The sequence below is a fragment of the Ochrobactrum sp. BTU1 genome (genome assembly GCA_018798825.1).
GTDB lineage: Bacteria > Pseudomonadota > Alphaproteobacteria > Rhizobiales > Rhizobiaceae > Brucella.
Genome location: CP076356.1, coordinates 576,715 through 692,057, shown reverse-complemented (window position 1 = coordinate 692,057; position 115,343 = coordinate 576,715). Strand labels below are relative to the sequence as shown.

Genomic DNA, 115,343 nt, shown 5'->3' with positions numbered 1-115,343 from the left:
GAGCCGTGGTCAAGGCCTTGCGGCAGATTTTCAATTACTTGCCGATAAAAGTGATCTTCAGGATATTTCTTCCCGCCTCTGACCAGCCAGCTTCGCAGGCCGCGCCACGTTGGTGATTGCGCATCGACTTGCGACAATCACGAATGCCGACCGCATCGTCGTGGTTGAGGCTGGGCAGATTACCGAACAAGGCGATCATTCCGAACTCGTCGCTCGTAAGGATGGACGTTACCAAAAGCTTCACAGGGCGCAGCATGGGGGAGCCATCATTGTCGCTTATGATGAGATAATGCCGACTGCAAGCTTCGTGGGCGAATGATGAAAGGAAGAAAGGGGTTCTTTGAAGCTCATATCGTCACGAAATGAGCCGGCAGATTGCGGGTTCGTGCAATCAAAAATGTTCTTGATTGGAAATCTGAAAAGCGGATGGCTGCCGAGTATCCGAAACAAGGCAAGGTATTCGCGTCACCTAGCAGCGTCGTTTAAGCTATTGTCTTGCAAGTGTCGGACCCGATCTCCCGTCAACACCATGGGGGATTCTGCAATCTGCTCCGAGCGTACGGAGCAGGGCCAATGATGGTGTGGTGGCCATTCTGGATCTGGAAGACCAGATGAGCCTGGCTGATTGAAAGATCGGCAGTATCGTCAGGATACGCAAGTCCCATCTGTCCCTCGGAGCCAAGGAAATAAGCTCCATTGACGACGTGATTGATGGAAGTGCGCAAATCCGAAACAACATTACGAAACAAGCGCGGGTAGCCTGTGGGAAGCCATGCACCGCTAGGCAGTGTAACTCGGTCATAGGCTAGACCTGCCTGAGACTGGCCGGGCCGCACGCGGCCCTAGTTTGCAAGATCCGTAAAGGCTCTTGTTGCGGCGAAGGGTGCAGTTAGCAAAGTGCACTAGGCCTCTCTCACTTCATCGAAACCCAATCTTCAAGACATTCGCAGCGAACTTTGGTCTGTCGCTGCAGTCGGGTAGATGCCTGTTTTGAGAGGTGTGGCTCTCTTTCATGAACTTTACGCAAAATTGCTCCAAGTGCTTTCCGGCTTTCGCCACACCATTTTTCACTCGAATGCGTCAGACTTCCGAAGTTGAATTATCCAAGCGATCGTGTTCGCGTCGCGGTTGTGTTAGGAAGTGACATTATATGACATTGTCCTTGCGAAAGACGACGATAATACTACCTAACCTTGTAGGGATTGTTTGCATTTCGGCCGGTGCTTGAGGGGAATCGAGCCCATTGAAATCAGGAATAGTTGCCAGAAGCCTTTTGGGCTTGTTCAGATTGAGGACCGCAATAGCCAGTCCGTCGCAAAATCGGCGAAAGGTTGGGGCGGTAAAGCTATTTCTTGAATTGGCTGAAGTGCGCATTATGCCAACAAAGGTGCTTTTCAGGATCAAGAAACCTCTTAACTTCATCCAAATGCTCATCAGAATTGGCTTCCGCAGAGCTTGTGAATTGCAGCAGAAGCAAGCTTCGGTTCGCGTCATCAGTTTTAATGATAGTGATCAAAGTGTTTCGCCTCAGTTTTTGGCCAATATAGGAATGTCCTTGAAGGCCTGTCATGAGAGGGCGATGCATTCTCCAATCATTTTAGATCGTGATGCAATCAAGGCGCCGATGGATATATGGTCGTCGCGATCCTTTTTGCTTGGCTTGAGTTGCAGCGTTAATCGCCGCGTTAGGCCCGTAACCAAAGGCATCGAACCTGCGTGCCGAATAATTGAGAAACCTGTGCAATCAAAGGGTCTGAACCCGGTGATTACGCCCACCCCTTATGCTTATGGGAAAGCTTCGCGTAGTCGCACGAGCATGGAGAATGATCGCGCAGCGCAAAATTGCCTGATGTCCGATATTCATACCTTAGCGCCGGAACAGTGGTCTTTTACTCGCTGGCCGGTGCCGATTGGAATAACCGCCTAACCAGAGTTGGTCGCATCCGCTCTGACTGCTGATCAACTTGGAGGATTTAATGAAGAAATCAAGACGCCATTCCCGACGGCAGCGTGCATTACCTGGGATTTTCCCTGCACTGATTGGGCTTGGAACTTTTGGGATAGTGTCGATCTCAGGGGTCGCGTTGTTTCCCACAACAGCACTGGCGGCTAACGAATGCGGTGTTGGCGCAGACGTGACGTGCGGTCCGGCAGGCAATCCCTATGCATCCGGCATCCTATATGAGAACGATGTCGACCAGACGGTGAGAGTGGCGGCGGGGGTCGTTACCAATGCGGTTACGTCCTATGGCATTTCATTGACGGGTGCGGGTTCCCAGACTGTGGTTTTCGAAGGCGCAGTTGAACTAAATGTAAATGGTGGCTTTGCAGCTAATTCGGGCGGAGTTTCTTCAAGGGATGCAACCCGGTTTGATATAGACACAAGGCTTGGCACAATCAATGTCAACCAAGATACGAGTGGCATAAATGTCTTCTACCAAGGGAGCGCGACCGACAATCGAATTCTGACAGGCAATATAAATACCCTGGGATTCAACACGAGTGCGATGATCGTCGGCGCATTCCATCCTGACTCTGTCATCTTAATTGATACAAGGGGCGGTAAAATCACCAGTAATGGCGCTGGTGTTTATGTAACCTCGGAGGGAACAGCCAATATATTCACTGGTGATATCACGGTGAATGCAGATTCCTACCAATCAGCTCTCTACGTGCAGGGCAGTAAGGTGTTGAATATCGACACCACCGCAGGCACTATTGAAACCACAGGGATATTTTCGGACGCTGTTACGATTTATAATAGTGGCACGACGAAACTCACTACGGGCGACATTCGCACGGAGGGGCAAGACTCTGTCGCTGTCAGCGTCACGTCCTATGGCAGAAACTTTTTCCCGGGTGATGCTCTCCCGTCTCCTGGAAGCGTGAGCATCGACACCCGTGCAGGCGCCATCACCACTGAGGGCGATCAGTCGACTGGCATCAAATTCACAGGTGGTGTCGGATATGTGTATGATAACAATTCTGTCGTCACCGATTATATTGATGCAGCTGATTTAACGTTGCGCAGTGGTGCCATCTCTACGACGGGCAATTTGTCATCCGCCGTTGTCGTCATGGGTGGTGGTGTGGTGGACATCGATACGACCGCCGGCAAGATCATCACCGAGGGCGACGGTTCAGGCGGTGTTGTCGTCTTTGGTGACCGCAATGTGGCTGAGAATGTAACGGGTAGTTTGTCCGTTACGACCGGCAATATAGAGACCTCAGGCAATGCAGCATTTGGCGTAGCCCACTATGTTTATGCCGGGCCGTTGAATAATGAATCCATTTACTCCCCTCCTGCTTTCCCTGGCACGCCAACGGTCATGAACCTCAATGGCGAAATCATCGCAAGCGGGGATAATTCGGGCGGTGTTGTGTCGCTGCAGGCGGATGTCACGGCCCCTATTACCATCAATGCCAATGCCAACATTACTGCATCGGGTCAGAATTCGGTCGGCATTGCCGCCGGTTCCTATGATGGATCGGTCGAGATCAATATTGCTCAGAATACGGTGATCGAAGGCGGATGGTCGGCCACGCCAGGGGATTTGTCACCTGGTTACAGCGATACCGAGATAAATCAGACTGGTATTCAAGGAATTTTCGATTCCTATGGTGGTGTCGGCGGTGGCCTACCCGCAGCCGGCGTTGTCTTGTGGTCCGGGGCGGACGGGATATCTGCTGTCTTAAACAATAAGGGAACAATCGGTGCGCTGAGTGATCTTGCAATTACCCAAGGCGTCAGCTGTGGCACCAGTCGACATGTTTCGCCACCAGCACGCTTAGCGTCGCCTTCAGGAGGTGCCGCCAGGGCAATCCCGAGCAGCAATGGATGCACCACAAGTGGTGTCATCCAGGGATGGCAGGCGGATATTCCTGTCTATGAAGTTGCCTACCCAAGCACGACGGGTTCGGTTCACATCGTCAATGATGGTGAGATCAATGGCTTTGTGACCCTTTGGGGTGGCGCGCCTCACACGCTCGATAATGCGGGCAGTTTCAACATCCGCAATTTCTCCGATACCGACGGTGACGGCGTTCGTGATACCAAACGGGTCTCGGTCTCCGATTTCGGCGGACCGCAGGCTACCTTCAACAACCTTGATAGCGGTGTCGTGCAGCTCGCTGCGGTTAAAAATGCACCCGTGACGGACACAACTGGCAGCTATGTGCCAACGACCGGCACCGACAGCCGACCTTTGGATCCATCGTTTTACACAATCACTCGCGAAGGCGTGGCCCAGGGCCAGTTTGTCAATCTTCAGACCTTTAACAATGCAGGCACAATTGATCTGCGTGGAGAGGAAGTTGGCAACACGTTGATCATTACCGGCAGCGACACGGTTGGCGGTGCGGCAGGTGAAGGGGTCTTCGTGTCTCAAGGCGGCAGGTTCCTCACCAACGCCGTACTCAATGATGGCATCGCACCCGGAGGTGCATCGAACTCTTTTGCAGATGTGCTCATCGTTGATGGCACGGCGCTTGGTTCTGCTGCAACGAGCATCTTCGTGGGCAACAAGGGTGGTACCGGCGACCTGACGCCTGGCAACGGCATCATGTTGGTTGAAGTGCGTGATAAGAGCCGCTCTGAAGATGGCGTCTTTGCACTTGGCGATCATGGTTATACCGTTGATGGCCGTTCCGCTGTCACGCTCGGCAAGTGGTCATACTTGCTCTATCACAACGGCGTTAATGCTGGTGGTGTCGATGATACAGCGGACGGTAACTGGTATCTGCGTTCTCAGCTTACTCCAGTCGATCCGAGCGACCCCGTTGAGAACCCGACAACACCTGTTTACGAGAAGATTCCTTCTCACCTCGAGCATCTCATCGCACCATCGACCATGCAGCAGCGTGTGGGCAATCGCTACTGGAACAATCCAGCCGCACCGGCGGAAACCGTATTTTGTAAGGATCCATCAAAGAATTTTAAATGTGAGATCACATCCAACCAGGCTCAGTACTATCTCGATAGCAAGAACAACATTTTCATTGAGCAGAATGGTCTGTGGGGGCGTGTGGAAGGTGGCTATGGCCGGTTCAAGCCTAGCGTTTCTCATACCGCACAAGATAGCCGCGACAATTGGTGGAAGTTGCAGAGCGGCATCGACGGCCTGCTTTATGAGAGTGATGCTGGCAAGTTCATTGGCGGGATCAATGTCTCCTATGGCCAAGTTCGCAGCCGGGTGGATTCATGGCTTGGACGTCCCACCAATGGCGGTTCGACCGGCGAACTCAGCACAACAGGCTGGGGTGTAGGCGCTAGCTTGACATGGCTTGGCGAAAACGGATGGTATGTCGATGGGCAGGCTTCTGCTACCTGGTTTGATATGGATCTCGATTCCAATGCACTTGGCATGACGCTGGTTGATGGCAACAACGGCATGGGTTACATGGCGAGTATCGAAGCGGGCAAACGTATTGCCCTCAACGAAGCCTGGACCCTTATTCCACAAGCTCAGTTCTATTGGTCGCATGTTGATTTCGACAGCTTCACCGATCCACTGGGTCTGAATGTATCGATGGACCGTGGTGACAGTTTTGTCGGACGCTATGGTCTGGCGCTCGAGCAGCAGGAAACCTGGAAAGACAAGGACGACAAAACCCGTCGTTCCAGTATCTACGGTATCGTCAATCTCTATAACGAGTTCTTAGGCGAAACCCGTGTCAATTGGGCTGGAGAAACACTTGAACAGCGTGATGCCCGGTTCTGGGGCGGTGTCGGTCTGGGTGGCACCTATAACTGGAACGACGACAGGTATTCGATCTACGGCGAGCTTGCCGCTGAAACGAGCCTAGAGGACATCGGTGATAGCTATAAGCTTGGAGGCACCCTGGGGCTGCGCGTGAAATGGTAAGGCATTGCGGCTCGAACTGATCTCTTCTATTGGGGCGGAGCGGACAAGGCAAATGTGTCCGCTCCGCCCCAATAGGCGTTCTTCAGGCTGAAGGCAGTGAGGAGCCGACGAAGTTCGTAGCTGGATAGTTACTTGAGTTCTCGTGTCGACTTGATGTTAACGACAATCACTCAGAACATTTAATCGTTCTCGCAAATAGGAGAGGCTGGAGCGGGCAACCTCTACTGGATCAACGTTTCTATCGCCAAATCCCGTTTCTACCGTGAAATAGCCTTTATACTGATGTCTCAGCAGCGCCTTAAGCAGACTGTCCCAGTCTGCTTTACCCTTTCCAATCGCGGTGCGTCCTGTGTCGGCTGCGTGAAGGTGTATCAATGCATCGCTCATCGCGTCGACATAAGACGACAGGCTTTGTCCTTCAAAGTCTACATGACAACTATCAAACATGAGCCCGACATTGGTGGCTTCGCACTCAGCCATCATGCGTCGCGCGTCTGCAGCGCTATCAATCAGATTGGTGTCTGCTGTGGTGGGTTCAATGGCAATCTGGATTCCGGCCGCATTTGCATAAGCCGCAACCTGTTGCAGACAATTCAGACTATACGCCCAACCGTCAGACCGCGACATGCCTTGCGCGCGCCAGCCGCCGATATAAAGAACCATTCCGGCATCAAGCTCATGTGCGAGATCGATGATTTTTTTGTAATGATCGATTGTAGCCTGTCGTTCAGCTGCCAGAATTGAACAAGGGTTGCAGCCGAACCCTCCGCCAATTGCCGGTAAGAGGCTTGATATGGCAATACCTTCACCCTTTGCGGTCTTGGCGATTTCCCTGCGATCATCATTGGAAAGGTGATCTGGCCAGGCGTGGGGCGCACAGCATCCTATCTCGATAGCATCATAGCCAATTGCGGCCAGGATACGGATCGTCTCTTGAAGCGAATAGGTTGGCAAAAATGTCGGAAAACTGCTGAACGCGAAACTATTGAAGCAAAATTTCAAGCTACACCTTTTAAGCACGCAAAGTTACGGATGCCGGGCACAACGTGTCGGGCGTCACGGATCAATTTAATGACGTCACTGCAGCATTTCAGATGAGGGTTGCATGGCGCCGGTCATCATTGCCACCACATCTGACATTGAACATTCCGTCGGGCTTACCACGGCTAGTCGTTTTCCCAGCCGATGGATGTGAATTCGGTCCGCCAATTCGAAAACGTGGGGCATGTTGTGGCTGATGAGCACAATTGGTACCCCGCGCGAGCGCACGGTCTTGATCAATTCAAGAACCTTTTGAGATTCCTTGACGCCGAGCGCTGCTGTCGGTTCGTCCATAATGATGACCTTTGACCCGAAGGCTGCGGCGCGTGCAACTGCAATCCCCTGACGTTGACCTCCCGAAAGCGTTTCGACGGGCTGAGCGATATTCTGAATTGTCATCAGGCCCAGCTCGTTGAGCTTTTCGCGTGCTACACGGTCCATTGTTTGGCGATCAAGTTGTCGAAAGTACTTTCCCATCAAACCCTTGCTGTGAATCTCGCGGCCAAGAAACATATTATCGCTGATCGACAATGCAGGTGACAATGCCAGTGTCTGATAGACCGTTTCAATTCCTGCATGACGAGCTTCCATCGGGGATGAGAAATTGATCGGCTTGCCATCTAACAGGATCTCGCCACTATCGGGTTTAAGTGCACCAGAGAGAGCCCGGATCAGACTCGATTTGCCCGCACCATTGTCGCCGATGACTGCCAGAATTTCTCCCGGCATAAGCTCGAAATCTGCTCCATCTATGGCGACAACGCGTCCATATTTTTTGGATAGGCCTTTTGCCTGCAGTACCGGAGTGAGGGTCATGCTGATACCTTTCTGATCCACTGGTCGACAGCCACGGCAAGCAGGATCAGCCAGCCGATTGCGAAGAGTTGCCAAAGCACGTCGACGCCCGCAATGCGTAGTCCAGATTGGAAGACGCCTACAATGAGAGCTCCAATCAGGGGACCAAGGATGGAGCCGCGACCGCCAAAAAGGGATATTCCACCAATTACTACGGCGGTAATTGACTGCAGATTGCCCTCGAAGAAGCTGGTAGGAGATACTGAGCCCACACGCCCGATGGCAGACCAGCCAGCAAGGGCACAGATGAAGCCAGCAACGCCGTAAACTGAGATCAGGACGCGATCAGTGCGAATGCCAGCCAGCTTTGCAGCCTCAGGATCGTCACCCACTGCATAGACATGACGTCCCCAGGACGTACGTGAAAGCGCGTACCAGAGTATTGCAAACAGGGCGATCAGCAAAAGGGAACCGTAGCTGATCTGTGCCCCGAAAATAGAAACGGTTTTTCCAAAGAATTTGAGCGCTGGCGCTGCAGCGTCAATTTCAGTTCCCCTGATAGACTGCGCGCCGGATAAGTAAAGATTGAGTGCATAAAAGATGTTCCAGGTACCCAACGTCGCAATGAAAGGCGGCAACTTGACTTTGGTGATGAGAAATCCGTTGAAGAGACCAATTGCCGTGCCACACATAAAGGCGATCAGGAGTGCAAAACTGATGGGAACACCGAGCTTGACAGCAAGATTTCCAGCAATAACGGAACTAAGAACCATAACAGCTGCAACAGATAAATCGATGCCAGCAGTCAAAATGATCAAGCTTTGGGCGGCTGCGAGAATGCCAATAATCGAGACTTGCTGCACAATCAGCGACATGTTGTAGGCGGAAAAAAAGCGGTCTCCAGCCACAATTCCAAAGCCAATCAGGGCCAGAATGAGTACGACGAGTGGCACTGAAGTAGGGTAGCTGTGGAAGAACCGCTGGAGGCGGGTGAGAAGCCCGGCATTGGGTGTTTCAAACCGCGCATGATCTGGTTGATCGGTTGCGACTTTAGGCAGGACTTCCTGCGATGTCTGGGCGTTTGACATGACAACCCTCTGTGTTCATGGCCTTGGCGATCGCGGATGGCCGTTGAAAAACCACCCGCATTCGTCGTCAGAATTTTATGGAATACCGGACTAACCCCAGCATTTTTTGAGCGCTTCTTCCGACGAAATCGATTTCGTACCTTCGACAGGATGGTCGGTAACAAGCTCGGTGCCAGTGTCGACAAAATCCAATCCATCTGAGGCTTGTGGCTTCTTTCCGCTATCGACGTATGTCTTGATAGCTTCCACACCCATCGACGCCATCTGCAATGGGAACTGCATAGATGTCGCTCCGATAATGCCTTGTTTGACGTTATTGACGCCAGGGCAACCACCATCAATGGACACAATGGTAATCTGGTCTTCAAGTCCTGCGGCCTTGATCGCTTCATGTGCGCCGGCTGCAGCGGGCTCGTTGATAGTGTAGACCAGATTTATCTCCGGATTGACTTGTAACAGGCTCTCCATAGCCGTGCGTCCACCCTCTTCGTTGGAGTTACTGGCTTCATTTCCAACAATCCGGCTGTCGTCCTCATCGCCAATACGGGTCTTGTCTTTGATGTCGATCCCGAAACCAGACATGAAGCCCTGATTACGCATGTAATCGACTGTAATTTGTTGGGCATTAAGATTGAGAAGGGCAATTTTCGCATCGCTGGCTTTCTCTCCCATACGACCTTTTGCCCATTCACCGATCAGGACACCCGCTTTAAAATTGTCGGTAGCGAAGGTCGCATCGGCTGCGTCGGCGGGTGCGAGTGGTGTGTCGAGTGCGACAACCAATACACCTTGATCGCGCGCCTGCTTTACCACAGGTACAAGTGCACTTGAGTCATTTGGCACCAACAGGATGCCTTTTGCGCCCGCCGCAATGCAGGACTCAATCGCTGAAATCTGTGTGTCGACATCTCCTTCCGCTTTGCCCGCATAGCTGAGTAGTTTCATACCCAGTTCTGCAGCCTTAGCGGTCGCGCCTTCCTTCATTTTTACGAAGAAAGGATTGTTCTCTGTTTTCGTTACTAAGCAGACGCTTGTTTCGTTGGCGTGGGCATTGCCATAACAAAATGTGGCGATCGCCAGGGTCGAAGCGATAAGTGTGAAATGTTTCCGCATCATTCCTCCCAGTGCCGGTGTAGCCGGCTTCAAAAAATTGCGACCAGACTGACAGTGCCTCCTCCGCAGCGCTGGCTCCTAAATGCAATCAGCTATCTCCATCTCTGTCAATATATAATACCGGATGATTTAATAAAAAGCGAAACAGTATGAAAAAGCGCCTATATAGGAGCTTTTAATCCGCCAAACGCGTTAATAATCACACCGGATGATTTAAATATTGACGTGTTGATGGAAATCTCTAATTATCGATGCTAACATTGAGATCGGTAAAAACGTGAGGTTAGTCGCGGGTCGCGGACCAAGAGGATGGTGCACGACTTTGCGCAATCGGCTTGTATGATGCGATTTTTGAACGGGGAGGTGGCATTGTTTAAGATGGATGGACTTGAAGAGTTTCAGCCAAGCTTGAGTGATCCGAGCCGGGGAACAAATCAGACCGGGATGAAGCTTTATAATGAGCGGCTGGTGCTTTCGCTCATACGCTCTCATGGACCCCTATCGAAAGGGGAGGTTTCACGCATGACCGGGCTTTCCGCGCAGGCGAGTTCGGTAATCATGAGCCAGCTCGAAAGTGATGGCTTGCTCTTGCGTGGCGAGCCACAGCGCGGCAAAGTTGGTCAGCCGTCCGTACCAATGTCGCTTAATCCAGAGGGTGCCTTTTCGATCGGTGTGAAAGTTGGGCGCCGGACAGCTGAGCTCGTGCTAATGGATATGGCTGGACAGGTGCGTCGCCTAATCAGTCTTAATTTTGCTTATCCCACACCCTCATTGCTGGTCAATTTCGTTGATAAAGGCATCAACGAAATCATCGATAACATGACGCGGATTCAGCTGGGGCGAGTACGGGGCATCGGAATTGCGATGCCATCTGAAATGTGGAGCTGGGAAGAAGAGGTTGGTGCGCCCCACGCCGTTGTTGACGCTTGGAGGGCCTTTGATCTCAAGACGCATATTGAGCAGACCTTCTCTATGCCGGTTCATGCCTATAACGATGCCACAGCTGCATGCGCAGCCGAGATGGCCTTTGGTGTCGGCCGAAAGTATCAGGATTTTCTTTACGTGTTTTTTGCCACGCTTGTTGGCGGTGGCGTGGTGCTCGATGGTGCTTTGTATCCAGGGCGCCGTGGTTATGCGGGATCAATCGGTTCCGCGCCTGTGCCTTCACCTGTTGCAGGCGAAGCACCAAAAAGGCTCATACAATGCGCTTCAATCTATCTGCTTGAACGCATGATCGTCGAGGCGGGTGGAGATCCCAGCTTGATCTGGCATAAATCGGAGGATTGGAGCCATCTGGGTGTGGTGCTGGATCGTTGGACGGAACAGGCCTCTGACAGTCTTGCCTTTGTAATCGCTTCAGCAATTTCGGTAATCGACTTCCACAATGTGGTGATCGACGGTGGGTTCCCGCCCCATGTGCGTGCTGAGCTTGTCCGCCGGACCCGCGAGAAAGTCGCGCTGATGGAAGTTCAGGGGGTTGCGCCGGTTGAAATAGTTGAAGGCAATATTGGCAGTGACGCTCGTGTGTTGGGCGCGGCGAGCTTGCCGCTTCTTGCCGAATATGCCCGGGACAGGGATATTCTATTTAGTTAGCCGGCAATTATAAAATTTTATAAATCTGCGGCAGTTGGAGGTGCAACTGCCGGAAGGGAGGAACATGCTGATTGGAATTGACTGGGGTGGCACTAAGATTGAAGGTGTCGCTATGGAAAGAGATGGTCAGGAGCTTTTGCGCCTGCGTGCCGATACGCCACGTCACGACTATTTTGGCTGTATCAGCGTAATTAAGGATATGATTTCCGCCCTGGAACAGCAGACAGGAAAAAACGGGTCCGTGGGCATCGGTATTCCTGGATCACTTGAGCCAGTCAGTCGTGTCGGCAAGGGAGCAAGCTCAACTTGGTTATTGGGCAGACCGGTCGAGAAGGATCTTCATGATTGTCTCAAGCGTGATCTCAGAGTTGAAAATGACGCGGATTGCTTCGCTGCTTCAGAAGCAATGGACGGGGCGGGCGCTGGTTACAACGTAGTTTTTGCAGTCATTTTGGGATCCGGCGCGGGAGCAGGTATTGCGGTCGCAGGAAAAGCCCATCACGGACCCAATAATAGTGGCGGCGAGTGGGGACATAATCCGCTGCCGTTTCCTGATGTAACGGAGTTGCCAGGTCAGCCATGCTATTGCGGCCGCCATGGATGCATGGAGACTTGGGTTTCTGGCCGTGCGTTTGAGGCTGAATACCGCCGCCACACTCAAGAGGAGTTGAAAGCGCGTGAAATCATAGAACGCAAGCGTTCAGGGGATCGTTTAAGCGGCATGTTATGGTCACGTTATATCGACAGGGTTGCCCGTGGACTTGCGACTGTCGTCAACACACTTGATCCAGATATTCTTGTTATGGGTGGCGGCATGTCGAATGTGGACGAACTTTACGAGGATCTGCCCGCGGCGCTTGCCAAGCGGACTTTTTCGACGGTGTTCCACACCCCTATTCGCAAAGCGATCCACGGGGATTCCAGCGGCGTGCGCGGAGCCGCCTGGCTCTGGAAAGATTGAAAAATTGCCCATGTCGCACTTCAAAACAAGGGAAACCAATGTGACCGACTCTCATGCAATCGATGAACGTTATAAGTTTTCACTCGCACTAATCCGCGAGGCTGGCGATCTTGCAAACCAGTATTTTAGCAATCGGGAGGCACTGACAATTCAGAGCAAGGGTCTTCAAGATATGGCAAGTGAAGCCGATCTTCAGACCGAACTTCTCATCAAAGAAAGACTTGCTAAGCATTTTCCCGAGGATGCCTTCCTCGGAGAGGAAACTGGCATCACTGCCTTCGAACCTAGTCAGGGTATCTGGGTTGTAGATCCGATTGACGGCACGCAACCGTTTATTTCCGGCATGACGAGTTGGTGCGTCTCGATCGCTTTTGTCAAAGACGGAGCGCTCAAGTTTGGGATGGTTTATGCACCCGCGAGAGACGAACTGTTCGCTGGCGGCGAGAGCTGGGCTGCCACACTGAACGGTAAAGAAGTTGAGCGACATCCAGCGCGGTCTGTTCGTGAAGGAATTGTGGGTGTTGGTTATTCCCCGCGTGTTACACCCGACGAGTTTCTGCCGATGTTCGAGCGGCTGCTAAAGGCAGGGGGAATGTTCAGTCGCGAGGGTTCGGGCGCTTTGACGCTCTGTTATGTTGCAAGCGGTCGCCTGATTGGATACATCGAGCCACATATTAATTCCTGGGATTGTCTTGGCGCGATCGCAATAATTCGTGCAGCCGGGCTTATCACCAACGATTTCCTCGCTGGCGACGGTCTGAGGAAAGGAAATCCTGTCATTGCCGGGAATGAAGCTGTCTATGCTGAACTTTCAGACATTTTCGAGGGTAACTAGGCGCTCATGTAAATAAGTTAGCGACTGGGATCTCATCAATGAATTAGTTCAGCGGGGGGCGATCAAGTTGAGCAACTCGGGTCCTGACGGGCAATCAGTTGAATGGATAGTCTCGTTTCATAATGAATTGTGAAGCGGCTCGTAAAGGTGCACGCCGGCTTTCTCAGCCGCAACCTTTAAGCTCTTGTCCCGTGTCCATAGTGATGTTCGCTAGTCGAGAAGAACTGAGGCCAACAGATGGGCATCTGTATAACCAATGCCCAAGCTGAAAATGCAGTGCTTTTCAATCATGGCCATGACTTCGTCATGCGTTGCAACTTGAGCTTCCCGCTGCGCATTAAAAAAATCCAAGACACTAGTGATGTCTCGGAGACTGCCCAACGCAAGTTCGCCAATAATCATTGGATGGCAAACCAAAAGATCATCTCCGGTAATCTTAATCAGCTCATCATCGCCGCCGCGAAAATGGTCAATCCAAATTGAAGTGTCCGCCAATATCACTTCTTTACTGAGCTCCGGCGGCGAGGAGCTGCTTCAACGTCAGGCATTGTGCCTCCAAGGGCGATAAGACGTTTACCAGTCTCCAGTCGCACAAGTGTTTCTAGCGCTTGTCGGACTAGAGCGGCTGTCTCTTTCGTGCCGGTCAATAATCTGGCTTTTTCTAAGAGATTGTCATCAAGGTTGATGGTTGAGCGCATAAACTATGCCAATATCAACATGCGTCTATTTGCGCACTCTGACGATCATGGTCCGCGATTTCAAACATGCGCACTCAACTGCTTACAGTCGCCCGAGAAACACTGGATATTTTCGACTAGTTATCAGCACACCGTTCAACGACAAGGGAAAGAGGGTCGTATCCTTCTAAGACGAAAAACGCATCGGCCTGGCGCACACGGAAATCTTCTATAGATGACGTCATTCATATGCATTACAAACGACATTAAGTAGGAGATGCCTTTGGCTTCGAACGCACTAGTTCAAACTCGCATTTATGCTGAAGTTCGGGGTCGTGCCGCCGCGGTGCTTGAAAGTATGGGCTTACGGTTTCGGACGTAGTTCGTATCTTACTCACCCGGACGGCGAACGAAGGGGAATTGCCGCTCGAACTTATATAAGGCAGCGAAGCGCATGATGCTTGGTTTCGCAGCAAGGTCTTTGAAGCAATTAACGACGAACGACCGGACGTTCCAGATGATGAAGTTCCGGTACATTTCGAAAAACAGCGAGCGAGCCGTGAAGCTCACCTGGTCCGCGGTTGCGTTATCAGACTGAGATGCCATCTCCACCTTTATCGAGGTGGATACCTGACACGGCGTTGCCAAATGTAGGCGTCTTTTCTGCTAAGGTCATATTACTAACTCCTGTCGCATTTTCCTGTTCCAGTGCGCGGGAAGCAAAGTGGATACGAAGGCTTCGGACAATAGGATTTGATATTTTGTGGCCAGAAGCCATATCTGACGGACTTCAAAGGTAAACAATATCGGAGATCGGTTCTCCGACTTGGGCAATGTTCCTCATCTGACCCACTGCCGCAAGCGGGTAGTCTTGGCGGGCCATATCCAAGGGCGGTTGACCTGGATGGAACCTATAACGACGCCCATTAATGTAGCTTGGACTATTTTTAACCCTGCTTGGATGGTTCCAACGTTGCTCGTTGGCGGGTTTTCCGGTGTACTCGAACCGATCCACTCCCAAAAGTTCCGAGGGAACAAGGTTTCTGCCGGGCCAGCGGGATGCGTTGAATGCTTTTTCAGCGACATTGCTACTCGGCCGGTAAACTTCAGTGAGAAATCCGTCGACAGTGGTTTTCGTTTGTGTTGCCAAATGGGCTGCGAAGCTTTGGTCCCCACTCATTGCTGTCCAGGGAGCGTCGAGATTGATCCGATCTACATTGGATTGTATCCTCCAGCCGAGTTCGCGTGGGGAATAGTTGATACCATTTATCTGTATTTCTGACACGTAACGTTGGCCTGCCGCACGGAATGAACGGGCTGCGATATGCAACACGTCCACAACCTTGTCAGGCGTTTCAGCTTCCCATGACAAATACACGTGCGTGTTGTCGGGAAATGCATGGAAGTACTCTACATAAACCAGATTTCCGGGATCTGTGCTTCGGGTTGAGGTCGCAAACGGCGGTGCTGCCGGATGCATATTAGAGCTGGAGGGCGTATCGAAGAGTTGCCATGGCCCCTGGCTTGTTTCAAACGATGAGACAAAAGCCTTCCATTCCCAGTCAAACATGCGCTGCTTCTCCTCTGACGGCCATGCTGGACTATAGATTGTTCTGAACGGCTAAACAGCTGTCAGTTCTAGCAGGCCGGTTCCAATTGCCTAGACGATGCACCTTGTTGAGCGCGCCAGCGAGCAATGAGACGAGAGCTCCGATGATCGTTTGTTCTGAATGAAAAGTAGTGTGATGGAGAGAGATGGGTTCAATGTGTTGCATGTTATTGCCTGCGGGATAACTTACAAAACTTTCCGATTTCCTGGTCGCAGGATCACGACAAGGCTTGTTTGCGGCTATTAAAGTGGCCGCATACGCGGTTGCGGCTTGCCTATTGTGCGTTGACTTTTTTATTCGCACTACAGCGTGCAGGTCTCTGAGGCAACGCAACTTAGCGAAACTGATCTTGACCAAGCTGCTTGTGATCGTTCACATGGCGTCAAAACATTCCAGCGATAGGACTTTTTTCTAGAGGTTCAATCCAAGGCTCACGGAAACGAATATGCACGAAATTATCTGCCCGCATTGCAAAAAGGCTTTTAAGATAGACGAGGCGGGTTACGCCGATATTCTTAAACAGGTGCGGGATAGTGATTTTGATAAACAGTTGCATGAGAGGCTAGAGCTAGCCGAGCGCGACAAACAGAACGCCGTTGAACTTGCCCAAGCGAAAATCGCCAGTCAGTTGCAGAAAACAACGTCGGCAAAGGACTCTGAAATTCAAGAGCTGAAAGCAAAACTTGAAGCCGGCGAAGTTGCCCGGAAATTTGCAATTGCCGAGGCTTTGAATGGTGTTGAAAAGCAACGCGATATGCTGGCGAACGAACTTGAGAGCGCGAAACGGGATCAGGAAGCAATGTCGAAGCTGGCTGAGGCTAAGCTCGTTTCTGAATTGCAGAGAGCTGCCTTAACGAAGGACGCCGAAATCCAAAGCTTGAAGGCGAAGCTCGACGCGGGTGAGCTGTCACAGAAACTCGCCGTCACTCAAGCTGTCAGCGCAGTCGAGAAAGAACGCGAAGAACTCAAGAATGGACTTTCTCGCGTTGCACTCGAAAAGCAGCTGGCCGAAACAGCGCTCAGGGACAAATACGAGACACAGCTTAAGGATCGTGACGACGCTATTGAACGCTTGAGGGATATGAAGGCGAGATTGTCGACAAAGATGATCGGCGAGACGCTCGAACAACATTGCGCCACCGAGTTCGATCGGCTTCGCGCGACCGCATTCCCGCGGGCGTATTTTGAAAAGGATAATGACGCGCGCAACGGCAGCAAGGGCGACTTTATCTTCCGAGATTTGGACGATTCGAATTCGGAAATCGTTTCGATCATGTTTGAGATGAAAAACGAGAACGATGAGACGGCCACCAAAAAGAAGAATGAAGACTTCTTCAAAGAGCTCGACAAGGATCGCAGTGCGAAGGGATGTGAGTATGCGGTGCTGGTTTCACTGCTTGAGCCTGACAGTGAACTTTATAATACGGGTATCGTAGACGTTTCACATCGCTATCCGAAAATGTATGTCGTGCGGCCGCAGTTCTTTATTCCCATCATCACGCTTCTGCGCAACGCCGCGATGAACTCGCTAAAATACAAGACGGAGCTGGCGCTGGTGAAAGCGCAAAACGTTGATATCACGAACTTTGAAACCCAGCTTGACGACTTCAAGTCGGCATTCGGGCGCAACTGGCGCTTGGCTTCTGATGGCTTTGAGGAGGCAATCAAACGTATTGATGAAGCCATCAAGGATCTGGAAAAAACGAAAGAAGCGCTCCACAAATCCGCCAACAACTTGCGGCTTGCGAATGACAAGGCTGAGGATCTAACAGTTAAGCGACTGACACGCGGCAATCCGACTATGGCGGCTAAATTTGCTGAACTTGACTAGGCAATGGGCTCCGTTCGCGCAATGGAAACTCATCCACGAAACTGACTGGGCCTAGAAGGCTCTTCAATTTCCTTTTGAACTAAAGAAAATCATCATTCAACATCCCGCTGGGGGCTAAATTTTTAACCAGCTCTAAATCACAGGCCCCCGACAAGAAACCTTACCGGCTTTGCCCCGAGCGATAGAGCGCGGTTCTATGGCTCGGATATGGCAGAGAAAATGAGCTATAGAAGTCGCGCCTATCGCTCATGCATTGTCGCTCCAATAAGCGTGAGCATGGCTCTTTACGCGGATCTGCGCAAATGACGGCTGCAGCGCTTACAGGCAAGATTGGTCTTGTTACAGCGCTCATGCGCGCAAACCTATTGTGGATGAGAAAAGTGATAAGGCGAGCGAGCGCGTTAAGTGCGGCGGCAGGGCTGGGCGGGCAAATGTCGACTGTAGTTGCGTTCGCCCAGTTAAAGGCGCATGGTGTTATTCTCTGCGGCAATTGATAAGGGCGCTACGGAAACGGGCCAGACCCAAGCCCCTAAATGAAGGAAGACCGTTATGCCTTCCAGTGCCTATAGACGTTTCATGCAAAAGTTGGATTTAAAGTCGTCGCGAGAGGCAATCCTCCGCGCGCGAGCTCCGAGCTCATCGAGGGCGGCAGCGGTAAAGCGCCTATCCAAGGACGAAGGAGGATTGATGTCGGCTTTTCTGGCAACCCGACGAGATCCGATCAAAATGCTGGACCTTTTAAGCTTTGCAAAAATCGAGAAAGCTGATCGTTTGCAAACTAGTTTACCAGGCGCAATAGAAAAGGCAGGGCGAGCGATTAAACCGCGCCTGCCTATTCCAAGTATAATTGTTGAACGCATTGTCAGAAAAGCGCGACGCGGTCGGGGAGGAGAAGCAAGAGACCATCAATCTCACTGATGTGCAGAGTTTTCTGGGCAGGACGTTCATTCCTAGCCCAAACAGCGGCACCAGCCTCAATGTGCGCTCTGGGTTGCTTGCTCTCTTGTCCTCTCTGCTTCCAGGACATATTGCAGCCTTAGTTGCTTTCTCTTCACAGATAGCGCAAGGTGTTTATCTCGGCAGCATTTGAAACGGGCGCTGTCGATTGCGGGTGGAAACTCGCCCCCATGAAGGAGGCATTATGTCTTCCAAAACTACCAAACCTTATCGGGGCCCTTCCGATTTCCGCATGATGCGAGAAATAGTGAGACGCGCTGGCTATCGGCTCAATGATACTGCAGTGAACAGAGCCGCCCATCTCGCTGCAGCAAAGATGCTTATTCTAGAGTTCCGATTGGTCCGCCGACCCTATCAATCCTTCTTGACGCATCCCGAGCCGCCAAAGGTGGATAATCTGGCCTTTTTTGCAACTGCAAACTAATCCCTTCGAGGAGCGGTTTCATTCTCACGAACTCATAATTAACGTTAAAGAAGGAAGTATAAGTATGGCCAAAGGTCAAAAGAAGAGTAATCGAGAAATCCGAAAGCCAAAGCAGGATAAGTCGAAGGCCAAGGCGGGAGTCGCTGAAGGCGTCGCAGGACGATTTGCTACACCTGCAAATGACTTGGCTAAATCCAAGCGGAACTAGAGCGAACCTCTTTAGTTTTATGTCACAACCAACGCCGCGAAGTTTTTTGCGGCGTTATTCATTTCGATCAATCAGCCGACTTGTACGAAAATAACTCCTGGCCATCGGAGACTGTACTCTTTTTTTGCACGTAGATGCGCTTTCGATCTGTCTACTTGTGCTGACGTTCGCGCCGAACCCTCATTTCTTGGGGTCCAGCCCGCAGATCCCGCGCAGAGCATCGGGGTCCTGAAAGTCTTGGCAACCGGATGTGCGACCTCAGAAGGCGACCATGGGCCTGCCTTTAGTCATGCTATTTTTGTGAGCGCTATGCCCTGATAATACCCTCCTTTTCTCATGCTTGCTGGAATTTGACTGAATGAAACTCTAAAATTCTGCGCTTAGGTGTTCACTTTGAGCTCAGGAAAGCCAGTCCGCCAACATAGGCGTTGTATTTTGTTTGATTTCTTGCGAGAAAATCATCAGCCGGCAAGGGGGACGCAATGCAATGGCCAATATTCCTTTGACACGTGGCCAGTTTCTTCTTCCCTTCATCGGAATACTCGATGAAATGGGCGCACCCACTGGTTCATTTTTAAGGAGATCTCAGCTGCCTTCGTCGCTTGAGGCGAAAAGCGAGCTTTACGTTCCGGTTTTGCCGGCTATACGGTTTATTGAAACTGCTCAGAAATCCCAGGACATTACGGATTTCGGTTTCCTAGCCAGCCAACGTCTGCATTTCTCACATTTGAGAGAAAAAACCAGAGCGTTGATCGCGCATGCACCGACATTACTGGTTGCGTTGCGGCACGCCTGCACCGAAGCTTCAAGGGAAGATACGATCCTCAGTATGTGGATCGAACACGATGATGATCATGTGCGGGTTTGCAGCAAACTCGCAATAGCCAAAACACTGCAGAATCTGGAACATGCCCAGTGGCTCCAAAACATTTTCACGATTTATATCGTGCGACAATTTACTGGTCCAGACTGGAATCCACCGGCAATGGCCTTTGAAGCTCATTACACTCCGAGTGAAGCCACGCAATCGTTCTGGCCAAATGTGCGTTTTCTGTCGGGTCAGCATGCGGCATGGATAAGCATACCGACTAAATTCTTAAGTCTCTCTAATCGGTCTCCCCGCTCATTTAACGCGCTTCAGATCATCGAGGATGGACCTTCGGGTTACGATATTGTTGAGCTGCTCAAACTAATGTTACCCTCCTATCTTGACGGAGGTGTCCCCACACTTGCACAGATTGCGGAAATGGCAGGGGTCAGCGCACGTACGTTCCAACGTAAACTCGCGAATGTTGATTTTGTATACTCGGATATCTTGGACACTGTTAGATTTGAACGCTCAAGCCGCCTATTACGCGAGACCAACGCCAAGATAATCGATATCGCCTTTGCGTCGGGTTATTCGGATCCTGCGCATTTTACACGCGCTTTCCGCAGGATTTCCGGGGTCTCCCCCAGTCAATTTCGGGAACAAATGCAGTCGGTGTGAATGCTTTGCGCGGCCTTAACCATTGGACTAGCCCTTTGGCACGAAATGGCAAGACTGATCAGCGGTAACTGCTAAAACCATTCTGAGCAGAGCGTGACGCTCACTAATCCGAGCACTTGTTAAGTTCCGTTAGCGGTTACCAACGCTTGCTCTACGAAACGACTTCGACTTGCGAATGGACGGCAAGATCGGAGTTTGCTTAAAGGGGGCAAAATGCAAGAGATAAACCGACCGTTCAAGGCACATAAGCAGGCCGGGGCCGCGATCATTTCATTCTGCAGCTTCTTTATGTCGCATGTCGGAGCCGCATGGTCCCAGTCGTCGGCTGACGATCTTTCTCAACAGCTCGCTAATCCTCTTGCCAGCCTGATTAGCGTGCCTTTGCAGAGTAACTTTGATTTTAGAGCCGGTGCTCATGAAGATGGTTTTGCGTATGGTCTTAATATTCAGCCGGTAATTCCGTTCAGTTTGAACGACGACTGGAACGTAATATCACGTACGATCATCCCGATCGCCTATCGAGATTACATGCCCGGTGGCAGCGTGTCGGGACTTGGCGATATAAATGCGAGCTTCTTTCTGTCTCCTAAAAAAGCGGGGCCAGGTGGCTTGATTTGGGGCATTGGGCCGGTGTTTCTGCTTCCAACAGCCACCGACGACTATCTGGGGAGCGGTAAATTCGGGCTTGGGCCGACAGCAGTCGCGCTCGTTCAGGAAAGTGCCTGGACACTGGGCGCGTTGGGCAATCATGTTTGGTCCGTCGCAGGTCCGTCTGGCAGGAAAGACGTAAGTGCCAGCTTATTACAGCCATTCGTGTCCTATAATTTCGGCCACGGGCGATCGATGTCTGTGAGCGTGGACTCGACATATGATTGGGAAGCAGAGCAGTGGACCGTCCCAATCAATGTGGGTGCTACTCAGGTCTTCAAAGTGAACGATCAAGCGATGAGCTTCCAGCTGGGTGGGCGTTACTACGCGGAAGGCCCCGTGGGAACTCCGAAATGGGGACTGCGCACAACTTTGACGTTTATGTTCCCAGAATAGCAAAATTGCGCCACCTAACGGAAAATGTCACAAAATGGCAAGACGAGTAATTCGACAATGCTAGAAGATCTGCGTCACATCCCGCAGCTGGTCGACTAGTCGTCCGTTGAAGGTATTTGGATTGGTCCCCGCTGCATTCTGCAAAGGGTGGTGTTGTCGTAAGACGAACAAATGAAAGGTTTGCCATGTTCCGTTCGGTTGGAATCAGTCTCGCAGTTGCCGCGGTTGTGTGGAGTGGTGGCGCATTTGCCGAGACGTCTGGTGCCGGCATTCCGGTGACTATTGATAGTTTCATCCGCGCCGAGACTGACCATTATCTTGCCGCCAATGCCAAGGACATAGGCCAACTTGGCCAGTTTAAGCATTCTCGGGAACCTGTGCCGATTGATAAGCAAACTGTCATTCGCATGAACCGTGATACGCTTTACTCCTTTGCTGTGTTTGACCTCGCTGCAGGCCCAGCAACAATTTCGCTGCCTGATACAGGCAAGCGATATATGTCGATGATGGTTGTCGATCAGGATCACTATCTTCCTATTGTAGCTTATGGAACGAAGCCAGTTACGCTAACCCAGAAGTCGGTTGGAACCAGATATGCTTTCGTCGCTATTCGTACTCTGGTGGATCCGAATAATCCAAAGGACCTCGACGAAGTCCATAAGCTTCAGGATGCGATTGAGGTGCAGCAGAACCAGCGAGGCGAACTCGATCTTCCGGACTGGGATGGCGAGAGTCTCACCGACATCCGTACCGCGTTGCTCGGCCTAGCAAAACATCAGACTTCGTATAATGGTTCTTTTGGAGCACGCGGCCAGGTCGATCCGATCCGGCATTTGATTGGTACGGCTTCAGGATGGGGTGGTATTCCGGAAAGGGATGCCATGTATCCGAGTTTCACGCCTGAAAAAAATGATGGGAAAACGGTCTATACCCTAAATGTCCCGAAGACAGTTCCGGTGAAGGCTTTTTGGTCGATTAGTGTCTATAATGCCAAGGGGTTCTTCGAAAAGAACGAGCACAACGCCTACTCGATCAATAACCTTACGGCGACGAAAAATGCGGACGGCTCGGTGACCGCACAGTTTGGTGGTTGCGATGGCAAAATTCCGAACTGTTTGCCTATAGTTGAAGGTTGGAACTATACGGTGCGGCTCTATCGCCCAGATCAGTCTGTTGTGAGCGGTGATTGGACGTTCCCAGAAGCCAAAGCAATTAATAATTGATCCAAGAGATCTCGCGGTCAGGTGGAGTGAAAGCGGTCAGCCCTTGCCCGCTCCACTGAACACCAACGCTGCGACCGGCTATTTTTTCCGGCAAATGTTGAAAGCGTAAGCGTTGGTTTTGCGCGATGGCGGCACCTTATTTTAGGAGAAGTTTGATGTTTAACAGTATCTACCGGGTCGCCCTCATTGGCGTTGCTGCAATCTTTGCCCCGGTCATGAGTTCGGCATCAGCACAAGATAGCGTTGGTCCGAAGGTGACAGATCCGCATTTTCACCTTGCTCCGGGCTATCTCAAGTCCAATGACCTACCCAATAGTCTTGTTTTGCTCGGCGCACCGCCCCAGGGTGGGAGTGCGGCACTGGCGCGTGATGAAGCGGCAAGAGAGGCTACAATCGCACTGCGTGGCAAAGCACGCTGGGACATGGCCCGAACGGATGCGGATTTGCAATTCCCTCAGCCTGCCAAGAATTTCTCCTGCGCTATGGGCGTGGACATTAGTGAAAAGAAGACGCCACGACTTTATAGTTTGATGCAGCGCGTGCTCACTGATGCCGGACTTTCGACTTATGGCGTCAAGAACAAGTATAATAGGACCCGGCCGTTCGTAGTTCATAATGAAGGGACATGTCAACCAGACGAAGAGTCCGTTTTGCGTCAGGATGGCTCGTATCCATCCGGACACACTGCAGCAGGTTGGGCATGGGCGCTCACCTTGGCAGAAGTGAATCCAAAGCGAAGCGATGATCTCTTGAAGCGCGGGTTATCATTTGGGCAAAGCAGGGTGATCTGTAACGCCCATTGGCAAAGCGATGTCGACGCTGGACGCATTATGGGTGCGTCCACGGTCGCTAAACTGCACAGTAATCCCGAGTACCTCGCTGATATTAAAGCTGCGCGCACGGAAGTGGAAACTGCTGATAGACCTTCTGTCGATTGCGATGTTGAGGATCGCGCGCTCGCAGAGCAAATGCAATAACACTCAAGTATACGGCTGATCATAAAACAAAATATCGGGACGGGGTTGATGTATCACTATAGATCTTGCGCAATCGTGCTCATTGCTTTGATCGCTGGCCAGACTGTGGCCGCCGCGGCAGACAGTTCCTCGCTAGCCTCCGTGTCCCAGCCACAAAGCGAGGAACTCAAACCGGCCGGGTGGAGCTTTAATGCTAGTCCTTATTTCTGGGGAGCGGGGATCAGCGGCACCGTCGGACAGCTTGGGTTACCGCCCGCAAAGATGACCTCCGACTTCAAGAGCATTTTCAAAGAGCTTGACTTTTCGTTCATGGGAGTCATTGAGGGTCATTATGATCGTTATAGTCTGTTCAGCGATATTATCTACACAAAAATATCGTCAGGTGGCCAATCCCCCTACGGCGTTTTGAGCAACAGTATCGACATTAAATCTGAGACGTTCTCTGGCTTTTTCGGTGGTGGTTACAGTGTGTTTGAAGCGGGTTTGAACCGGCTTGATATTGTGGCAGGAGGGCGCGTTTGGTACGCGAGTACGGAAATTTCATTCGAGGGTGAAGTGTTCGACGGCCACAGCAGACGTGATAGTGCCACATGGGTCGACGCGGTAGCTGGATTGCGGGGTAAATATTTCTTGACTGACTCCTTTTATGTCAGTGGCTGGGGCGTCGTGGGCGCGGGGCAAGCAAAGATTGACTGGGATGTAGCAGGAACGTTTGGGTACAAGGTCAGAGACAACCTCTCTGCAGTTGCGGGTTATCGCGCGCTGGGCGTCAATTATAATCACGATGATTTCGTCTATGATGTAGTTCAAAAAGGCCCAATATTGGGGCTGGTGATGCATTTTTAGTAGGAGTGCGAAGTTGAATGAATATTGAGATCGACCTCAACTATCTGATACGTAAAATTCGGAATGAATCCTTGCCCCAGTAATGCAATGCATTGACTGCATCAGCAGCCACGTGATTGGCAGTGACTGGCTGGTCGAAATGACATTCACGCGATGTGCCTTGTTGCCGAGCGCCAAGTGATCCGACACTTCCAAAGTGAAAATCGACCCTTGAGAGAGCCAAGTTACCGTCGAAAGAATTTCGCCTTCACTTGATGGACTTGGGTTATTCCGAGTGATCTCGATCGCGCCGGATATAAAACAGAGCAAAAATTGCCAACCCCGGTGCGCCGGCGCCGCCCCCTTCGTCATAAACCTGAGTGATTGCTTTGACGCAGGTGCCATTTCTCTTCATTTTTGAAAAACATAAAGAGAAAATTTCTGCTTCTGAAAACCTCTCTCACAAACACGGACGGATGCGCTTGCGGCTTTTTCTGCAGTCAAATGTCATAGATGAAAAACATCGATCCCACCCAAAGCGTTTTGGCCTGGTGAGAAACACGCCTAAGAAGAACAACCGCAGGTCGCGGTATTGGATTTACTGCGTTCAGGAAGGGGGCTGACTAGCGCGTAGCGATCTGCCATAAGGTGGCTTAATTGTTATCTGCGGACAGTGTCGGCGGCAAAATGTTATGTGAAATCAGAGGCGCGGGAATGACGGAGAGCAAACGACGAGGGCCGAGATTCAGCCGTGAATTACCAGCTGTACGTCGACGCATGCTGGTCGAAGCTGCGACTCGTTGCCTTTCCCGGGGCGGAATTACGGCACTGACGACAGATAATATTCGGAAGGAGGCGAAAGTCTCCATTGGCCTTGTTGCGCATCATTTCTCAGGTAAGGATGAAATCCTTTCCGAGGTATACCAGGTTTCTCTTTATGATGATGTTCATCGTCAGATTCTAGAAGCAGCCAAGAGCCGTGCCAATGCTTCGAACAACCCGGAACAGCGGCTATGTGATCTCATTCAAGCCCAATTCTCCGAGAAGCATTTTAGTAAGGATAACCTTCATATTTGGCTGTCGCTTTGGGGCGAGATCGATAAAAATGAGACATTAAGGACCCAGCATAGGCAGCTTTGGCGCTCTTATCGAGAGGCGCTTGAGTTGGATATAACAGCGCTCGCAATTGAACGTGGCCTCATTGTTAAATCAGGACAGCTTGCAATAAATTTCATTGCCCTTTTTGACGGTTTGTGGCTCGAATGGTGCCTTGACCCCACAGCGGTCTCTCGGGAAGACGCGGTTGAGGGGTGCTATTCTCTTCTGGAAGCGCAACTCGGACCGTTAGTCCGCCCCATACCGGCACTGCAGCAGGTAGCTGATCCTAATCCTGAGATTAAATGAACTGTTCATTTTTATCAGACGCGCCAACAATCTATCTCATTTGGTCAGTCGCTGATTGGTGAGAGGGCAACTGACGTGTCGATAATGGCTCGTCGCTGTGACGTATGCTTTGAAGTCCAGCTCAACAGCACCACTACGCCTTAACCTCCGATAGTAAACCCTTCAAACTTCCCCATTTTGCGGACGCATTTTCTTTTTTCGGTTACTCGAGCACTTGCAAAAGTCTCGTTGCGACCCGGCTCAGGCGGAAGTGATCATCACGTAGGCGTTGTCCTTTCAGGAATGTGATCGAGCGGTCCGAGGTCGCGATGGGTTTGCCATCCTTGCGAAGTGCCCTACGGGTGATGCCCCGGTCGTCAGCCTTTCTATATCAGCAAATATATCAGGAGCTCACCCACGGGCAAACTGGTGCCAATTGTACTGATTATGGCTCAAAAAAAGCGCGCCGCACATAAAAAGCTGGCGTGGCGTTGGGGCGACTATTCAAACGAAGCCGCGCTAACGGATGGCAAAAAGCGCGTCATCCCTCTGTAATATCGGTCTATTTCTTAACACAAGCTTCTTCCGCGTTCTGGCCGATTTGGCCATATAAGTGCAAGGCATATTTTCTTATTGAAAAAGTTTTCAATAAGCGCTATTAGGCCTATTACCGGCTCAAAAACCTGCTTGCAGGAGGCCTGAATTGGAGGATCATAAAAGCTCGAAAGCGACTGTTTTGAAGTGAAACGAGACATCTTCGAGATCAGCAAGCTCTAGGTCAATCACCAGCAGTTTCACTTTAAATGGAATTTCGGCAGGAACAGTACAGCCGCACGCAACAATAATTTGCAATCCACTCCATGAAAGTCTTCATCACAATGGTCAGCGCGTCCACTATGAACATTTCCTTTGAGGATGCATCGTCCCTCCTGCCATTGCCTCAGCTGATTGAGCAATTGCGAAAAGCGTTTATCGCGGGGTGCGTAGCACCTCAGCGCCACCACCATAAAATTTCGGTTCAAGATCAACCGGATGCTACGTTGCTGTTGATGCCGTCCTGGCAGACAAACGCAGCAGATGGCGGTTATCTTGGTGTCAAGGTCGTTACTGTCTTTCCGGGCAATACAAGTCGAGGGATTCCTGGTCTCACGTCCAGCTATCTGCTTTTTGACGGTGGCACTGGAGTTCAACTCGCCACAATCGACGGTAATGCCATAACCACCCGGCGTACCGTTGCGGTGTCAGCGTTGGCAGCATCCTTTCTCGCGCGAAAGGATGCAGAAAACTTGCTTGTTTTGGGTTCTGGTCGGGTAGCAAGTCTCTTACCCGAAGCCTATTCAGCAGTCAGAAAAATACGGCGCGTGGGTATTTGGGATATAAACTTGGAAAGTGCGGATGTCATGGCAAAGCGCCTGCAAGCGGTTGGCTTTGATGCGTATGTTGCTTCAAAATTGGAGCACAGCGTGCGCGACGCCGATATTGTTACGTCCGCTACATTGGCTACGACACCGATTATCAAGGGAGAGTGGCTAAAGCAAGGTGCCCATGTGGACTTGATAGGTGGATTCACTCCGACAATGCGCGAAGCGGATGATGAAACCCTCGAACGCTCAAGTGTCTATGTCGACACTGAGGCCGCTCTTCATGAGGCGGGAGACTTTACTCAGGCTATAGAGAGCGGAGCGTTCGTTGCATCCACGCTCGCAGGTTCGCTAAGGGAACTTTGCACTGAGGGAGTTTGCGGGCGAAGTGCGCCGGAGCAAATAACAACCTTTAAGGCGGTTGGGACGGCTTTAGCAGACCTCGCAGCAGCGACGATGGCATACGAAACTGCCCGAAGTTTTCGCACGTGCGTGTAGCACTGGAAGAAAGCATAATAAACAACACAACAAGCAGAGATTTTCAGGATCTCTAACAAGGGGAATCTTAAATGGGAATATCTAGAATAGTATCGCTCTCACTGGTCGCGTTGGGTTTAGCGTTATCTGGCATGGCATCAAAAGCTGACGATCTTGAGAAAATCCAATCTGCGGGCAAATTATCGAATGCAGTGTCTGGAGTATTCCCACCTTTCAGTTTTGTCGATGAAACGAATACATTGGTTGGATTCGACGTCGACATCGCTGCGGAAATCGCCCGTCGATTAAAGGTTGAACCCAATACAATCACGACATCGTGGGACGGAATTATTGCCGGTTTGGTCACAGGGCGGTATGATACCATCATCGGATCTATGGGTATCACAGAAGAGCGCAAGAAGGCAGTTGACTTCGTTGGTCCCTATTATCGCACAGGATTGGGAATATTCGTTCGTAAAGGTTCATCGGCCCGAAGTGCTGCGGAACTTGAGGGCAAGACGGTTGGCGTGACGCTTGGTGAGGCTGCTGAAAAATGGGTTCGTGACGAGAACAAATTTGTCGTCCGTACCTACAAAGGTCTCCCGGAGTTGCTCCTTGACCTAAATGCGGGTCGAGTTGATGCAATTGTCGCCGATGACATACCTGTTTATGTGGCGATCGCCAAAAGCAATGCTCCCATTGAGCAGCTCATGGAAGAGCAGATGCCGCGCTTCGATGTGGGGTTCGCTATTCGAAAGAATAATCCCGAGCTTGCTGCTGCTCTAAAGGCAGCTCTTGACGAGATCATGGCGGATGGAACTTATGATGCTATCGCTAAAAAATGGGTCGGCAGAGACATTAGATAGTTTGGGCCCAAGGGTCGCCGCGCGGAGGCGCCCCAAACCGTTCTTTAGGAATTGGTGGGCTTCATAGCCCGCCAATCCAAACGCTGTCGGCGTTTGGTCTCAGGAAAGTCTGCACATGGATATTGGGCTGGTCGTACGGATCCTACCGTTCATAGCTGATGCCGCTCTCATGACGATTGCTTTGACGATCGTTTCGCTGGTCATAGGGCTTTTGGTAGCTGTCTTTCTAACATGGTGTCGATTCTCGCCGATTGCAGTGCTTCGTTGGCTAGCGGCAGCTTATGTAAGCGTGGTGCGGGGAACCCCCCTGCTCGTGCAGCTGTTTCTGGTATATTTCGGAGGGCCCCAGTTTGGTCTAGAAATGACGCCCTTTGTAGCGGCGGTGCTAACTATGGGTTTTAATATCGGCGCATACATGTCCGAAGGGATGAAAGGCGCAATCCTCTCGGTTGACAAAGGGCAAAGTGAGGCAGCCCGATCGTTAGGCTTCAGTCGGTTCGACACAATGAAATTGTTTGTCTTGCCTCAGGCAGCACCGCTGATGGTCCGTTCATTAGGGGTCAACACTATCATCCTATCGAAGGGTACAGCATTGGTCTCGACGATTGGCGTCGTAGAACTTACCTACAGTGCACAGCGATTTGTCACCTCTACCTATAAGCCTTTCGAAGTCTTTGCTCTCGCAGGCGCTGCCTACCTCCTTATAATTGCAGCCATCTCAATCGTCATCCGCTTTCTAGAAGGCCGATTCGTTGCAGAGCAGGGAGCGAACGCATGAGCCTCGACTTTAGCGTGGTTCCTTCCTATTGGGGTCTATTGCTCACTGGACTGACATGGACTGTCCTTATTACGCTGCTTGCTGGTACAGTGAGTGTTGTCTTGGGAATGGTCATCGCTGTAACGACATTATATGCGCCGAAGTTTGCAAGCTTGCCAATTCGCGCAGTGATGTTTCTCTTCATGGGAACTCCCCTTCTTCTCCAACTTTATATGCTTTACTATGGTCTTTCACAGATCGGTGTCATGCTTCCCGCATTTTGGACTGGTGTGATTGGCCTGGGTTTCCATTATGCCGCGTACAACGCTGATATTTTCCGTGCATCCTTGAAAGCTATCGATCATGGTCAGACGGAAGCAGCACGAACGCTTGGTTTTGGTAGGATTGCTACTTTGCGCCACTTCATTGTTCCCCAAGCAATTCTTACAGCCTTGCCGCAAGTTGGGAACAACAGTATTATCCTTCTAAAGGACACCGCTGTCCTTTCAGTGCTTGGAATCACGGAGCTAGTCCTCGCTGCACAGCGAGGTATTAGCGAGACATATCGCCCATTCGAATTCTACTTTGCCGCCGCTGTTCTCTATTACATCGTGAATCTCGCGATGGAATTCGTCCTGAGCAAGGCCGCCAAGAAAGCGGAAGCTATCCGATGAAGCATCAAGAACCCATGATTGAGCTGCGGCATATCCGCAAGTCTTACGGACAACATGAAGTCTTAAAGGGCATAGATTTAAGTGTCGCCCGTGGGAAGATTGTATCGATTATCGGACCGAGCGGGTCCGGCAAGAGTACACTGCTGCGATCGATCAATATGCTTGAAGAGATCTCGGGCGGTGAGATATGGCTTGATGGAAACCAGGTTAATCGACCTTTGAAGGGGCGAGCTTTTGAAAGACACATCAATCGCATACGCCAGGAAATGGGAATGGTCTTTCAACAATTTAACCTGTTTCCTCATCTCGATGTCCTCCACAATATTATGATAGCTCCCATGCGGCTTAAGGGATTGAATAAGGTTGAAGCACTAAACCTCGCTAATGGAATGCTTGAAAAAGTTGGTTTGGCGGATAAGGGCAAAGCATATCCGGCGCGGTTATCAGGCGGTCAAAAGCAGCGGGTTGCGATTGCGCGCGCTCTGGCGATGCAGCCCAAAGTCATGCTGTTTGATGAAGCAACATCAGCGCTCGACCCGGAGCTTGTCGAGGAGGTTAACTTGGTCATGAAGCAGCTTGCAGCTGAGCACATGACTATGCTCATCGTGACCCATGAGATGCGCTTCGCATCTGAGGTGTCTGATCACGTGATGTTTATGGATGGTGGTGTCGTCGTCGAGCAGGGTGATCCAGCTCAAGTCTTTGTAAACCCCACCGAGGAACGAACGAGATCATTCTTACGCAAGCATTTGTCGCAGTAGTTCAAAGTCGAAATCGCTTCGCTACCCGGCATGCGGGTGCAGCTTCTTTGAAGCAGGGAATCCAATGTTTTTAAATGACGATCAATTGTCCGATATTGTTGCATTTCGCCATGCATTGCACCGGCGGCCCGAGATTTCAGGTGAGGAATCAGAGACAGCCGGTAAGGTAATTGAGGCGCTGGAAAAAACTGGCGCTGATGAGATCATCTCTGGACTTGGGGGGAATGGTGTCGCTGCGATCTATCGCGGTTTGGAAGAGGGCCCGACAGTGATGCTCCGCTCCGAACTCGATGCGCTTCCAATTCAGGAATTATCTAGCCTACCTTACCGATCGGAAATTCCGGGAAAAGGCCATCTTTGCGGTCACGATGGTCACAGCGCAACGCTTCTTGCAATCGGCGTTGGGCTCGGTGAATCCCGACCAAAACGCGGGCGTGCCGTTCTGCTGTTCCAACCTTCGGAGGAAAATGGAGCAGGTGCGGCTGCCGTGATTACCGATCCGAAATTTGCATTGATCAAGCCTGACATGGTGCTGTCGCAGCACAACTTCCCGGGGCTGCCTTTGGGATTTGTTGCCCTCAAAGATGGGGCTGTAAATTGTGCGACGAGGGGCATGAAGATTGCGTTTGCTGGTAAGACTGCCCACGCGGCCTCGCCGGAGGAAGGCGTTGCGCCAACATTAACGATCGCGCGACTGCTCAGTACTTTAACAGCAGTCGGCACTGCAACCGTAGTTAATGACGATTTCAGGCAGGCCACAGTCACACACGCTTTTATTGGAGATGAAAATTTCGGGATCAGTCCTGGCCATGGCGAGATATGGGTAACGCTTCGCACAATGACCGACGGAAAAATGGCGGAACTGATGGCGACGGTTGAAGGAATGGTGCATGAGCTAGCGCAAGCCGCTAGTTTGAATGCTGTTGTGTCATACCATCAGATATTCCGACAGTGTTTCAATTCACCAGAACCTGTATCGGCCATCCGTCATGCACTGGATGAATTAGGTATTGCGCATGGTGAAAGCAGAGATATTCTCCCGATCAGGCCCGGTGAAGACTTCGGCCTATTTCGGAGTGTCGCCCCGTCCGCAATGTTTTTTCTCGGAGCAGGGGAAGGGCATCCAGGTTTGCACAATCCAGATTACGACTATCCAGATGCTCTAATTGGTATAGGCGCTCGAATCTTCATGAAGACCATCCGTAAGATAGTCGGATGATTTGTTAACCAAATCAAACACATGGGGCTCGTAATCGACGAGCTTGCGTAACGATCGTGCACGGCTGGTTAAGGCGTGTCGATAAGTCGTGGAGAAAACTATGCAGATGGCTCCTAAATATAAATCGGGGTCTGGCTGGAACGCGCTTCTGCCGCCTCGGGTGGCCCAAACGGTTCTTCCAAAAACCCGGCGCTTTCGAAACATTGTCGTAGGGGCCGGCTACACTGGCCTTGCAACCGCGCGGCGTTTAGCGGAACTAAATCCCGATGAACCAATATTGCTTCTGGAAGCTTCGACAATTGGGGAGGGTGCCTCTGGTCGAAACTCGGGTTATTTGCTGATCAATCCAGGTGAACCGAGTGCCAACGCAGAGGGTTTTGCAGCTGACTGGGCCTTAAAGCAGATGAACATTGTCCAGGCTGGTCTGGACGAGCTTAAGAAACAGGTTTATCGCTACTCGATCGATTGCGACTGGGATGAAAACCCGTTGGCAATTACGGCCGCCGCCACGCCGCGTGTAGAAAAAAGCGCTCGGGCGACGGTTGCTACCTATCGTAACTGGGGCATAAACCCTAGGGAGTATTCTCCAAATGAATTGGCTCAAATCATTGGAACCAAATACTATCGTTACGGTCTAGAGTCGTTAACAAAGGTTCTTATTCAACCCGCAGCTTTGCACAGAGGACTGGCGGACAACCTCCCTTCGTCTGTGCACTTAGTTGAGAACATTGTCGTTCAGTCCGTCTCAAAGAGTTCGCCGTTCTGTCTTAAGACGAACCAAGGTGATTTTATTGCTGATCGGGTATTTATCACTAACAATCTTCATGCTCGTGAGCTTGGCGTTGTTCGCAATAGAATGATTGGAATCCTGACATATGGAGCCTTCACACCTGAACTAGACGAAGGTGAACTAGCAAATCTAGGTGAGGCATCCAAATGGGGAATACTACCTGCCCACCGCATGGGCACAACTATGAGAAAGACAGGCAGAAGGCTGTTAATCCGCAGCGGTGACTCATACGAGACCGAGCTTGCTCCCGAACGAGCAAGAGCGATGCTCACCAGTTTGTATAAAAACCGGTTCCCGCATATGCGAACACATGAATTTGAATTTGTATGGGGCGGATTTACAGCTGTAACACACAATGGTGGCTTCTATTTTGGAGAGGCCTATCCAGGAATGTTTGTATCAGTAGGTTGTGGGGGAGCGGGCGTCCTTCGGGGAACGAGCCAGGGCGTTCTGCTTGCCGATTTGGCATCCGGTGCGGGTTCTCAACTCCTGACTGACCGCCTGAGTATGAATGGCCCGAGCTGGATACCACCCGAACCTTTCGCCATGATAGGTGCAAAATTGCAGATTGCCTTTGAGGAGTTGCAGGCCGGAAAAGAACGTTGATATCGTTGGGGAGGGATAAATGATCCCTCCGTTTCATTCGCATCGGCATTGCGAAGAGGGGGGAAATTGCGAAGAGGGAGGAAATTGCGACGTAAAGGGCGGTAGCGAAAGCGCAGCCGCCCATGCACAAGTCATAGGCCACTTCGAGCTGGCGTGGCATGGGTTGACCAGAAACTGTCAATCAACGAGACGGAATTGGGGATTATCGTCTGTTCCCTGATGAAAACTTATTCTAGATCTACGGATACTCGATCCTCGAATCTGACATCCAGCGACATTAATTGACAGGGCTTCGAAGCAGCAAATCGTCAATGTAATATCCATGTGGCGGCGCGGCTAGTGCCGCGCGCCTGCAGAATTACTAAGCTTCTTTTTGCTGCTCTGTCGGCTGCTGTGTAGGAGACTTTCGCAAAAATGGCTTCTTCTTCGGCTTCGGAAGCAACCCCTCGCGCTGAGCTTTCTTTTTTGCCTCTTTGCGCGCACGACTTATAGCCGCTTCTTTTTCCCGATTGCGCTTCTCAGATGGCTTTTCGTAAGCGCGGCGAGCCTTCATTTCCCGAAAGACGCCCTCACGCTGCAATTTCTTTTTAAGGACGCGGAGCGCCTGATCGATGTTGTTATCACGGACTAGAACTTGCAAAATATCTCCTTTGATTGTTATGGGTTTTCATCTCGAGCAATCCTGGCGGCTCTCAGCCGCAGAGTTTTTGCGTCTTTTGCGCTTTTTTCCTGATTAAGAATTGCCTTCGCTGACTTATCGGTCGCAGCTTTTTGCGCTTCCATTCGAGAAAGTATCGGCTTGAAAATCGTGTCTTTTGGATCTTTAGTGGTCACCGCTTCGGTCTCCATAGCTTGGAATGGTTGGCAGACAATTTTGCACGGATTGTCGAGAATCCCCCGCTCCGTTAAAAATGATTTGAAATTTTTACCTCTCGCATCACTATTTCCTTGGAGATTGGTTTGGTTCAATGGTGGCCGCACATCAGATAAGAGGCCTTTATTATGGCGCGTCGGGTCAATTTTGACCGGCTCTTCTGTGGCAGTGTTCAAAGATAACGCGTCAGCAACTGTTTGTTTCCCACAAAAGACTAATAAAAAGGGCCGAGCGTGCACTCGACCCTTTAAAAGAAATCCTCTAGTCCGTTGCCAGTACATCCGTGGTCAAGGATTAGAAGATAACTTCATTAAACGGCCTGAAGGTTACAAGCCGACATTTTTCCAGATCTGCGATCCTCTTCCAGCTCATAGGTCAGTTTCTGGCCCTCATTAATTGAAGACATAGCAGAGCGCTCGACCGCTGAGATGTGAACGAAGACATCTGCGCTGCCATTATCGGGCTGGATAAAGCCAAAGCCCTTCGTCGTATTGAACCATTTAACTGTTCCAGTGGTCATGCTGAACCCTTTCAATGAAATATAGTCAACGGCATGCCGAGGCATGCCGAAAGTGATACGATTTTCTAAAAGGGGGTTCGATCAGCGCACGGTGCTAAATGTGCAGTAAGCAAAAACTCTTTAGCAAAATATCGATATCTGATATTTATCCTATTTATTCAGACTTTTCAAATTTTATTCGAATTAATATTTTTCTTTCCAGATTCTTGTCCGCGTCTCCATCTGATATACGTTAGATGTATCAATCGTTTTGTTCAAAATGGCGCGTTTCTCGAAGCCCGCTTCGCATTGGACGGACGTGGGGAAACATTGAAACGTTTTAGTCAATTTGTTTCATGAACGCTTGATTGATCAAGCATCCAGCTGTCATAGCAGTGATGACTTTGGGCTCAATGGAGGAGCCGTTTTGCTTTCGATAGCGGATAATTGCTCCATCGATCGTTGGTGACTGAAAAAAAAGTTAGTCCTATAACTGTTCGTTCTGAAAGACGTAATGTCCGCTCCTCAGTTCTTCACCATGGTCTCGCGCCGATCGCGGGGGTTAAGATTGGCGGGGGCGTCGGGTCGACCGCTTGACATATGCGCATAATTAGTTTGATATCAATGTATCGTGGACGGTGATCGCTTTAATGGGTGCGGTCTAGGCAGTGTAGAAACGGATGCGACCGCCGCATTAACGCAGTCCTCTCCCCGTTCCCGGCAAGATAAATCGGAGGAGGGTGTGCCAAGCTGGATTGGTGTCGCCACATTACTTGACGCATTGAATTTCAATGGGAGAGACCATCATGAAGATTGTGACAAGCCTGAGCTTTCAGGGCCAGTGTCGTGAAGCGTTTCAATTCTATGCCAAGGTCCTCGGTGGAGAGATTACCGCCGCAATGCCCTACGGCGATGGGCCTCCAGACATGCCCATCACAGATGAGAAGTACAGAAACTGGCTGATGCACTGTTGGCTTCAGGTCGGTGATCAGGCTTTGATGGGTGCAGATATGGATGTTGAATGGTCGCGCAATATCGACAAGCCAAAAAATGGTTTTGATGTGACTTTGCACACCCAGGATAAAGGCGAGGCCCAGCGCTGGTTCGAGCAGCTCGCTGAAGGTGGCAAAGCCGTCATGCCCTTCGGGGAGACCTTCTGGTCACCTGGTTTCGGTTCCCTTGTCGACAGGTTCGGAATTCCGTGGATGATCAACACCATTCCTTCATCCGATTGGAAGCCGTCGCAGGGCTGAGGCCGAAGCACCGGTCAGCGACGCCGTCGATGGCTTGGCAGCACGGATCACAGATATTGCACGTCTGTCATGCGTCCTGATCGAACTTCTGCATGTTGCGAATGGACTTATTGGGGAGCAATATGAGCGTTTCCTATCGCTGGGTCATCGTGGCTTCAGGTGGTCTTTTGGGGTGTGTCGCCGTGGGAGCCATGTTTTCGCTGCCGGTTTTCCTACGGCCAATGGCGCAGGACACCGGCTGGTCTGTCACAGGGATTTCCACGGCAATGACCGTTGGCTTTCTAGCCATGGCAGCGGCGAGTTTGCTATGGGGTAGCCTGTCCGACCGGTATGGGCCGCGTCCAGTGGTTTTGACAGGCTCGCTCGTTTTGCCATTGAGCCTGGCTCTTGCCAGCCGGGCGGGGTCACTTACTGAATTCCAACTTCTTTTCGGTGTTCTCGTGGGTGCTGCGACCGCGGCCGTCTTCGCGCCGATGATGGCCAGCGTCACAGCCTGGTTTGACACGCAGCGTGGCTTGGCGGTCTCGTTGGTTTCTGCGGGTATGGGCATGGCTCCGATGACCATGGCACCGTTTGCGGCCTGGCTTGTGAGCATCCACGATTGGCGTACCGCAATGTTGATCATTGCGGGATTTTCGGCGGCATTGATGATCCCGGCAGCACTTCTGGTGCGCCGCCCGCCTTCAATCGACACTGAATCGCAAGAAATGGCTGCAATCGCACCACAATCGGATATGACGGTTCGACAGGCTTTGAGATCTCCCCAATTCATCACATTGATGTTGGCTAACTTCTTTTGCTGTGCAACACATTCCGGGCCGATCTTCCACACAGTAAGCTACGCGGTGACATGCGGTATCCCTATGATTGCTGCGGTGTCGATCTACAGTGTGGAGGGACTGGCGGGCATGTTTGGTCGTATAGGATTCGGCCTTGCAGGTGACCGCTTCGGCGCTCAGCGTGTCCTTGTGATTGGGCTTCTCGCACAGGCTTTCGGAGTGCTGGCATATTCGTTCGTCTCGACGCTAGGCCTTTTTTATGCGGTGGCTGCACTTGTTGGCTTTATCTACGCAGGAACTATGCCGCTTTATGCCGTGATCATACGGGAGAATTTTCCTTTGAAGATGATGGGCACCATAATTGGGGGAACGGCAATGGCTGGCAGCCTCGGGATGTCAACTGGCCCGCTTCTGGGCGGGTTCGTCTATGATCGCTTTAACTCTTATGCCCTGATGTATGTCGGCTCATGGGGAATGGGACTGGTAGCCGTCCTAATCTTGCTTACGTTCCGTCCATTTCCAGCAAGACTGAGTCAGATGGCACCAAACTAAGCAGCATCTTGGCCACTTCATGTTTGTTCCCCACAGGCAAGGTCGACACTCAAGATTAAAGTTCAGACGGACTGTTCAATCCTCGGGCTGCTGGACGACGGCATCTAAATGGCGCGTTTAGACTAATTTTTGCGCCACATTTCTGGACACCCCAGTTTTTTTAAAAAATTCGTTGAAGCCAACTCGATTAAAAGACGCAATTGATGGTCGCGTTCAACCCGCAACGATATTCTTGCGCGACAGTGGATAAAAAATCTGTAAATAAGCCCGCATTCTGAGGAGGACGGATTTTTGAAACAAGCTGCACTTCGGGTCGTGGTGGTTGGGGCTGGTGTCATGGGAGCGTCAGCCGCTTGGCATCTCGCGCGCAATGGCGCGCGCGTGACGGTTCTCGAGAAGGATGCTTCTCCCGCCAGCGGCGTCACACGTTGGTCCTACGGTTGGGTCGGCACAAACAGCAGCTTACCCTCGGACGATCCGTCAAATTTTGCGTCCAAAGCTCAAGCGGCTATGGAGTTCAATCGCCTTGAGCGCGGGCTTGGGCCTTTACCGATCGCAGCTCGCGGCTCGCTCGTCTGGTTGGACTCAGATGAGGAGACCGCCGCCCATATTGCCGAGCAACAAGCTTTTGGTGTCCGTATTGCAGCACTAGATCGTGCTGGCGCAGCAGCAATGGAGCCACGGCTTGCCACATTGCCGGCTCTTGCCGCCTGGGCCCCAGACGATTTCGCCGTTGAGCCACGCGAATTCACCCACCAACTGCTGGATGCCGCACGCGAAGCGGGTAGCGAAATCATTTGCGGGACCAGTGTAGAAAGCGTCGAGACCCGGGGAGGCCGTGTTGCCGGTGTAAGGACGACGAAAGGTGTCGTTGCCGCCGATATCGTGGTGTTGGCGAACGCCAGGGCGGCCGCATTCTTGACCGAACCTTTCGGAATTGCACTGCCTCTGCGTGAGGAGCCAGCTGTATTAATGCGTTTTGCGGGCGGGCGCGGCGTTCTGCGTCATCTCATTTGTGGCGTAGGAGTGGAGCTTCGTCCAGGTCTTGCCGGCGATTTTGTTTCGGCGGAAGATTACCCTTTTGATGGAAAAGCAGGCCTTCCGGCGCTTGCCGACAGGACGTCGTCTACGATCGCTCGGATGTTCGCTCTCTCTGAGAGACCAACTCTTTTGTCGGTGAATGCCGCGTACCGACCCATGACAGAGGACGGAGTGCCGTTGCGTCGATTTCTCACTGACGTCGAAGGCCTTTATGCCATCGTTGCCCATCCAGGCGTCATCCTCGCCCCTCAACTCGGCCGGCTAGCTGCCGAGGAAATGTTGGGGAAGGTCTTGGGTTGCTGAGCACGATGGTGAAACTTAGGATTGCGCGACAACAATCAGGCTTGGCCCTCCTTGCTCCATGGCCTTGCCCGACCGGCCTTCGACGGTCGCAGTTATCTCACCGAACGATACCTGATCGTTAGCGCGCTGTCGGGCCACGCTGGACTAATGTAGGCTTCTATTGTTCAAAACCGCTCTGTTCTGCTGATACTTCCTTGCATTTACCGCTGTCCTTCACTCCAACCATCCTCATGTCGCGGACGATAGTCCGATTGGACAAATCAATCTCCCAAGCCACCGAACCCTCATTCAAGCTCACTTTGTTTGCCGTGAATACGCTCTGCGATGTTCTTTGACTTCCGCTGCTGGGCACATAGACCCCAACCGTGCCAGCAGATTCATCCAGCACGAAATTGAAAACCTGAGGTTTTCCAGAGGGTTGTTTGAACTCGCAAGAAAGATATATAGGGCTCGCAGCCAAGGCACCAGAGATTGGCCATATTGCCATGCCGGCGACTAAAATTTTCCTGGCAATCCTCATATTGCGATCTCCAACTCGGGGCTGCTGATATCGGCTGCAACTTATAGGCTTCGAATGATTAGAAACATGCCATTGTTATCGTATGGAACCCTCGCTTCGGTTTTAACACGATATGTCAGGGGGACGACAAGCCTATGATTGATGAATTTCGACCATCCTTACAGAGAGGATCAATGGGTGGCAGAGCTTGAATGTGGCTCGATGGAAGCTATGATTTTTGCGATCCCGGGACGTCACCGGATAGCAGGTGGGCTAAGCATCTACGCGGTGTCAGTCACTTGTTTATTTCGCCACCTTGCGGAGAGTCACCCAAAAGCCTAGGCGAACAATCAGAGTTTGGTCGGATTGAAGCTATGTGTACAAGACGGGGAAGTGCCTCCCCTCAGAGGCAAGCGGTCGCGTCCCAGCCTTCCACGATCTTCAGCAGGTCTGCAAACCGGCGCGGTCCCGATCTGTCCCGCCCCTGTGACTAGGGCGGTTTTCAGGCTTAAGGTGGGTATCCCAGCGTTGAATTTAATCCACGAGTTTCGCGATCAACCTATTGAAGCCGGGTGTCGTCAGGATGTGACCAACAAAGCCACGATCGCAATCAAGGCAAATGGGATGACTGCCCAATAATACTCCCGTCTTAGCATTCGAAAGGTCACTAATAAGGCAATGATCATTGCGGCAATGATCGGAGCTACAACAAACAGTATTTCTGTTAAGGTCATCCGTAGCTTTCTTGAAGATGGGTTGTGGGATGCGTTTAGTTCAGTTCATTGATTTGTCAGCGCCGCGAACTGAGCGCAATGATCCGCAATCGAGGTTCCGGTACCATTGGCTATGTCCTGCATTGAAGTGCGGTTCTCGCCGTCGAAGCTGTAGCCTTGTTCACCCGCGCTTTCGTATTGATCGCCCTGGGAAGCATCTGCAGGTGCAGGGAGCATCGTGATAATCTTCTCATAAGCCGAAACAACGTTATCTGAGATGTGACCTTCCGCGACGCAATATTTGATCAGACCGAGCTGGTTGCGCGATGAATTAAACAAAAGCTGCGTATCATCGGCAAATGCAAAAGATGACGTGATGATGAGGGGCATGGATAGTAAGACGGCGAGCGGCTTTTTGTGCATGGAAACAGTGCCTTGAATGGATTGAGTTTGCATTCCGCAGACAGGAAGAACTATTGGCTGGATTTGTTTTTAGCCATCATACGGCCAAGCATTACCTGCGATTTGTACTGCTCGCAAACCTCCTTCACATCGACTTCATTGGCCGCGGCGAGGTCTTCGAGGGATTGTTCATCACCTTGCAAATAAGAGATCCCATCGCGCCCCTTTTTTTCATGCAGGTCAGCCTCAGCCGAACTCTCCACCTCACCAAAAATCGCTTCAGTGCCGACACGGAAGAATTTCTCGGAATCGGGCTCGAGAAACCCAAGATCACTACAATATGCAACAATGCCCTGATCATTGAGCCTTTCCAGATAGGCTGGGTGCTCATTGTTCTGAGCCAGGGTTGTAACAGAGGAGAGCAACAGAGCTGATAATGTGGGAAGGGCCAAAGATCTGATTTTGAGGTTCACTTCAGGTCACCTGTACGTGGCATAGATTTATAATGCGGGTTCGATTACACTTAATATTGCAAGTGCGCGAGGCTCAACATCATCGACATTGGTATAAGGTTTCCAGTTTATATTCAAAATGCCATCTTCCATCGTTACACCATCACTATAGTTGCTTGAAGGTGCGCTTGCCTCATCATAGCGGATGACGATGGATTTCAGGCCGTCTTTGAGAGCGGCTCTGCCGATCTGTGTTGCAGTGATTGTTCCAATCGCTTGGAGTATCGGGTCAATGATCGGTTTACGCAAGTAATCGTCACTTGCGTATGAATCTGCAAGTCCGGGTAGTGCCAGACTTTGGGTATCTAGATTGATGGTAACCGGAAAACCGGCAAGATCCTGAATTTCTAGTTGGTATTTCGGCCAGACATCTGTCGCATAAGCCGCAATGGCACGACGTTCGGCCAGCCCCAAGCCCTCAGCAAGTGCTCCAACGGGTGCAGACAAACAGAACATGCCGACCAGTGACACACAGAACAGTTTTTTCATGACGTGGCTTCTCGGGTTTGTCGGGAATAAGCGACGGATTGTGATTTGAAAGAATTTGCTTTGAGTATCATTCTGTTCCGAATTTGGAACCATCCAATTCTTGCTTATATTTCAGACCATTTCATCATCTGAGCACCCCGCAAAATTAATGGTTGCACGTGAGCAAGCGGGTTTTTGCGATTTGACATTCTCAATGAAGAAAATGTCCGGCTTGTGCGCGGATTGGAGCGCGCAATTAGACCCAAACCATAAAGCGCTGCGTTGAGCAAATAGAGCTGCAAGAGGCCAGGAAAGCTGTGACATGCAGTGAGCGATTGCGGCAACGTTTAAGCGTGCAGGCAACGACAATTGGATCTACAGAAAATCAACGGCAATGACCGAGATATGAAAAGCCGCTGACCATCTGGCAGTCAGCGGCTTCTTTTCTCAGAAATTCAACGCGGCCTTTTCAGTATTAGTTATTTATACGCCGAAACGACGATCTCAATCAGCGTGTCGCCGCCCAGATCTGCGACGCCAACTGTTGCGCGGGTTGGTAGCAGCGAAGGATCGATCCACTCTTTCCAGACTTTGTCCATTTCTGGCTTCATGCTGAGATCCGTTACAAAAATAGTAGCTGCCAGCAGCTTGGTCTTGTCGGTGCCTGCCTGGGCGAGATAGCTGTCGATTTTGGCCAGGATTTCCTGGGTCTGACCAGCCATATTGAGACTTTCATCATCACAGGTGGTTCCACCGACATAGACAATGCCATTGTGTTCGACGACGCGATGCATGATAGGTGTCTGAATGAAACGTTTTGCCATAGTTTAATCCTTTAAGATTGTGTGGGAATTTTCTGCGGGCTCGCCGGTAACGGCGAAGACGGCATCGGGGTTTTGAGGTAATGCTGCGATTTCGCTGAGCGCCAACGGTTTAACCGGAGCACGCAGGCGATAGAAACCGACTGCTTGGGGGGGGCGGTTTTGCACCTCCGCCAGGATTTCTGTGACGGTTGAACTGCACAAGCGGCCCTGACAAGGACCCATGCCGCAACGAAACATGGTTTTAAGCTGGTTGGGACCAGCAATATCGCTGGCGGCTGCGTCGCGGATTGCGCCCGCGTTCACTTCCTCACAACGGCAGATAATCGTGTCACGATCCGATGGTGCGCGAAACGTTTGGGCAGGCAGATAAAGTGCATCGATAAAGGCGCGGCCGCGTTCGAAGAGCAGCTTTTGCGCCCGCGCCTCTTCAATCTTCTTCGTCAACACCGCCGCCATTGCCGGAAAGATATCCTGACAGGCCGCGAGCGCAGCGATGCGCCCGCTCTGTTCGGCAACCAATGCTCCGCCAATACCGCTCCCGTCACCAGCGATATAAATCGCTGGAACAGACGAACGCCCGCTCTCATCAACCTTGGGCTGAAAGCACTTCTGGTCATCGTTCCAAACGAGTGCGCAGCCGGAAGCGTTGGCGAGGCTATTATTGGGGATCACACCTTGATGCAGGAAGATGCTATCTACAGCCAGTCTATGTGTCTTGCCTTTTGCCGAAAAGCAGACGGCTTCTGCTTCGCCTTCGCCTTCAACGACGATATCGGTGATACCCGAATATACGGGTATCGACTTGCGCACCTTGAAAAGGAGGGAAAGCCCCTTGATAGCATAGGGCGAGCGAAGGAATGAAAGCAGGTTGGGCGCGGCTTTGGCGTAATTTCCAACGGGCGTTGTATCAAGCAGAGCAGCAACCTTGCCGCCTGCCTTCAACAACTGTGCGGCAAACATGTAGAGCAGGGGGCCTGTTCCCGCCAGAACCACACGCCCGCACGGCAGGAGACCGGAAGCTTTTAGTGCAATTTGCGCGGCGCCGACCGTCATCACACCTGGCAATGTCCAGCCCTTGACCGGCATGGGGCGCTCCATGGCGCCGGTCGCGAAAATCACACGGCGCGCGAAAGTAATACCGCTTTTGCCGCTTACTGATACGCGAAGTTCGACACTGTTGCTTTTGTCGCTATCCCGCGGTTCGACGCTCCAAACAAAAGCTTGCGGCACATAGGTTGCGTTGCTTGTGAGAAATGCATTGAGTAGGTCTTTGCCGCGCCAGTAGTCGTCGCCGAGAAATGGCCTTCGAGCACTGGTATTTTGTTCGATGCCACGGTAAATCTGGCCACCGGCGGCAGGGTTCTCGTCGAACATAACAACGCTCGCCCCAGCGGCGCTCGCCTCCGCGGCTGCGGACATGCCTGCTGGTCCAGCGCCGATAATGGCGAGATCGTAGAACGCGTTGACCGCATGAATGTCGGAAATTCGCTTGAGCATTGCCGTCACGATCCCACCCGACGGGCGCCCGATTGGGAAGTAATGACCATTCCATTGGCTACAGGCATCATGCAGGCTTGACGGTTCTGAACACCATCAATGGTGACCAGGCATTCAAAACAGATACCCATAAGGCAATAGGGTGCGCGTGGCTTATCACCAACGACGCTGTTTCGGAGCCGGTTGATACCCTCTCCGAGCAGTGCCGCGGCGACAGTAACATTGGCAGGCACCGTCAAGGTATGCGCATCAAATGTGATCGTCACAGTTTCCTCAGGTGTTTCAGTTTTTTGGAAGATTCTAGCAGACATGAAACCTCCGGCCATTGAACGCATCGCCAGCAAGTTGTTTAGCGCCGACGGCAATTTCCTGCGCCACGATCAGGGCGTGGTTTGCCGCAAGTGTAACGCCGGAATGACACATCACGACGTAAGCGCCAGGGTGAGTTTCGGATTGTTCGTAAATTGGCAAGCCGTCTGGTGTTTTCACCCGAAACCCAGCCCAACTGCGAATAACATTGACCTGGGCGAGATGGGGGAATGTCCGAACTGCTCTGTTAGCCAGAACCGCACTAATATCCTGATTGGTGGTGATTTGGTCGGTATGGCTTTCTTGGCTGTCGCCGATCATGACGCCGCCTTCGTCAGCTTGCCGCAGCGTTGCCGCTGTAAAGGGGAAGAAGGGCGCGCATTTCTCCGTTACTAGGATTTGACCTTTGCTGCGCACAACGGGAGCATCCAGACCTACAGATTTGGCAAGTTCAGCATTGCCGTTACCTGCAGCCAGAATGATACGCTCGGCAAAGACCTCACCCCATTTGCCACTCAGAAGAAAGCCGCCATTCTTTGGGGTGATGGACGAAACTTCACAATGCGGTTTGTAGCAAGCGCCAAGTTTCATCATGCCGGTATGTAATGCGCGAAAAAGGCGAAGCGAATTCACGTCGCCGTCCATTGGTGAATAGATCGAACCAAGCACGTCCCGGCCGATCAATGGTAGCATTCCCGCTGTTTGCTGATGGTCAAGCACGACGTGTTCGGGAGCGTCGTTGCCTAGCTCGTGCGCAACGTTTTCGACGTCTGCAGAAAACATTTCTAGTTCACGCTCGTTGAGGCAGAAGGTAAAGGCTCCCGTCTGTCTGAGCGCTACATCCAGACCCGTGACATCGTGTAACTCATCTGCAAAAGTCGACCAACGGCGTGCAGATTGCATTGTCCAACGGGCATAGTGTGGTGCACCTAAGCCCTTACCCTGTACCCAGATGAGCGCGAAATTGGCCCTCGATGCGCGCACGGACAAGTCCTCTCCATCGAGAAGCATCGGGCGCAGCCCGGACCGGGCGAGACCCCAGGCGATGGCAGAGCCCACCAGTCCCGCTCCGATAATGACGATGTTCTGATCCGGCAATCTGCGCATTCTTAGTTTCAATCTGTTGTCACAGTGTGGGAGAGGCGGGCCTGACAATTGTCAGGCCTGATTGCTTCGGCTTAGTTTTGCGGGCTAACGTCCACCTTGAACCACTTTTCGGACAGCTTTTTCACCGTACCGTCAGCAATCGCTGCCTGGATAGCAGTATCGAAGCGCTCCTTCAGCTCCGTATCTTTCTTGCGTAAACCGATGCCGATCATGCCGAAGACTTTGCCGGAAAACAGCGGCCCAGCCAGCTTTGCGCCCTTCATGTCATCCTTTTCGAGCGCTGCAGCAAGAACTGTCGCATTGGCAACAACCGCATCCACACGACCGCTGGTCAGGTCGAAATTGTGTTCCTCCGCGGTCTTGTACTCACGTACATCCGCGCCATCCTTGAAATACTGCTCCATGAAGGCGGAAGCGGTCGTCGACCCCTGAACGCCTACGGTCTTGCCGTTGATTTTCTTGCTGATTTCTTCGAGTACTGGTTTGGCTGCATCAGCATCGACATTGAGTGGCTTGCCGCTTTCCGGCAGATCGGCAAGGTCGCTGTCTTCCATGACTGTGAAGGAGTTGATGGCAGCTGCATAAGGAGACGAAAACGCGATCACTTCCTCACGCTTGGGCGTGATGCTCATGCCTGCCATGATGGCGTCATACTTGCCGGCGGTAAGCGACGGAATGATGCCGTCCCAGTTTTGGGCGGTGATTTCGCATTTCGCTTTTATGCGCGCGCAAAGGTCATTGGCGAGATCAATCTCGAAGCCATCCAGAACACCATTCGGTCCAGAAAAATTCCATGGTGCATAAGCACCTTCGGTTGCGATGCGCACGACATCTTCTGCGTGCGCGGCTGTTGCTATGGCGAGACCACCAAGGAAAGAAAGGACGAATTTCAGTTTCATCTGTTCACCTCTGTTAGAAAACCGATTGATCGGTTCAATTGTTTTGTTTGGAAATGAATTGCCGCAACCGTTCGCTTTTGGGGTTGCCAAAAACTTCTTCGGGCGTGCCTTCTTCTTCAATCACGCCCTGACGCAGAAAGACGACACGGCTGGATACATCGCGGGCGAAGCCCATTTCATGGGTTACAACCAGCATTGTGCGGCCCTCTGCAGCCAGATCACGCATGACTTTGAGCACCTCAGCTACCAGCTCCGGGTCTAGCGCGGAGGTAGGTTCGTCGAACAGCATGATCTTCGGACGCATCGCTAACGCGCGGGCAATCGCCGCGCGTTGTTGCTGGCCGCCGGAAAGATGAGCCGGATAGAAGTTACGCTTTTCGGCGATGCCAACACGCTCCAGCAGTGCTTCAGCTTCCGCAATGCATTCGGACCTGTTTCGCTTTTGCACAAAGACAGGTGCTTCGATCAGATTTTCCAGGATAGTCAGATGGGACCACAGATTGAACGATTGAAACACCATCGTCGCCTGACCGCGTAACCGCTGAACCTGTTTCGCATCACTGAGATGCGGTGCGCGACCCGGCTGTTGGTCGAGCTTATATGTCTCGCCGTGAATAGCGACGCTACCTGCATCCGGCACCTCCAGCATGTTGATGCAGCGCAACAATGTGGACTTGCCTGAGCCAGATGCTCCCAGAATGGAGATGACATCCCCTTGGTGTGCCTGCAACGAGACGGAGTGCAGAACCTTGTGCGCCCCGTAGAATTTCTCGAGTTTTTTGATCTCGACTGCAGGCGTTTTTACAGTTTGCATTATGAGTTTCCTAAGGAAGCATGCACGACCGCAGGCTGACGCTGGTGCGCTGACAGGCGGTATTCCAACAGTTTGAAGATTCTGGTGACCACAAAATTCAACAGGAGATAGATCGCACCTGCAGAGATGAAGACTTCGACAGGACGATAGGTGGCCGAGATCAGCTTGGCCGCCAGACCTGTTACTTCCATCATAGTAATCGTCGATGCCAAGGCGGTGGATTTCACCATCAAGATGATTTCATTCGAATAGGCGGGCAGCATCTGGCGCAGGGCCTGCGGGGCCAGAATACGACGGACGAGGGTGAACCCACTCATGCCATAAGCGCGAGCAGCTTCGATCTGACCGGTTGCAACCGACAAAACGCCACCGCGAATGATTTCGGCACTATAGGCTGCAGTATTGAGCGCCAGAGCCAACACCGCGCACCAATAAGGTTCCCGCAAAAACGGCCAGAGAAAGCTCTTGCGCAGTTCGGGAAATTGGCTGAGACCGTAGTAGATTATGTAGAGTTGGACGAGCAGGGGGGTGCCGCGCAGCACAAAGATGTAGCCCCTCGCAATGAGGTCGAGTACCAGATTGCCCGACAGACGCATTGCGGCCAGTATGAGAGCCAGGACCGCGCCGCTGATAACCGATAGCCCCATCAGTTGAAGCGTCAGCGGGATGCCACGACAAAGCTGTAGGAAACTGTCGAACATGAACGGAAGGTCGATGAAGCTCATACCGCCCTCCGGATGCCGCGCATGGCGTGCCTTTCTGCTTTCTTGAACAGAAGGCCTGATGCGAATGTGATGACGAGATAAAGAAGTCCGGCGGTCAGAAAAAATGTGAACGGCTTGCGCGTCGATCCCGCGCCGATCTGTGCCTGACGCATCAGTTCCACCAATCCTACCACTGAAATCAGCGCGGATTCCTTCAAAACGAGCTGCCAGACATTGCCAATGCCAGGAATGGCGAAGCGTGCTGCCTGCGGTACCATGATGCGACGAAACAGCAGACGCGTTGGCATACCATAGGCTTTGGCAGCCTCGATCTCGCCTTTTGGAAGTGCCAGCACAGCCCCTCGATAGACTTCCGCCTGATAGGCGCCCGATACCACACCGATGGCCAGTGCCCCGGTGATGAAAATTGGCGCGCTGACGAAACCTTGCCCACCAAACAAGGCTCCGACCTGGCTTAATACGGCGCTGCTACCGAAATAGAACAGGTAAATGACCAGAAGATCAGGGATGCCACGAAGCACAGTAGAGTAACCGTCAGCTGCCATTCTGAGAATACGTTGCGATGAGAATGAAGCGGCGGCTGCAATGGTACCGAATACCGTGCCTGCTGCGAAGCCGCAAAAGGCTACTGCAAGTGTCATGCCCGTAGCGCGAAGCATATCGTAGCCCCAGCCGTCTTCGGCAAATCCCATTAAATCCAGATATGCGCTGATCGCACTCATCTGCATTGTTCCCTTTTTATGCCCGGTACTTTTGTAGCGCCGGTCCGTTTATGGGAGTGGTTTGACAGCGGGGCTCAATACAGTCAAATTCGAAATAAAGCCCAGAGCATAACCAAATATTATGGTGAAACATGAACCTGCGTCAGGTAGAAGCGTTCCGAACTGTCATGCTAACCGGAAAAATGACCGCCGCAGCGGAGTTGATGTCGATCACTCAGCCTGCGGTAAGTCGCTTGATCCGCGATTTTGAGATCGACACGAAACTCAAACTATTCAACCGTCGCGGAAACCAGTTGATTCCCACGCAAGCAGCAATGACATTATTGCAGGAAGTCGAGCGGGCCTATGTCGGGCTCAATCGCATCAGGAGTTTTGCTGATGAGATCCGCCGCCAGAATGCTGGCATGCTGCGGATTGCCGCCATGCCTGCACTTGCAAATGGGATCATGCCGCGCTTCCTCGCCCGTTTTCTTAAAGATCGCCCTAACATCCACGCCTCTCTCAACGGCATTCCCTCCGCTTTAGTCGTGGAGGCCGTCGCATCAGGTCAGGCGGATATTGGTTTTGCCGACGGCCCGCTCGACCGGCCCGGTTTTATAATTGAGACCCGCGCGATACCGGCTGTTGTGGCCGTCCCTCTGGAGCATCGACTGGCCGACTATCCAGAGGTTTCACCGGATGATCTCGCTGATGAACGCATGATTACGCTCGAACCGGGTTCGTTGTTTGCGATGCGAGTAGAAGTTGCCCTTGCTCGAATTCCACGCTCCGCTACCATTGAGACGCGCCTGTCACACACAGCTCTGACACTTGTGGCCGAAGGTGTCGGCATAACAATCATCGACCCATCCTCAGCAACGGATTTTCGCGGGCGTGGCGTAGTGATCAGGCCATTTACAAGCTTTGTCGATGCGGGGTTTTTGGTCATTCGCCGCAGTAACGGCCCTGACAACAGTCTGGCTCAGCGTTTCATAGATGAGTTCTGGGCCTATCATGAAACGCTGCTCGCGCAGCCGTGAATGTGTGGAATGCGATGAGGCAATCCTTCAATCGTTGTAAATGCGTTCGTCAAGCGGCGTTGAAGCGATGATAGATTTCAGCCCAGCAAGCATGGCGTTTTCGGCCTTGTTGAGATTGGCCTCAGGGTTGTGGATCAGGAAAACATCAATTGCCGGAGGGTTATCGTAAGGGGGCAGACGCCAAAGAAGGCCGTCATCAATCTCGCGTCGCACCACATGCACTGGAAGCGGCCCGATGCCAAGTCCGGTGATGATCATCCGGCGGACCTCCTCGAGGCTCGACGAAGTGCCGACCACATCCGGAGAAAGTCGGGCTTCACTGCGCAATAGGGCTACGGGTCGCAGCGCGTCAGCAATATGGTCGGTCTGAAATGAAACCGATGGTTCTCCTTTCAGATCGGCAAGGGTCAGACCGGACTGGCCGAACATCCGGTGCCGCGGTCCACAGAAAAAGCCAAAGAACTCCCGATAGGCCATGGTGTAATCAAGCGCAGGATCGCGATTGCTTACAAGGCCAAGGCCAAAAGAGGCGCGTTTTTCTCGTACAAGGCGAGCGACTTCGGTGCTGGCGGATACGGTGATCGTCAGTGTCGCGTTGGGATGGTGTTCATGAAACAGCGCGAGCGCCTGGTCGAAGAGAGGGGATACGATGTGGCTGGCTACAGAAATAGTAACATGGCCGGTCACATTGTCACCGACACCGCGCACCAATTGCGGCAGTTGCGAGATAGCACCGAATACCTCGATGCTCTGTTCGTAAAGCAGTTTGCCGACTTCCGTCAGTTCAAACCTAGTAGCATCGCGCTCCACTAACCGCTGGCCGATACGCTCTTCCAATCGACGCAACGCGTTGCTTACGCTTGGTTGTTTGAGGTTGAGGCGTTCTGCTGCGCGGGTGATGCTTTTGACTTCGGCAATCACCACGAAACTGCGCAGAAGGTTCCAATCCAGATCCCAGACGAGACGCTCAGGGCGATGTAGCGACATGATATCTTCCATTCATGAAATCTATGCAATCTATTCCCATTATCTATTTGCGAAATGTATCCAGAAAAGCAATCATGAATAGGGGAAGGCAACAAAAAGCCTCTGAAAAAAACAAAAGGAAGTCGGGAACAGCATGTTTAACAGAATCACAGGTTTCATTGCCGCTGCAGCGATCGCCACCACCGCACTCTTGGCGGTTGCACCTGCACATGCGGACGATCTTGAGAAGATCAAGGCAGCTGGCGAGCTAAAGATTGCGATGAGCGGTCAGTATCCGCCGTTCAATTTTGTCAATGAGAAGAACGAAGTCGTGGGCTTCGATGCCTCCATAGGTTCGGCTATTGCCGAGCGCATGCAACTCAAGCCGCAGCTTATCACCACCGCTTGGGATGGTATTGTTGCTGGTCTTCGGGCGGGCAAGTTCGACACGGTGGTTGGCTCCATGACGATTACGCCGGAGCGCGAGAAGGCCGTGGACTTCGTCGGACCATATTATCACGCGGGCCGCGCGGTTTTCGTGAAGGAAGAGACTGCCTTTCAAAAGCTCGACGACCTCAAAGGCAAAACTTTGGGCGTCACGCTCGGTGAAACCCATGAAAAATGGGCACGCGAACAGGGCGGCTGGAGCATCCGCACCTACAAAGGTTTGCCAGAGCTGATGCTTGAACTCAATGCAGGCCGTGTCGATGCCATCGTTGTCGATAACATCCCGGTCATGGTTGCGATCAAGGAAACCGGCCAGAAGGTCCGCAGGCTTGACACGCCGGATATTGAAGGCGGCAGCGTTGCCATCGGCATCGCCATTCGCAAGAACAATCCGGAGTTGAAGGCTGCAATGCAGAAGGCTCTCGACGAGATCATGGCCGACGGTACTTACGAGAAAATCTCGATGCAATGGGTTGGCAGCGATATTCGCTGATATGTCATCACGGCCCGGCTTATGTCCGGGCCGGTTGAGAACCGATAGACCGGAGTTTTCCGATGGATTTTGCGTTGATGCAGCGCGTCCTCCCGTTTTTTCTGGAGGCGGCATGGGTGACTGTGCAAATTTCTGCTCTAGCCTTGGTGCTGGGTCTTGGCGTCGCGGTTGTACTCGTTAATGGGCGCCTGTCTCGATCGGTCATCCTGCGATGGCTCGCGGCAGCCTATGTAAGCATCTTTCGCGGCACGCCCTGTCTTGTCCAGCTCTTCATTCTCTATTTCGGCGGTCCGCAGATCGGCATCAATCTTGAACCCTTCGCCGCTGGCGTCATCGGACTGGGCTTGAATATCGGCGCATATATGTCTGAATCTATCCGTGGTGCAATTCAAAGCGTCGATCGTGGCCAGACGGAAGCGGCCCGTTCCATTGGCTTTGGGCGCGGCCAGACCATGCGGTTCGTCGTGCTGCCTCAGGCGGCTCGAGTGATGATCCGCCCTCTCGGCGTTAATACGATAGCGCTCCTGAAGGGGTCGGCGCTGGTTTCCACCATTTCGGTGGTTGAACTGACTTATACCGCGCAGCGCTTCATCGGTTCGACTTACAAGCCATTTGAGATTTTCGGCGTTGCAGCCGTTCTCTACATGATCATCATCTATATCGTGGCGCGAGGGGTGGATCTTCTCGACGCGCGCTTCGCGGCGAAGTGAGGACTAAATGCAAGCTCTCGATTTCAGCATCGTCGCCCCCTATACGGAACTGCTGTTGACCGGACTGTGGTGGACGCTTGTTCTGACGGTTGCTTCGGCTTTCCTGAGCTTCGTGCTCGGCATCGTATTTGCTCTGGTTGTGCTTTATGCGCCAGCGATCCTCGCATGGCCGGTGCGGTTCTTTATGTGGCTGTTCATGGGCACTCCGCTTCTGCTGCAGCTCTTCCTTATCTATTTCGGACTAGTTCAAATCGGTATCGATATTCCAGCTCTTGGCGCGGGCATTATCGGCCTTAGTTTGCACTTTGCCGTTTACAATGCCGATATCATTCGCGCGGGTATTGTCGCGGTCGATCCGGGTCAGATGGAGGGAGCGCGGTCTATCGGCTTCAGTCATGGACAGGCCTTGCGCTACATCGTCATCCCGCAGGCCGTGCGCAATACGATACCACCCATCGGCAACAATATGATCGTTCTTCTGAAGGATACATCGCTGGTTTCAATCATCGGCATTGCCGAACTGGTGCACAGCGCGCAACTGGCCATCAGCGAAACCTTCAGCCCGTTCGAATTTTATATAACCATCGCCGCCATTTATTATTTGGCTAATCTGGTTCTGGAAGCCGGCTTGCGGCGGATTGAAAGAAAAGTGGAGGTAACGCGATGAGCACCCCCAACCCCGTAAGGCCAATGGTCGAAGTGAAGGGCGCTTGCAAAGCCTATGGCGAGCTGGAAGTGCTAAAAGGTATCAACCTGTCGGTGGCGCGTGGCCAGATCATCGCTATTATTGGGCCTAGCGGCTCAGGTAAGAGTACGCTTCTGCGCTCGATTAATCATCTGGAAACGCTGAATGGTGGTGAAGTCTGGCTCGATGGGGAGCAGGTCAATCAACCTCTCGCCGGACAGGCATTCGAGAAACACATCAATGCCGTGCGCCAGCAGATGGGTATGGTATTCCAGCACTTCAACTTGTTTCCGCATCTCACTGTGCTCGAAAACATCACGCTCGGCCCCGTCAAACTCAAGGGTATGACAAAAGATGTTGCACGCACGCTGGCCCTGGAGCTTCTGAAAAAGGTTGGGCTCGCCGACAAGATCGACGTTTACCCTTCGCGTCTTTCAGGTGGTCAGAAACAGCGTGTGGCCATTGCACGTGCGCTCGCCATGCAGCCGAAAGTGATGCTGTTCGACGAGGCGACTTCAGCGCTCGATCCAGAGCTTGTGGACGAGGTCAATGCGGTGATGAAGCAACTTGCCGCTGAACATATGACGATGTTGATCGTCACGCACGAGATGCGATTTGCTGCCGAAGTCGCCGACCGCATCCTTTTCATGGATGGCGGCGTGGTGGTGGAAGAGGGGCCGCCGGATCAGATCCTGCGCAATCCTGTAGAGGAGCGTACCCGCGCCTTCCTCAAGAAATATCTAGCCGCGTGAGGTCATGACATGAACGTTAGAAACGTCACTGAGTTTCCCGATTTCGGGCTGACGCCTGCGCAAAGGCGTGAAGCGGTGCTTGGCCATTATTATGAATATCCCGGCATGGATGGGGCGCAAGGTGAAATCTGGTGTTACACCGACGCCTATTCTTATCTGCCGGGCGCAACGGTGCATCTGCAGGTGAGCGCGACTGCCGCGCGTTTCGATATTGATATCGTTCGGGATGGGGCGATTGAAACGCCAGTTTTTTCCAGACGCGGGATCGATTGTAAATGGCAGGAAACACCAGCCCAATCTTCAGTCGTTGGCTGCGGGTGGGAGACTACATTTTCGTTTAAGACGGATGAGAACTGGCCTTCTGGCGCGTACCGGATCACGTTGAATGCCGAAGGCAATAACGGTCAGCGGATTCAATGCTACCACTTGTTCATCCTGCGCCCTGCGGCGGGCCGCAAACCTGGTCGTATCCTCCAGGTTGCCGCGACTGGCACGTGGACGGCCTATAATACCTGGGGCGGCTCCAACCATTATCAGGGCATTACCGGACCGCATGCCGATCAATATGCGACGACGGTAAGCATCGAGCGTCCGTTCTGCCGCGGCTTTGTGTTGTTGCCGGCTGACGCGCCCCGTGTGCCGCTTGATTTTGTGACGCCGCCCGCAGCGCCCCCACGCTATCCGCATATGGAATGGGCTTTTGCCAATGGCTATTCCAAGAAATATGCGTCTTCCGGTTGGGCAAGCTATGATAGCCTGTTCTTCCGGTGGGCTGAACGGGAAGGCTATGCGGTTGATCTTGCAAGCCAGCACGATCTGCATTTCTCCCCAGAAATCCTCAACGGTTATGACTGCATCGTCTTTGTCGGCCATGACGAATATTGGACATGGGAGATGCGAGACGCTGTCGATCAGTATGTCGATGGCGGCGGTCATGCGGCGCGTTTTGCGGGCAATTTCATGTGGCAGACCCGGCTCGAGGACGATGGTAAGCGCCAGACCTGCTATAAGTATCGTGCCCGCGCTGAAGACCCGGTCTATCGCTCTGCAGATCCGCGTCGCACTAGCGGTTGCTGGGAAGCCGCGGAAACCGGACGGCCCGCAGCAGAGACGTTTGGTCTCAATGCGTTACGCGGTCTTTATGTCGGCTGGGGTGGTTGCGCCCCGCGCGGCGTGCGCGGCTTTCCGGTCTATCGCCCCGAACATTGGGCCTTTACTGGTACTGGCATCTATTACGGCGATCTCTTAGGTGCCGATGGTCACGCTTTCGGCTACGAAGTTGACGGTCTCGACTATGTGATCCGCGGAGGATTGCCAGAACCGGAGGAGGGCAGCGGCGCGCCTGACGGCTTGCAGATTCTTGCGCTCGGCATGTCGTCTCTCAAGGAAGAGAGCGCGGATATTCCCGCTGACGATCAGTTCCTCTCCGATGCTGATGCCAAATTCGTGGCCGACACGCTGATTGGCGACAATGACGAGGCGGCCGTGGAACGGATAAAGCGCGGCTGCGGCATGATTGTCAATTTCCCGCGCGGCAAGGGCGAGGTTTTTCACGCCGGAAGCTGCGAATGGGTTGCGGCACTAAAACGCGGCGATCGCATGATCGAGCGTGTAACCGCCAATGTTCTAAACCGATATCTCAAGCGCTGACAGAGTAAAGCAATGCTCAACACAAAAGCACAAAACGAACGTCCGGCATCGCATCTTTTCTACCAGTCGCGCCTGCGCAGGCCCCTGGTGGATCGAGCCGATGGCATCTACATCTGGGATCAGGACGGACGTCGTGTCATCGACGGGTCAAGCGGTGCGATGGTGGTCAATATCGGCCACGGCAATCGCAATGTACTCGATGCCATGAAAGCACAGATGGATCGCGTTACCTTCGCTTATCGCCTCCACTTCGAAAACGAACCGGCCGAAGATCTGGCGCGCATGGCGGCAGAGCGAATGCCGGAGGGGTTGGACAAGATTTTCTTCGTTTCTGGTGGATCGGAAGCGGTGGAATCGTGCATCAAACTCGCCCGCCAATGGGCGGTTGCGACCGGACAGTCCAAGCGCTGGAAAGTGATCTCGCGTTTTCCCTCCTATCATGGCGGTACACTTGGTGCGTTGGCTGTCACCGGCTATGCAGCTTTGAGCGAGCCTTTCGCCCCCATCATGCGCGAGATGCCGAAAGTTCCGGCGCCGACCGCTTATCTCGACCGCGACAATCTCTCGATGGAACAGCGTGGCCAGAAATATGCTGACATGCTGGAGGAGAAAATTCAGCAAGAGGGTGCTGAAAGCGTGCTGGCTTTCATCATGGAGCCGATCGGTGGTGCGTCAACGGGCGCACTGGTCGCGCCCGACAGTTATTATCCGCGTATACGTGAAATCTGTGATCGCTATGGCATCTTGCTCATCCATGATGAGGTAATGAGCGGTGCCGGACGCACCGGTAAGTTTCTGGGCGGTGATCACTGGAACTGCAAACCCGACCTCATCGCGCTTTCAAAGGGCTTTGCCTCCGGCTATTGCCCGCTTGGCGCGATGGCGGCGCCCGGGCGCATCGTGCAGCCTGTTCTGGATGCCGGTGGCTTCCTGCACGGCTTCACCTATGCCGGTAATCCTCTGGCTTGTTCTGCGGGCAAGGCGGTACTTGAAGAAATTGATCGTCTTGATCTGGTCGGCAATGCCGCCCGCATGGGCGAAGCTCTAAAAGGTGAGCTGGAAGGGCTTAAAAAGCGCTTTCCTTTCATCGGCGACGTGCGCGGCAAGGGGTTGCTGCTTGCCGCCGAATTCGTGTCTGACCCCGATACCATGCGGCCGCTGCCGAAGGATCTGAATGCCCATCAGCGCATGGTCGATCTCGCCTATGAACGAGGCTTGATTGTATATTCTCGCCGCACGCGGGGTGGCGTCGAGGGTGATCATTTCCTCGTCTGTCCGCCGATGGTCGTAAGTCGAGAACAGGTCGGAGAAATAACGGCCATTCTCGGCGATACGCTGGAGGCTTTGGCGCGGGAGCTCAAGCTTCCCGTGAACGCATAAGGAAACCTGACCATGACAGATAAAAAGAAAACACAGCGCAAGGTGATCATCACCTGCGCAGTGACAGGCTCCGTGCACACTCCAACCATGTCGCCGCACCTACCGGTCACGCCAGAGGAGATCGCCAGCGAAGCCATTGCGGCGGCGGAAGCCGGCGCATCTATCCTGCATCTTCATGCTCGCGATCCTCTCGACGGCAGGCCGTCCGCCAATCCGGATCTGTTCATGCAGTTCCTACCGCGCATCAAGCAATCGACGGCGGCGGTGGTGAATATTTCCACAGGCGGTTCATCATTGATGACGCTGGATGATCGGTTGGCTGCGCCGCTTAAGGCCCAACCGGAAATGTGTTCACTTAATATGGGCTCAATGAATTTCGCGCTGTTTCCAGCCCTCGATAAGCCACGCGAGTGGAAGTACGCGTGGGAACCGGAACTGCTGGAGGCTACCCGAAACTCGATCTTCAAGAACACCTTCGCGGATATGGAAGGTATTCTGACAAGTCTCGGTCAGGGCTGTGGCACGCGTTTTGAGTTTGAATGTTACGATGTCGGACATCTTTACTCATTGGCGCATTTTCGCGACCGTGGATTGGTTACCGGTCACTTGTTCATCCAGTTCGTGTTCGGAATTCTGGGCGGCATCGGTGCAGACCCGGATAACCTTATGCATATGAAGCGGATCGCCGACAAACTGTTCGGTGACGATTATTCATTTTCAGTTCTGGCGGCAGGTCGGCACCAAATACCGATGATTACAATGGCGGCAGCCATGGGCGGCAATGTTCGTGTAGGTCTGGAAGACAGCCTCTATGATGGACGGGGCAAGCTAGCCAGGAGCAATGCCGATCAGGTGCGGCGTATCCGCAGCATTCTTGATGGGTTGTCGCTGGAGGTTGCAACGCCCGATGAGGCGCGCGATTATCTGGGCTTGAAAGGTGGAGACAGGGTGGCCTTCTGATGCCAAAAACTGCGTTGGACAAAAAAACAGGGTTTGTCATCAGGCTGGCGGAACCTGCAGATGCCGAACAGATCCACAAGACGATCCGGGTCATGGCTGAGGAGCTTGGTGCTGCAAGCAAAGTCTCCAGTACGGTAGAAGACTTTCGTCGCCACGGCTTTGGTCCCAATGCGGCTTTTACGAGCCTAATCGCCGAGGCGGACGAGGTATTTGCGGGGCTGGCGCTGTTCTTCCCAATTTTCTCGACATGGCTCGGAAAGCCCGGTGTCTTTGTGCAGGACCTCTATGTCGATGAAGAGTTTCGTGGTCGGGGGGTAGGTGAAGTTTTGCTTCGCCACGTTGCCTCGTGGTCGACGACACGCGGCGGCGTGTATCTTCGGCTGGCGGTGGATCGGGAGAATGTCGCCGCGCAACGCTTTTACCAACGGCTGGGAATCGCTTGGATCGAAGCCGACCTCGATCATGGCGCTTATGGCGAGGATTTTGCCCGTCTGGCGGGTAACGATGCATAATAGGGAGCAATTATGAAAGCCTTTTACGCTGTTGAGCAAAAGCGGCACGACCCCAAAGCCTTTCTTTCGAGCGGCGCATCAAAGCCAAATCCCGAGCAGCCGGAGCGCGTTGAACGCCTGCTCGCCGGCGCAAAAGCTGCCGCGTGTGAGATTATGCGTCCGCAAAATCACGGTCTTGGCCCGATTGCTGCCGTGCATACGCCCGAATATCTGGAGTTTCTGCAGCATATCTATCCGCGCTGGCGACGCATTGAGGAGGCTTCGGAAGAGGTCATCCCGAACATTCATCCGCTAGCACGTGACGGCCGTTATCCCGCTTCTGCCGTGGGGCAGGTTGGCTATCATATGGCCGACACAGCCTGCCCGATAGCTGAACACACATGGGAAAGCGTGTGCTGGAGTGCATGGAGCGCGGTCGACGCCGCCGACGCTGTGCTTGCAGGCGAGGTTGCGGCCTATGCACTCTGCCGCCCACCGGGACATCATGCCTTTGTCGATGTTGCAGGTGGTTTTTGTTTCGTCAATAATTCGGCCGTCGCAGCCCAGCGCCTGCGCTCGAAGGCTCAGCGCGTAGCGGTCCTTGATGTCGATCTGCATCACGGCAACGGAACACAAGGCATTTTCTATGCTCGTTCTGATGTACTGACCGTCTCCATCCACGCCGATCCACTGCGCTTCTATCCATTTTTCTGGGGGCATGCTGATGAACGCGGTGAAGGTGCAGGCCTCGGCTGTAACCTCAATCTGCCTTTGCCACGCAAGTCCGGCGATGTCGAGTTCCTTGCGTCACTTGATACGGCTCTCCGCCGCATCGAAGCTTTCGCGCCAGATGCGCTGGTGGTGGCGCTCGGGCTTGATCCATTCGAAGGTGATCCGTTCGGTGGATTGTCTGTTACCACCGGCGGTTTTGAGCGCATTGCGGAAGTAATCGCGAAACTTCATTTGCCAACCGTTATCGTGCAGGAAGGCGGTTATCTATGCGATGCGCTGGGTGATAACCTCACCGCTTTCTTACGCGGCTATCAATCGGTGGCACGATGAGCGGTCTTGTGACTTTTATTGGCGTGGTACATCCGTGGATGTGTGACGTCATGGGACATATGAATGTCCGCCATTACGCTGGCATGTTTGATGACGCGAGCTTTCAGCTCTTGGGCCAAATAGCTGAGAAAATCCCGGATGAGAGTTTCGGATGGGCGGATGTGCGCTCGACAACCGATTATAAAAGGGAGGTGCCAGCTGGGGACCTGCTAACGATCCGCTCACAGGTGTTGAAAATTGGGCGCTCATCAATCACGTTTCGCCAAATCATGGCTGGTTCTCTCGATGGAGAACTGCGCGCCACCAATGAGACAACGTCTGTGTGTTTCGACAAGAATGCGCGTATTTCACTCGAACTTGAGCACGCAATGCGGATAAGAGCAGAAAAATTCTCCTAGAACCCATGGGGTGGCAGCTGCCTCGTGATAGTGCGCCTTCATACTGGTTATCGGGGCAGTGTTGAAACCCAGAAGCGAAAGTCCGGTGAGAATTCGGTAGATCTGCCTAAAAAAGGGGAGATCCAAAGTCATCATTTAAAAGCTACCTGCGAAAGCCTGCTAGCAACTGCATGATGGGCTTGCTCATCTCTTGAGCAAGTCAATCATCTCGCGGTCGCGTGAGAGGGCAATAGAAAACGATCTCGGGATCATCATGATCGAGATTGTCGATCTGCCCGCTCTGCGTGAATCCCATTTTTGCAAACAAAGTTTGCATCGGGATATTCGACTTATTGGTGGAGCTGAAAATTTTCGAGCCTGAGGCAACGGATCGGAGGTGCTCGGTGATCGCGGCGCCTAGTCCTTGCAGACGAAACTTTTGGCTAACCATCACCATCTCAATAAACGAATACCCAAAAAAATGGTTCGTGAGCACACCGTAGGCTGCGACCTGGCCATCTATTTGCGCAACATAGCAGCGTGCAGATTCCAACCAGATACCAATTTGAGCTCTGCGTTCAAAGCTCGCCTCGGCAACTGAATCAATGGCACAAAGAGCCAGATAATCATTGGCAGTCGCTGGCCGTATCTTCATTTCTCTTCCTGTTTGCAATGAGCGCGCTTTGGAGTGCCCATATGATAGATATTTGTTTCGTTCCGATGTCCACAGTGGGTGGAGTGGCCGTCCCCACCTCCTCTGAGACGACTGAACGTTAGTGCTCAAATCTGGGCGCGTAGCGGTTAGTCAACTTCTGGCTCAAAGGTTCATTATTTTACCAGTGGCGAAGAATAGCCTCAATGACATCGTCCACAGACATGCTTGATGTATCGAGCCACAACCCCTGACGAGGCGTTTCTGATCGCAGGGCGTTTGCGAGCACACTTGGGGGGAAGTGCTCGCTGTACCCTGTCTTATGCCGCGCAGCATCTCGCTCTGCCAAGGTGGACACAGTCGGGTCAAGCACAACAATTCGAGGCTCAAGATCACCAAGAGCGCTTGTGACGCGAAGAAAGTCTTCGCCTATCAGAATGTCTTGGTAAACCGTTGCAAAGCCAGCTGCGACGAACCGACGAACAGCGTCTATAGCTATATCCTGTCTCAGGTGAAGCTGGGCCAGTGCTTCGGGGTCGAGCACCGGGCCCATCACGGCGCCACCCTTAGCAATCATCCTTAGAAACGCGTCTCCGCTAACATGAGCCGATTTTTCAAAGTGCTGTACAAGGGATTTCGCTACGGTGGATTTGCCAGCGGCCATAGCACCAGTGATGATGTAAAGGGTAGATTTCATAGTTGGTAATTATCCCTTTGATCTGGCTTTGGTCAGGGTCGATAGGTGCCAAGAGAAAACCGTGCGCTGTGTTGCTAGGCGGGCATCTTGAGTCAACGATCGTTGAGGGAGAAAGCAAGAGCAAAACTTACTTCCTCAATGCCAAGCGCGCAAGGGTAGGGACTAGCCACGCGAAAGCGAACAAGATGCTCGATTTTTTGCGAGCCGCACGCAGTTCGCGCGCCATCTTTAAACGCTGCGCCAGGTGGGTGTGGTTCTGTGTGAGGTCCCGGAGCTTAGATCCAGCAAGGCACCTCATCCCCTCGCACGGCCCGACACCGGTAGGGTATTGGCCGTTATTGACCGCCTGAGACGCTCAACCGCCGGTGCATTTGGACGGCATGGCTCGGCCAACGGCCCACGATAGGCGTCCCTGCACGATTGTCAGCGTTTGTCGGCCATTAGAATAGGTCGTTCCATCTGGCCCCAGTGAGGGCAAGACCAACGCGGTCGCGCCGTTGACGGATACCGAAGCGCCATCACCCAGAAGGCGTACTACCAGATGCGTTCCGTCCTCGCACGTGTACATGCTGGCCGGATAGGGGTTGCCAGCACCTACTGACGCACCAGACGCAGAATTCGCGAACCCTGCAAACATCAGGACACTAATTGCATAGGCCGACAGATTTCCCAAAGTAATAGGCCTCCAAACTTGCACACTTTAGGCAGAGTACCCGGCACTTTATCCAGGCCCGTGAAACAGCGCTCGCGCAGATAGCTTACTCAGGATAGGTTTCCACACCTGTGACAGGCATCGGATTTTTGAATAGGATGATGGCCAGCATGTTTCCGGGTTCCGACATCACATCGCTGCGCTGAGCCATTACCTCTCCGGCTACCCCACTTGAATATTCTGCGACCACTTCGCCAAAGCTGTTGCGCTGAATGGCCACCCTTTGTCCGGCTTCAACTTTATCGTTGAGCTTAACCAGATGCTCGACGATTCCACCCGCAGTGGCTAGCACCGGAAACCCACCATTGCCGACGAAGACGGTTACGTCTTTGCCAGTACGTCCCATCGCTCCCGTAAGGATGCCGTGGTGTTTGAGAACGTTCATCGTGCCTTCGACGAACAGCGCGATCATCTCGGGGTCCAGCACGCGCGCAGCACCGATCTCCGGACAAAATGCAGGGATTCCAACGTCCAGGAATGCGTTATGCAAGACGGTGGGGTAGGCCTGTTTCGGCATGTCGAGGATCTGAGTGACGGGATAGAGATCCAGCAACTCCTTGACCTCGGGCCTTGCCGTATCGCCGATGTTGAATGCGGCGACCTCTAGCCCAGTCGTCCCGGTATGGAAATCAATCGCGAGGTCTGCATTCGGCCGCAGCAGCCGGTTGAACAGCATCCCGGCATGGCGGGTCGGTGCTGTCAGACCGTTCTCGTTCCCAGGCCATTCCCGGTTCATGTCGATCAGATCTATACCTCGACCTTGGTTTGGCCAGCGGCGTTGCATGCCTTCCAAGGCCGGGCGGGATATATTTGTCACTGCCATCACCGTGCCGGACATCTGCGCGGGATCGAGCTGGTTCATCACGGTCTGGACCGTGTGTATCGAACTCATCTCATCGCCATGCACCCCGCTTGTCAGGACGACGCGCTTGCCCGCCTTAGCCCCTTTCGCGACGATCACCGACACATACCAGTGCTGCCCGGTGGGCGTCTCGACGCCCTGAAAATACAAAAGGTGCTTCTGGCCCGCCGCCAGATCGTTCACGTTGAGTGCGCTGACGACTTTCTTTCCTTGGATTTGATCGCCGGTGTAGATTGTTCCGCCCGGCAGTTCGGTCGTAGCGGTTTGTGCGACTGCTTGATCGGAAGAAAGACCTACGGATGCCGCAGCGCCACCGATAGTCGCGAGGGTGGTTGCGATCAGGAAATCGCGACGATCGAGGCTTGGCTTATCGGTCATGACAGGGTTCTTTCCGATTAGACATATCCAGCTTGGGCAGTGTATCGCAGTTCTGTGACAACCGAAAGGATGCTTCGTTCAAAGGCCCTTTGTCGGCCAGTCGGCCAATAATGACTTTCGCATTTTTCGACATTGCACAAGCCCACTGACCCATATGGGCGGAGCAATTTAAAGGAGCATCGAATATGCTAAGTCGATCAACGCGTTCATGGCGGCTCATGCTGCGGGACGCGGGAGCCAACGACTGAATGCTTTGCCTGCGCACCCTAAAGTGTCAGACCGCTGGTCGACCCAATTGCGCCCTTAAACGGAACGAGACTGAGGTGACGGCGGATCCGAGCCGGATCACAATGAGAAGAGGAGGCTGGAGTGTCTTGGCGCTTCAAGGTTCGGGTCCTTCATAATTTGCTACCAGGGCTCAGTTTCATGACGCCATCATGGGGTCATCGCCAACCACGGCGATGAGGAAATCGAGCACGGCCCTGACGCGCTGCGGGATATTGCGACGAGATGGATAAACGACGCTTATGGGGAGGCGCGTCGGCGGAAAATCCGGCATGAGTTTCGACAGACGGCCTGCCGTCACGTCAGCTTCAATCATTATATGGGAGAGCACAGCCAGCCCTCCGCCGGCCAGCACCGCGCGATGAACAGCCAAGGCGCTGTTGGCGATCATGCGCGGGGCGATGTGAACCAAAACCTCGTCAGCGCCATTTGAAAACGACCAGGATCTCCCGTTGCCCGCACGTTTATAGAATAGACAGTTGTGATCGGTTACTTGCTCGGGAGTTTGGGGTGGCTCGTGAGCCGCAAGGTAAGATGGGGCTGCGACAAGAGCCGCGGTGGTCCAACCAATGCGCCGGCCCATCAGACTGCTGTCGCCAACGAGGCCAATGCGAACTTCAAGATCGATTGCCTCACCAATCAGATCAGAAGGCTCCTCGCAAAAGATCAACTCGATTGTCAGGCCCGGGTGATTTTGAAGGAGCGTGTGGAGCCGGTCACACACGAAGAGACCAAGCGCTGCCGGCAAGCTTAACCTGACTTTTCCGGACGCCTGACCACCCTCGACTGAACCCGTCGCGCCAATGACATCCACAGCCTCCAGGACTTGCAAAGCCCGTGGGATCAACTGCTCACCTTCAACAGTAAGGGCAAGAGCGTTCGTCGTGCGATGAAGAAGCCGCGTGTTCAAATGTGCTTCAAGCGCGGAGACCTGTCGTGACACCGCCGGCTGGGTCAAGCCAAGGTCGATAGCAGCTGCTGAAAACGAGCCCGTCTCGGCGACCCGCAGGAACGTTTTTAGTGCCGATACGATGTCCATTCCGCATCCCCATACTTTTCGACATAAGTCTTATGTCTTGAGGATATGCTGGAAACGCTTGCCTGTCCAGCAATTAAGGATATTTGTAGTCCATAAGGATACCAGATATCCTTAATAACGGAGGCAGCAATGACACAGCGTTTGAACTACGCACAGCAATCACCCGAACTCTTCAAGAAGTTGATGGATCTCTCCACTGCATTGAACGGTGGTGTGATCGAACAGGCAATTCATGACCTTGTCCATATCAGGGCGTCGCAGATCAATGGCTGCGCCTTTTGTCTGGACATGCATGTGAAGGAAGCCAAGATACATGGTGAGAGTGAACTGCGCCTATACCACGTCGCAATTTGGCGCGAATCTAACCTGTTCATTCCCCGCGAGCGCGCGGCTCTTGCCTGGACAGAGGCCGTCACAAGACTGCCTGAAGGCGGTATTCCTGACGAACTCTACGAGCGGGTCCGCGGCCAGCTTTCGGAGAAGGAGATTTCCGAATTGACCTTCTCAATCATGACGATCAACGCATGGAACCGTGCCAGCATTGCTTTTAAAGCAGTGCCGGGTTCGGCCGACAAAGCCTACGGCCTCGACAAGGCCGGCTTGAACTAAGTTCTCACTTGGACGGATCAACCAGACAGCGCGGCGTTGCGGCGTCCGCGAATAGAGAAGTCATATGAAAATTGTCATTATTGGCGGGACCGGCCTTATTGGTTCAAAAACAGTTGAGCGTCTGCGGAGCCGCGGTCACGAAGTGATTGCCGCGTCTCCCAACACGGGTATCAACACGATCACGGGAGAGGGGCTTGCGGAAGCGCTCGTTGGTGCCGAGGTGGTTATCGACCTCGCAAATTCGCCATCCTTCGAGGACAAGGCAGTCCTGGATTTCTTCGAGAGATCTGGCAATAATCTCCTGGCTGCAGAGAAGAGGGCGGGGGTAAAACACCACATCGCGCTGTCGGTTGTCGGGACGGAAAAACTGCAAGAAAGCGGGTACTTCCGCGCCAAACTTGTTCAGGAAACCCTGATCAAGGCATCGGGCATGCCCTATACGATCGTGCATTCAACGCAGTTCATGGAGTTCCTCAGCGGTATCGCGCAGTCTGGCACTGTTGGCGACACGGTCCGCCTTTCGCCGGCATATGTCCAGCCGATCGCCTCCGACGATGTAGCCGATGTCATGACCGACATCGCCCTTTCTTTACCCGCGAACGGCACAATCGAGATCGCCGGGCCGGAGCGGTCGAAATTGACCGACCTTGTTGCACGGTACCTCGTTGCCATTGGGGACGCGCGCATAGTCGTGCCGGACACAGAGGCTCGCTACTTCGGCGCGCGGCTCGACGATGGCTCGCTCGTTTCAGACAACAATCCCCGTCTGGGTCGGATCACGTTTGAGCAGTGGTTCCCAACGTCATCGCGCAAGTAAATCGCATCCCTTGTGTCGCATTTGGCGACACATGTGTCCTTTACAAACAGGATTCTTCGACATGTTCAGATCATTTTTTGCAGCGACCGCCATCTTGGCCATGATGATTGCATCAGTGGCGGCACACGACAGCTCCGGCGGCAAGGCCGCCAAGGTAACCGTGGTATACGAGCATGAACTTCCGAACGTTCCAGGCAAGAGCATCAAGGGAGTTCTGGTCGAATACGACCCTGGCGGGTTTTCCGATGCCCACACCCATCCCGACAGTGCTTTCATTTACGCCACGGTACTGGAAGGCTCAATCCAGAGCCAGGTGAACGACGGCCCGGTGAAGGTCTACAAAGCGGGAGAGAATTTCTCCGAAATGCCGGGCGACCGTCATGCTGTCAGTGCGAATGCCAGCATGAGTGAAAAGGCGAAACTTCTTGCGGTCTTTGTCGTCGACACCGATCAAAAAGAGCTGACCTTCCCGATCAAGAATTAAGCCATCCAGACCGGGCGTATTGAAGAGCGCTCTGTTCTTTCCCTTCCTTGCCCCGGAGAATTGGTCATGCTTGACGATCCCGCTTTTTTGCCGCTGCTTTCGATCAATCTACTCGGCATTGCCGGGATCGTCGTATGGCACCTCCAACGTCGGAATCGACCCAAAGCAAGGCTGATTTTCCAGATACTCTTCTTCTTGGCCATGACGGCGGTGCTGCGTTTTGGCGGAGTGCTGCCTTATCGAGTGGCGGAGACATATACTAATAATGTCCCTGCGCTGCTCGCCGCTTCTGCTCGTGTTCTCTGGTGGATTCACCTTGCCTGGTCGCTAATCGGAGTCGTTCGGATCATTGTGCTCGACCGCCGGCCGACACAGGCGCGGCTGCTGCAGGATCTAATGGTTGCGGTGGTTTATATTGGCATTTCGCTGTCGATCCTCGCATTCGTGTTCGGCGCGCCGATTGGTGCACTCGTCGCCACGTCTGGCGTTGTTGCCGTTGTCTTCGGCCTTGCATTGCAGAATACGCTTAGCGATGTCTTTTCCGGCATTGCCTTGACACTTGGAAGGCCGTTTGTGATTGGCGACTGGATTCAGCTCGCCGATGGCACGGAGGGGCGCGTGGTTGAAAACAATTGGCGGTCGACCCAATTGCTGACTGGTGCGCACAATATCGTAGTTCTGCCCAACAGCGTTTTGGCAAAGGTCGGTTTGACAAATCTCACTCGGCCGGATGAGACACACCTGATCTCTCTGACTGTCCGGATCTCTTCCAGTCACGAACCGGGTTTCGTCGAGGGGGTCATGCGGTCAGTCTTTGAACCCTGCGCAAGCATCGTCCGGCAAGCCCCGGCCATTGTTGCCCTCAAGTCTATAGATGCCGCAGCAATTGAGCTTGAGTTGCAGTTCCGTGTTGCAGATCCCTCGCACAGGATCCCGGCGAGAAATGAATTGATTGATAGTCTCTACCGACGATGCAGGGAGAGCGGCGTTTCACTGGCGATGCCGCTGCAAAGCTATCGCTACACGCTCCCCCTTGAAGGTAAAGGTGCTAATGAAAAATCTCGATAGAGGTCATTCAACCGGCGCGGTCTAATACCCACTCGAAGGACTTTTCCCAGATTTCAGCCGGGATTTCTTTCGACAATGTCTCGGTAAGGTCGGAAAGCCGCACACCGCGGAGTGTGCGGCGCCAAGCTTCATCGGCCTCCCACATAACTCGCGCCACCGCGCAGGGCTTGGACTCGCAGTAGTCCTTTGGTCGGCAGGGATTATTGGCACGTATATTGTTGCACACGAAGGTGCGTGATTTCCCCTCAACCGCTTCCACGATATCGAGAAACGTCAGTTCAGTCGCAGCGCGTGCCAGGCGATATCCGCCCGATGGACCTAATGTTGTGTGGACCAGACCTGCTTGGGATAGGCTCTGCAGCGCTTTTGATAAATATTCCTTCGGAAGACCATGAAATTCGGCCAAGGTCTTTGTTGAGAGATATCGCCCCTCAGGGAGACCTGCGAGAATGGCGCAACAGTGAAGTGCCCATTCGACTTGGCTTTTCAGGATCATGATATCATTCCGCGACAAAGGCTGAACGCCTATTAAGGATAAATGTTATCCCTATTCTCGGACTTTGTAAACAGCCACTCTCAAGGTCCGATATAAACGTTCTCTGACGACCTACTGGGACTTTGCGCAACTATTTCAGGTTCGTCGCTCACTCTCTTTAATTAACATGGTGCTCTGGGATCGCCACTTGTTGGTCATCGACACGCTAAGTCACTGCCATTAACGGCAAATGCGTTAGGCTTTCGCACTGAATGCGTCAAGGAAGGGTGGAGTAGCGCATTGGGTAACGACCGTCTTGATGGCTTGCGCGCGCTATCTCAGGTCGATGTCGGTGGGCTCTCACACGCGCATTGGATGCCGACGCGAAAAGTGATGGCCTGATTGTCAATGAGGACCGGTCAACGCATCCCAGTGCAAGGCATATGTTTGAAGTTTGATTGGCGATCGCAAAGGTTCTGTTTGCACTCTATGCAAGTTCCTGACTAAGGAGGTAAAGGCGCATATTGGTGCGACAGACCAAAGTTGATCCGATGGGAGATTGCGGCAAATGTTAAGTTCTGTGAGAAAAGCTGTCACCATCATTGAAGCGTTTGCAGACGGCCAACGAGAATGGACCGTTACTGAACTCAGCCGAGAGCTGGACTTGCCATAACCATCATTGCATCACTTTCTTTCGACATTTCGAAACGTTGGCTGGGTCGTGCAGGATCCGATCAGCAAGCGTTACCGCCTTGGCATCAAACTATGGGAAATTGGCTGTGCTGCTGTTAATTTCCGCGAAAACGCCGAAAGTGCGCGCCCTTTCCTGCATGCTCTAATGGAAGCATGCGGGGAAACGCTTCATCTTGGAATGATATCGCCGGAAGATCCTTCAACCGTTGTCTATATTGATCGGGTTGATAGTGCCGAACCTGTGCGAATTGTAACTGCTCTTGGGAGCCGGGCGCCGTCACATTCTTCTGCAATGGGAAAGGCAATTCTTGCCCATAATGAACGCTTTGAAAGCACGGTTGTGGCAAAACCTCTCGCGCCAGTAACGAGCCATACAATTACCGATCCCGTGTTATTGAAGAAAGATTTTGCAGAAACCAGACAGCGCGGCTATTCGATTGGTAAAGGCGAGTTCAATACATCGCCGGTCAATTGTCCATCATGGCGACTTATCAGGTCAGCGCTCAGGTTTATAAAGGCGACCGCTTCGTTCTCCTGGGACCGTCCGGTTGCGGCACTCAGGAATGATCAACACCGAGCGGCTGCTTGCCATGAAAAAAGGTGCAATCCTCATAAATACAGCGCGCGGTGGTCTCATCGTTGAAGAAGCGTTGGCGCAAGCCGCCGGGTCAGGTCATCTGGCTGGAGCGGGGATCGATACATTCGCCCGCGAACCGCTGTCTGCCGATCATCCGTTTAAAACTCTCGATGGTATTGTCATGTCACCGCATATGGGCGGGAGCACTGATACGGCACTCGATAGCGTTGCGGTCAGCGCTGCACAAAATGTGGTCGATATGCTGATCAAGAGCAAAATCGAGGAGCGGCTTCTCGTCAATTCTGCCGTGCTTCACCGTCCGTCCACTTTTGTAGCTTGAGGTATCATGAACACGTCTTTCAATCCGAAGCCCTTGCAATCCACGTGGCCGACTGGCTTCACGGTCAATCCACGCGTCTCAACCCTTTCACGCGATTTGATTGAAGCTTATCGTACTGTACCCGTTCCTCACGCCAGCGACAGTATGGGTCGTCATACCGGCGCCAGGGAGCTCCGCGCTTATCATGGCGATGAAGCGGTAACGATGGTAGGTCCGCTATAACTGTCAAAATCAGGCCCGGCGACAATCTCATGGTGCATCTGGCAATGATGATGGCAGAACCGGGAGATGTTATCGTCATCGATGGCGGTGGCGATCTTTCGACAGAGGTTATAGGCGGCTTAATGCGAACCACGGCAATAGCACGCAAGATTGCTGGATTCGTTATCGATGGAGCCTTGAGGGATGTTGCTGAATGGAAGCAGGGGGGAATGCCGGCTTTTGCAAAGGGCAACGTGCATCGCGGCCCAAGTAAGGACGGTCCCGGCGAGGTGAATGTTCCGATCGCATGCGCGGGTCTACAGGTGATGCCCGGCGATCTTATTTTAGGTGATGCGGATGGCGTCGTCGCCATACCTGCAGATCAGGTCGATGCACTGCTGATAAAATGCCGAGCACATGCAGAACGAGAACGATCAATCAATGAGAGGAATGCAACCGGACAGCTTGACTGGCCGCGTTTCAATGACTTGCTGAAAGGGAAGGGTTGCCCTGATCTCGACCAGTCAAAGCTGCCGTCGTGACGCGGACGGAGTATATCTGATAAGCCCACCACACTTGACGCACCAGTTTCGCAATTGCGCAGTTTTGTGTTCGCTCGCGGGTGGTCTTTTCGATCTGAAAAAGACAATTTGCACTAAAGGAATGATAACGCTTTGAAAGCGAAAATCGTCAATGCGGTGTCACATGCCGGCGTGGGTCAGCCATGCATGTAGATCATAGCTGAGATGTGCAAAAAACAGATGCAAAATGATTATTATTTGGGCATAAGACCATCAGCTGTGACGCGCGTTCCTCCCATTTCCGCGTCCAGCTGTTCCCCTCTGAAGGTTTAACCTTCTAAATTTAAAGGGCCTCGGTTTCCGATGGCCCTCTTTTTTTGACCTCCATCGCTGTGCAATTTGCTATTCATACATCCTTGGCCGTAAATGGGGTCGGAACAGCAATGGAGCAGAAAACCTACATAGGTAGCGGACGTTCTTACAGGTTCGTGCAAACGTATGGCTTCTTTGTCATCGGATCGGATGATCGAGCTTCTTCGATAAGCCAATTGGCAAAAAGTTGCACCGGCCCCTCACTCAAACGGATCGGCTCCGGCAAGACGATGCAGAAGGTCTTGGAGATCGACCGGCCGTCCGGCCAGGGCGCGACCAGGCGACCTTCCGCCAACTCGGTTTCAATATAGAGGCGCGGGACGAGCGCGACGCCGAGACCGGCCAACGCAGCTTCGATTTGCATCGAGTGAAGATCGTAACGCGCGCCAACTGCTGGATTGGTGAGCGCGATCCCCGTTTCCTGTGCGTAGCGTTGCCAGGCATCCGGGTTTTGCCGTCGATGAAGGCGAGGCAATTCATCAAGGGATGCTAAGCCTTTGCTTCTGCTAACAAGAGCTGGGTGGCAGACTGGCACCAGCGTCTCACGCAACAGGCGCTGCGTTCTCATCCCAGTCCAAGCGGGGTGCTCGAAATGGATTGCGGCATCAAACCCGCTTCCCGCAAGCACAAAAGGCTCCAACCGTTCTGCAAGATGCACAGTGATGTTCGGGTGCATTTCGCGAAACCGTACCAATCGTGGAATAAGCCAGCGCGTTGCAAAGGTCGGGATGGTTGCGATGTCGAGGCTCGCGCCGTCGCGTGGCTGTCCTATCAGATATTGGCTGTCTCGTTCCAACCTGTCCAGCGTCTCACGAACCTGAAGCGCATAACGCTCTCCGTTCGGCCGTAACCGAACGCGATTGCCGACCCGCTGGAACAGTGTGACACCGAGGAATGTTTCTAGCCGGCCGATCTGGCGGCTGATCGCACCTTCGGTGACGGCCAGTTCGTCAGCGGCACGAGCGAAGCTGCCATGACGAGCCGAAGCCTCAAACGCAATGAGTGCGGAATTGCTGGGAATCTTGCGGCGCATGAGGGCTCCCGACATGACGGTTCAGCATTCTGTCACCGCCACCTTGATATTAGATCACTGAAGCATGACCCATTGTCGATATAACAGCGATCCTGTTCGGATTATAGTGATGAAATATCAATGAATAACAAGACTGGAAGCAGCAGTCTTCCGGCAAAAGGCGATGCGATAATGATCTATACGGTGGAATGTAGCTTTGCCGATCCGGCCAGCGAAGAAGAATGGAACGACTTTTACAGCAAGGAGAAGCTGCCAGCCCTCATTTCGGTGAGCGGTTTCCAAACCTCGCAGCGTTTCAAAGCGCTAAGCGGTGGATGTCCTGTCTATCTTGCCCTTCATTCGATTGAGGGCCTCGATATTTTGACGGGCGACGAATATCGCCGGAAGGGCGGTGGTAATTTCGCGCGCTGGCAGCGGCACATCACCGATTGGCACCGGAACCTCTATGGCGGCGTCGAGCGCGCGCCAGCCATTGGTGAGGGTGAATATCTGGCGATGAGCGCAGAAGGCCCCGAACCTTTGATCCGGCTGGGTCTCACTCCGTGTGCGATGCATGCAGTCGCTATGGAGAAGTTTCCGGAATACCGCTGGCTTGCCAAGGTGGAGCACAGCGTTGCGCCTGGCATCGAGCATCTGCCGCAAGGCGTTCATGCCTATGCCCCTATGACAGCGCAGTTGACGAATGACCGCAACGCCGCTTTGGCAAAGGCGGGCTAGCACCGATGCCCAATGTCACAATCTTCATTCCCGCAGACAGGATGCCGCCGGACGAAACCCTTGCAGACCTCACGGAGCAATGCACCGAACTTTGTACCGGCATTCTCCGAGCCGCATTGGAGAATGTGCATATCATCTATGTCCCTGTCCGGCACGGTCGAGGGCGCCCGGCCTTCGCAGAAATCCAATACCGACTTGGGCCATTTCGGACGTCCTTAGTCATGGCGCAGTTCATAAAACGGTTGGACGACGCCATACGACGTAACACCGACCTCACCGCGCGCATCCGCTGCTTTGGCTACGAAGCGTCGAGCATCCACGCGCGAAATTAGCTGATGCCTGGAGAAGAACCATGTCTAGTCTTACATTACCCAACCAACAGGTCGGTGAATTAACGATCACCGCCGTGAGCGACGGTTATCTCGAGGCCAGTTTCGATTTGCTTGCGAATATTGATCCGGGCGATGCCTCCCGCATGCAGCGAAAAGCAGGGATAGCGGATCGCAACTCGATCCATATTAATTGCTATCTGGTGCGCGGAGGTGGCCGCACGGTTCTGATCGACGCGGGTGCTGGCGGCTTCAAGCAATGCGGCGGCCGATTGAAGGCCAATTTGCTGCTCGCGGGCATCCAGCCCTCAGAGATCGACGCGATCCTGTTGACGCATGCCCATCCCGATCATATCGGGGGTCTGATGGACGCGTCAGAAGGAGCCGTCTTTGCGAACGCGGAGCTTGTCGTTCACCATCGGGAAGTCGCCTTCTGGCAGGATGACGGGAATCTGAATCGTGCTCCGGAGCGCGTCCGTGGCAATTTTCTCGCGGCCCGTCAGGCATTCGACGGATATCGCGAGCGGCTGCGCACCTTCGATGCCGGTGAGGTGCTTCCCGGCATGACGGCGGTGCCGCTTCCGGGCCACACCGCCGGACACACTGGCTATCGTTTAGAATCTGGTTGTCAGAACTTGCTTGTCTGGGGAGATATTGTTCATTTTCCGGAGATTCAGATTCCGCGCCCTGTCGTGTCAATTGCGTTCGACCAGGATGCACACCTCGCTGCTGAGACACGAACGAGGCTGCTGGACTTTGCCAGTTCGGAACATCTGCTGATTGCGGGAATGCACCTTGGCGAACTCGGTTTCGCGCGGATCGAACGAACCGGTAAAAACTACAGCGTTGCGTATGAGCAGCTTCATAAAGAATGATTTGAGTTCTGTTACAACAAACCCGGCTTTGCTGCGAAGCAGCGAAGCCGGTCGCAACAATTCCAAAATAGCTGCAAAATTACATAAATATTCTTGTACAAACCTATAGCCTATACACGTCCTGCTGCTCAGGGGTGAGTTCGAGAAGAAATCCAAGACGCAGCCGTCCGCAACTTTGCTCATCAGGCAAAACTGTTATTCCTTTGGCGTGTTTTCATGATTGAGTGGCAAAGCCTAACCTTTATCCGGAAATTGCTTGCTTAATGACACCAATCAACCGATGCTCACAGCACGCACCTAGAGCCGGGTAAGCTCTGCCGCATGCTGAGGAGAAAGAAAATTGTCAAAACTACTGACTGAGGTCGGGGGAATATTAAACAGACTCGCCGAATCTTCACCAAGAGATATTCAGCTTGTTGCAGAGCGTTTTCACGACCATGCGATCGAAGATCGGATGACTGGATCAGATTTGAGAGCGCTTCTGGTCGAACTTGGATATGCCAGTGTGTCTGATTTTTGTGGCGCTGCCGGTATTCCGCTACATGTAGCCAAACGCTGGGAACGTTTTGGCGTTTCTTCGGAGATGCGTGCCGTCTTGCTGATGATGCAGGCCCAGCAGCAACGGTTCGAAAAGGCGACCCAGGAGTTTGAGGCAATTACCCATGTGGGACTCGTCGATTTTTTACGTAGTCGCAAAGTCTAGCCATATTCCTTCAGGCAATTGGCCGGACATGTGAGGTATGGCCGTTAGTCTTCAAGGAGGGCTACGGCTGTCTGACTGTCAGTAATAAGCACGCTGGCGGGTACGATTTTAAGTGCGGCTTTCATTGCAGCGACCTTGGACTTCCCCCCCGCAGCAAGAACGACCCGTGCAATGGCTGCCACCGTGTCCAGATCGATCGACATCACGCGCTGGTTGATCTCATGATCGACGAGCTTCCCATTTTCATCCACAAAGTAACACAGGATATTGGCTACCGCACCAGATGCGCGCAGTGGCTTGATGAGTTCGGACGGCACGATGCCATGTCGGAAGATTGTTGCGTCTTCAGACACTTCACCGACGGTTAGAAGGGCTATATCCGCTCGGGCAGCGCGCTGCTCGAGACTGCGAAGTTCAGTTTGTCGCCAGAGCAGGTCGCGAAGGCCATGTTCGTCTACGATCACTGGCGCAGTGATCTGATAACTGTCGACCTCGTACACTTCCGCGACCCTCGCTGCAACCACGGATGGATTGATCCATCTTGAATGCGGAAGGCTTCCGACGAGGGCTACGACGGATGCGTCGTTAAGTTTGCGGCGTTCAAGGAATTGGACGCTGGCATAAAGCGTTGCGCCGCCCCCGATGGCGAGCGTCATTCCGTCCTGCATTTCTTGGTCGAGATAAGAGGCGACAGCATTTCCGAGCGCTTTTTCCAAATTCTCGCCATTTTCTGGTGTGGGTACGACAATCGCTGAGGCCAGTCCCCACTTTTCTTCGAGCCGACGCTCAAGCTCGATTTGTTGCGCCGTCGCTGCATTGATACGCGTCACAACGATGCCTTCCGTTGTAGCAGCCGCAAGCGTACGCATGACCTTGACCCGACTGACGCCGAGCTTCTCAGCAATTTGCTCCTGCGTCATGCCCTCGACATAGTAGAGCCAGACTGTTTTTACTTTGAGATCGGAGGACCTCAGTGGCCAGTTTTTTTCTGCCATTTTCACTTCAGCTCCCCGGTTTCTTTCGTTCCAAACGATCTATAGCAAAAACTGGCCCCCTGTCGTCAACTGTTCAAATGTATTTGACAAAGAACAAATGAACATTAATATGGGTGGCGAGGACGTGAACAATGTCCCGTTAAAGGGAGGAACAGGAACGCCGTCTAACGGCCGTTTCTATGGGAGGATAAAATGAAGAAAATAACGTTGGGGATGAGTATCCTCACGGCCGGTTTTGCAGGTCTCATGTTGGCGGGGACGGCTTTCGCTGGAACGCTTACGCTTTATACGTCGCAACCTGACGCAGATGCAGCGCGGACTGTTGAGGAATTCCGAAAGCTAAATCCAGATGTAGATGTTCAGGTCTATCGTTCTGGAACAAGCGATATCATGAGCAAACTCGCCGCTGAATTCTCAGCTGGCGCGCCACAGGCAGATGTGCTCCTGATCGCCGACGCTGTTAGCATGGAAAGTTTGAAAGCCGATAAACGGTTGATGCAGTTTTCTGAAGCCAGCGTCGAAGGCTTCGAACCTGGTTCATTTGACCCAGAGAAGTATTATTTCGGCAGCAAGTTAATTACCACTGGGATCGCATATAATTCTGCCGCAACTGAGAAGCCGCAACATTGGGCGGATCTTGAGAAGCCCGAATACAAGGGCATGGTTGTCATGCCGAGCCCGCTATATTCAGGGGCCGCAGCATTCCTCTTAAGTGGGTTTGTTGCCAGTGATGGTCTCGGTTGGAAGTTTTTCGACGCCCTTAAGGCTAACGAAGTCGTCAGTGTGCGAGGTAATGGCGCGGTCCTCAAATCTATTGCCAGTGGCGAGAAGCCCTACGGAATTCTTGTTGACTTCATGGCACTCAACGCGAAAGCGAAAGGCTCTCCGGTAGAGTTTGTCTTTCCCGAAGAGGGTGTCCCTGCGGTAACCGAACCCGTTGCAATCATGTCATCAAGCAAAAATGCTGAGGATGCCAAGAAGTTCATCCGCTTCATCCTGTCTGATGCGGGCCAGGAACTTGCGCTTAAACAGGGCTATCTCCCAGCCAAAGCCTCTGTTGGCAAACCGGCATGGTTGCCGGATGGACTGAATGTAAAAATTATGCCGATAGACACGCAGAAGGTCCTCAAGAATACGGACGCGGACAAATCGCGCTTCACAGAAATGTTTGGCGGCTAGGACCGAGAGACATATGCAGAAAATAGCTGAGACCAGCGGTCAGGGCCGGGACAAGGCTCTGATCGCAGTGACGATTATTGTCGTTTCTTTGCTTTCGCTTCTCCCGATGGGGCGACTACTTTTTGAGGTTGCAGTTCCCGCACAGGGTACAGCAATTGAAGCGATGGGACGAGTTTTCAACTCTCCAGCCACATGGACCGCGACCTGGAATTCGCTCTATGTCGGCATTTTCGGTACCCTTGTCGCTGTTGTCTTGGGAACATCTGTCGCTTTGCTTGTGAGCCTGACCGATATTCGCGGACGTGCGGTCTTCATATTTCTATATGTAACGCCGCTTTTGATTGCGCCGCAGGTGACGGCGCTTGCTTGGCTCCAGCTGTTTGGCCCGGCCAGTCCTTTTCTAAAAATGATCGGCATGGCTCCGCCACTTGGATCGCGTAATCCCCTTTATTCATCCACTGGTATTATTGCCCTTCTTGGTGTGCAATACGGACCGCTCGTGTTTCTCATCGTACGGGCGGGGCTGCGTAAGCTGCCACGTGAGCTTATTGAAGCGGCGTTGAGTAGTGGGGCAAAGAAGATGACCGTCCTTAGGACTGTCATCATTCCTTTGATGGTGCCGTCGATCATTGGAGCCACTGCACTCACATTTGTGTCTTGTGTCGGCAATTTTGGTATCCCCGCGTTTCTTGGCATTCCTGCAAATTATCTTGTGCTTCCCACATTGATCTACCAGCGGCTTAGCGGTGGTGGGCCTGCGGTTTTGAGCGATGTTGCAACCTTGTCGACCCTGATCGGCATTATTGCGATTGCTGGGATCGTTGCGCAGGAATATGTCTCGCGTTGGCGTGATTACCGCATTGCTTCGACATCGCTTCCAGCCAGCCCATTCGAGCTGGGAGGCTGGCGGATATGGATTGAAGTTGTGATGTTGTTGCTCGTCGTGGCTGTGCTCGGGTTGCCGATCTTTGGACTCGCTCTCACATCGCTGGTGAGCGCTTACGGTACACCGTTGACTTGGCAGACGGTAACGCTGTCGAACTATAAGTTCATACTCTTCGAACACGCGGCAACAAAGCGGGCATTTCTGAATAGCTTTGGCCTCTCTCTTGCGGCTTCGTTCTTTGCTGTGCTGATTGCTGTTCCGTTGGCCTACATCACGACGTGGCGTAAAAGGTGGTGGACCAGACTGTTCAATCTGACCGCGGAGCTGCCTTACGCTTTGCCAGGTGTGGTTATGGCAATTGCCTCGCTATTGCTGTTTTTGAAGCCGTTGCCGCTGTTTGGCTTTCACATCTACAATACGGTCTGGATCATTCTTTACGCCTATCTCGCCCGGTTTTTCGTCCTTGCTTTACGACCTACCGTGAGCGGACTTCATCAGATCGACCGGTCTTTGGAAGAAGCAGCGCAGGTGGCGGGTGCCAGTCTATTCATGCGCTTGCGAACAATCATCTTTCCTCTTGTCGCGCCTGCGACGTTGGCGGGTGGCGTTCTCATCTTTTTGACTGCGTTTAGTGAACTGACGGTCTCCGCTTTATTATGGGCGTCCGGTTCTGAAACGATTGGTGTCGTCATCTTTTCGTTCGAACAGGGGGGCGATTCCACATATGCCGCTGCCACATCGATTGTAACGATATTGGTCACGATTTTTCTCATGCTGTCGACGAACCTATTCGCGCGGCGTCTGCCTGATGGAGTATTGCCATGGCGGGACTGAATATTAAGAATGTCACAAAGAACTTTGGAAACTTCGACGCGCTTTCCGATGTGACGCTTGAAATTAAGAATGGTGAATTCGTCGCTGTTCTGGGACCTTCGGGTTGCGGAAAAACCACGTTGTTGCGTGCGATTGCAGGATTTGAGAAAATCACCAGCGGCTCAATTCTTGTTGGCGATAAGGTCTTGTCTGGAAATGACATGCATGTCGCGCCTGAAAACCGTCGGGTTGGCATTGTCTTTCAGAACTATGCACTTTGGCCACATATGACGGTGGCCGAAAATGTCGGTTACAGTCTTCGCGTCGCGCGAGTTGCAAAGCCTGAACTTGACCGCCGTGTAACAGAAGCGCTTGCCCTGGTTGATTTGACAGGTCTTGGTGACAGGCGGCCCGCTAATCTATCGGGTGGTCAGCGTCAACGCGTGGCGCTGGCACGATGTTTGGTTGCAGCACCTTCCTTGGTCTTGTTTGACGAACCGTTGGCAAATTTGGATGTGCATTTGCGCGCGTCGATGGAGGATGAGTTTGCGTCGTTCCACAAGCGGACAGGAACGACGATCGTCTATATCACCCATGATCAAGCTGAAGCCATGGCATTGGCCGACCGGATTGCAGTTATGGACAAAGGTAAGCTCATTCAGTTTGCGACCCCGCGTGAGCTTTATGAACGACCCCAGAATGAAATGGTTGCCTCGTTCATTGCCAATGGCATGGTGCTACCGGCTCAAGTTGTCAGTGCTGAAAGTGATGGCCACTGTGCGGTCGAAGTGTTTGGGCAAAAGGCGGTCATGCGCTGTGCTGCGGGGCAGACAACGAGTGAGAATGCGAAAATCTGTATACGGTCACAGAATATAGAGCTGCGCCAAGACAAAGGTATTGAACTCAAAGTGCGGCGACGGATCTACAGGGGAGGCGGTGCTCGTATTGAAGCATATCCGGTCAGTCATCCGGCAACGGAATTGACATTCGATCTTGCAGATGTTGCCGGCGCACAGGAAGGCGAAACGATCCATATCGGCATCAATTCGGGCTGGGTCATTCCACAAGGGGCGACGAGATAATGCTTATCGATCTCTATGGGGGGTTTGGAGAAAAGGGCCGAACCAGCGTTGGTATCAGCAGTGGTTCCCGTCTTCTCTTCGATGCGGGTATCAAGGTGGGCGCCAAAGGGCGGGACTACTACCCTGCAATTGCTGAACACGACGTTGCGAGACTGGACGCCGTATTCATTTCCCACGCTCATGAAGACCATATAGGAGCTTTGAGCTGGCTTCGTGCGTCAGGTTTTCAAGGTACGTTCTACATGACGCGCGAAACATTCGATGACGCCGAAGGCATGCTTCGCCAATATGCCGATCCCTCTCATCAGCAGACGCATCCCCTCAAAGGAGCAGCCATCGAAATCTTCAAGCCAGGAGAAACCATCCAGATTGGTGGGAGTGAAGTTTCTTCGGGTCGGTCTGGACATGTTGCAGGTGGAGTCTGGTTTTCAATCACAACGGCGTCAAAGCGTGCTGTCTATTGTGCGGATGTTGTTCCAAACAGTGAAGTGTTTGTGATGGATCCGCTGCCTCAATGTGACATTGTGATTTTGGACGCTTCTTACGGCGGCGACCCGATCTCCGCCAAGGATCGCATTGGACAGATTGCAGACTTCATCAAGGATCACAGCGGTAAGCTGGTGATCCCGGTGCCGTTATCCGGAAAACCTTTGGAACTTATGGCGATCTTGCCTGGGCCTTTCGCAATCCATCAAGACATGCGTGCGTCGCTGATGGCGCAGATTGAAGTTCATGATGCAGTTTCAATTGAAACTGCGCGAAACTTACGTGCGAAACTTGCTGGCGCAGCCGACTGGCATGAAGGAACCCTTTTACCGGACTGTCCGTTGATGACATTCGACGGCATGGGCAGTGCGGGTCCATCCATAGAATCCTTGCGGCAAGCTGTGAGCGAAGGTGCGCCTGTACTTCTAACCGGTCACGTACCGGACAACACCCCGGCGCAGGCGATGCTCGAAAAAAAGCTTGCAACGTGGATCCGCCTTCCCACCCATCCAACCCTATCCGAAAACTTCGAGCTTTGGCGGGATGCCGGCAAGCCCCTTGCGCTTGGTCATTCCTGTACGCCCGACAAACTTGAAGAACTAAAGCCTTATCTAACGACCCTCGTTACCACTGCAATGTCGGGTTCGCAGCTATCGATCTGAATGGAGATGAAATGAGAATTCTTGTCGCAAATGATGACGGATTTGATGCACCAGGGCTTGCTCGGCTCATTAGTGTCGCTGAACACCTCAGTGACGATGTGTGGGTTGTGGCACCTGACGGTAAGCGGACCGCCGCGGGAGCATCCATTACAATCGGGCGACCGCTTATGATGGTTGAGCGCGCAGAGCGCCGATACGCTTGTTCAGGCACGCCAGCAGATTGTATCGTTACTGCAATGAGCTGGCTCTTTGACGGACAGAAGACACCCGATCTTGTTCTGTCCGGCATCAATGATGGTCGCAATGTCGCTGAGGATCTTGCCTATTCTGGGACCTTGGGCATCGCGCGTGAGGCCACTTTTTGGGGTATTCCGGCGATCGGGTTTTCCCGCGTTAAACTGGCTTTGGAAAAAGAAAGCGACATCAAATGGCTTGCAGATTTCGTTCGCCGGATAATTGAGCAGCGTGAAGCGATTTTTCTGGAAGGGCATTGGTTGAGTGTAAATCTGCCTGAGGTGCTGCCGGCACAGATCGTACAGCCAAGTATCGGTCGTGATAAAATTGGGACGCGCGCAGAAGTGCTTTCGAACGCTGGACCGAACACCGAAATCATAATCCCACGCGGCCGAGCCCATGCGGCGCATGCCGGTGACGACAACGACCTGATCGACCGGGGGAATGTTTGCATTAACCGTTTGAACTGGTTCGGCGAGACAATGCTTGCTCCCCAAAATCTGGCTGGCATCAAGCAAGATTGAGTGTTCGAACCCAGGCGAATTTTGAGCGAACAGTCTGAATGACAAGGGCTGTCGGAGCTGGTTTATGGAATCCACGATTATCATCATTAACTTGTGCGGTGCGGTTGCACTTTTACTGTTCGGTCTTGCGCAGGTTAAGGATGGTGTCCAGCGTGCTTTTGGGGCCAATCTGCGTGCAGGTCTTGCGAGAGGAACAAGCACCGGACCCCGCTCGTTTGTCGCGGGTTTTGTCGCAACCATCGGCCTTCAAAGTTCCACAGCGACTGCGCTCATGGTTGCATCGTTCGTGGAACGTGAATTTATTCAGCAAAATATGGCTCAGATTGTTCTGCTGGGAGCGAATGTCGGGACGGCTGTCACGGCTTGGATCGTCGCGACAGGTATAGAATGGCTATCGCCTCTCCTCATCCTCACTGGCATGATCATGTCGAAGAAGGGGACTGGCAACCGCCGCGGCATTGGAGCCATGCTCACAGGTATCGGATTGATGCTGCTTTCACTGCATCTGCTTAGTATGGCTACCGAACCCGTTCGCCACTCTCCGGCCGTGGCAAGTTTCGTCGCCATGCTAGACAATGCCTGGCCTGTCGCGCTTCTTTTCGCCGCCGCGATCGCATTTATTTCTTCGTCAAGTCTTGCAGCCGTTGTGCTCATCCTTTCTCTTGCTGCAACCGGTGTTTTGCCGCCCGCTCTGATCATTGTTCTTGTGCTCGGCGCTAACCTTGGTGGTGCCGTGCCGCCTGTTCTTGCTTCAATGGAAGCTGGGGCTTCTGCAAAACGGGTTACACTGGGAAATCTGATTGTTCGGGCCGCCGGGTGTTTGATAGCCCTTCCATTTGCTCAGTACGGGGCAGATCTTGCCGCAGCCGCGTCATTTTCTCCGGCAAAACTTCCGGTGGATGCGCATTTGGCGTTCAATATTGCGCTGGCGGTTTTGGCGTGGCCTTTGTCGAGCCTAGTGTCAAAGCTAATGGTGAGGCTTGTTCCAGAGCCACAACAGAATGAAACAGCCCCAAGCTTTCTTGATGTTCAGGAACTCTCCACTCCGGTTATCGCGCTGGCGAGCGCAACGCGCGAGGTTCTGAGTATAGGAGATTTGATTGAACGTATGCTGATGCGGCTATCATCGGCATTTCATAGCAATGATCCTTCGGCTGCTGCTGCAATTTCAGCGCTCGAACAGCGTGTTGATTTTCTACATCAGGAAGTGAAGGTCTATTTATCGCAGCTCGGCCGTCAGAAACTAAGCGAGGAAAATGACCGAAGGTCAGTTGAGATCATCGATTACGCGGTCAATCTTGAACATATTGGCGACATTATCGAGAAGAGCCTGGTGCCAGCTTTGGCCAAGAAGGCCGCACTTGGTCTTAAATTCTCAGAGGATGGTTTTGGCGAACTTTCGCGGCTTTTCGAGTTGACGATTGACAATCTTCGTGCGGCTCAGACCATTATTGCAACGAGGGATTTTGATCTCGCAAAGCGTCTGATGGAGATTAAGATTGAAGTGCGGCGGATGGAGAAGTTTTCTTCAGAACAGCATCTTGCGAGACTTCGTGATGGAAAAGTCGAAAGTCTTCGGTCAAGTTCTATCCATTTGGACATGTTGCGCGATTTAAAACGCATCAACGCGCATGTTGTATCGGTTGCGCACCCGATATTAGACGAGGCGGGACTGTTGAGCGACAGTCGGGTTGTTTCTGCCTGAAAGATGTTTTTATATCCATAAATGGTTTCGGGGCTCTGCTACTCGATCGTATTCCTAGGTATGATCGCATTTGCTAGGATACCATTTAACTCAGGGGCGTTGCGTAGCGACCTAGAATTGAGCGCCTGACAGTTTGGTATGGGATGTTGAAGGTTTACTGATGATTGAGACGGAGCGGTTGATCTTAAGAAAGCCTGTGGCAGGTGACTTTGAACCTTTTTATGAAATGTTCAAAGAGCCTGTTGTGACCGCTCATATTGGTGGCGTCCTAACACGAACCGAGGCATGGGCCAGGTTTCTGCGAGACATTGGCCACTGGACATTGGAAGGCTTCGGTCAATTCATAATCATCGAGAAATCGACCTCTTCCTTTGTTGGGAAAATGGGATTTGCCAAGTTCGAAAGAGATTTAGGGCGATGCGCCAGCACATCAATCGAGTGTACATGGACATTAACGGCCGCATTTCATGGCAGGGGATATGCAAGGGAGGCGGCGATCTCTGCGCACCGGTGGTTTGACGAACATCACATCAATCCAACGGCTTGCCTGATCGGGGAAGCGAACATTCCGTCCCTCAAACTAGCTGGTGCGCTTGGCTATGAAGAGATTGATCGTCTGCGGCGCCCTGCGGGCGAGGCGATCGTGCTCGAGAGAAAGATCAGGCAACGCTCTGCTACGGCTAAGTGAAATTATTGCTCGATAAAATGATTTTCCAGCCATCTGGAGGAAAAATCCGTTTGGCGCGGAGTTCCATGTCTCAGAAGCCACGATGCGGCGCTGTTTGCGTAATTCATGAATGCTTTTGCCGCTAGCCATAATAACAGGAGCCACTCTTTTGGTGCCCGAGGCGGACTAGTGGCAGGATCGCATCTGACACGGCGATTATCGCCGTTTGAACTGACGGGGCGTTGAAGTTGGCTGTCCAGACAAGGCAGGATTAACTTGCCGGGCAATAATTGCGATCCCTTAAAGTGCAACTTAGCGGTATATTGCGCTTATGCTTTTAGAGGCGTGCGAGCACGCGTTCATATCCCAGAAAGACTTGAAATTGCCTATGTGCTGCCGAAAAAGACGAATGCCCTATATCCTCTTGTTATCATCAAAATTTACAGATTGAATGCCCACTGACTCCATCGACATTGCTCGCATTCTCAACCGATTAACATTGCATGGTGACCAATTGTGAAAATTCTTCTTTCGCCCCAACTTACAATCTGTGGGATCCACGAACTGGTGATGCACAGTGACAAAAGCGTTACGCATGTCCTTTCTATAATAGACCCAGAGCGACCGGACCTGACTGAGTTTTCCGACTTTGGCGCGCATGAGCGCACGACTTTGCGTTTTCATGATATAATTGCGGATATTGAGGGACAAATTTTACCCTCGCAGGAGCATACCGAAGCAATTCTGAATTTTGGTCACGCTTTCCAGTCTCGAAAGGATGGTGATACCGAGGCTCATATTCTAGTGCATTGCCATATGGGTGTGTCGCGATCGACAGCAGCAATGCTCACTCTCATGGCACAAGCTGCTTCTGATGAACCGGCGGAAGTTCTTTTCCAGCGCCTCGCTAAGGTCCGGCCGCAGGCATGGCCGAATTCGCGCATGGTTGCCTTTGCCGACGAGCAGCTGGGACGAGGGGGCGAACTCAGCCGCGAGCTCGGTTATCACTATGGACGTCAGCTCACCAGTCGGCGTGAGATAAAGGACTGGATGATATCCCTTGGTCGCGGTGCAGAGGTGGAAATGGCAAAATTCAACTAAAGGACACATCCGGGCTTTTTGCTCGAACTTCACGCTACTTACGTGTTGCGCAAGGCAGTTCGGAGGATATGACTTCCGTCCGTGGAGGCGGCTTACTTAAATTTTCTACGCCTCGTTGCACGCTTCTGTCAGAATTTGTGCACTGGATTTTAAGTTGAGAGTTGCGTTTCGATCAATGCTCTCGCGGCTTGTCCCGCAGTTTCGAGATAGGATGGGTCGCGGTGTAGCATCACAAGTGCAAAACCGCCATTCATGAGCAGAACAATTTGTCTGGCTAGCGCCTGGGGACAGCTCGACACATTCCCTGACGCATATTCCTCTGCAAGCCAGGCTTCGATTTTCTTCTTATGAATCCTGGCGGCTTCGAGAGCTGGATGACCGGGCATGTTAGCGAGTTCCGCGGCTGTGCGCAAAAAACCACATCCGCGCCAATTTCGGCTTCCTGTCGATTTAGCCAGATTGTTGAATAAGGCTTGTGTCTTCTCAGAAATATTGCCGTGCATATCGCGAAACCAGCGCTTGAAAAGCAATTGGTTCGGCAAATCTCTTCCATCGAGATATGCGGCGATCAAATCGTCTTTGCTTTCGAAATGATAGTAGAGGGTGCGCTTGGTGACGCCAGCCTTTTCAGCCACTGCATCAAGGCTGACGGCACGCACGCCATCCATAGAGAACAGCTTCGCAGCAGCGTTGATGATACGGTCCCGAGTCGGAGGTGTCGGCGCTTTCATGGCAACAATGTATACCGACCAGTGAATATACACAAGCTGCAAGTTGAGGCAGCTTATGCTCAGTAAGGCTTCAAAAAAAGGAACCAAAATGAGCAGCTCAATATTAGTCGATCGCGATGGTCCAATCACAACGCTCACGCTTAATCGTCCTGAAAAGCTGAACGCGTTGAACTATGAACTGATCGATCGCCTCCTTGCACTACTTGACGAAATTGAAGTCGACGACCGCGTTCGCGTTGTTATTTTGACGGGTGCCGGTGAGCGAGCTTTCTCCGCAGGCGGTGACATTCATCAATTCTCAAAGAGTGTGGCAGAGGGGCCGGATGCTGCCCTGCAGGCTTTCGTTCATCGAGGTCAACGGCTGACTGCAAGGCTTGAGGCCTTTCGAAAGCCAATAGTTGCTGCCGTCAACGGTCTTGCTTATGGCGGTGGCTGCGAAATCACTGAGGCTGTGCCACTGGCCATCGCCAGCGAAAGAGCCACTTTCGCCAAGCCTGAGATTAATCTGGGAATGCCACCCACCTTTGGCGGTACGCAGCGTTTGCCGCGTTTGGCAGGGCGAAAACGTGCGCTTGAACTTTTACTGACTGGCGATGCGTTTTCCAGTCAACGCGCCATGGAATTGGGCTTGATCAACCAGGTCGTCGAGCATTGCGACCTGTTACCTGCCGCACATCGATTGGCAGGACGAATTATCCGTCATTCTTCGTTGGCCGTCGCAAGTATTCTCTCCGCTGTCACACGTGGCATCAACCAAAGCATAAGTGAAGGCCTTTTGATTGAAGCAGAGCAGTTCGCTCGGATGGTTCCCACGGAGGATCTTCGCGAAGGGCTGGAAGCATGGATTGACCGTCGCACGCCGTGCTACTTGGGGCGATGGCCCCGACCATAGCGACTTTGGTGTCGGCGAAAGAAGGAAGAATATCGAGCGGGTCGCCCATGACCCGCCCCTTTTTGTTCGTATTGTCCCTCAGTGCAACCGAAGGTCTTTAGTTAGCGCGAGCAGAAGTTTTTTTGACAAGAAACGTGGATATCTTTTCGGAAAACAGACGGCGCTTACCGCCAATCAGAATGCAATATGGACTCTCATGGTCCTGCTGCGCAGCTGGCATAACTTGATCAACAAGCGCTTCCGCACATGCTAACCGTCGCCATCTTCCATGGGGCTGTTTATTGAAACCCCGCTCAATATGCCGCATTCGAGGAGGGCTCGCGTCCTTCACCCCCAACTACAGCACAACCCATGCAGCGATGATTTGCAGGAGAAGGGCCTACATCATCTGCGCGTCTCCCGAGATGCCCGTTATCTAGTTTCAAAAACAGAATGTGAGCGGTGACGTAGTCGATCAGGACGAGGTTGCATTTTCGACGTGAGATCGTCGGCATCGGCAAAGATTTGTCGTAGAAACTTGTAGCGGTGAGAGAGAAGAGCGCGACCGGAATTGGCGGCGAACCACTTTTGGTTTGGAGGCGCAAACTACCTGGTGCCCTCAGGTTAGAGCGTTCTTTTCTAAGTCAGTCTTCATTTCGCACTGAAACCACTCACAAATTTCGTGTGTGAGTGAGGGAAAAGGCCTCGATTTGGGGACGATCAAGCGATGGATTCGTCCGGTCGAGCGTTGTTTCTTCGATGCTCTAACCAGGGTCTTTTCATTCAAAGCACTGGCGATCACACTAATCCATCCCAATGCTATTCCCTTGCCTTGCGTCGCAGCTTGTAAGATCACCGCATAATCTGAAAATTCGTTCCAGATGCCTGCATTCGCCGCTGTGTGAGCATCCAAGAATGGCTGCCATTGGGTGCGGTGGTGATCAGTCAAATGTAAAAATAGGTGACGTGAAACATCTTCATCATCAATACTTCCGTGACTTGCAAGATACTGGGGACTGCAAACTGGCATGATGATCTCAGGTGCAAAATCCCATATGTCATATCGAGGGTCGTTGTCTTCAACAATTCTCGTGGCAATATCCACGTCGCCCGTCACTTCACGCATGACCCCTGAGATGAGTTCAAAACGCAAGTCTACGTTTGGAAAGGCTGCATTGAAATCGCCAAGTCTGGGGATGAGCCAATGGGTAGCAAAAGAGCTCGACATGGACATTGTGATCGAACGCTTGCCTGCCTTTTCACGAACATCTCTTATTACTTTGCTGACGGCAGTCATGCTCTCTCTGACTGAAACAACCAACTGCTCACCTTCGAGCGTGACGATCAGCCCTTTTGAGTGACGGTCAAACAAACGGAAGCCTAACTCGTTCTCCAACTGTGAAATACATCGGCTGATCGAGGGTTGGGTCACGTTGAATTCAGCCGCCGCACCCGTGAAACTTCCATGACGTGCAGCGGCTTCAAAAACCAGAAGGGACCGCGGTGAAGGAATGAGGCGTGAAAGTTGTTCTGTCATACGCTCAGCGTATAGCACCATACGTTTTTTGAACCTACAAATAATTCTGTTTCTGCAGGCTAATAGCGGAAGGCAAGCTCCACTGGAGGTATTTACCCAACAGCAGGTCAAAACGGTTGCGAAACCGTCGAGATCCCACCGGAGTTGCCAGTAACCTGTAATGGAGCAGCTTCGTGAGTGTGATATCGATTGCTAAACCTGGAAATGAGAAAACAGTGAGCGGTGATCCGCTTTTGCAACCATTTCAGCTGAAGCACTTGCTGTTGAAGAACCGGATAATCAGCACCTCTCATGCTTCCATGCTCGATGATGGTGGTATGCCGCTTGAGCGCTACCAGCTTTATCATGAAGAGAAGGCTAAGGGCGGCCTGGCAATGACAATGATCGGTGGCTCCGCCATGTCGTCACGGGATTCAAGCTGGGGCGGTGGACAACTCAATTTGAGCTCCGACGCCATTGTTCCACATCTAACCGCCATGGCAGAGCGTATTCATAAGCACGACTGCGCGATCATCTCGCAAGTTTCCCATCTCGGCAGGCGCGCAACCGCCTTTTCAAGTTCGTGGCTGCCGGTGGTTGCTCCATCACGCGTGCGCGAGACGCGCAACCGAAATTTTCCGCGTGAAATGGATCGTTATGACATTGCGCGGATCGTAACCGACTATGCGAAGGCAGCGCGCCGTTGCTTGGAGGCTGGACTTGACGGGATTGAAACCGTCACTGGTGGACATTTGATCGGGCAATTTCTTTCTCCTCTGACCAACAGACGCACGGATGAATTTGGCGGCAGTTTGCGCAATCGAGCGCGATTTGGCCTTATGGTGCACGAAGCCATCCGCAAGGAAGTCGGAGATCAGTTCATCGTCGGGATCAGGTTGGTCATTGACGAGGGTGGAGACGGTGGTTTGAGTGCGGAAGAATGTGCCGAGATTGCCGAGATTTTCCAATCTGAAGGGACAATCGACTACTTCAATAGCATATATGGGCGCATGGATTCCGATCTACTCCTTTCGGAACATAATATGCCTGGGCTCTTTCAAAAAAGTGCGCCGTTTCTCAAAGAGGTTGAAGCTTTTCGTCGGACAGTCAAGCTTCCACTTATCCACGCAGCTGGTGTGCGGGATGTAGCGACAGCTCGACATGCAATTCGTGAAAACATTGTCGATCTTATTGGAATGACGCGGGCGCATATCGCCGATCCACAGATCGTCAATAAAATTATGCGAGGAGATGAGGAGCGTATCCGCCCTTGTGTCGGCGCATCCTATTGTCTCTATAAAAAAGTGCATTGCGTTCATAATCCATCCAGCGGCCGCGAGACTGTGTTGCCACATCAACTGACAAAAGCAGAAAACTGCCGGAAAGTCGTTGTGGTTGGTGGTGGGCCTGCCGGTCTGGAAGCTGCTCGTGTGAGTGCGGAACGTGGGCATCATGTTGTTCTTTTTGAAGCAGCAGCTGAGTTGGGCGGTCAAATACGTATTGCGGCTACCCCGAAGCAACGCCGCGATCTCCAGGGAATCGTCGATTGGCGCGTGCAGGAAATTGAACGGCTGGGTGTCGATGTCCGTTTGAACGCATATGTTGACGAATCTGATGTTCTTAGTGAACAGCCCGATGTGGTCATTGTGGCAACCGGCGGGCTTCCGGATCTGGAATTTATTGAGGGTGGCGAACTGTGCACCAGTGTTTGGGACATTCTCACCAATGCTGTGCCCGCTCATGAAGATATCCTGATCTTCGACGGAACGGGCCGCCAGAGCGCGGCGTCTTGCGCTTTGGAACTCACGACAAGAGGCAAGAAAATTCACTACGCGATGCTGGACGAAATGTTGGCTTTTGAAATGTCTTACACCGACAAATCTGGCTTCCGAAAAAAATTCGCCGAATTAAACATTCCAAGAACCGTTGATGTCCGTCTTATCAAGGTCGAGAGGACAGACAATGGGTTGCAGGCGTATTTCCAGAACGAGCTGACGGGTGAGATCACGACACGAGTGGCGAGCCAAGTCGTTGTCGATAACGGCACAATCCCACTCGCCGATATCTTTTTTGCCTTAAGAGAGAATGCAGCCAATCTTGGGGAAACACATTTCGAACTGCCTGAAGCCACAGATCTGGCCGCTGCACGGAGTGGCTTTGAAGTTCATCGCATCGGCGACGCTATCGCCAGTCGAGACATTTACTCGGCCATTCAGGATGCGTTCCGCCTTTGCAGCATAATCTGATAACAAAACCAAAGAGGGTGAACTGGAAATGTCCAAAATCAACATCTGTTACAAAAACCTCAGTGAAACAGAAAAGTTAACACTTGATCAGAACCTCCGCTCGGGCGCATCGCGTCGCGATGTGCTTAAGATGCTGCTAGCGGCGGGTATGACGGTGAGCGGCGCGGGCGCAATCGCGACGCACGCGACGGAAGCATTTGCGCAAACTGCAAAGAAAGGTGGCAAAATACGCGTTGCGACTTATGCCAGCAGCACCGCCGATACACTTGATCCGGCACGCGCGATATTTAATATCGACTATATTCGCGTCAACAGCATCTATAATGGTCTCACTCGGCTTGACGATACGCTCACGCCACAAATGGAACTGGCAGAGGCGTTCGAGACAGACGATGCCAAGCGCTGGATCATCAAGTTGCGCAAGAACGTCGTTTTCCACGATGGTTCCCCGTTTGGTGCCGACGATGTCGTCTTCACGCTTTTGCGTCATAAGGACCCGGCAACCGGATCCAGCGCTAAAGCGATTGCCTCTCAAATCGATACGGTCAAAAAGACCGGTGATCATGAGGTTTCGATCGAATTGACCGGTGCAAATGCCGATCTTCCGGCTCTGATGGGAACGCCGGCGTTCCTAATCGTAAAAAATGGCACCAGTAACTTCAATCAGGGTATTGGAACTGGCGCATTTAAAATCACGGAATTCAGCCCTGGCACTCGATCACGCATGAAAGCAAATGAAAACTATTGGAAGCAAGGGGGCGGACCTTATCTCGATGAGATTGAGATCTTTGCTATCCAAGAGGAGACAGCGCGGCTCAATGCATTACTAGCGGGTGACGTCGACATTATTGCAAACGTTAATCCCCGGGCGGCTACCCAAATCACTGATGCAGGTCACCAGTTGCTGCGCACCGTTGCCGGCCAATATACCAATCTGATTATTCGTCTCGATCAGGATCCGGGCAACAACGGAAAATTTGTCCAGGCAATCAAACATCTGATCAACCGAGACCTCGTGAGCAAGGCGGTTTTTCGAGGTTTTGCGCAACTGGGGAACGACCAGCCGATCCCGCCGTCGAGCCGCTTTTACCGCCAAGACCTCGCACCAACGCCATACGATCCAGAGAAAGCAAAGTCGTTGCTCGCAGAGGCGGGTCTCATCGGCAAGACAATTCCAATTGTTGCTTCAAGTGCTGCACAGCAATCTGTCGAGATCGCAATGGTCTTGCAGCAGGCAGCGTCAGAAATTGGTCTAAATTTCGACGTCCAGCGCGTTCCGGCTGATGGTTACTGGTCGAACTATTGGCTCAAAGCGCCAATATGTTTCGGCAATATCAATCCGCGTCCAACGCCTGATGCGATGTTCTCTCAATTCTACAAATCTGACGCAAGCTGGAATGAGAGTAAATTTCAGAACGAGAAATTCGATGCGCTGCTCTCCGAAGCCCGTGGTCTTACCGACGACGCAAAGCGGATGGAGATTTACAGCGAACTACAGGGGATCGTGAGTGCCGATGCTGGCACAATCATTCCAACGTTTTATGATGGACTTGATGCTTATAGTGGAAAGGTCAAAGGTATCCGCCCATTGCCGAGCGGAAATCTGATGGGCAATTCCTTTGCCGAATATGTGTGGCTGGAAGCCTGACCTTTGGTCATGTAATCCTGCTTTTGTGGTTTGGGCAGAACATTTGTTTTGCCCAAACTGGCTGTTTCACCCGAGAATGGGGCCGCGCATGACCATAAAGTCACCATTGTTGAACCTTGTTGCCAAGCGCCTTGTTGTTGCGGTCGTTACGCTTTTGATTGTTGCGTTTACGATCTTCTTTGCAACCGCGATGCTGCCTGGAGATGTGGCAGAGATCCTGCTTGGGCAGGCAGCAACCCCTGAAGCGGTTGCCGGACTTCGTCAGGCGATGAACCTCGACCAGCCGGCTTTTCTGCGCTTTTTGTATTGGCTTGGAAACTTGCTTCGCGGTGATCTTGGTGTCTCTTATGTCAATAATGTCCCGATTGCAGATTTGCTGGGCAACCGGCTGGTGAATTCGCTGAAGCTTGCCGGTGTGACGGCTGCGATCTCGGTACCGGTTGCCTTGTTTCTCGGCATTACGGCTGCAATCATGCGGGGTACGATTTACGATCGCCTTGTTTCGATTATTACGATTTCGGTTATTTCGGTGCCGGAATTCATGGTCGCAACCATCGCAGTGATTGTGTTTGCGGTTTATCTGGGCTGGCTTCCCGCTCTTTCGATGGCCAATGAGGTGACATCCTTTCTTGGGCTCCTCAAAGTCTTTGCCATGCCGGTCATCACCCTTAGTTTTGTGATTTCGGCGCAGATGATCCGCATGACACGAGCAGCGGTTCTTGAAACACTCAACACAGCCTATGTCGAGATGGCGCTTTTGAAGGGGGCTTCACGCAGTCGGATGGTGATTGTGCATGCCTTGCCCAATGCACTTGGGCCCATTGTGAATGCGGTGGCTTTATCGCTGTCTTATTTGCTTGGCGGTGTGATTATCGTTGAAACCATCTTCAATTATCCTGGCATTGCCAAGCTGATGCTTGATGCTGTTGCAACGCGTGATCTGCCGCTTATTCAGACCTGTGCGATGATCTTTTGTTTTGGCTATCTTCTGCTCATCACCATAGCCGACCTTATTGCCATCGTTTCAAACCCGAGGCTGCGATAATCATGACCGCTTCTGTTTCAAGTCAGCGCAAGTCAAAATCTCCCCGCTTTGGTTATCGGGTTAATCTGGTTGGTACGGTTTCGTTCCTGATCATCCTGTGCTGGGCACTGGTCGCCATTGCGGCACCCTGGATCGCGCCGCATCCGGTTGGAGAGATTGTCGATTTTGATTTCTTTGGCCCTATAAGTTCCCAGTTTCCGCTGGGGACTGATTATCTGGGCCGCGATATGCTCTCGCGGATTATCTATGGCGCACGCTTTACCGTTGGCATCTCGCTTGCGGCGGTGTTTCTGGCCTGTTTCTTTGGTGTGACGCTTGGAATGAGCGCTGCAGTGATTGGCGGATGGTTTGATTCCGCCCTGAGCCGCTTTCTGGATGCGCTGACATCGATACCGAGCAAGATCCTTGCATTGGTTATTGTGGCTGGTGTGGGGTCTTCGATCCCGATCCTGATTATCACGATGGCAGTGATTTACACGCCGGGCAGTTATCGCTTTGCCCGTGCATTGGCGATCAACATCAACACCATGGATTATGTGACGGTTGCCCGCGCACGTGGGGAGAAGATTGGCTACCTTATTCGCTCTGAGATCTTGCCGGGCATTATCGGACCGGTTCTGGCTGATTTTGGTTTGCGGTTTGTGTTTATCGTTCTGCTGTTGTCGAGCATGTCCTTTCTTGGGCTTGGTGTTCAGCCACCCTTTGCTGACTGGGGCGCGTTGGTGAAAGAAAATATCGGTGGCCTCTCCTTTGCAGCGCCTGCCGTGGTGTTTCCTTCGATTGCCATTGCAAGCCTCACCATCAGCGTTAATCTGCTGATTGATAATCTTCCGCAAAAGATCCGCGACAGGAGTGAATGAATGCGTAATCTTGTCGAGATCAAAAATCTGCGCGTGGATGCAAAGACGGATGCAGGACGTACGGTTGAGATCATCCGTGATGTGAGCTTTGAGATTGCAGAAGGGGAGATTGTTGCCCTTATTGGCGAGAGTGGTTCTGGAAAGACGACGATTGCGCTCACATTGATGGGTTACACGCGTCCGGGTTGTCGCATAACGAGCGGCACAATAGCGCTTGCAGGGCAGGACATTGTCACGCTTTCGGAGGGCAAACGGGCAGCCAAGCGTGGGACGGAAGTGTCTTATGTTCCGCAAAGTGCTGCAGCCTCGTTTAACCCCGCCCACCGCATCATGGATCAGGTCATTGAGGTGACGAAGATCCACAAGCTGATGTCGAAGGAGGAGGCACGCAAGAAGGCTGTTGAACTGTTCAAGGCGCTTGCCTTGCCCCATGCTGAAACGATTGGCGATCGCTATCCGCATCAGGTGTCGGGCGGGCAATTACAGCGGCTTTCCGCAGCCATGGCGCTTATTGGCGGCCCCAAGCTTGTGATTTTTGATGAGCCGACGACGGCCCTTGATGTCACGACACAGATTGAAGTGTTGCGTGCGTTCAAATCGGTGATGAAGAAGCAGCATATTGCCGGTGTTTATGTCTCCCACGATCTTGCGGTTGTGGCTCAGATTGCAGACCGGATTGTGGTGCTTAAGGGTGGGGAAATCCAGGAAATGGGTTCCACACAAGATATTCTGCATAATCCGCAGCATCCTTATACGAAGGAACTGCTGGCAGCCTTTGAGCCTGTCGCTCATGCGCGTGCAACAATGGATGAGCAGGAGAGGCAAAGCCCCGCGCCACTTTTGAAGGTGGAGAACATCCTTGCCGGCTATGGTGTGGTGGGAACCGGTGGTGAACCGGCGATGATTGCGGTCGACAATGTCAGTCTTGAACTGTCGCGGGGGCAAAACCTAGGGATTATTGGTGAATCGGGTTGTGGCAAGTCCACGCTTGCGCGGGTGATTGCGGGTATCTTGCCTGCGGCGCGGGGCAAAATACGCTTCGATGGCGAGGACATGCCAAGCGATCTGCGCTATCGTAGTCGCGAGCAATTGCGCCAATTGCAGATTGTCTTTCAATTTGCTGATACCGCACTTAATCCGGCCAAATCGATTGGGGACATTCTCTCCCGCCCATTGAGCTTTTATCACGGTATGGACGGCAAAAGCCGGGAAGCACGGGTCGACGAACTGCTTGATATGGTGCGGATCCCGCGCACTATGCGCTATCGCAGGCCTGGTGAATTATCCGGTGGTCAAAAGCAGCGCATCAATCTTGCCCGGGCTTTGGCCGCCAATCCCAAGATGATCATCTGCGATGAAATCACTTCGGCGCTCGATACCGTCGTTGCTGCGGCCATCCTTGATCTGTTGAAGGAACTCCAGCGCGAACTGTCGCTTTCCTATCTGTTTATCAGTCACGACCTTTCCACCGTTCGCGCGATCTGTGACGAAGTGATCGTGATGTATGGGGGCAAGAAAGTCGAGCAGCTGCGTCCCGACATGATGGGAGGCGAGGCGAGCCATCCTTATTCAAGGCTGCTGTTCTCGTCCGTCCCAAAACTCGATACCAACTGGCTCGATAACCTCAAACAGGAGCCTGTGCTGAGCCGCGAATTTCGCCGCAATTGAAATCGTTGCAAAGGCTTTGAAAGACTGTCTTTACAGCGATTGAATATCATCAGACGCGGGTGGTGCTATCAATTGGATCCAGATACCCGTGCTAGCGGCTGGAAATAGAAAACCTCACCTCTATTATTGCAGCGGTACCCGAACTCGAAGGATATGGACATTTAAACAGATTTTGGATCTGCTGAGGCAGTCTATGGCAAGATGTGACGGGTCGTTGATTTCAACAAAGCCGCAGGTTCATCTAAGCTGCATCCCTAAAAGCGCGAAGCGGCTGTAGGTAAATGCCGGAAATAACAGATAGAAAGAGCATTTCCGTGGTTTCAACGAAAACTGGAAATGCTCTAGCGGCTAGAAGACGCCTAAGAAGCTGTGGCGTATGGGGTTTAGATAGGCAGCCTTTGGCGGACCAACTGCGTCCAATAGGAACAACCCCAAGCGATAGCATCGTCGTTGAAGTCATATTTTGGATGATGGAGGTTAGCGCTCGGACCATTGCCGATATTGATCATCGCCCCGGGCACTTCATTGAGCATAAAAGCAAAATCCTCTCCGCCGAGCGTTGCTGGCATGTCGCGTGTGACATGGCCTATGCCCGCAACCGCTTCAGCGGCAAGAGCTGCGAGCTCGGTTTCATGCTCATGATTGACGGTAACTGGATAGTTGCGTTGATAGTCTAGAGTGGCTTTCGCACCGAATGCATCGGCAATGCCCTGCACCGCACGGGTGAGGCGGTCTTCAATGTGATTGCGCACCTCTTCTCGTAATGTTCGCACTGTGCCGGTTAGTTTGAGAGACTGTGGGATGACATTGAAAGCATCGCCACCGTGAATTGTGGTGATCGAAATAACCGCAGAATCCAAAGGGTCAACGGTGCGAGCCGTCAGCGTCTGAATGGCCTGAATGAGCGCTGCGGTAACTGGGATCGGGTCGATCGTATGATGCGGAGACGCCGCATGCCCTCCGACGCCTTCGATCGTGATGTCAAGAACGTCCACTGACCCCATGATTGGGCCTGAATTGATGGTGAACTTGCCCACGTCGAGATTTGGGCGGTTGTGCATGCCATAAACTTCGTTGACCGGCCAGCGTTTGAAAAGTCCGTCATCGATCATGGCTTTTGCGCCGGCGCCGCCTTCTTCGGCAGGTTGGAAGATAACAATCACAGTGCCGTCGAAGGCTCTGCTTTTCGCAAGTTCGCGAGCGGCGCCCAAGAGCATTGTGGTGTGACCGTCATGTCCGCAGGCATGCATTTTTCCGGGGATTTTTGATGACCATTGTGCGCCAGTCTCTTCCAGGATGGGGAGTGCATCCATATCGGCGCGCAAAGCAACAGCCCGGCCTGAATTGTTGCTTTGGCCACGAATGACGCCGACCACGCCTGTGCCACCGATGCCTGTAACCACTTCGTCGAGACCCGCCGCACGCAGCGCTTCGGCGACTTTTTCAGCCGTTCTGTTTACATCGTAAAGCAGTTCAGGATTTTCATGAAGATCGCGGCGGAAGGCAATCAGATCATCAAGCTGGTTCGAAGTCCAATTTTCAACCGGCATCTCAGGCTCCTTGTTGTTTTGTCTCAAGGCTGTAACGGAAGTCGCAATGGCTTGCGCCTTGCATAATGGTTTGTGTGCGTTCCAATTTCATTTCTGGATTATAGCCGATGCAGAAATCACCATCGCGGTTACAAGACAGCAAATGGCCAATATGGCCAAGTCCCATCTCGCGATACATTTCCGAATAGCGGCAACGCTTCACATTAAAATCAAAGTGATCCTTGCCCTGTGACAACACATCGATTTCAAGGGCATTGTCTTTGGTCCAGAGCGGTAGGATATCGGCGAAGTCCTCGAGGTCGGGCGTATGCCCCAATTCCACAGCAAAATTCTTGCCTTGTTCTATAGCTGAACGGGATACGGCTTCCCCGATCACAGCCTGAGCTTCTTCTTCGCCTGACCGCGTGCGAAGAACCTCGTACACATTTTTTAGAACCAGCGCTTCGATGCGGCGTCGCTCGAGAATTGGCAGTTGATTCATGGGTCTACCTTTCACATGAATGTTCGACAGACTTATTTACAAATTCGGCTCAGTAAGATCCTTGCGCCGCAACCATGCGAGATAGAAGGGCGCAATCCTGCGTGCGATTTTGTGCAGCGGTAGCGGCGCGGGCTCGGATATTGGTAGGGCAAGGTCTTGCAACGGCTCGCCATCCAAGGCGCGAGCCAGTTCACGTCCGAGCGCGGTGCCAAGTGCTACGCCACGACCATTGCAACCGATCCAGGCCCAGCCATCGGTCCCGAGCTGATGAACACGGGGGAATCTGTCCCATGTCATGCCGATATAACCACTCCAGACATGGGTCATTTCGGGTGCGCCAAGAGCTGGAAAGGCTTCTGCCAGATTGCGCGCCGCTTTTTGCTTGACGCGCTCTGCGACATTGTAGTCGCCCATTACCACACCGCCCGTGATCAGGCGGTTGCGTGCATCATAGCGAAAGAAGCGCAGATCGCCACGCGTATCGGATACGGCTTGACGACCGGGAAGGATGCTTGCACGCAGCGTATCGTTGAGGGGTGCTGTTGCCATTTGCCATGACAGAACGGGGACAATTGTCCTCGCAAGTCTCGGTGCGAGCTGTTCGCGGAGTTCGCCTGTATAGGCGTTTGTCGCGAGCAGGAAGCCTTTGGCGCGGACAACAGAACTATTAGCGCTTACTTCCCAGTGATCGCCTTTGCGTTCATAGGAGGTTACAGGGCTTCTCTCGTAAATTATGGCTCCATGGCGTTCGGCCGCTGCTGCAAGGCCTCGGGCCAGAGCCAGAGGGTTGATGTGGCCACCTGTCGGGTTGAACATCCCGCCATACCAAAAGTCGCTGCCCAGAAGCTTAGAAGTCGAGGCGCTGTCGAGATATTGAGCAGGAAAGCCAAACCGCTTCCATGCTTCGACACGCGCTTGCGAGAGTTTTACCCGTCCAGAGGAATGTGCCGGCTGAAACCAACCTGTTTGCTCAGCCTCAGCCTCGATCTTTTCTTCGCGTACGATTGAAAACAGAATATCGGCACTGTTGCCAATCAGCTTGGCGAAGCGTTCCCCTGACGGCCCATATCGTTTGGTGATTGCATCGGGTTCTGCCGCAGTCATCGTGGGAATGACCTGACCATTATTGCGTCCCGATGCTCCCCAACCCACCGCTTTGGCTTCCAGAACGATGACGCGCTTACCGCGTTTGGCAAGATGAAGGGCTGCTGAAAGGCCAGTGAAGCCGCCTCCAACGATCACGACATCGGCTTCTGCGTTGCTGATCAGTGGCTGGGCCAGGTTACGGGCGGGGGCGGTTGCCGCCCAGATGGACGGAGGGAACTCAACTTTTTCCATGATATCTGACGCCTTCATTCTTTGCTGACCAAGCGGGGTGGCGTCCAGTTCTTGCCGGGGATCGAGGCAAGGAGACGCTGGGTATATTCATGCTGTGGATTGGCAAAGACGTCAGCCGTTGCGCCGGTTTCAGCAATTTCGCCCTTCGACATCACAATCACGCGGTCGCAAAGCTGGGCCGCAACGCGCAGGTCGTGTGTTACGAACAACAGTGACAAGTTCAATCTTTCGCGCAGATCAGCCAACAGCCGTAGAACTTGTGCCTGAACGGAGACATCAAGCGCCGAGACTGGTTCATCGGCTACGATGACGCGGGGTTCGAGTGCAAGTGCACGGGCGATGCCGATGCGCTGACGCTGACCGCCAGAGAATTCATGAGGGAAACGATCTGCAGCCGCGGGTGACAGCTCGACCAGTTCGAGCAATTCACGGGCTTTCGCATGGGCCTGCTTTTTGGGTACACCGTGAACGATCGGCCCCTGTGCAATCAGATCGACGACACGCCGGCGTGGGTTAAGCGATGCCATGGGGTCCTGAAAGACCATTTGGATATCTTTGCGCATGGTGCGTACATCGCGTGTATTCGCGCTAAGAAAGTCACGGCCGTTCAGATTGACGCTGCCGCCGTCGGCTTGAAGAAGGCGCGTGACAATGCGCGAAACTGTGGTTTTTCCTGATCCGCTTTCACCAACAACGCCTAGGGTTTCACCTTGGCGAAGTTCGAAAGACAAGTCTTTGACAGCAGGCACTGCGCTTCGTTTTGCGCTGAACAATCCACCCTGCGCCTTAAATGTCTTGCACAGGTTGCTGGCTTTTAAAATGACAGGCTGACTCTCACCGGATGATGTTATCTCGGGTGGTGTCAGCGCCGGAACCGAGGCAATCAACGCTTTGGTATAAGGGTGCTTGGGATGATTGAGGACTTGCTCGGCCACCCCTTCTTCGACCAGTTCGCCAAGACGAAGTACTGCGACACGGTCGGCGATTTCCGCCACCACACCGAAGTCATGGGTGATGAACAAAATACCGGTATTATGCTGATGCTGAAGATCACGGATCAGTTTGAGGATTTGTGCCTGTGTTGTGACATCGAGTGCGGTGGTTGGCTCATCTGCAATAATCAGACGAGGCTTCAAGATCAGCGCCATGGCAATCATGACACGCTGGCGCTGACCGCCGGAAATCTGATGCGGATAAGCATTATAAGCCGATTCCGGATCAGGGATTTTGACTTCAGCCAGCATGTCCAGAACGGCTGCGTGACGTTCCTTGCGGCCAAGCTTGGTGTGCAAACGCAGCACCTCGTCGATTTGCCAGCCAACAGTCTTTTGTGGATTAAGTGCGGTCATCGGCTCTTGAAAAATCATTCCAATCCGATCACCGCGAAGCTTCTTCATGTCGGCTTCACTGAGCGTGTACAGGTCGATGCCTTCGAGCCGGATGGAACCGTTCGTGACACGAACATGCGGCTCGGGCAGCAGGCGCATGATCGCGCCGGCTGACAAAGATTTTCCTGAGCCGCTTTCGCCCACCAGACAGACGATCTCACCTGGTTTGACGCTTAATGTCAGATCCTGCAGTGCGAAGGGGCGATCTGCGCCTTCAGGCAGAGCAATTTGCAGGTTGTTAATTTCAAGAACGGGTGCCGCAGTCATTTCTTTTTCTGCCTTGGATTAAGCGCGTCGTTCAGCCCTTCGCCCAGCAGGCTGAAGGATAGCACAGTGAGCAGAATAGCTATTCCCGGAATGACCGAACAGAACCAGTCGGTGCGCAAAACGGCACGGCCCTGACCGATCATGTTGCCCCAGCTGGCATAGTTTGGATCGCCAAGATTGAGGAATGCGAGTGCACTTTCCATCAAAATGGAGGTTGCCATGACAACCGACGCAAAGACGACGACGGGCGGTAGGGCATTGGGGAGGATTTCACGAAAGATGATTGAAAGATTGCCGACCCCAAGATTGCGGGCTGCATCGACGAATTCGCGATTGCGCAATGCCATAAATTCTGCACGGACCATGCGAGCCGGTGCTGTCCAGGAAACGATACCGATACAGAGGATGATGTTTTCAATAGAGGAACCGAAAATTGCGACGAGGGTTAGCAGCAGAACGAAGCTCGGAACGGTTTGGAAGGCTTCTGTCACGCGCATTAGCGCGTCATCGATCCAGCCGCCATAATAGCCGGCGACCGCACCGATTATTATACCGATGACAATCGAAATCAGTGTTGCAACGACACCAATGAGCAATGAGATGCGTGCGCCGTGAAAGATGCCGGCCATGATATCGCGGCCAAGTTGATCTGTTCCAAGCGGCGTTGCCGCATTGACAAACGGCCATGTGAGAGGGTCGCCTACGCGGCGCAGAGGATCCCCGGGTGTAATGACATCGGCAAAGATTGCGATCGCCACTACGGCAGCGAAAAGAATGAGCCCCAGCACTGCAGCGCGGTTGCGGCTAAAACGCTGCCATAAAATCCGAGAGCGAGAATCTTTGGGACGGGGAAGAGAAAGATCTTGCGACGTCATGACAATTCAATCCTGGAGTCTAACCGCGCATAGATGAGGTCGGTGATGAAATTAACGAGCACCACCAGTATCGAGCACATAAAGATAATACCCATCAGCGTGTTGAGGTCGCGTTTGATTACCGAAGTGTAGGCAAGTTGACCGAGGCCGGGCAGCGAGAAAATGGTTTCGATCACGACTGAACCGCCAAGGACCGTTGAGAACTGAAGTCCAAGCAGGGTTACCACGGGAAGAAAGGCGTTGCGCATGATGTGATGGAACATCAGTCGCGCACCGCTCGCGCCCTTCGCGCGTGCCGTGCGAACATAGTCGAGATCTTCGACTTCCAGAACACTGGTACGCATGAGCCGCATATAAAAGGCAACGTAAATCAGCGACAGTGCTGTTGTGGGCATTACCATATGAACTGTGATGTCCCAGACATTCTTCCAGCCCGAATAAAAGCCACCAATTGTTTTGTAACCGCCAACAGGCAGCCAACCGAGTTTCACGGAAAAGACAAACATCAGTATGAGGCTGAGGAAGAAGCTTGGCATCGCGTAGCAGATGAGGCCGAGGGTCGAGATCGCATTATCAGTCAGCGAATAGGCGCGGCGCGCTGCAAAAGCACCAAGCGCGATACCGAAGATAAATGCGACGGACAATGACGAAATCATGAGCAGCAATGTGGGCATGAGGCGGGACATCAGGACGTCAACCACCGGCAACTCATAGACGTAGGACCATCCAAAGTCGAACTGCGCTAGCTTGGTCATGTAGATTGAGAGTTGCACCCATATTGGCTGATCAAGACCATATTCGGCCCGCAAATTAGCGACAAATTGAGGGTCAGCGCCGCCCATGTCGCCGACAAGGGCATCGACCGTGTCGCCAGGGGCAAGCTTAATCAGAAGGAACGAGCCGATCATGATGAGAAGAATGACCGGTATCGCCTGCAAGATACGCCGGAGGGCAAAACTCAGAATTGGAGGCAGGGACATTGGGAATTATCCTGCAGATATTCAGACGCAGTTTTTGCTGTCGGGAGGAAAAAAAGCTGTTGCCGTATACCGGCAACAGCCTGATTGCGTTTATTGATCGATCCAGAGATCGTACCAGCTCGAAGAATCCCATCGCGGAGTATTGTGATGGTTCTTGAGCGCTTTGTTGGTGACACCGACGAACGGATGTTCGATGGCGAAGATGACAGGAAGGTCTTTCATCTCAAGTTTCTGGATCTGATGGTAGAGATCGGCGCGTTTTGCCGGGTCAAGCTCGGAGGCAGCCTGATCAATCAACTGATCCATCTCGTCGGATTTATAATCAAACTGGTTCGACCATGCCGTTCCGGCGGGAGCGCCGGAGCGCAGCCAGACAGTTGTGGAAACGGCCGGGTCGGAACGGAACTGGTGCCAGCCGCTCGCCGTATCGAAATCGTGGTCGCGATAAACACCGTTGAGAAAACCTGGGGCGTCGTTGGTAAGCAGTTGCACGTCGATACCGACTTCCTTCATGGCCTGTGCGTAGTACTCGGCCCAAAGCTGCGTGTATTCGCCCCATGGCGCAGGGCGGTGGCGCAGCTTGAAACGAATGCCGTCCGGACCAGCTGGATAGCCAGCTTCATCGAGTAGCTTCTTTGCCTTTTCGACGTCATAGGCATAAGTCTCGACATCGTCGGTGTAATTTGCACCGCCTGAGCTTGGGATTGGACCGCGGCCTGGCTTTGCATAGCCACGCATGATGTTTTTGATCGCGAAATCGATATCAAGAGCGTGATAGATTGCCTGACGCACTTTCAGATTTGCGAGGATGGGATTGCGCAGGTTGAACTCAATGGTCGAATGCGCGACGTTGTTTTCGAAGCCCTTGGTTCCGGTGTCAAAGCGGCCGTCTTTCTCAAGGCGCTCGGTATCTGACATGGAAATTCCATTAAAGGCGGTTTCCATCATTTCACCTGCTTCAAGCGCCGCGGCTGCTGCAGCTTTATCGGGCATGAAGCGCCAGATGACACGATCAAGATAAGGGTATTCCTTGCCGCGCCAATAGTCATCGTTGCGCTCGGCAATAATGTGCTGTCCGCGCTCGTATTCAACAAATTTGAACGGTCCGGTACCCACGGGTGCTGAATTGTATTTATTCTTTAAGATGTCGGTGCCTTCATAAAGATGCTTTGGCACCGGATGACCAAGGTCCGGCATCGCTGCGACCAGCAATTCCAGTGGCATCGGCTTAGAATAGCGGAAAACAGCGGTATGTGGATCGGTGCAATCGACGGCTTCGAGATTGGCTTGAAGTGTCGTCGAATAGTTAAGCAGCTTTTTCCAAAGGTTCATTGCGCTAAAGGATACATCATCACAGCTGAACGGTTGGCCGTCATGCCAGCGCACGTTTTCACGCAGCTTGAAAGTGATAGCCTTGCCGTCCTCAGAAGAAGACCAGCTCGTTGCCAGCACTGGCACATAGCCTTCATAAGTGCGATCGATGAGTGGCTCCATAATTCGTCCAGTAATCTGGTAGACGCCGGTGGAGGCGCGCAATGCCGGATTAAGAACACCTTGCTCGGTGTTCATATGGACGATCACCGAGCCGCCGCGCTTTATTTCTTCCGCGTGGCTTGGCGCCGACGCGATCGAAAAAGCGGCGAGAAACAGGCCAAGGCCAGCTTTTTTGATATGCATTCTCTGTTCCCCTGAAGGACGTTGAGGGAGGGCTTTCAAGCCTCTTTTCCCGCACCGGCCGATATTGTTCAAGCCCTTGAAACTGCTCAAAAAGCCGCTTCAAAGTGCAAATATTCCACGCAAGCACAACCATGCTAGAATCTGCGGCGAACTTGTCAAGGCAAACTAATAAATCGGCCGATATTGGTAAAAAATACCGCATTAACGGTGTTAATAAGTGTCGAATTTCAGAGCTGTAGCGGGGTAAAATTGCTAATACCGGGGTCTGCGAGTGGGTTAGGCGAAAAAAAATCCTAACCGGAGTAAAATTTTTGCTCAAAATATCTGCTTTTGAACTTGCAAAAGTGCCGTGGCGTATCTCTTATCGACCATCCGTGCTGTAGCGTGAACCAAACGCGCTTAGATGAATTGAAAGGACCTGTTTGCATGACCCATCCCGTCAAAGGTGTCGATCACGTTTTTATTCTCGTCAACGATCTGGACAAGAGCGCGGAACACTATCGACGTTTGGGGTTCACGTTGAGCCCACGCGGTCTTCACAGTAAGGAAAAGGGCACTGGTAACTATACGATCATGTTGCCGGACGACTATTTTGAACTTCTCGGGATTGTGAATGAGACGCAAGGAAACCTTCATCAACGGCAAAGGCTCGCTGATCAGGGAGAGGGGCTTCACGCTATCGCTTGTCGAATTGACAATGCGCGCGAGGCTAAAGCGGAACTCGCGGCTCTTGGCATTCAAACAAGCGAGGTCGGTGCGTTCCAACGTCCAGTAGAGTTGCCCAAGGGTGGCGAAGGTATCGCCGCGTTTGAAACTGTTTCGTTCAATGATGACGAGGTCCCTCAGGGCATGGTCTTCATGTGTCAACACAAGACACGCGACACTGTGTGGCTGCCTGAACTTCTCGAACACGAAAACGGTGCGATCGCGCTTTCAGCCATTGGTTTGATTTCAGCGGACCCGCAAGCTGCAGCGCGCGGGTTTGCTCGTTTGTATGGGGAAGGCAAAGTTACAGCCGACGCCCCATTGCGGGTGCACACCGGTTCAAACTCAGCCGACATTATCGTTTACAGTCGCGAGCAGGCTGAGCAAACTTACGGTAATGAGGCTGTAAGCAAAGTCCCCAATGCTGCATTCGCCAATCTTGTTATTAAGGTGAGCGATCTGAGTAAATCGCGCTCGGTCTTGGATGCAAACGGGATCACTTATAAGGCGCAGCAGGATAGCATTGTTGTTGACCCGGACGATGCAAATGGCGTGATCCTGGAGTTTCTGCAGGTATAAGCGTGGTGGAAACACAAAATAGGTTTTGAATTCTTGGCGGCGACATCGAGGAATCCAAAATTCCGCCAGAGTCGCCGCATTTTTAATGTGAAGGCCCTTTAGTCGTTATCGTTTTTGGAGTGTGCACCAAGATACTTCCAAAAATTCTCCGCTCCGACTGGGAGTGGTGTGTGATGACGCAGGATCCGAATATCCACCGTCAGGCTCCAATAAGGGTCCGCCGAGGCGGGCACGATTTCCCCGCGCTGCAATTCGTCATGGATAAGACTTTCAGGAAGCCACGTCATGCCCCATCCTGCCTGCAACATCGATTTGAGGCCGATTGACATTGTATTTTCATGAACAGTTTTGCGGGAAAAAGTTGGTCCGCTCGCAAATTTTTGGGCAAGCGCGGCTCCAAAAAACGAAACTTCTCCATAACTAAGATAGGGAAGGGGCGTTCCGTTTGTTATAGCGTAGTCGAGAACCGGTCCGTCGCTCGAGGGCAATGATACGGGGATCAAGCGTTCCGTGCCCAGAAGAATAGAGGGGAAACGCTCTTTGTCGATAAAGCTTGGCACCGAAGGATGTGCATAGGTCAGGAAGAAGTCAACTTCGCCCTCAGTGAGGGTTGCGATGTTGTCTTCAAAGCCGCCGCGATCAGGTGCGAGTTGTGAATTGATCTCGCCTGCTGTCTCTTGGATGCCCCTTAGCCAATGCGGAAAGAATGTCACCGTCAGCGTATGCAATGCGGAAAATCTGAGCGGCGGGTTTTTGCCTCGGCGGCTGGGTTGAAGACTTTTACGTGTTGCATAAAATTGTCGTACGGTTTCCTGTGCGACCAGCAGAAACTCTTTTCCTTCGCGGGTGAGATGAGTTGGAAATGTCGCGCGGTTTACAAGAGACGCGCCTAACCAAACTTCGAGTTGTTTTATCCGTCGAGAGAACGCCGATTGGGTGACGTTCCGTGCTTCTGCTGCACGCGAGAAGCTCGACGTCGATGCGAGCATGATGAAGTCTTCGAGCCATTTCAATTCCATCAGTGCACCTAAGCATCTAGCGCGCAGGACTTTTGAACGCTTTCAGCGTTGCAACTCTCACTCACCTATACATCTTTGGGTATTGGATCGCTATGCAAATCTTGCATAACGATTTGAAAACATAGCATTGGCCAGCATTACTCAATCGCCTTAGCGTCCAGATATCAAAAAAGGGCACGGTGAGGACGCAGCGTGGGCAGAATAATTTATCTAAACGGAGCATTGGTCGACGAGAGCGACGCCAAGGTTTCGGTCTTTGATCGCGGCTTTCTTTTTGGCGATGGAATCTACGAAGTGAGCGCTGTCATTGACGGGCGACTTGTGGATAATGATCTCCACTTAGCGCGCCTTGAACGGTCTTTAAAAGAGCTCGACATTGCGCTGCCTCTATCACAGGCAGAAATACGCGCCGCACAAATTCAACTGATCCGCAGGAACAAACTTGAAGAGGGTGTGGTTTATATTCAGGTAACGCGCGGCGAAGCCGAGCGGGATTTCGTTTACTTAGACGGGATCAAACCGAATGTGATCATGTTCACACAACCGAAGAACCTCACATCTGCGGCCTCTGTCCGCGACGGGGTTCGCGTCGACGTTGCCGCCGATACACGATGGGCTCGGCGCGATATCAAGACGGTGATGCTACTTGCGCAGGTGATGGCGAAGAAAAAAGCCAAGAGCCAAGGCTATCACGAAGTTTGGCTGGTGGAGGACGGATTTGTGACCGAGGGCGCATCCTCCACGGCATTTATCGTTACCGATGACAATGTGCTTATTACACGCCCGAATTCGCACGCTGTGCTTCCTGGTTGCACACGGCGCGCAGTCCTTAAAATCGCTCAAGAACACAAACTGAAAATCGAGGAACGTTTGTTCAGTATCGACGAAGCGAAGGCTGCGAAGGAGGCGTTTCTTACGAGTGCCTCGAGCTTTGTGACACCCGTTATCGGTATTCAGGAACATGTAGTGGGCGATGGCGTCCCTGGCCCTCATACGCGCCGGCTTCAGGAAATTTATATGGATCTCGCCCGCAAAGGGGCAGAACGGGTTCTCTAACCTCATAATACAAGAAAGTAAGAGGGGAATATGAAAGTAAGAAAGCTTTTAACTGCAACGATGTGCGGCGTCGTTGCTGTGGGGATGGCTTCACTGGGAAGTTTATCTGCGGCAATGGCTGCGACTGAAGGGTATGGGGACTGTCCGCTCCTGGGTGAAAAGGCGACGGCAAAGATTACACCCGCGGTCGCCGATCAACTCACCGTAATTATCAATTTGCCAGCACTTGGCCAATTCAACGGTGATACGCCTGAAACGATCAAGGATGGTTACGAATTCTGCATGGCCGTCAACATCGCGCATCGGCTGGGGCTTGAGAAGGTCAAGCTTGTGAATGCGTCGTTTGACTCTATCGTTGCAGGGCAAAACAAGGATTACGATATCGCATTGGCGCTGATTTCGGTTACTGAACCGCGCAAAAAAGTTGTTGATTTCTCAGCGCCCTATATGAATTCCGATTACGGCGTTGCTTCGCGCAGCGACAAGCCGCTAGGGGAGGCCGACATGCGGACCGGAAAAATCGGAACGCAGGCCGGCACGACGCTGGTGCCTTTCGCGCAGGAGACGCTGCAGGTTAAAAGCCTGGACGTCTACGACGACACCGCATCTATGTTTACCGCGCTTGCGGCTGGCAAGGTCGATGCGGTTATGACCGACCTCTCGATCATTCTCGGACAGGTGAAAAACTCGAACGGCAAGCTTTCTGTCGTTGGCAAATATGCGTCGGGCGGTGAGACAGCGGGGATTTACCCCAAGGGTTCGGAAAACAAGAAAGTTATCGATCAACTGATCGAGGACATGGGTAAAGACGGAACGCTAAAGAAACTTGAAGCTGCGTATTTGTTGCCCTCGTGGGGAACCTCGCCGGCCGATGTTCCGCTTTGGAAGCCATAAAGCAACGCTGACGGATTGCGAACGCAGCTTTTCGTCGTTCTGTTTTCGATAATACCGCGGAGCATCCCCAACGTCGGATGCCCCGCATTTTTTCAGCGAGAATTCACATGTCCTATCCGGCACCCGAAGCGAGCGCTGAACGCGCTTTGCAATGGCGCACTCGCAACCAGGTCCGCACCCATCGCAACCGGTCGTGGTTCGCATTTGCGTTTTCGTTCTTTACCTTGTTGGCCAGCGGCCAAACACTTTACAGCGTGACGACCTATACAATCTCCCAAGGCTGGTCTGCAAAAGTTGTCCTATTCGTGGGTGCGTTGCTCTTTGTGGTGCCGCTCGGCGTCTTGGCATTTTCATGGCGCGCAGTACAGTTCTCAGCAAAGTCCGCAAAAAGCTCCGATATTTACAAGGGGCGCGAACTGGGTGCTCTGGCATCAGATGTGTCCTGGCAGGCGCTTTCCTACGCGGTCGCATTGTTAATCGTCTGCGCCGGTGCTTGGTTCATGATTGTCAACGATGCAGCGGTAAGCCGTACATTTTTTGACGTCAATCTGATCGCCAGATCGGCAACAACCATCCTACGGGCTTTTGGCACGAATATCGTTATCTTTGTCGTGTCTGCAGTTCTGATCCTGTGTTGGGCGCTCATTATTGCAATCGCCCGGACGCTTCCAGGAAAAGCGGGTAGACCAATCCGCATTCTTGCTACTTTCTATAGCGACTTGTTTCGCGGTTTGCCGGCAATTATCACGATCTATCTGATCGGCTTCGGCTTACCTCTTACTGGTTTGCCCGTCCTCAAAGATTTGTCGTCAAACGCTTATGCGATCATCGCGCTCACTCTGACTTATGGCGCATACACGTCGGAAGTTTATCGCGCGGGCATTGAGAGTGTACATCCAAGCCAAATCGCAGCGGCCCGTTCGCTGGGGCTCTCTTATGTTCGGACCATGCGCTATGTTGTCGTTCCTTTGGCTGTGCGGGGGATTATTCCGCCTTTGATGAACAACTGCATCAGTTTGCAGAAAGACACAGCACTAGTCGCAATTATCGGTACGATTGATGCTTTCAACCAGTCGAAGATTATAGCCAGCAATTATTTCAACCTGTCTGCAGTAACGACCGTCGCCATACTCTTCATCTTGATCACGATCCCACAGGCTCGTCTCGTTGACCGCTTGATTGAACGGGATCGCAGAAAAATGCGTTCGAGCATGTAGGAGAAAGACCATGGCACTCGTTGAAATAGACAAAGCAGTCAAGCGTTACGGCGCTTTGGAAGTTCTCTCAGGGATTAGTCTGAATATTGAGCAGCATCAGGTAGTGTGCCTTATCGGACCTTCGGGTTGCGGAAAATCCACGTTGCTGCGCTGCATCAATCGGCTCGAAACAATCGACGCCGGTGAGATACGGTTGCATGGCGATCGAGTGACTGGGTCCGGCGTGGATTTGGATATTTTACGTCGCGAAATTGGTATCGTGTTCCAAGGCTACAATCTATTTCCCCATATGACAGTGATGGAGAACGTGACACTAGGGCCCACAAAAGTTCTGGGCATGCGCGCCCATGAAGCGCGAGAGAAAGGCTTGGCACTTCTCGCGCGCATCGGGCTTGATCACAAGGCGAATGAGTATCCTGATAGGCTGTCCGGCGGTCAACAGCAGCGTGTGGCAATAGTGCGTGCCCTGACTATGGATCCCACGCTTCTCCTGCTTGACGAGATCACCTCCGCGTTGGATCCTGAGTTGGTATCCGAAGTGCTGGACATTGTTCGGGATCTGGCCACCAAGGGGATGACAATGGTTTTGGCCACACACGAAATGGGTTTCGCGCGCGAAGTTGCGGATAAGGTCTGCTTTTTGCAAAGCGGTAAGGTCTACGAGGAGGGGCCGCCGTCGCAGATCTTTGGCAATCCGCAGGGAGAGCGTACTCAAGCCTTCCTCAAGCGAATAATCGAAGCCGGAAGACTTTAATCGTGAACTATTGTGAAACACAAAGGGTATGGCAATGACGGGAACGGCGCGCGACTTCGGAATCGTCTGCGGTGTTATGCCAACAGGTTCTAGAAATTCGATTACCGACGTTCCGGGTGTGATGGTCGGACATTACACTTTACGCGAGGGAGACGTGAATACCGGTGTTACAGCCATTCTTCCCCATGACGGCAATTTGTATCGTAACAAAGTCATGGCTGCTTGCGAAATTATCAACGGCTTTGGCAAGAGCACCGGTCTCATACAGGTTGAAGAACTTGGAACACTTGAAACGCCGATATTACTCACCAACACTTTTGGTGTTGGCACATGTGCGAACGCCCTCATCAGGAACGCTATTACGACCAATACGGATATTGGCCGAAGCACGGCAACTGTCAATCCAGTTGTTCTGGAATGCAATGACGGTCCGCTGAACGATATTCAGGCAATGGCCATCACAGAAGATCATGCGCGTTTTGCATTGGAAGCTGCAAGTTCCGATCTGGCACAGGGGAATGTTGGAGCGGGCACAGGAATGACGTGTTTCGGTTTCAAGGGCGGGATTGGCACAGCATCCCGCAAATTTGAGTTGAACGGAAGCACTTATCACATTGGTGTTTTAACCCTGACCAATTTTGGCCGTGCTGGCGATCTTTTGCTGCCGGACGGGCGACATCCGTCGCCCGACGCAGAAGCAGAAGCTGAGAAAGGTTCAGTCATTGTTGTGTTAGCTACCAACGTTCCTTTAGAACACCGGCAGCTTAAACGCGTTACAACGCGATGCGGCGCTGGCCTGGCTCGTCTTGGCGCTTTCTGGGGGCACGGAAGCGGTGATATAGCGATTGGCTTCTCCACTGGTTCCACGTTTAACCACGATGAGAAAAGCGATTTTATATCAATTGCGCTATTAAATGAGAACCGCATTGATACGCTGTTTCGTGCTGCAACAGAAGCGACGCAAGAGGCAGTATTGAACTCAATGTGTGCAGCAGAATCTGTGACTGGTCGCGCGGGTAATACTCGTCAATCGCTGGCTGACTATCTCCGAAAGAGCTAAGCTCGTGATCTAGCGTCCTCAAAGCCAAGGTAAAAAAATGAAAAATAGGCCTAGAATTGCAGTGATCATGGACGAAAACACTAGTGCTGGCGGCGATCGATATGAGACGTCGAAACACTATTTCTCCGCTATTGGGCGCGCGGGAGGAGTTCCTTTTGGAGTTCCCTATTTAGCGGATATTGTAGACCGGGTTATCGAGGAATTCGACGGCTTTCTGAGTGTGGGAGGACGGATCCAATTTCCAAAGGATTGGTATGTTGATGGTGATCGGTCTGCTTATCCTTTTTCCGATCGGTTTGCGATTGAACTTGCATTGATGGAAGGCTTTCTTGCGCACGACAAAGCTGTGTTGGGAATCTGCAACGGCATGCAGATGCTAGGATGCCTAAATGGCTGTCGAATGGTTTCTGACGTTTACGCATCTTGGCCTGATGCAATCATGCATGACCGGCGTGACTTTATGCACGGTGTTGTGGTTTCGCCGGGGACGAGAATGGCAGGTATATTTGGGTCGCAGGCGTTTACTGTGAACACCTTCCATCGTGAAGCACTGGTCGAAATCTCTAACGATGTCGTTGTTTCTGCCCGCGCAACCGACGGCGTGGTGGAAGCGATTGAGATCCCGTCTCAATCATTTGCGGTTGGGCTTCAATGGCATCCTGAACGCCTTGATCCAGCTGAACACCCAGGAGCCCGCATTTTTGACGCCTTCATAAGTGCTGCGAACGAAGCCGAACGTTAGAAGCTGAACACCTGTTTGCAGGACGGCATTAAGTACAGAAGGACGTTAAGGAGGAAGCATGAAAATATTTATTTCCGCCGATATGGAAGGAACCGCCGGCATTCTGTCCTGGGACGAAGCACAACACGGTCACCGCGATTATAACGAGTTTCGGGAATTGATGACACGGGAGGTGGTTGCTGCATGTGATGGCGCGCGAGCCGCTGGAGCCAGGGAAGTATTAATAAAAGATGCCCACGACACCGGTCGCAATCTAATCCTCGATCGATTGCCAGAATACGCGAAAGTGGTTCGCGGGTGGTCAGGGCATCCAGATTCGATGATGTTCGGTCTGGATGACGATTTTGCCGGGGCGCTATACATCGGTTATCATTCGAAAGCAGGCACTGAATCGAATCCGCTTGCTCATACATTTAATCTGCGAATTTCGCGACTTACGCTGAATGAAGAGGTTGTCTCGGAATTCACGATCAATGCACTTTGTGCTGCGCGATATAACGTTCCCTCGCTCTTTCTTTCCGGGGATGCCGGCATATGCGCTGATGCAGAGAAGCTCGTTCCCGGGATAACAACTGTGGAGACAATGCAAGGACATGGAGCGGCCTCGATATCGATCGCGCCGACTGCAGCGTGCATCGCTATTCGAGAAGGAGTTGAGGCAGCAATTCGCGACCGAACTTCCGTTTCCGTTCCTGCCATCGCAGCCTCGCTCAATCTTATGATAGAATTCAACAATCCGTGCGACGCCTATCGCGCGTCATGGTATCCGAATGCGAGACCCTCGGGACCAAGATGTGTGACATTTGAGGCAACAGATTATTTCGAGATCCAAAGGGCTTTACGTTTCATGAAAAGCTGAGTGAAGCGAGAGCGATTGGGATGGTTCGTATTGCCCCTACTCGGTAGCAACTGCCAGCTTTGACTGGCTTTGTCCAGCGCGCGTCGGCGTAACAAGGATTGAACATGCACTTCTCCTCCCGGAGAGGAAGTCGCGCAGGTTTTCAGTCACCAGCTGTGTTGAAATACGACCTATGCCGTATGGGCCTCTGCATCAAAATCGCTTCATATATATGAGATGTTGCGATAGCGCCCGCACATCGATTTATAATCTGGCGTAAGCTGGCTTAGTCAGCAAAGGAGGAATGATGAAGACTATGGCTCTATTGGTTGTTGGTGCAATCCTGGTGTCAGGCTCCGCATTTGCGGCTCAGACAACTGATGGTAGGAAAGGAAACCATTCTGTCACACTAGACGGTTCACCTGCAGTTATAGTGGCTGCGGGACAGCAGCGCGCCGGACGCCTGAGCGGATCTTCTTTGGGTGGCAAGACAATTTTTGGCAGTTGATTAGTTTGCCTCGTTCAATCGAGGCAGACTTTTCCACACCGGTATCGCGTGGAGAGCAGGTCTTTGGTTTGCTGTAGTTACAACTGCATTGATGATGGTGCGTGTTTCGCCGCTTTATTTGACCAAGCGGTGCGGGGCGATGATCATGCCGACGTGAGGTAGGTGGAACTGTCCATCGCGAGCTCTTAAAAATTGTTTGGAAATTTCGCCCCAACCGAAAAATTCACGATCTTGCGAGATGGGACGAAAGAATAGCAAGTGGGTAGCGATAGCCAATCCGTTCTTAGAGAGCGGTTACATTTTCGGCTTTCGATTTGCCTGTTTTGCGATCTTGGCCGACATCGTAGCTGACTCTCTGGCCTTCGCGAAGGGGGCCGCCGTCCGCTAGGGCTGTGACATGTACGAAGACATCAGCGCCGCCACTTTCTGGTGTAATAAAGCCAAAGCCTTTATCCTGGTTGAAAAATTTTACTGTTCCCGTAGCCATTATTTCCTCGTTCACTCGTTAATGCCGATCTTTTCTACACGGCTATAAACTTCGTAGCAATAACAGATCTGTAGTCAAATATTTAAATCCGACGTGCACTCTGGTCTTTTAAGAATATGCTTTTAAATGGGCACCTGAAGTGAAAGAAGCGGACGTATGTCTACCTAAAATTCCGGCAGCTGGACCTAGAGATCACCCACTTCATTGTATCGCTTTTGTTACACGAATGTCGGCGCAATTCGTGATCGTTGAATAGAAGAGATGACCATTCACAAAAGTCTCAATTTACAAATGGACGTTGATGGGTGTGGCGAGTTCAGTCACGACACCGCAGTTTATGCGATTTTTGAGATTTTCGCAGTCCGCTATTCAATAGCGATGGGCTATTCTGTTAGTTCAAGTGACCTCTGGTTTTCGTCCTTGCTTTACTTCGCGTTGAGACATTTTCAGACCAAAAGCGCAGGGTTGAGAGGTCTCATGTGCTGTGACCAAAACTCGCCTTATATTCAGTATCAACCGCGATATGGCCATAAGGTTCAACCATAAAAGCTGAAGCTCCAGTGTGAACGGTGCGGTTTTGGATAATCGGGCCTCTCATAGGGATCGTAAGGCCGCGCGTCCGGGTTGTTATAGGGGTCGTATGGCCGGGGATCGGGACTGCTATTGGGATATGGGTTGTAATAGTGCGGATAGCGCGGGATCGGCCTCCATCCCCATGGTATAGGTGTGTGGTTGGGTTCACAGTGTCGGTACTCCAGGTGCCAGCCCGGTCCGCAAAAGAAATCAATCTGTTGGATGGCTGGTGACGGCGCCGGCAGCGGACTGGCCTGCGATGAGGGGCTGATTAAGAAAGCCAACATTAGAAAAATATAAAATCTATATGTCATTTATTCATTCCTTAAAAATTATTCTTATCAAGTAAGAAGCAATATTGCCGATAATAAGGGGATATAAATCACATTTGGAATCACAACTATATTCTTTGTTATATAAGTTAATACTCAAAAAGATAGCAATATAGTAATGTAATCTTGTTATCGGAAATCAATTTACGCAACACCGGTAAGCCGCCTCGAACCTTCGCGTCATCCGGCAGTTGACCACGTAACAGCGAGAATCTCATGCCCGCCCATTGAGCGACGACTTAGTGTGTTGGCCTTGTCACGTTTTGGTTCCCGCGGCTGATCGAGCTTGCATGACGGGAAGAAATTGAAAAGGCATGCGGAAAGTGATCAGACATTGCCGATCCCGGCTGGGAGCGGCGCGCAAAGAAGCTTCTCTCCCAAGGGGCACCTCTTCAGTACTTTCTTGCTGATATTTTCGATGCTGGTCGGAATCCACATGAAAGAAGCCCTGGAAGGCTACCGGCCATCCACGATGAGTACGGCCTTTTCAAAGCCATTCCAACGTTTATTCCACGCGCTAAGAAAAGGCGTAACCCAGTGTCGCTGGCTGGTCCGGCTGCGTGGTAGAAGACAAATAAACCAACCATTTGCTTAAGCATTTAATTGGAGGTCTTTTTCTCGGCTTCATCCAATCGTTGGAGCAGATCGGCAAATTCATCTTCGTGTCTCGGGGCCGATGTCTCACTGAGTGCAGCAATTGCGCCGCCAATCGCATCGCTTGGTTCAATACGATGCTTCTTATGTCCCGCCACGATGCGGCGGGCGGCTCGAAGGAGGCTGTTATGCAACGACATCCGCACATTCTTTCGTTATATATGGGGATGTAACAACGGAGGTGACGAGTTTGTTCCTCACTCATGGTGGGGATTTGCGATTGGCCACGATGGTTTCAGCGACAGTGACCTCGTTCTTTGTATCAAGATCAATCAAGCGAGCAGCGAGCTCGGACAGCTGATCAAGGTCGCGTAGCCCACTATCGAATAGTTTGATGATTGCTTGAGCGAGATCAGCGTCGCTGTAGTCGCGGCCTTTTTCATTGAGCATGATGGCTGCATTTGAAAAACAGCGGCGCAACGCTTCCACCTCATCAGAAGAATAGACGTGACTGGAACTGTTGAACAATGGCATTTTTAGAACCCCCGACGCGAGACGAAAAGAGCTTTCTAATGACACTGATGTGCGAGGTCTAAATTTGCTACAACGAAAATCAGATTTCAAGCCTGAATCTAGCGAGCTTGATTTCTCTCAGTCAGTTTGCGGGCGGCAATATTCGATAAAGCTGCTGGGCTCCTGCATCACATTGGTCCGAGCTCGACAGCCGCAACCTTGTTCGCCAAGTGGCGAGAATAGGACCCTGGCATACTACTGTTCTGCCAGGGCAGAATCTGCGATCATTTCCGTTATGGCATCTATGCATTGAGACGCTTTATAT

The 115,343-nt window shown here is 52.5% G+C and carries 112 protein-coding genes and 3 pseudogenes; 70 read left to right on the top strand and 45 right to left on the bottom strand.

Annotated features, from left to right (window positions below; genetic code table 11):
* Window positions 1-34 precede the first annotated feature (34 nt).
* Entirely contained in the window at window positions 35-256 is a 222-nt protein-coding gene (locus KMS41_22270; GenBank protein ID QWK80468.1) for a hypothetical protein, read from the bottom strand.
* A gap of 987 nt (window positions 257-1,243) precedes the next feature.
* Here KMS41_22270 and KMS41_22265 point away from each other — a divergent pair.
* Together KMS41_22265 and KMS41_22260 are read left to right on the top strand one after the other, a co-directional pair.
* Window positions 1,244-1,927, top strand: coding sequence for a hypothetical protein (locus KMS41_22265; GenBank protein QWK80467.1), 684 nt, complete (start codon window positions 1,244-1,246; stop codon window positions 1,925-1,927).
* 49 nt (window positions 1,928-1,976) lie between these two features.
* Complete coding sequence (locus KMS41_22260) at window positions 1,977-5,864, top strand: autotransporter outer membrane beta-barrel domain-containing protein (GenBank protein QWK80466.1); 3,888 nt, start codon at window positions 1,977-1,979, stop codon at window positions 5,862-5,864.
* A 156-nt stretch (window positions 5,865-6,020) separates the two neighbouring features.
* On the opposite strand, the gene KMS41_22255 is transcribed toward KMS41_22260, so the two are convergent.
* The 4 genes from KMS41_22255 to KMS41_22240 all read right to left on the bottom strand — a co-directional run bounded on the left by KMS41_22255 (window position 6,021) and on the right by KMS41_22240 (window position 9,904).
* Entirely contained in the window at window positions 6,021-6,818 is a 798-nt protein-coding gene (locus KMS41_22255) for a sugar phosphate isomerase/epimerase (GenBank protein ID QWK80465.1), read from the bottom strand.
* A 123-nt stretch (window positions 6,819-6,941) separates the two neighbouring features.
* Window positions 6,942-7,721 carry an ATP-binding cassette domain-containing protein gene (locus KMS41_22250; protein QWK80464.1) on the bottom strand — a complete coding sequence of 260 codons (780 nt, stop codon included), beginning with the start codon at window positions 7,719-7,721 and terminating at the stop codon, window positions 6,942-6,944.
* Window positions 7,718-8,788 (bottom strand): ABC transporter permease, encoded by a 1,071-nt coding sequence (locus tag KMS41_22245; GenBank protein ID QWK80463.1) that lies wholly within the window; start codon window positions 8,786-8,788, stop codon window positions 7,718-7,720. Before KMS41_22245 ends, KMS41_22250 begins: the two co-directional genes overlap by 4 nt.
* Before the next feature lie 90 nt (window positions 8,789-8,878).
* A complete protein-coding gene (locus KMS41_22240) occupies window positions 8,879-9,904 on the bottom strand; it encodes a substrate-binding domain-containing protein (protein QWK80462.1) in 1,026 nt (341 codons plus the stop codon).
* Between the two features lie 366 nt (window positions 9,905-10,270).
* On the opposite strand from KMS41_22240, the gene KMS41_22235 reads away from it, so the two are divergent.
* The 3 genes from KMS41_22235 to KMS41_22225 all read left to right on the top strand — a co-directional run bounded on the left by KMS41_22235 (window position 10,271) and on the right by KMS41_22225 (window position 13,290).
* A complete protein-coding gene (locus KMS41_22235; protein ID QWK80461.1) occupies window positions 10,271-11,494 on the top strand; it encodes an ROK family transcriptional regulator in 1,224 nt (407 codons plus the stop codon).
* Window positions 11,495-11,558: 64 nt separating this feature from the next.
* Window positions 11,559-12,455 (top strand): ROK family protein, encoded by an 897-nt coding sequence (locus KMS41_22230; GenBank protein QWK80460.1) that lies wholly within the window; start codon window positions 11,559-11,561, stop codon window positions 12,453-12,455.
* A 40-nt stretch (window positions 12,456-12,495) separates the two neighbouring features.
* Window positions 12,496-13,290 (top strand): inositol monophosphatase, encoded by a 795-nt coding sequence (locus KMS41_22225; protein ID QWK80459.1) that lies wholly within the window; start codon window positions 12,496-12,498, stop codon window positions 13,288-13,290.
* A 117-nt stretch (window positions 13,291-13,407) separates the two neighbouring features.
* Here the strand turns inward: KMS41_22225 and KMS41_22220 are convergent.
* Together KMS41_22220 and KMS41_22215 are read right to left on the bottom strand one after the other, a co-directional pair.
* Window positions 13,408-13,791, bottom strand: a pseudogene (locus KMS41_22220) (type II toxin-antitoxin system VapC family toxin).
* On the bottom strand, window positions 13,788-13,988 hold the full coding sequence (locus KMS41_22215; GenBank protein ID QWK80458.1) for a type II toxin-antitoxin system VapB family antitoxin: 201 nt from the start codon (window positions 13,986-13,988) through the stop codon (window positions 13,788-13,790). Before KMS41_22215 ends, KMS41_22220 begins: the two are co-directional and overlap by 4 nt.
* Before the next feature lie 262 nt (window positions 13,989-14,250).
* Between KMS41_22215 and KMS41_22210 the strand changes: the two are divergent.
* Window positions 14,251-14,621, top strand: a pseudogene (locus tag KMS41_22210) (type II toxin-antitoxin system RelB/DinJ family antitoxin).
* A gap of 136 nt (window positions 14,622-14,757) precedes the next feature.
* Here the strand turns inward: KMS41_22210 and KMS41_22205 are convergent.
* The gene (locus KMS41_22205) at window positions 14,758-15,537 is read right to left on the bottom strand and encodes a hypothetical protein (GenBank protein QWK80457.1); all 780 of its coding nucleotides are present in this window, start codon (window positions 15,535-15,537) and stop codon (window positions 14,758-14,760) included.
* 485 nt (window positions 15,538-16,022) lie between these two features.
* Between KMS41_22205 and KMS41_22200 the strand changes: the two genes are divergently transcribed.
* The 16 genes from KMS41_22200 to KMS41_22125 all read left to right on the top strand — a co-directional run bounded on the left by KMS41_22200 (window position 16,023) and on the right by KMS41_22125 (window position 33,449).
* Window positions 16,023-17,408 carry a DUF2130 domain-containing protein gene (locus KMS41_22200; GenBank protein QWK80456.1) on the top strand — a complete coding sequence of 462 codons (1,386 nt, stop codon included), beginning with the start codon at window positions 16,023-16,025 and terminating at the stop codon, window positions 17,406-17,408.
* A 687-nt stretch (window positions 17,409-18,095) separates the two neighbouring features.
* Window positions 18,096-18,326: a hypothetical protein gene (locus tag KMS41_22195; GenBank protein QWK80455.1), complete on the top strand. Its 231-nt coding sequence runs from the start codon at window positions 18,096-18,098 to the stop codon at window positions 18,324-18,326.
* 223 nt (window positions 18,327-18,549) lie between these two features.
* Complete coding sequence (locus KMS41_22190; protein QWK80454.1) at window positions 18,550-18,789, top strand: hypothetical protein; 240 nt, start codon at window positions 18,550-18,552, stop codon at window positions 18,787-18,789.
* A gap of 695 nt (window positions 18,790-19,484) precedes the next feature.
* The gene (locus tag KMS41_22185; protein ID QWK80453.1) at window positions 19,485-20,486 is read left to right on the top strand and encodes an AraC family transcriptional regulator; all 1,002 of its coding nucleotides are present in this window, start codon (window positions 19,485-19,487) and stop codon (window positions 20,484-20,486) included.
* A 288-nt stretch (window positions 20,487-20,774) separates the two neighbouring features.
* Window positions 20,775-21,530, top strand: a complete 756-nt coding sequence (locus tag KMS41_22180; protein ID QWK81175.1) for a transporter — start codon at window positions 20,775-20,777, stop codon at window positions 21,528-21,530.
* 185 nt (window positions 21,531-21,715) lie between these two features.
* Complete coding sequence (locus KMS41_22175) at window positions 21,716-22,753, top strand: DUF1254 domain-containing protein (GenBank protein ID QWK80452.1); 1,038 nt, start codon at window positions 21,716-21,718, stop codon at window positions 22,751-22,753.
* 215 nt (window positions 22,754-22,968) lie between these two features.
* Window positions 22,969-23,730 (top strand): phosphatase PAP2 family protein, encoded by a 762-nt coding sequence (locus KMS41_22170; GenBank protein QWK81174.1) that lies wholly within the window; start codon window positions 22,969-22,971, stop codon window positions 23,728-23,730.
* Between the two features lie 48 nt (window positions 23,731-23,778).
* Window positions 23,779-24,576, top strand: a complete 798-nt coding sequence (locus KMS41_22165) for a hypothetical protein (protein ID QWK80451.1) — start codon at window positions 23,779-23,781, stop codon at window positions 24,574-24,576.
* Window positions 24,577-25,269: 693 nt separating this feature from the next.
* On the top strand, window positions 25,270-25,959 hold the full coding sequence (locus KMS41_22160; protein QWK80450.1) for a TetR family transcriptional regulator C-terminal domain-containing protein: 690 nt from the start codon (window positions 25,270-25,272) through the stop codon (window positions 25,957-25,959).
* A gap of 857 nt (window positions 25,960-26,816) precedes the next feature.
* Window positions 26,817-27,797: an ornithine cyclodeaminase family protein gene (locus tag KMS41_22155; GenBank protein QWK81173.1), complete on the top strand. Its 981-nt coding sequence runs from the start codon at window positions 26,817-26,819 to the stop codon at window positions 27,795-27,797.
* 71 nt (window positions 27,798-27,868) lie between these two features.
* Window positions 27,869-28,642: a transporter substrate-binding domain-containing protein gene (locus KMS41_22150; protein QWK80449.1), complete on the top strand. Its 774-nt coding sequence runs from the start codon at window positions 27,869-27,871 to the stop codon at window positions 28,640-28,642.
* Between the two features lie 115 nt (window positions 28,643-28,757).
* A complete protein-coding gene (locus KMS41_22145) occupies window positions 28,758-29,420 on the top strand; it encodes an amino acid ABC transporter permease (GenBank protein QWK80448.1) in 663 nt (220 codons plus the stop codon).
* Window positions 29,417-30,073: an amino acid ABC transporter permease gene (locus tag KMS41_22140; protein QWK80447.1), complete on the top strand. Its 657-nt coding sequence runs from the start codon at window positions 29,417-29,419 to the stop codon at window positions 30,071-30,073. Before KMS41_22145 ends, KMS41_22140 begins: the two co-directional genes overlap by 4 nt.
* Window positions 30,074-30,087: 14 nt before the next feature.
* A complete protein-coding gene (locus tag KMS41_22135; protein QWK81172.1) occupies window positions 30,088-30,834 on the top strand; it encodes an amino acid ABC transporter ATP-binding protein in 747 nt (248 codons plus the stop codon).
* 64 nt (window positions 30,835-30,898) lie between these two features.
* Window positions 30,899-32,053: an amidohydrolase gene (locus KMS41_22130; GenBank protein ID QWK80446.1), complete on the top strand. Its 1,155-nt coding sequence runs from the start codon at window positions 30,899-30,901 to the stop codon at window positions 32,051-32,053.
* 100 nt (window positions 32,054-32,153) lie between these two features.
* Window positions 32,154-33,449 (top strand): FAD-binding oxidoreductase, encoded by a 1,296-nt coding sequence (locus KMS41_22125; protein ID QWK80445.1) that lies wholly within the window; start codon window positions 32,154-32,156, stop codon window positions 33,447-33,449.
* 361 nt (window positions 33,450-33,810) lie between these two features.
* Here the strand turns inward: KMS41_22125 and rpsU are convergent, their stop codons facing one another.
* The 3 genes from rpsU to KMS41_22110 form a co-directional block, all read right to left on the bottom strand.
* A complete protein-coding gene (gene rpsU, locus KMS41_22120) occupies window positions 33,811-34,089 on the bottom strand; it encodes a 30S ribosomal protein S21 (GenBank protein QWK80444.1) in 279 nt (92 codons plus the stop codon).
* A 17-nt stretch (window positions 34,090-34,106) separates the two neighbouring features.
* Window positions 34,107-34,298 (bottom strand): hypothetical protein, encoded by a 192-nt coding sequence (locus tag KMS41_22115; GenBank protein QWK81171.1) that lies wholly within the window; start codon window positions 34,296-34,298, stop codon window positions 34,107-34,109.
* 335 nt (window positions 34,299-34,633) lie between these two features.
* Complete coding sequence (locus KMS41_22110) at window positions 34,634-34,843, bottom strand: cold-shock protein (GenBank protein QWK80443.1); 210 nt, start codon at window positions 34,841-34,843, stop codon at window positions 34,634-34,636.
* Between the two features lie 785 nt (window positions 34,844-35,628).
* Between KMS41_22110 and KMS41_22105 the strand changes: the two genes are divergently transcribed.
* The 3 genes from KMS41_22105 (at window position 35,629) to KMS41_22095 (ending at window position 38,750) form a co-directional block, all read left to right on the top strand.
* Window positions 35,629-36,075 (top strand): VOC family protein, encoded by a 447-nt coding sequence (locus KMS41_22105; protein ID QWK80442.1) that lies wholly within the window; start codon window positions 35,629-35,631, stop codon window positions 36,073-36,075.
* A 122-nt stretch (window positions 36,076-36,197) separates the two neighbouring features.
* Entirely contained in the window at window positions 36,198-37,406 is a 1,209-nt protein-coding gene (locus KMS41_22100; protein ID QWK80441.1) for an MFS transporter, read from the top strand.
* Between the two features lie 291 nt (window positions 37,407-37,697).
* A complete protein-coding gene (locus tag KMS41_22095; GenBank protein ID QWK80440.1) occupies window positions 37,698-38,750 on the top strand; it encodes an FAD-binding oxidoreductase in 1,053 nt (350 codons plus the stop codon).
* A gap of 157 nt (window positions 38,751-38,907) precedes the next feature.
* Here the strand turns inward: KMS41_22095 and KMS41_22090 are convergent, their stop codons facing one another.
* The 12 genes from KMS41_22090 to KMS41_22035 form a co-directional block, all read right to left on the bottom strand.
* Window positions 38,908-39,102: a hypothetical protein gene (locus tag KMS41_22090; GenBank protein QWK81170.1), complete on the bottom strand. Its 195-nt coding sequence runs from the start codon at window positions 39,100-39,102 to the stop codon at window positions 38,908-38,910.
* A 926-nt stretch (window positions 39,103-40,028) separates the two neighbouring features.
* The gene (locus tag KMS41_22085) at window positions 40,029-40,385 is read right to left on the bottom strand and encodes a hypothetical protein (GenBank protein ID QWK80439.1); all 357 of its coding nucleotides are present in this window, start codon (window positions 40,383-40,385) and stop codon (window positions 40,029-40,031) included.
* Window positions 40,386-40,435: 50 nt separating this feature from the next.
* Window positions 40,436-40,738, bottom strand: a complete 303-nt coding sequence (locus KMS41_22080) for a hypothetical protein (protein QWK81169.1) — start codon at window positions 40,736-40,738, stop codon at window positions 40,436-40,438.
* A gap of 126 nt (window positions 40,739-40,864) precedes the next feature.
* Window positions 40,865-41,347: a hypothetical protein gene (locus tag KMS41_22075; protein QWK81168.1), complete on the bottom strand. Its 483-nt coding sequence runs from the start codon at window positions 41,345-41,347 to the stop codon at window positions 40,865-40,867.
* Window positions 41,348-41,823: 476 nt separating this feature from the next.
* Complete coding sequence (locus KMS41_22070) at window positions 41,824-42,168, bottom strand: RidA family protein (GenBank protein ID QWK80438.1); 345 nt, start codon at window positions 42,166-42,168, stop codon at window positions 41,824-41,826.
* Window positions 42,169-42,171: 3 nt separating this feature from the next.
* Complete coding sequence (locus KMS41_22065) at window positions 42,172-43,665, bottom strand: NAD(P)/FAD-dependent oxidoreductase (protein QWK81167.1); 1,494 nt, start codon at window positions 43,663-43,665, stop codon at window positions 42,172-42,174.
* 5 nt (window positions 43,666-43,670) lie between these two features.
* Window positions 43,671-43,976, bottom strand: a complete 306-nt coding sequence (locus KMS41_22060) for a (2Fe-2S)-binding protein (GenBank protein QWK80437.1) — start codon at window positions 43,974-43,976, stop codon at window positions 43,671-43,673.
* The gene (locus KMS41_22055; protein ID QWK80436.1) at window positions 43,966-45,081 is read right to left on the bottom strand and encodes an FAD-binding oxidoreductase; all 1,116 of its coding nucleotides are present in this window, start codon (window positions 45,079-45,081) and stop codon (window positions 43,966-43,968) included. The genes KMS41_22060 and KMS41_22055 overlap by 11 nt, the downstream gene beginning before the upstream one ends.
* A gap of 71 nt (window positions 45,082-45,152) precedes the next feature.
* Complete coding sequence (locus KMS41_22050; GenBank protein QWK80435.1) at window positions 45,153-45,980, bottom strand: lysine/arginine/ornithine ABC transporter substrate-binding protein; 828 nt, start codon at window positions 45,978-45,980, stop codon at window positions 45,153-45,155.
* Window positions 45,981-46,014: 34 nt separating this feature from the next.
* On the bottom strand, window positions 46,015-46,794 hold the full coding sequence (locus KMS41_22045) for an ATP-binding cassette domain-containing protein (GenBank protein ID QWK80434.1): 780 nt from the start codon (window positions 46,792-46,794) through the stop codon (window positions 46,015-46,017).
* A complete protein-coding gene (locus KMS41_22040; protein QWK81166.1) occupies window positions 46,794-47,510 on the bottom strand; it encodes an ABC transporter permease in 717 nt (238 codons plus the stop codon). Before KMS41_22040 ends, KMS41_22045 begins: the two co-directional genes overlap by 1 nt.
* A 5-nt stretch (window positions 47,511-47,515) precedes the next feature.
* The gene (locus KMS41_22035) at window positions 47,516-48,241 is read right to left on the bottom strand and encodes an ABC transporter permease subunit (protein ID QWK80433.1); all 726 of its coding nucleotides are present in this window, start codon (window positions 48,239-48,241) and stop codon (window positions 47,516-47,518) included.
* 131 nt (window positions 48,242-48,372) lie between these two features.
* Between KMS41_22035 and KMS41_22030 the strand changes: the two genes are divergently transcribed.
* A complete protein-coding gene (locus tag KMS41_22030; GenBank protein ID QWK80432.1) occupies window positions 48,373-49,260 on the top strand; it encodes a LysR family transcriptional regulator in 888 nt (295 codons plus the stop codon).
* A gap of 27 nt (window positions 49,261-49,287) precedes the next feature.
* Here KMS41_22030 and KMS41_22025 read toward each other — a convergent pair whose 3' ends face one another.
* Window positions 49,288-50,247 carry a LysR family transcriptional regulator gene (locus KMS41_22025; GenBank protein ID QWK80431.1) on the bottom strand — a complete coding sequence of 320 codons (960 nt, stop codon included), beginning with the start codon at window positions 50,245-50,247 and terminating at the stop codon, window positions 49,288-49,290.
* Window positions 50,248-50,380: 133 nt separating this feature from the next.
* On the opposite strand from KMS41_22025, the gene KMS41_22020 reads away from it, so the two are divergent.
* From KMS41_22020 to KMS41_21975, 10 genes are all read left to right on the top strand, one after another.
* Window positions 50,381-51,166, top strand: coding sequence for an ABC transporter substrate-binding protein (locus KMS41_22020; GenBank protein QWK80430.1), 786 nt, complete (start codon window positions 50,381-50,383; stop codon window positions 51,164-51,166).
* Window positions 51,167-51,228: 62 nt separating this feature from the next.
* Entirely contained in the window at window positions 51,229-51,876 is a 648-nt protein-coding gene (locus tag KMS41_22015) for an amino acid ABC transporter permease (protein ID QWK80429.1), read from the top strand.
* A gap of 7 nt (window positions 51,877-51,883) precedes the next feature.
* The gene (locus tag KMS41_22010) at window positions 51,884-52,543 is read left to right on the top strand and encodes an amino acid ABC transporter permease (GenBank protein QWK80428.1); all 660 of its coding nucleotides are present in this window, start codon (window positions 51,884-51,886) and stop codon (window positions 52,541-52,543) included.
* Window positions 52,544-52,566: 23 nt separating this feature from the next.
* Window positions 52,567-53,313, top strand: coding sequence for an amino acid ABC transporter ATP-binding protein (locus tag KMS41_22005; protein QWK81165.1), 747 nt, complete (start codon window positions 52,567-52,569; stop codon window positions 53,311-53,313).
* 9 nt (window positions 53,314-53,322) lie between these two features.
* Window positions 53,323-54,963 (top strand): ThuA domain-containing protein, encoded by a 1,641-nt coding sequence (locus KMS41_22000; protein ID QWK80427.1) that lies wholly within the window; start codon window positions 53,323-53,325, stop codon window positions 54,961-54,963.
* Between the two features lie 12 nt (window positions 54,964-54,975).
* A complete protein-coding gene (locus KMS41_21995; protein QWK80426.1) occupies window positions 54,976-56,343 on the top strand; it encodes an aspartate aminotransferase family protein in 1,368 nt (455 codons plus the stop codon).
* 12 nt (window positions 56,344-56,355) lie between these two features.
* Entirely contained in the window at window positions 56,356-57,303 is a 948-nt protein-coding gene (locus KMS41_21990) for a 3-keto-5-aminohexanoate cleavage protein (GenBank protein ID QWK80425.1), read from the top strand.
* A complete protein-coding gene (locus tag KMS41_21985; GenBank protein ID QWK80424.1) occupies window positions 57,303-57,815 on the top strand; it encodes a GNAT family N-acetyltransferase in 513 nt (170 codons plus the stop codon). The genes KMS41_21990 and KMS41_21985 overlap by 1 nt, the downstream gene beginning before the upstream one ends.
* 12 nt (window positions 57,816-57,827) lie before the next feature.
* Complete coding sequence (locus tag KMS41_21980) at window positions 57,828-58,856, top strand: histone deacetylase family protein (GenBank protein ID QWK80423.1); 1,029 nt, start codon at window positions 57,828-57,830, stop codon at window positions 58,854-58,856.
* Entirely contained in the window at window positions 58,853-59,254 is a 402-nt protein-coding gene (locus KMS41_21975) for an acyl-CoA thioesterase (protein ID QWK80422.1), read from the top strand. Before KMS41_21980 ends, KMS41_21975 begins: the two co-directional genes overlap by 4 nt.
* 199 nt (window positions 59,255-59,453) lie before the next feature.
* Here KMS41_21975 and KMS41_21970 read toward each other — a convergent pair whose 3' ends face one another.
* From KMS41_21970 to KMS41_21950, 5 genes are all read right to left on the bottom strand, one after another.
* Entirely contained in the window at window positions 59,454-59,888 is a 435-nt protein-coding gene (locus KMS41_21970; protein ID QWK80421.1) for a GNAT family N-acetyltransferase, read from the bottom strand.
* 178 nt (window positions 59,889-60,066) lie between these two features.
* On the bottom strand, window positions 60,067-60,582 hold the full coding sequence (locus KMS41_21965; GenBank protein ID QWK80420.1) for an AAA family ATPase: 516 nt from the start codon (window positions 60,580-60,582) through the stop codon (window positions 60,067-60,069).
* 355 nt (window positions 60,583-60,937) lie between these two features.
* A complete protein-coding gene (locus KMS41_21960) occupies window positions 60,938-61,255 on the bottom strand; it encodes a hypothetical protein (protein QWK80419.1) in 318 nt (105 codons plus the stop codon).
* 85 nt (window positions 61,256-61,340) lie between these two features.
* Entirely contained in the window at window positions 61,341-62,534 is a 1,194-nt protein-coding gene (locus tag KMS41_21955; GenBank protein QWK80418.1) for a succinylglutamate desuccinylase/aspartoacylase family protein, read from the bottom strand.
* 424 nt (window positions 62,535-62,958) lie between these two features.
* A complete protein-coding gene (locus KMS41_21950) occupies window positions 62,959-63,858 on the bottom strand; it encodes a LysR family transcriptional regulator (protein QWK80417.1) in 900 nt (299 codons plus the stop codon).
* Between the two features lie 129 nt (window positions 63,859-63,987).
* On the opposite strand from KMS41_21950, the gene KMS41_21945 reads away from it, so the two are divergent.
* The 4 genes from KMS41_21945 (at window position 63,988) to KMS41_21930 (ending at window position 66,836) form a co-directional block, all read left to right on the top strand.
* A complete protein-coding gene (locus KMS41_21945) occupies window positions 63,988-64,467 on the top strand; it encodes a carboxymuconolactone decarboxylase family protein (GenBank protein ID QWK80416.1) in 480 nt (159 codons plus the stop codon).
* 64 nt (window positions 64,468-64,531) lie between these two features.
* A complete protein-coding gene (locus KMS41_21940) occupies window positions 64,532-65,284 on the top strand; it encodes an SDR family oxidoreductase (GenBank protein QWK80415.1) in 753 nt (250 codons plus the stop codon).
* Between the two features lie 61 nt (window positions 65,285-65,345).
* Window positions 65,346-65,768, top strand: a complete 423-nt coding sequence (locus KMS41_21935) for a cupin domain-containing protein (GenBank protein QWK80414.1) — start codon at window positions 65,346-65,348, stop codon at window positions 65,766-65,768.
* A 66-nt stretch (window positions 65,769-65,834) separates the two neighbouring features.
* Window positions 65,835-66,836: a mechanosensitive ion channel family protein gene (locus KMS41_21930; protein ID QWK80413.1), complete on the top strand. Its 1,002-nt coding sequence runs from the start codon at window positions 65,835-65,837 to the stop codon at window positions 66,834-66,836.
* 7 nt (window positions 66,837-66,843) lie between these two features.
* Here KMS41_21930 and KMS41_21925 read toward each other — a convergent pair whose 3' ends face one another.
* A complete protein-coding gene (locus KMS41_21925; GenBank protein QWK80412.1) occupies window positions 66,844-67,332 on the bottom strand; it encodes an Rrf2 family transcriptional regulator in 489 nt (162 codons plus the stop codon).
* 547 nt (window positions 67,333-67,879) lie between these two features.
* Here KMS41_21925 and KMS41_21920 point away from each other — a divergent pair.
* The 4 genes and pseudogenes from KMS41_21920 to KMS41_21905 all read left to right on the top strand — a co-directional run bounded on the left by KMS41_21920 (window position 67,880) and on the right by KMS41_21905 (window position 69,664).
* Window positions 67,880-67,984, top strand: a complete 105-nt coding sequence (locus KMS41_21920) for a helix-turn-helix domain-containing protein (protein ID QWK80411.1) — start codon at window positions 67,880-67,882, stop codon at window positions 67,982-67,984.
* 48 nt (window positions 67,985-68,032) lie between these two features.
* On the top strand, window positions 68,033-68,647 hold the full coding sequence (locus KMS41_21915; GenBank protein QWK80410.1) for a hypothetical protein: 615 nt from the start codon (window positions 68,033-68,035) through the stop codon (window positions 68,645-68,647).
* Window positions 68,568-68,921: a hypothetical protein gene (locus KMS41_21910; GenBank protein ID QWK80409.1), complete on the top strand. Its 354-nt coding sequence runs from the start codon at window positions 68,568-68,570 to the stop codon at window positions 68,919-68,921. Before KMS41_21915 ends, KMS41_21910 begins: the two co-directional genes overlap by 80 nt.
* A gap of 6 nt (window positions 68,922-68,927) precedes the next feature.
* A pseudogene (locus tag KMS41_21905) lies at window positions 68,928-69,664 on the top strand (RraA family protein).
* A 457-nt stretch (window positions 69,665-70,121) separates the two neighbouring features.
* On the opposite strand, the gene KMS41_21900 reads toward KMS41_21905, so the two are convergent.
* Entirely contained in the window at window positions 70,122-71,048 is a 927-nt protein-coding gene (locus KMS41_21900; GenBank protein ID QWK80408.1) for a LysR family transcriptional regulator, read from the bottom strand.
* A gap of 171 nt (window positions 71,049-71,219) precedes the next feature.
* Here KMS41_21900 and KMS41_21895 point away from each other — a divergent pair, with 171 nt between their 5' ends.
* The 3 genes from KMS41_21895 (at window position 71,220) to KMS41_21885 (ending at window position 73,672) form a co-directional block, all read left to right on the top strand.
* Window positions 71,220-71,765 carry a sugar ABC transporter gene (locus KMS41_21895; protein QWK81164.1) on the top strand — a complete coding sequence of 182 codons (546 nt, stop codon included), beginning with the start codon at window positions 71,220-71,222 and terminating at the stop codon, window positions 71,763-71,765.
* Window positions 71,766-72,117: 352 nt separating this feature from the next.
* Window positions 72,118-72,969, top strand: a complete 852-nt coding sequence (locus tag KMS41_21890; GenBank protein ID QWK80407.1) for an MBL fold metallo-hydrolase — start codon at window positions 72,118-72,120, stop codon at window positions 72,967-72,969.
* 340 nt (window positions 72,970-73,309) lie between these two features.
* Complete coding sequence (locus KMS41_21885) at window positions 73,310-73,672, top strand: hypothetical protein (GenBank protein QWK80406.1); 363 nt, start codon at window positions 73,310-73,312, stop codon at window positions 73,670-73,672.
* Between the two features lie 44 nt (window positions 73,673-73,716).
* On the opposite strand, the gene KMS41_21880 is transcribed toward KMS41_21885, so the two are convergent.
* Window positions 73,717-74,667 carry a sugar-binding transcriptional regulator gene (locus tag KMS41_21880; GenBank protein ID QWK80405.1) on the bottom strand — a complete coding sequence of 317 codons (951 nt, stop codon included), beginning with the start codon at window positions 74,665-74,667 and terminating at the stop codon, window positions 73,717-73,719.
* Between the two features lie 213 nt (window positions 74,668-74,880).
* Here KMS41_21880 and KMS41_21875 point away from each other — a divergent pair, with 213 nt between their 5' ends.
* From KMS41_21875 to KMS41_21840, 8 genes are all read left to right on the top strand, one after another.
* Window positions 74,881-75,846, top strand: coding sequence for an ABC transporter substrate-binding protein (locus KMS41_21875; GenBank protein ID QWK81163.1), 966 nt, complete (start codon window positions 74,881-74,883; stop codon window positions 75,844-75,846).
* A gap of 13 nt (window positions 75,847-75,859) precedes the next feature.
* On the top strand, window positions 75,860-77,566 hold the full coding sequence (locus KMS41_21870; protein QWK80404.1) for an iron ABC transporter permease: 1,707 nt from the start codon (window positions 75,860-75,862) through the stop codon (window positions 77,564-77,566).
* Window positions 77,554-78,627, top strand: a complete 1,074-nt coding sequence (locus tag KMS41_21865; GenBank protein ID QWK80403.1) for an ABC transporter ATP-binding protein — start codon at window positions 77,554-77,556, stop codon at window positions 78,625-78,627. Before KMS41_21870 ends, KMS41_21865 begins: the two co-directional genes overlap by 13 nt.
* Window positions 78,627-79,775, top strand: coding sequence for an MBL fold metallo-hydrolase (locus tag KMS41_21860; protein ID QWK80402.1), 1,149 nt, complete (start codon window positions 78,627-78,629; stop codon window positions 79,773-79,775). The genes KMS41_21865 and KMS41_21860 overlap by 1 nt, the downstream gene beginning before the upstream one ends.
* Window positions 79,776-79,786: 11 nt before the next feature.
* Window positions 79,787-80,533: a 5'/3'-nucleotidase SurE gene (locus tag KMS41_21855; protein QWK80401.1), complete on the top strand. Its 747-nt coding sequence runs from the start codon at window positions 79,787-79,789 to the stop codon at window positions 80,531-80,533.
* Between the two features lie 64 nt (window positions 80,534-80,597).
* Window positions 80,598-82,238 (top strand): Na/Pi cotransporter family protein, encoded by a 1,641-nt coding sequence (locus tag KMS41_21850; GenBank protein QWK80400.1) that lies wholly within the window; start codon window positions 80,598-80,600, stop codon window positions 82,236-82,238.
* Window positions 82,239-82,398: 160 nt separating this feature from the next.
* Window positions 82,399-82,926: a GNAT family N-acetyltransferase gene (locus KMS41_21845; protein ID QWK80399.1), complete on the top strand. Its 528-nt coding sequence runs from the start codon at window positions 82,399-82,401 to the stop codon at window positions 82,924-82,926.
* Between the two features lie 495 nt (window positions 82,927-83,421).
* Window positions 83,422-84,006 carry a protein-tyrosine-phosphatase gene (locus KMS41_21840; GenBank protein ID QWK80398.1) on the top strand — a complete coding sequence of 195 codons (585 nt, stop codon included), beginning with the start codon at window positions 83,422-83,424 and terminating at the stop codon, window positions 84,004-84,006.
* A gap of 149 nt (window positions 84,007-84,155) precedes the next feature.
* On the opposite strand, the gene KMS41_21835 is transcribed toward KMS41_21840, so the two are convergent.
* Window positions 84,156-84,737 carry a TetR/AcrR family transcriptional regulator gene (locus tag KMS41_21835; protein ID QWK80397.1) on the bottom strand — a complete coding sequence of 194 codons (582 nt, stop codon included), beginning with the start codon at window positions 84,735-84,737 and terminating at the stop codon, window positions 84,156-84,158.
* Between the two features lie 88 nt (window positions 84,738-84,825).
* On the opposite strand from KMS41_21835, the gene KMS41_21830 reads away from it, so the two are divergent.
* Entirely contained in the window at window positions 84,826-85,629 is an 804-nt protein-coding gene (locus KMS41_21830; protein QWK80396.1) for a crotonase/enoyl-CoA hydratase family protein, read from the top strand.
* 598 nt (window positions 85,630-86,227) lie between these two features.
* Here KMS41_21830 and KMS41_21825 read toward each other — a convergent pair.
* Entirely contained in the window at window positions 86,228-87,145 is a 918-nt protein-coding gene (locus KMS41_21825; protein QWK80395.1) for a LysR family transcriptional regulator, read from the bottom strand.
* Between the two features lie 182 nt (window positions 87,146-87,327).
* On the opposite strand from KMS41_21825, the gene KMS41_21820 reads away from it, so the two are divergent.
* The 5 genes from KMS41_21820 (at window position 87,328) to KMS41_21800 (ending at window position 94,591) form a co-directional block, all read left to right on the top strand.
* Window positions 87,328-89,370, top strand: coding sequence for an NAD(P)-binding protein (locus KMS41_21820; protein ID QWK81162.1), 2,043 nt, complete (start codon window positions 87,328-87,330; stop codon window positions 89,368-89,370).
* Between the two features lie 28 nt (window positions 89,371-89,398).
* Window positions 89,399-91,018 carry an ABC transporter substrate-binding protein gene (locus KMS41_21815; protein ID QWK80394.1) on the top strand — a complete coding sequence of 540 codons (1,620 nt, stop codon included), beginning with the start codon at window positions 89,399-89,401 and terminating at the stop codon, window positions 91,016-91,018.
* A gap of 94 nt (window positions 91,019-91,112) precedes the next feature.
* Window positions 91,113-92,063: an ABC transporter permease gene (locus tag KMS41_21810; GenBank protein ID QWK81161.1), complete on the top strand. Its 951-nt coding sequence runs from the start codon at window positions 91,113-91,115 to the stop codon at window positions 92,061-92,063.
* Complete coding sequence (locus KMS41_21805; protein ID QWK81160.1) at window positions 92,060-92,923, top strand: ABC transporter permease; 864 nt, start codon at window positions 92,060-92,062, stop codon at window positions 92,921-92,923. The genes KMS41_21810 and KMS41_21805 overlap by 4 nt, the downstream gene beginning before the upstream one ends.
* Window positions 92,924-94,591, top strand: a complete 1,668-nt coding sequence (locus KMS41_21800) for an ABC transporter ATP-binding protein (protein ID QWK80393.1) — start codon at window positions 92,924-92,926, stop codon at window positions 94,589-94,591.
* A 383-nt stretch (window positions 94,592-94,974) separates the two neighbouring features.
* On the opposite strand, the gene KMS41_21795 is transcribed toward KMS41_21800, so the two are convergent.
* From KMS41_21795 to KMS41_21765, 7 genes are all read right to left on the bottom strand, one after another.
* On the bottom strand, window positions 94,975-96,141 hold the full coding sequence (locus KMS41_21795) for an amidohydrolase (GenBank protein ID QWK80392.1): 1,167 nt from the start codon (window positions 96,139-96,141) through the stop codon (window positions 94,975-94,977).
* A 1-nt stretch (window position 96,142) separates the two neighbouring features.
* A complete protein-coding gene (locus KMS41_21790; GenBank protein ID QWK80391.1) occupies window positions 96,143-96,622 on the bottom strand; it encodes an L-2-amino-thiazoline-4-carboxylic acid hydrolase in 480 nt (159 codons plus the stop codon).
* Window positions 96,623-96,658: 36 nt separating this feature from the next.
* A complete protein-coding gene (locus KMS41_21785) occupies window positions 96,659-97,960 on the bottom strand; it encodes an FAD-binding oxidoreductase (protein QWK80390.1) in 1,302 nt (433 codons plus the stop codon).
* Between the two features lie 14 nt (window positions 97,961-97,974).
* On the bottom strand, window positions 97,975-99,615 hold the full coding sequence (locus KMS41_21780; GenBank protein ID QWK80389.1) for an ABC transporter ATP-binding protein: 1,641 nt from the start codon (window positions 99,613-99,615) through the stop codon (window positions 97,975-97,977).
* A complete protein-coding gene (locus tag KMS41_21775; protein QWK80388.1) occupies window positions 99,612-100,490 on the bottom strand; it encodes an ABC transporter permease in 879 nt (292 codons plus the stop codon). Before KMS41_21775 ends, KMS41_21780 begins: the two co-directional genes overlap by 4 nt.
* Window positions 100,487-101,470 carry an ABC transporter permease gene (locus KMS41_21770; protein ID QWK80387.1) on the bottom strand — a complete coding sequence of 328 codons (984 nt, stop codon included), beginning with the start codon at window positions 101,468-101,470 and terminating at the stop codon, window positions 100,487-100,489. The genes KMS41_21775 and KMS41_21770 overlap by 4 nt, the downstream gene beginning before the upstream one ends.
* 90 nt (window positions 101,471-101,560) lie before the next feature.
* Window positions 101,561-103,147: an ABC transporter substrate-binding protein gene (locus tag KMS41_21765; protein ID QWK80386.1), complete on the bottom strand. Its 1,587-nt coding sequence runs from the start codon at window positions 103,145-103,147 to the stop codon at window positions 101,561-101,563.
* 426 nt (window positions 103,148-103,573) lie between these two features.
* On the opposite strand from KMS41_21765, the gene KMS41_21760 reads away from it, so the two are divergent.
* Complete coding sequence (locus KMS41_21760; GenBank protein QWK80385.1) at window positions 103,574-104,431, top strand: VOC family protein; 858 nt, start codon at window positions 103,574-103,576, stop codon at window positions 104,429-104,431.
* Window positions 104,432-104,529: 98 nt separating this feature from the next.
* Here KMS41_21760 and KMS41_21755 read toward each other — a convergent pair whose 3' ends face one another.
* Complete coding sequence (locus KMS41_21755) at window positions 104,530-105,450, bottom strand: LysR family transcriptional regulator (GenBank protein QWK80384.1); 921 nt, start codon at window positions 105,448-105,450, stop codon at window positions 104,530-104,532.
* A 192-nt stretch (window positions 105,451-105,642) separates the two neighbouring features.
* On the opposite strand from KMS41_21755, the gene KMS41_21750 reads away from it, so the two are divergent.
* The 8 genes from KMS41_21750 (at window position 105,643) to KMS41_21715 (ending at window position 112,519) form a co-directional block, all read left to right on the top strand.
* Window positions 105,643-106,506, top strand: coding sequence for a D-amino-acid transaminase (locus KMS41_21750; GenBank protein QWK80383.1), 864 nt, complete (start codon window positions 105,643-105,645; stop codon window positions 106,504-106,506).
* A 30-nt stretch (window positions 106,507-106,536) separates the two neighbouring features.
* Window positions 106,537-107,400: an ABC transporter substrate-binding protein gene (locus KMS41_21745; protein ID QWK80382.1), complete on the top strand. Its 864-nt coding sequence runs from the start codon at window positions 106,537-106,539 to the stop codon at window positions 107,398-107,400.
* Between the two features lie 107 nt (window positions 107,401-107,507).
* Window positions 107,508-108,617, top strand: a complete 1,110-nt coding sequence (locus tag KMS41_21740; protein QWK80381.1) for an amino acid ABC transporter permease — start codon at window positions 107,508-107,510, stop codon at window positions 108,615-108,617.
* Window positions 108,618-108,627: 10 nt separating this feature from the next.
* Window positions 108,628-109,371, top strand: coding sequence for an amino acid ABC transporter ATP-binding protein (locus KMS41_21735; protein QWK80380.1), 744 nt, complete (start codon window positions 108,628-108,630; stop codon window positions 109,369-109,371).
* Between the two features lie 34 nt (window positions 109,372-109,405).
* The gene (locus tag KMS41_21730; protein QWK80379.1) at window positions 109,406-110,431 is read left to right on the top strand and encodes a P1 family peptidase; all 1,026 of its coding nucleotides are present in this window, start codon (window positions 109,406-109,408) and stop codon (window positions 110,429-110,431) included.
* A gap of 37 nt (window positions 110,432-110,468) precedes the next feature.
* Window positions 110,469-111,173 carry a gamma-glutamyl-gamma-aminobutyrate hydrolase family protein gene (locus tag KMS41_21725; GenBank protein QWK80378.1) on the top strand — a complete coding sequence of 235 codons (705 nt, stop codon included), beginning with the start codon at window positions 110,469-110,471 and terminating at the stop codon, window positions 111,171-111,173.
* 58 nt (window positions 111,174-111,231) lie between these two features.
* Window positions 111,232-112,032, top strand: coding sequence for a M55 family metallopeptidase (locus KMS41_21720; protein QWK80377.1), 801 nt, complete (start codon window positions 111,232-111,234; stop codon window positions 112,030-112,032).
* Window positions 112,033-112,315: 283 nt separating this feature from the next.
* Window positions 112,316-112,519 carry a hypothetical protein gene (locus KMS41_21715; GenBank protein QWK80376.1) on the top strand — a complete coding sequence of 68 codons (204 nt, stop codon included), beginning with the start codon at window positions 112,316-112,318 and terminating at the stop codon, window positions 112,517-112,519.
* Between the two features lie 283 nt (window positions 112,520-112,802).
* On the opposite strand, the gene KMS41_21710 is transcribed toward KMS41_21715, so the two are convergent.
* From KMS41_21710 to KMS41_21700, 3 genes are all read right to left on the bottom strand, one after another.
* Window positions 112,803-113,006, bottom strand: coding sequence for a cold-shock protein (locus tag KMS41_21710; GenBank protein QWK80375.1), 204 nt, complete (start codon window positions 113,004-113,006; stop codon window positions 112,803-112,805).
* A 1,504-nt stretch (window positions 113,007-114,510) separates the two neighbouring features.
* Window positions 114,511-114,705, bottom strand: coding sequence for a hypothetical protein (locus tag KMS41_21705; protein QWK80374.1), 195 nt, complete (start codon window positions 114,703-114,705; stop codon window positions 114,511-114,513).
* Window positions 114,706-114,766: 61 nt separating this feature from the next.
* Window positions 114,767-115,039, bottom strand: coding sequence for a hypothetical protein (locus KMS41_21700; protein ID QWK80373.1), 273 nt, complete (start codon window positions 115,037-115,039; stop codon window positions 114,767-114,769).
* Window positions 115,040-115,343: the final 304 nt, after the last annotated feature.

Coding starts and splice junctions, on each gene's coding strand:
- KMS41_22070 (QWK80438.1), bottom strand. CDS start 42,168: ATGGCAAAACGTTTCATTCAGACACCTATCATGCATCGCGTCGTCGAA.
- KMS41_21815 (QWK80394.1), top strand. CDS start 89,399: ATGTCCAAAATCAACATCTGTTACAAAAACCTCAGTGAAACAGAAAAG.
- KMS41_21740 (QWK80381.1), top strand. CDS start 107,508: ATGTCCTATCCGGCACCCGAAGCGAGCGCTGAACGCGCTTTGCAATGG.
- KMS41_22005 (QWK81165.1), top strand. CDS start 52,567: ATGGTCGAAGTGAAGGGCGCTTGCAAAGCCTATGGCGAGCTGGAAGTG.
- KMS41_22085 (QWK80439.1), bottom strand. CDS start 40,385: ATGCACAAAAAGCCGCTCGCCGTCTTACTATCCATGCCCCTCATCATC.
- KMS41_21910 (QWK80409.1), top strand. CDS start 68,568: ATGATCAACACCGAGCGGCTGCTTGCCATGAAAAAAGGTGCAATCCTC.
- KMS41_21985 (QWK80424.1), top strand. CDS start 57,303: ATGCCAAAAACTGCGTTGGACAAAAAAACAGGGTTTGTCATCAGGCTG.
- KMS41_21835 (QWK80397.1), bottom strand. CDS start 84,737: ATGAAAGCGCCGACACCTCCGACTCGGGACCGTATCATCAACGCTGCT.
- KMS41_21875 (QWK81163.1), top strand. CDS start 74,881: ATGAGTATCCTCACGGCCGGTTTTGCAGGTCTCATGTTGGCGGGGACG.
- KMS41_21730 (QWK80379.1), top strand. CDS start 109,406: ATGACGGGAACGGCGCGCGACTTCGGAATCGTCTGCGGTGTTATGCCA.
- KMS41_22140 (QWK80447.1), top strand. CDS start 29,417: ATGAGCCTCGACTTTAGCGTGGTTCCTTCCTATTGGGGTCTATTGCTC.
- KMS41_21755 (QWK80384.1), bottom strand. CDS start 105,450: ATGGAATTGAAATGGCTCGAAGACTTCATCATGCTCGCATCGACGTCG.
- KMS41_22165 (QWK80451.1), top strand. CDS start 23,779: ATGTATCACTATAGATCTTGCGCAATCGTGCTCATTGCTTTGATCGCT.
- KMS41_21775 (QWK80388.1), bottom strand. CDS start 100,490: ATGACGTCGCAAGATCTTTCTCTTCCCCGTCCCAAAGATTCTCGCTCT.
- KMS41_21770 (QWK80387.1), bottom strand. CDS start 101,470: ATGTCCCTGCCTCCAATTCTGAGTTTTGCCCTCCGGCGTATCTTGCAG.
- KMS41_22015 (QWK80429.1), top strand. CDS start 51,229: ATGGATTTTGCGTTGATGCAGCGCGTCCTCCCGTTTTTTCTGGAGGCG.
- KMS41_21785 (QWK80390.1), bottom strand. CDS start 97,960: ATGGAAAAAGTTGAGTTCCCTCCGTCCATCTGGGCGGCAACCGCCCCC.
- KMS41_22160 (QWK80450.1), top strand. CDS start 25,270: ATGACGGAGAGCAAACGACGAGGGCCGAGATTCAGCCGTGAATTACCA.
- KMS41_22190 (QWK80454.1), top strand. CDS start 18,550: ATGTCTTCCAAAACTACCAAACCTTATCGGGGCCCTTCCGATTTCCGC.
- KMS41_22145 (QWK80448.1), top strand. CDS start 28,758: ATGGATATTGGGCTGGTCGTACGGATCCTACCGTTCATAGCTGATGCC.
- KMS41_22215 (QWK80458.1), bottom strand. CDS start 13,988: ATGCGCTCAACCATCAACCTTGATGACAATCTCTTAGAAAAAGCCAGA.
- KMS41_21795 (QWK80392.1), bottom strand. CDS start 96,141: ATGCCGGTTGAAAATTGGACTTCGAACCAGCTTGATGATCTGATTGCC.
- KMS41_21745 (QWK80382.1), top strand. CDS start 106,537: ATGAAAGTAAGAAAGCTTTTAACTGCAACGATGTGCGGCGTCGTTGCT.
- KMS41_22185 (QWK80453.1), top strand. CDS start 19,485: ATGGCCAATATTCCTTTGACACGTGGCCAGTTTCTTCTTCCCTTCATC.
- KMS41_22270 (QWK80468.1), bottom strand. CDS start 256: ATGCTGCGCCCTGTGAAGCTTTTGGTAACGTCCATCCTTACGAGCGAC.
- KMS41_21970 (QWK80421.1), bottom strand. CDS start 59,888: ATGAAGATACGGCCAGCGACTGCCAATGATTATCTGGCTCTTTGTGCC.
- KMS41_21995 (QWK80426.1), top strand. CDS start 54,976: ATGCTCAACACAAAAGCACAAAACGAACGTCCGGCATCGCATCTTTTC.
- KMS41_21715 (QWK80376.1), top strand. CDS start 112,316: ATGATGAAGACTATGGCTCTATTGGTTGTTGGTGCAATCCTGGTGTCA.
- KMS41_21895 (QWK81164.1), top strand. CDS start 71,220: ATGATCTATACGGTGGAATGTAGCTTTGCCGATCCGGCCAGCGAAGAA.
- KMS41_22125 (QWK80445.1), top strand. CDS start 32,154: ATGCAGATGGCTCCTAAATATAAATCGGGGTCTGGCTGGAACGCGCTT.
- KMS41_22060 (QWK80437.1), bottom strand. CDS start 43,976: ATGTCTGCTAGAATCTTCCAAAAAACTGAAACACCTGAGGAAACTGTG.
- KMS41_22105 (QWK80442.1), top strand. CDS start 35,629: ATGAAGATTGTGACAAGCCTGAGCTTTCAGGGCCAGTGTCGTGAAGCG.
- KMS41_21890 (QWK80407.1), top strand. CDS start 72,118: ATGTCTAGTCTTACATTACCCAACCAACAGGTCGGTGAATTAACGATC.
- KMS41_21930 (QWK80413.1), top strand. CDS start 65,835: ATGCTTGACGATCCCGCTTTTTTGCCGCTGCTTTCGATCAATCTACTC.
- KMS41_21800 (QWK80393.1), top strand. CDS start 92,924: ATGCGTAATCTTGTCGAGATCAAAAATCTGCGCGTGGATGCAAAGACG.
- KMS41_21965 (QWK80420.1), bottom strand. CDS start 60,582: ATGAAATCTACCCTTTACATCATCACTGGTGCTATGGCCGCTGGCAAA.
- KMS41_22200 (QWK80456.1), top strand. CDS start 16,023: ATGCACGAAATTATCTGCCCGCATTGCAAAAAGGCTTTTAAGATAGAC.
- KMS41_21980 (QWK80423.1), top strand. CDS start 57,828: ATGAAAGCCTTTTACGCTGTTGAGCAAAAGCGGCACGACCCCAAAGCC.
- KMS41_22150 (QWK80449.1), top strand. CDS start 27,869: ATGGGAATATCTAGAATAGTATCGCTCTCACTGGTCGCGTTGGGTTTA.
- KMS41_21990 (QWK80425.1), top strand. CDS start 56,356: ATGACAGATAAAAAGAAAACACAGCGCAAGGTGATCATCACCTGCGCA.
- KMS41_21725 (QWK80378.1), top strand. CDS start 110,469: ATGAAAAATAGGCCTAGAATTGCAGTGATCATGGACGAAAACACTAGT.
- KMS41_22240 (QWK80462.1), bottom strand. CDS start 9,904: ATGATGCGGAAACATTTCACACTTATCGCTTCGACCCTGGCGATCGCC.
- KMS41_22155 (QWK81173.1), top strand. CDS start 26,817: ATGGTCAGCGCGTCCACTATGAACATTTCCTTTGAGGATGCATCGTCC.
- KMS41_21945 (QWK80416.1), top strand. CDS start 63,988: ATGACACAGCGTTTGAACTACGCACAGCAATCACCCGAACTCTTCAAG.
- KMS41_21865 (QWK80403.1), top strand. CDS start 77,554: ATGGCGGGACTGAATATTAAGAATGTCACAAAGAACTTTGGAAACTTC.
- KMS41_22115 (QWK81171.1), bottom strand. CDS start 34,298: ATGGAGACCGAAGCGGTGACCACTAAAGATCCAAAAGACACGATTTTC.
- KMS41_21880 (QWK80405.1), bottom strand. CDS start 74,667: ATGGCAGAAAAAAACTGGCCACTGAGGTCCTCCGATCTCAAAGTAAAA.
- KMS41_21735 (QWK80380.1), top strand. CDS start 108,628: ATGGCACTCGTTGAAATAGACAAAGCAGTCAAGCGTTACGGCGCTTTG.
- KMS41_21720 (QWK80377.1), top strand. CDS start 111,232: ATGAAAATATTTATTTCCGCCGATATGGAAGGAACCGCCGGCATTCTG.
- KMS41_21780 (QWK80389.1), bottom strand. CDS start 99,615: ATGACTGCGGCACCCGTTCTTGAAATTAACAACCTGCAAATTGCTCTG.
- KMS41_22180 (QWK81175.1), top strand. CDS start 20,775: ATGTCGCATGTCGGAGCCGCATGGTCCCAGTCGTCGGCTGACGATCTT.
- KMS41_22175 (QWK80452.1), top strand. CDS start 21,716: ATGTTCCGTTCGGTTGGAATCAGTCTCGCAGTTGCCGCGGTTGTGTGG.
- KMS41_22010 (QWK80428.1), top strand. CDS start 51,884: ATGCAAGCTCTCGATTTCAGCATCGTCGCCCCCTATACGGAACTGCTG.
- KMS41_21830 (QWK80396.1), top strand. CDS start 84,826: ATGAGCAGCTCAATATTAGTCGATCGCGATGGTCCAATCACAACGCTC.
- KMS41_22000 (QWK80427.1), top strand. CDS start 53,323: ATGAACGTTAGAAACGTCACTGAGTTTCCCGATTTCGGGCTGACGCCT.
- KMS41_22195 (QWK80455.1), top strand. CDS start 18,096: ATGTCGGCTTTTCTGGCAACCCGACGAGATCCGATCAAAATGCTGGAC.
- KMS41_21940 (QWK80415.1), top strand. CDS start 64,532: ATGAAAATTGTCATTATTGGCGGGACCGGCCTTATTGGTTCAAAAACA.
- KMS41_22020 (QWK80430.1), top strand. CDS start 50,381: ATGTTTAACAGAATCACAGGTTTCATTGCCGCTGCAGCGATCGCCACC.
- KMS41_22045 (QWK80434.1), bottom strand. CDS start 46,794: ATGCAAACTGTAAAAACGCCTGCAGTCGAGATCAAAAAACTCGAGAAA.
- KMS41_22135 (QWK81172.1), top strand. CDS start 30,088: ATGATTGAGCTGCGGCATATCCGCAAGTCTTACGGACAACATGAAGTC.
- KMS41_21700 (QWK80373.1), bottom strand. CDS start 115,039: ATGCCATTGTTCAACAGTTCCAGTCACGTCTATTCTTCTGATGAGGTG.
- KMS41_22170 (QWK81174.1), top strand. CDS start 22,969: ATGAGTTCGGCATCAGCACAAGATAGCGTTGGTCCGAAGGTGACAGAT.
- KMS41_22055 (QWK80436.1), bottom strand. CDS start 45,081: ATGCGCAGATTGCCGGATCAGAACATCGTCATTATCGGAGCGGGACTG.
- KMS41_22260 (QWK80466.1), top strand. CDS start 1,977: ATGAAGAAATCAAGACGCCATTCCCGACGGCAGCGTGCATTACCTGGG.
- KMS41_21950 (QWK80417.1), bottom strand. CDS start 63,858: ATGGACATCGTATCGGCACTAAAAACGTTCCTGCGGGTCGCCGAGACG.
- KMS41_21760 (QWK80385.1), top strand. CDS start 103,574: ATGACCCATCCCGTCAAAGGTGTCGATCACGTTTTTATTCTCGTCAAC.
- KMS41_22130 (QWK80446.1), top strand. CDS start 30,899: ATGTTTTTAAATGACGATCAATTGTCCGATATTGTTGCATTTCGCCAT.
- KMS41_21975 (QWK80422.1), top strand. CDS start 58,853: ATGAGCGGTCTTGTGACTTTTATTGGCGTGGTACATCCGTGGATGTGT.
- KMS41_21855 (QWK80401.1), top strand. CDS start 79,787: ATGAGAATTCTTGTCGCAAATGATGACGGATTTGATGCACCAGGGCTT.
- KMS41_22030 (QWK80432.1), top strand. CDS start 48,373: ATGAACCTGCGTCAGGTAGAAGCGTTCCGAACTGTCATGCTAACCGGA.
- KMS41_22035 (QWK80433.1), bottom strand. CDS start 48,241: ATGAGTGCGATCAGCGCATATCTGGATTTAATGGGATTTGCCGAAGAC.
- KMS41_21765 (QWK80386.1), bottom strand. CDS start 103,147: ATGCATATCAAAAAAGCTGGCCTTGGCCTGTTTCTCGCCGCTTTTTCG.
- KMS41_21825 (QWK80395.1), bottom strand. CDS start 87,145: ATGACAGAACAACTTTCACGCCTCATTCCTTCACCGCGGTCCCTTCTG.
- KMS41_21935 (QWK80414.1), top strand. CDS start 65,346: ATGTTCAGATCATTTTTTGCAGCGACCGCCATCTTGGCCATGATGATT.
- KMS41_21870 (QWK80404.1), top strand. CDS start 75,860: ATGCAGAAAATAGCTGAGACCAGCGGTCAGGGCCGGGACAAGGCTCTG.
- KMS41_22205 (QWK80457.1), bottom strand. CDS start 15,537: ATGTTTGACTGGGAATGGAAGGCTTTTGTCTCATCGTTTGAAACAAGC.
- KMS41_22250 (QWK80464.1), bottom strand. CDS start 7,721: ATGACCCTCACTCCGGTACTGCAGGCAAAAGGCCTATCCAAAAAATAT.
- KMS41_21710 (QWK80375.1), bottom strand. CDS start 113,006: ATGGCTACGGGAACAGTAAAATTTTTCAACCAGGATAAAGGCTTTGGC.
- KMS41_22050 (QWK80435.1), bottom strand. CDS start 45,980: ATGAAACTGAAATTCGTCCTTTCTTTCCTTGGTGGTCTCGCCATAGCA.
- KMS41_21925 (QWK80412.1), bottom strand. CDS start 67,332: ATGATCCTGAAAAGCCAAGTCGAATGGGCACTTCACTGTTGCGCCATT.
- KMS41_22245 (QWK80463.1), bottom strand. CDS start 8,788: ATGTCAAACGCCCAGACATCGCAGGAAGTCCTGCCTAAAGTCGCAACC.
- KMS41_22230 (QWK80460.1), top strand. CDS start 11,559: ATGCTGATTGGAATTGACTGGGGTGGCACTAAGATTGAAGGTGTCGCT.
- KMS41_22100 (QWK80441.1), top strand. CDS start 36,198: ATGAGCGTTTCCTATCGCTGGGTCATCGTGGCTTCAGGTGGTCTTTTG.
- KMS41_21705 (QWK80374.1), bottom strand. CDS start 114,705: ATGTCGTTGCATAACAGCCTCCTTCGAGCCGCCCGCCGCATCGTGGCG.
- KMS41_21850 (QWK80400.1), top strand. CDS start 80,598: ATGGAATCCACGATTATCATCATTAACTTGTGCGGTGCGGTTGCACTT.
- KMS41_21955 (QWK80418.1), bottom strand. CDS start 62,534: ATGACCGATAAGCCAAGCCTCGATCGTCGCGATTTCCTGATCGCAACC.
- KMS41_21790 (QWK80391.1), bottom strand. CDS start 96,622: ATGAATCAACTGCCAATTCTCGAGCGACGCCGCATCGAAGCGCTGGTT.
- KMS41_22065 (QWK81167.1), bottom strand. CDS start 43,665: ATGCTCAAGCGAATTTCCGACATTCATGCGGTCAACGCGTTCTACGAT.
- KMS41_22110 (QWK80443.1), bottom strand. CDS start 34,843: ATGACCACTGGAACAGTTAAATGGTTCAATACGACGAAGGGCTTTGGC.
- KMS41_21900 (QWK80408.1), bottom strand. CDS start 71,048: ATGCGCCGCAAGATTCCCAGCAATTCCGCACTCATTGCGTTTGAGGCT.
- KMS41_21920 (QWK80411.1), top strand. CDS start 67,880: ATGTTAAGTTCTGTGAGAAAAGCTGTCACCATCATTGAAGCGTTTGCA.
- KMS41_22025 (QWK80431.1), bottom strand. CDS start 50,247: ATGTCGCTACATCGCCCTGAGCGTCTCGTCTGGGATCTGGATTGGAAC.
- KMS41_21860 (QWK80402.1), top strand. CDS start 78,627: ATGCTTATCGATCTCTATGGGGGGTTTGGAGAAAAGGGCCGAACCAGC.
- KMS41_21845 (QWK80399.1), top strand. CDS start 82,399: ATGATTGAGACGGAGCGGTTGATCTTAAGAAAGCCTGTGGCAGGTGAC.